The 113639-nt window shown below is 57.3% G+C and carries 118 protein-coding genes and 4 tRNA genes (2 of these 122 only partly in view); 44 read left to right on the plus strand and 78 right to left on the minus strand.

All coding sequences use genetic code 11. The features are described 5' to 3' along the window. The 4 genes from ACYZT2_RS25255 to ACYZT2_RS25270 all read left to right on the plus strand — a co-directional run. On the plus strand, positions 1-315 hold the 3' end of the coding sequence (locus ACYZT2_RS25255) for a DedA family protein (protein ID WP_461968307.1). The gene continues 342 nt to the left of window position 1, outside the view; only the last 315 of its 657 coding nucleotides appear in the window; its start codon lies beyond the left edge, outside the window; it ends in the stop codon at positions 313-315. A gap of 6 nt (positions 316-321) precedes the next feature. Beyond that, complete coding sequence (locus ACYZT2_RS25260; protein WP_461968309.1) at positions 322-1134, plus strand: M90 family metallopeptidase; 813 nt, start codon at positions 322-324, stop codon at positions 1132-1134. Between the two features lie 113 nt (positions 1135-1247). Continuing rightward, entirely contained in the window at positions 1248-1775 is a 528-nt protein-coding gene (ppa, locus tag ACYZT2_RS25265; protein WP_050681916.1) for an inorganic diphosphatase, read from the plus strand. 236 nt (positions 1776-2011) lie between these two features. Next, complete coding sequence (locus tag ACYZT2_RS25270; protein WP_461968312.1) at positions 2012-2758, plus strand: S24 family peptidase; 747 nt, start codon at positions 2012-2014, stop codon at positions 2756-2758. Positions 2759-3165: 407 nt separating this feature from the next. Here the strand turns inward: ACYZT2_RS25270 and ACYZT2_RS25275 are convergent, their stop codons facing one another. The 7 genes from ACYZT2_RS25275 to ACYZT2_RS25305 form a co-directional block, all read right to left on the minus strand. Then, positions 3166-4089, minus strand: a complete 924-nt coding sequence (locus ACYZT2_RS25275) for a hypothetical protein (protein ID WP_461968314.1) — start codon at positions 4087-4089, stop codon at positions 3166-3168. Next, on the minus strand, positions 4082-4846 hold the full coding sequence (locus tag ACYZT2_RS25280) for a hypothetical protein (protein ID WP_461968316.1): 765 nt from the start codon (positions 4844-4846) through the stop codon (positions 4082-4084). The genes ACYZT2_RS25275 and ACYZT2_RS25280 overlap by 8 nt, the downstream gene beginning before the upstream one ends. A 58-nt stretch (positions 4847-4904) precedes the next feature. Further along, on the minus strand, positions 4905-8315 hold the full coding sequence (locus ACYZT2_RS25285; protein WP_461968318.1) for a DEAD/DEAH box helicase family protein: 3411 nt from the start codon (positions 8313-8315) through the stop codon (positions 4905-4907). A 1-nt stretch (position 8316) separates the two neighbouring features. Beyond that, entirely contained in the window at positions 8317-9033 is a 717-nt protein-coding gene (locus ACYZT2_RS25290) for a hypothetical protein (RefSeq protein WP_461968320.1), read from the minus strand. A gap of 117 nt (positions 9034-9150) precedes the next feature. Further along, a complete protein-coding gene (locus tag ACYZT2_RS25295; RefSeq protein WP_461968322.1) occupies positions 9151-10344 on the minus strand; it encodes a restriction endonuclease subunit S in 1194 nt (397 codons plus the stop codon). Then, positions 10341-11879 carry a type I restriction-modification system subunit M gene (locus ACYZT2_RS25300; RefSeq protein ID WP_461968324.1) on the minus strand — a complete coding sequence of 513 codons (1539 nt, stop codon included), beginning with the start codon at positions 11877-11879 and terminating at the stop codon, positions 10341-10343. Before ACYZT2_RS25300 ends, ACYZT2_RS25295 begins: the two co-directional genes overlap by 4 nt. Positions 11880-12116: 237 nt before the next feature. After that, positions 12117-13669 (minus strand): IS3 family transposase gene (locus tag ACYZT2_RS25305; protein WP_461968326.1). Its coding sequence is split into 2 segments (ribosomal slippage): positions 12117-13207 and positions 13207-13669, totalling 1554 coding nucleotides; the frame shifts between segments, so codons are not numbered across the junction. 167 nt (positions 13670-13836) lie between these two features. Between ACYZT2_RS25305 and ACYZT2_RS25310 the strand changes: the two genes are divergently transcribed. The 12 genes from ACYZT2_RS25310 (at position 13837) to ACYZT2_RS25365 (ending at position 25194) form a co-directional block, all read left to right on the plus strand. Further along, positions 13837-14757 carry a restriction endonuclease gene (locus ACYZT2_RS25310; RefSeq protein WP_461968328.1) on the plus strand — a complete coding sequence of 307 codons (921 nt, stop codon included), beginning with the start codon at positions 13837-13839 and terminating at the stop codon, positions 14755-14757. A gap of 164 nt (positions 14758-14921) precedes the next feature. After that, entirely contained in the window at positions 14922-15503 is a 582-nt protein-coding gene (locus tag ACYZT2_RS25315; RefSeq protein ID WP_461968330.1) for a DarT ssDNA thymidine ADP-ribosyltransferase family protein, read from the plus strand. Then, positions 15500-16144 (plus strand): type II toxin-antitoxin system toxin DNA ADP-ribosyl transferase DarT, encoded by a 645-nt coding sequence (gene darT / locus ACYZT2_RS25320; RefSeq protein WP_461968332.1) that lies wholly within the window; start codon positions 15500-15502, stop codon positions 16142-16144. Before ACYZT2_RS25315 ends, darT begins: the two co-directional genes overlap by 4 nt. Then, positions 16141-17232: a type II toxin-antitoxin system antitoxin DNA ADP-ribosyl glycohydrolase DarG gene (gene darG, locus ACYZT2_RS25325; RefSeq protein WP_461968334.1), complete on the plus strand. Its 1092-nt coding sequence runs from the start codon at positions 16141-16143 to the stop codon at positions 17230-17232. The genes darT and darG overlap by 4 nt, the downstream gene beginning before the upstream one ends. Before the next feature lie 434 nt (positions 17233-17666). Next, positions 17667-18812, plus strand: a complete 1146-nt coding sequence (locus ACYZT2_RS25330) for a Fic family protein (RefSeq protein ID WP_461968336.1) — start codon at positions 17667-17669, stop codon at positions 18810-18812. Between the two features lie 352 nt (positions 18813-19164). Continuing rightward, the gene (locus tag ACYZT2_RS25335) at positions 19165-19905 is read left to right on the plus strand and encodes an SDR family NAD(P)-dependent oxidoreductase (RefSeq protein ID WP_461968338.1); all 741 of its coding nucleotides are present in this window, start codon (positions 19165-19167) and stop codon (positions 19903-19905) included. Positions 19906-19909: 4 nt separating this feature from the next. Then, a complete protein-coding gene (locus ACYZT2_RS25340) occupies positions 19910-21109 on the plus strand; it encodes a hypothetical protein (RefSeq protein ID WP_461968340.1) in 1200 nt (399 codons plus the stop codon). Beyond that, complete coding sequence (locus ACYZT2_RS25345; RefSeq protein WP_461968342.1) at positions 21109-22347, plus strand: hypothetical protein; 1239 nt, start codon at positions 21109-21111, stop codon at positions 22345-22347. Before ACYZT2_RS25340 ends, ACYZT2_RS25345 begins: the two co-directional genes overlap by 1 nt. Positions 22348-22350: 3 nt before the next feature. Then, a complete protein-coding gene (locus tag ACYZT2_RS25350; protein WP_305447061.1) occupies positions 22351-22974 on the plus strand; it encodes a 2OG-Fe(II) oxygenase in 624 nt (207 codons plus the stop codon). A 64-nt stretch (positions 22975-23038) separates the two neighbouring features. Continuing rightward, positions 23039-23938 carry a DMT family transporter gene (locus ACYZT2_RS25355; protein WP_310660370.1) on the plus strand — a complete coding sequence of 300 codons (900 nt, stop codon included), beginning with the start codon at positions 23039-23041 and terminating at the stop codon, positions 23936-23938. Positions 23939-24030: 92 nt separating this feature from the next. Further along, positions 24031-24813 carry a methyltransferase domain-containing protein gene (locus ACYZT2_RS25360; RefSeq protein WP_461968345.1) on the plus strand — a complete coding sequence of 261 codons (783 nt, stop codon included), beginning with the start codon at positions 24031-24033 and terminating at the stop codon, positions 24811-24813. A 66-nt stretch (positions 24814-24879) separates the two neighbouring features. After that, complete coding sequence (locus ACYZT2_RS25365) at positions 24880-25194, plus strand: hypothetical protein (RefSeq protein ID WP_461968347.1); 315 nt, start codon at positions 24880-24882, stop codon at positions 25192-25194. 31 nt (positions 25195-25225) lie between these two features. On the opposite strand, the gene ACYZT2_RS25370 is transcribed toward ACYZT2_RS25365, so the two are convergent. Continuing rightward, a complete protein-coding gene (locus tag ACYZT2_RS25370) occupies positions 25226-26656 on the minus strand; it encodes an aminotransferase-like domain-containing protein (protein ID WP_461968349.1) in 1431 nt (476 codons plus the stop codon). A gap of 365 nt (positions 26657-27021) precedes the next feature. On the opposite strand from ACYZT2_RS25370, the gene ACYZT2_RS25375 reads away from it, so the two are divergent. The 4 genes from ACYZT2_RS25375 (at position 27022) to ACYZT2_RS25390 (ending at position 32175) form a co-directional block, all read left to right on the plus strand. Continuing rightward, positions 27022-27264, plus strand: a complete 243-nt coding sequence (locus ACYZT2_RS25375; protein WP_007894317.1) for an exodeoxyribonuclease VII small subunit — start codon at positions 27022-27024, stop codon at positions 27262-27264. Further along, positions 27261-28148: a (2E,6E)-farnesyl diphosphate synthase gene (ispA, locus tag ACYZT2_RS25380; protein WP_461968351.1), complete on the plus strand. Its 888-nt coding sequence runs from the start codon at positions 27261-27263 to the stop codon at positions 28146-28148. The genes ACYZT2_RS25375 and ispA overlap by 4 nt, the downstream gene beginning before the upstream one ends. Before the next feature lie 91 nt (positions 28149-28239). Further along, positions 28240-30138 (plus strand): 1-deoxy-D-xylulose-5-phosphate synthase, encoded by a 1899-nt coding sequence (dxs, locus tag ACYZT2_RS25385; RefSeq protein ID WP_461968353.1) that lies wholly within the window; start codon positions 28240-28242, stop codon positions 30136-30138. A gap of 153 nt (positions 30139-30291) precedes the next feature. Next, positions 30292-32175, plus strand: coding sequence for a TonB-dependent receptor domain-containing protein (locus ACYZT2_RS25390; RefSeq protein ID WP_461968355.1), 1884 nt, complete (start codon positions 30292-30294; stop codon positions 32173-32175). A gap of 120 nt (positions 32176-32295) precedes the next feature. Here ACYZT2_RS25390 and ACYZT2_RS25395 read toward each other — a convergent pair whose 3' ends face one another. The 12 genes from ACYZT2_RS25395 to nrdR form a co-directional block, all read right to left on the minus strand. Then, positions 32296-33096 (minus strand): cobalamin-binding protein, encoded by an 801-nt coding sequence (locus ACYZT2_RS25395; RefSeq protein WP_461968357.1) that lies wholly within the window; start codon positions 33094-33096, stop codon positions 32296-32298. Then, positions 33096-33515, minus strand: a complete 420-nt coding sequence (locus ACYZT2_RS25400; protein ID WP_095054591.1) for an MFS transporter — start codon at positions 33513-33515, stop codon at positions 33096-33098. Before ACYZT2_RS25400 ends, ACYZT2_RS25395 begins: the two co-directional genes overlap by 1 nt. Beyond that, positions 33512-34129: a GTP cyclohydrolase II gene (gene ribA, locus ACYZT2_RS25405; protein ID WP_007906827.1), complete on the minus strand. Its 618-nt coding sequence runs from the start codon at positions 34127-34129 to the stop codon at positions 33512-33514. The genes ACYZT2_RS25400 and ribA overlap by 4 nt, the downstream gene beginning before the upstream one ends. Positions 34130-34380: 251 nt before the next feature. Continuing rightward, positions 34381-35094, minus strand: coding sequence for a substrate-binding periplasmic protein (locus ACYZT2_RS25410; RefSeq protein WP_461973264.1), 714 nt, complete (start codon positions 35092-35094; stop codon positions 34381-34383). A 47-nt stretch (positions 35095-35141) separates the two neighbouring features. Then, positions 35142-35645, minus strand: a complete 504-nt coding sequence (locus tag ACYZT2_RS25415; protein WP_008073949.1) for a phosphatidylglycerophosphatase A family protein — start codon at positions 35643-35645, stop codon at positions 35142-35144. Continuing rightward, on the minus strand, positions 35642-36607 hold the full coding sequence (gene thiL, locus ACYZT2_RS25420; protein WP_461968360.1) for a thiamine-phosphate kinase: 966 nt from the start codon (positions 36605-36607) through the stop codon (positions 35642-35644). Before thiL ends, ACYZT2_RS25415 begins: the two co-directional genes overlap by 4 nt. 27 nt (positions 36608-36634) lie before the next feature. Further along, positions 36635-37135, minus strand: a complete 501-nt coding sequence (nusB, locus tag ACYZT2_RS25425) for a transcription antitermination factor NusB (protein ID WP_461968362.1) — start codon at positions 37133-37135, stop codon at positions 36635-36637. Continuing rightward, positions 37132-37608: a 6,7-dimethyl-8-ribityllumazine synthase gene (gene ribH / locus ACYZT2_RS25430; protein WP_003228649.1), complete on the minus strand. Its 477-nt coding sequence runs from the start codon at positions 37606-37608 to the stop codon at positions 37132-37134. The genes nusB and ribH overlap by 4 nt, the downstream gene beginning before the upstream one ends. 91 nt (positions 37609-37699) lie before the next feature. Then, entirely contained in the window at positions 37700-38791 is a 1092-nt protein-coding gene (ribBA, locus tag ACYZT2_RS25435; protein WP_007906834.1) for a bifunctional 3,4-dihydroxy-2-butanone-4-phosphate synthase/GTP cyclohydrolase II, read from the minus strand. Positions 38792-38822: 31 nt separating this feature from the next. Continuing rightward, on the minus strand, positions 38823-39488 hold the full coding sequence (locus ACYZT2_RS25440; protein ID WP_447794711.1) for a riboflavin synthase: 666 nt from the start codon (positions 39486-39488) through the stop codon (positions 38823-38825). 47 nt (positions 39489-39535) lie between these two features. Then, positions 39536-40669 (minus strand): bifunctional diaminohydroxyphosphoribosylaminopyrimidine deaminase/5-amino-6-(5-phosphoribosylamino)uracil reductase RibD, encoded by a 1134-nt coding sequence (ribD, locus tag ACYZT2_RS25445; RefSeq protein ID WP_461968365.1) that lies wholly within the window; start codon positions 40667-40669, stop codon positions 39536-39538. Continuing rightward, a complete protein-coding gene (gene nrdR / locus ACYZT2_RS25450) occupies positions 40666-41130 on the minus strand; it encodes a transcriptional regulator NrdR (protein WP_007906838.1) in 465 nt (154 codons plus the stop codon). The genes ribD and nrdR overlap by 4 nt, the downstream gene beginning before the upstream one ends. 117 nt (positions 41131-41247) lie before the next feature. On the opposite strand from nrdR, the gene ACYZT2_RS25455 reads away from it, so the two are divergent. The 3 genes from ACYZT2_RS25455 to trxA all read left to right on the plus strand — a co-directional run bounded on the left by ACYZT2_RS25455 (position 41248) and on the right by trxA (position 43424). Next, positions 41248-41712 (plus strand): YbaY family lipoprotein, encoded by a 465-nt coding sequence (locus ACYZT2_RS25455; RefSeq protein ID WP_461968368.1) that lies wholly within the window; start codon positions 41248-41250, stop codon positions 41710-41712. Next, a complete protein-coding gene (locus ACYZT2_RS25460) occupies positions 41709-42365 on the plus strand; it encodes a class I SAM-dependent methyltransferase (protein ID WP_461968370.1) in 657 nt (218 codons plus the stop codon). The genes ACYZT2_RS25455 and ACYZT2_RS25460 overlap by 4 nt, the downstream gene beginning before the upstream one ends. A 186-nt stretch (positions 42366-42551) precedes the next feature. After that, positions 42552-43424, plus strand: coding sequence for a thioredoxin (trxA, locus tag ACYZT2_RS25465; RefSeq protein WP_007906841.1), 873 nt, complete (start codon positions 42552-42554; stop codon positions 43422-43424). A gap of 92 nt (positions 43425-43516) precedes the next feature. On the opposite strand, the gene ACYZT2_RS25470 is transcribed toward trxA, so the two are convergent. Continuing rightward, positions 43517-43891, minus strand: coding sequence for a hypothetical protein (locus ACYZT2_RS25470; RefSeq protein WP_461968372.1), 375 nt, complete (start codon positions 43889-43891; stop codon positions 43517-43519). Positions 43892-44025: 134 nt separating this feature from the next. On the opposite strand from ACYZT2_RS25470, the gene ACYZT2_RS25475 reads away from it, so the two are divergent. The 5 genes from ACYZT2_RS25475 (at position 44026) to ACYZT2_RS25495 (ending at position 48214) form a co-directional block, all read left to right on the plus strand. Further along, the gene (locus ACYZT2_RS25475) at positions 44026-44619 is read left to right on the plus strand and encodes a DUF2796 domain-containing protein (RefSeq protein WP_461968374.1); all 594 of its coding nucleotides are present in this window, start codon (positions 44026-44028) and stop codon (positions 44617-44619) included. Between the two features lie 156 nt (positions 44620-44775). After that, complete coding sequence (locus ACYZT2_RS25480; RefSeq protein WP_461968376.1) at positions 44776-45486, plus strand: ABC transporter ATP-binding protein; 711 nt, start codon at positions 44776-44778, stop codon at positions 45484-45486. Position 45487: 1 nt separating this feature from the next. After that, on the plus strand, positions 45488-46753 hold the full coding sequence (locus ACYZT2_RS25485; protein ID WP_461968378.1) for an ABC transporter permease: 1266 nt from the start codon (positions 45488-45490) through the stop codon (positions 46751-46753). 11 nt (positions 46754-46764) lie between these two features. Further along, on the plus strand, positions 46765-47283 hold the full coding sequence (locus ACYZT2_RS25490; RefSeq protein WP_461973266.1) for a DUF3299 domain-containing protein: 519 nt from the start codon (positions 46765-46767) through the stop codon (positions 47281-47283). 232 nt (positions 47284-47515) lie between these two features. After that, on the plus strand, positions 47516-48214 hold the full coding sequence (locus tag ACYZT2_RS25495) for an OmpW/AlkL family protein (RefSeq protein ID WP_461968380.1): 699 nt from the start codon (positions 47516-47518) through the stop codon (positions 48212-48214). 270 nt (positions 48215-48484) lie between these two features. Here the strand turns inward: ACYZT2_RS25495 and ACYZT2_RS25500 are convergent, their stop codons facing one another. Together ACYZT2_RS25500 and ACYZT2_RS25505 are read right to left on the minus strand one after the other, a co-directional pair. Further along, positions 48485-49414 carry an NAD-dependent epimerase/dehydratase family protein gene (locus ACYZT2_RS25500; RefSeq protein ID WP_461968382.1) on the minus strand — a complete coding sequence of 310 codons (930 nt, stop codon included), beginning with the start codon at positions 49412-49414 and terminating at the stop codon, positions 48485-48487. Then, positions 49407-50291, minus strand: a complete 885-nt coding sequence (locus ACYZT2_RS25505) for a sugar nucleotide-binding protein (RefSeq protein ID WP_461968384.1) — start codon at positions 50289-50291, stop codon at positions 49407-49409. The genes ACYZT2_RS25500 and ACYZT2_RS25505 overlap by 8 nt, the downstream gene beginning before the upstream one ends. Before the next feature lie 308 nt (positions 50292-50599). On the opposite strand from ACYZT2_RS25505, the gene ACYZT2_RS25510 reads away from it, so the two are divergent. From ACYZT2_RS25510 to ACYZT2_RS25530, 5 genes are all read left to right on the plus strand, one after another. Beyond that, a complete protein-coding gene (locus ACYZT2_RS25510; protein ID WP_461968386.1) occupies positions 50600-54916 on the plus strand; it encodes an Lhr family helicase in 4317 nt (1438 codons plus the stop codon). Between the two features lie 197 nt (positions 54917-55113). Beyond that, complete coding sequence (locus ACYZT2_RS25515) at positions 55114-56040, plus strand: DUF72 domain-containing protein (protein WP_461968388.1); 927 nt, start codon at positions 55114-55116, stop codon at positions 56038-56040. Further along, on the plus strand, positions 56037-56834 hold the full coding sequence (locus ACYZT2_RS25520; RefSeq protein ID WP_461968390.1) for an endonuclease/exonuclease/phosphatase family protein: 798 nt from the start codon (positions 56037-56039) through the stop codon (positions 56832-56834). Before ACYZT2_RS25515 ends, ACYZT2_RS25520 begins: the two co-directional genes overlap by 4 nt. Further along, positions 56831-58108 (plus strand): cardiolipin synthase ClsB, encoded by a 1278-nt coding sequence (clsB, locus tag ACYZT2_RS25525; protein WP_461968392.1) that lies wholly within the window; start codon positions 56831-56833, stop codon positions 58106-58108. Before ACYZT2_RS25520 ends, clsB begins: the two co-directional genes overlap by 4 nt. Continuing rightward, a complete protein-coding gene (locus tag ACYZT2_RS25530; protein WP_461968394.1) occupies positions 58105-59091 on the plus strand; it encodes a lysylphosphatidylglycerol synthase domain-containing protein in 987 nt (328 codons plus the stop codon). Before clsB ends, ACYZT2_RS25530 begins: the two co-directional genes overlap by 4 nt. Positions 59092-59214: 123 nt before the next feature. Here the strand turns inward: ACYZT2_RS25530 and ACYZT2_RS25535 are convergent, their stop codons facing one another. From ACYZT2_RS25535 to ACYZT2_RS25545, 3 genes are all read right to left on the minus strand, one after another. Then, positions 59215-59973 carry an alpha/beta hydrolase family protein gene (locus ACYZT2_RS25535; RefSeq protein ID WP_461968396.1) on the minus strand — a complete coding sequence of 253 codons (759 nt, stop codon included), beginning with the start codon at positions 59971-59973 and terminating at the stop codon, positions 59215-59217. Beyond that, complete coding sequence (locus ACYZT2_RS25540) at positions 59963-61072, minus strand: DUF3182 family protein (RefSeq protein WP_461968398.1); 1110 nt, start codon at positions 61070-61072, stop codon at positions 59963-59965. The genes ACYZT2_RS25535 and ACYZT2_RS25540 overlap by 11 nt, the downstream gene beginning before the upstream one ends. Before the next feature lie 307 nt (positions 61073-61379). Beyond that, positions 61380-62375, minus strand: a complete 996-nt coding sequence (locus ACYZT2_RS25545; protein ID WP_461968400.1) for a GlxA family transcriptional regulator — start codon at positions 62373-62375, stop codon at positions 61380-61382. 102 nt (positions 62376-62477) lie between these two features. On the opposite strand from ACYZT2_RS25545, the gene ACYZT2_RS25550 reads away from it, so the two are divergent. The 10 genes from ACYZT2_RS25550 to ACYZT2_RS25595 all read left to right on the plus strand — a co-directional run bounded on the left by ACYZT2_RS25550 (position 62478) and on the right by ACYZT2_RS25595 (position 71848). Continuing rightward, on the plus strand, positions 62478-63026 hold the full coding sequence (locus ACYZT2_RS25550; protein WP_461968402.1) for a cysteine hydrolase family protein: 549 nt from the start codon (positions 62478-62480) through the stop codon (positions 63024-63026). A gap of 365 nt (positions 63027-63391) precedes the next feature. Beyond that, complete coding sequence (locus tag ACYZT2_RS25555) at positions 63392-63973, plus strand: YjfI family protein (protein ID WP_095054565.1); 582 nt, start codon at positions 63392-63394, stop codon at positions 63971-63973. A gap of 24 nt (positions 63974-63997) precedes the next feature. After that, positions 63998-64696, plus strand: a complete 699-nt coding sequence (locus tag ACYZT2_RS25560; RefSeq protein ID WP_052967054.1) for a PspA/IM30 family protein — start codon at positions 63998-64000, stop codon at positions 64694-64696. A 157-nt stretch (positions 64697-64853) separates the two neighbouring features. After that, entirely contained in the window at positions 64854-65417 is a 564-nt protein-coding gene (locus ACYZT2_RS25565; RefSeq protein WP_461968405.1) for a rhomboid family intramembrane serine protease, read from the plus strand. A 69-nt stretch (positions 65418-65486) separates the two neighbouring features. Next, entirely contained in the window at positions 65487-66521 is a 1035-nt protein-coding gene (locus ACYZT2_RS25570; RefSeq protein ID WP_461968407.1) for an ion channel, read from the plus strand. Continuing rightward, positions 66508-67182 carry a DUF2491 family protein gene (locus ACYZT2_RS25575; RefSeq protein WP_461968409.1) on the plus strand — a complete coding sequence of 225 codons (675 nt, stop codon included), beginning with the start codon at positions 66508-66510 and terminating at the stop codon, positions 67180-67182. The genes ACYZT2_RS25570 and ACYZT2_RS25575 overlap by 14 nt, the downstream gene beginning before the upstream one ends. A gap of 14 nt (positions 67183-67196) precedes the next feature. Then, complete coding sequence (locus ACYZT2_RS25580) at positions 67197-67625, plus strand: DUF350 domain-containing protein (protein WP_461968411.1); 429 nt, start codon at positions 67197-67199, stop codon at positions 67623-67625. A gap of 18 nt (positions 67626-67643) precedes the next feature. Then, complete coding sequence (locus ACYZT2_RS25585) at positions 67644-68366, plus strand: DUF1190 domain-containing protein (protein WP_461968413.1); 723 nt, start codon at positions 67644-67646, stop codon at positions 68364-68366. A 12-nt stretch (positions 68367-68378) separates the two neighbouring features. Next, positions 68379-69536 carry a glutathionylspermidine synthase family protein gene (locus ACYZT2_RS25590; RefSeq protein WP_461968415.1) on the plus strand — a complete coding sequence of 386 codons (1158 nt, stop codon included), beginning with the start codon at positions 68379-68381 and terminating at the stop codon, positions 69534-69536. A 107-nt stretch (positions 69537-69643) separates the two neighbouring features. Then, a complete protein-coding gene (locus tag ACYZT2_RS25595; protein WP_461968417.1) occupies positions 69644-71848 on the plus strand; it encodes an OsmC domain/YcaO domain-containing protein in 2205 nt (734 codons plus the stop codon). Positions 71849-72037: 189 nt separating this feature from the next. Here the strand turns inward: ACYZT2_RS25595 and ACYZT2_RS25600 are convergent, their stop codons facing one another. Continuing rightward, positions 72038-72568, minus strand: coding sequence for a single-stranded DNA-binding protein (locus tag ACYZT2_RS25600; protein ID WP_461968419.1), 531 nt, complete (start codon positions 72566-72568; stop codon positions 72038-72040). Positions 72569-72577: 9 nt separating this feature from the next. Beyond that, a complete protein-coding gene (locus ACYZT2_RS25605) occupies positions 72578-73975 on the minus strand; it encodes an MFS transporter (protein WP_461968421.1) in 1398 nt (465 codons plus the stop codon). A gap of 191 nt (positions 73976-74166) precedes the next feature. Here ACYZT2_RS25605 and uvrA point away from each other — a divergent pair, with 191 nt between their 5' ends. After that, positions 74167-77001 carry an excinuclease ABC subunit UvrA gene (gene uvrA / locus ACYZT2_RS25610; protein WP_461968423.1) on the plus strand — a complete coding sequence of 945 codons (2835 nt, stop codon included), beginning with the start codon at positions 74167-74169 and terminating at the stop codon, positions 76999-77001. A gap of 156 nt (positions 77002-77157) precedes the next feature. On the opposite strand, the gene bfr is transcribed toward uvrA, so the two are convergent. From bfr to birA, 50 genes are all read right to left on the minus strand, one after another. Continuing rightward, the gene (bfr, locus tag ACYZT2_RS25615; RefSeq protein WP_123359019.1) at positions 77158-77622 is read right to left on the minus strand and encodes a bacterioferritin; all 465 of its coding nucleotides are present in this window, start codon (positions 77620-77622) and stop codon (positions 77158-77160) included. A gap of 155 nt (positions 77623-77777) precedes the next feature. Further along, a complete protein-coding gene (locus tag ACYZT2_RS25620; protein ID WP_461968425.1) occupies positions 77778-79226 on the minus strand; it encodes a catalase in 1449 nt (482 codons plus the stop codon). 237 nt (positions 79227-79463) lie between these two features. Then, entirely contained in the window at positions 79464-79850 is a 387-nt protein-coding gene (gene rplQ, locus ACYZT2_RS25625) for a 50S ribosomal protein L17 (protein ID WP_007896790.1), read from the minus strand. Positions 79851-79892: 42 nt separating this feature from the next. Then, positions 79893-80894, minus strand: coding sequence for a DNA-directed RNA polymerase subunit alpha (locus ACYZT2_RS25630; protein ID WP_003186012.1), 1002 nt, complete (start codon positions 80892-80894; stop codon positions 79893-79895). Between the two features lie 22 nt (positions 80895-80916). Further along, positions 80917-81537 (minus strand): 30S ribosomal protein S4, encoded by a 621-nt coding sequence (rpsD, locus tag ACYZT2_RS25635; protein ID WP_003210056.1) that lies wholly within the window; start codon positions 81535-81537, stop codon positions 80917-80919. A gap of 18 nt (positions 81538-81555) precedes the next feature. After that, positions 81556-81945: a 30S ribosomal protein S11 gene (gene rpsK, locus ACYZT2_RS25640; protein ID WP_002555466.1), complete on the minus strand. Its 390-nt coding sequence runs from the start codon at positions 81943-81945 to the stop codon at positions 81556-81558. Between the two features lie 30 nt (positions 81946-81975). Next, positions 81976-82332, minus strand: a complete 357-nt coding sequence (gene rpsM, locus ACYZT2_RS25645; RefSeq protein ID WP_003186020.1) for a 30S ribosomal protein S13 — start codon at positions 82330-82332, stop codon at positions 81976-81978. 130 nt (positions 82333-82462) lie between these two features. Further along, the gene (gene rpmJ / locus ACYZT2_RS25650; RefSeq protein WP_002555468.1) at positions 82463-82579 is read right to left on the minus strand and encodes a 50S ribosomal protein L36; all 117 of its coding nucleotides are present in this window, start codon (positions 82577-82579) and stop codon (positions 82463-82465) included. A 27-nt stretch (positions 82580-82606) separates the two neighbouring features. Then, on the minus strand, positions 82607-83935 hold the full coding sequence (gene secY, locus ACYZT2_RS25655) for a preprotein translocase subunit SecY (RefSeq protein ID WP_007896784.1): 1329 nt from the start codon (positions 83933-83935) through the stop codon (positions 82607-82609). Next, on the minus strand, positions 83936-84373 hold the full coding sequence (gene rplO, locus ACYZT2_RS25660; RefSeq protein ID WP_007896782.1) for a 50S ribosomal protein L15: 438 nt from the start codon (positions 84371-84373) through the stop codon (positions 83936-83938). A 3-nt stretch (positions 84374-84376) separates the two neighbouring features. Continuing rightward, entirely contained in the window at positions 84377-84553 is a 177-nt protein-coding gene (gene rpmD, locus ACYZT2_RS25665) for a 50S ribosomal protein L30 (RefSeq protein WP_003186033.1), read from the minus strand. A 2-nt stretch (positions 84554-84555) separates the two neighbouring features. After that, positions 84556-85056: a 30S ribosomal protein S5 gene (gene rpsE, locus ACYZT2_RS25670; RefSeq protein WP_003186035.1), complete on the minus strand. Its 501-nt coding sequence runs from the start codon at positions 85054-85056 to the stop codon at positions 84556-84558. Between the two features lie 3 nt (positions 85057-85059). After that, a complete protein-coding gene (gene rplR, locus ACYZT2_RS25675) occupies positions 85060-85410 on the minus strand; it encodes a 50S ribosomal protein L18 (RefSeq protein WP_003186037.1) in 351 nt (116 codons plus the stop codon). A gap of 10 nt (positions 85411-85420) precedes the next feature. Then, positions 85421-85954: a 50S ribosomal protein L6 gene (gene rplF / locus ACYZT2_RS25680; RefSeq protein WP_003176412.1), complete on the minus strand. Its 534-nt coding sequence runs from the start codon at positions 85952-85954 to the stop codon at positions 85421-85423. Positions 85955-85966: 12 nt separating this feature from the next. Further along, a complete protein-coding gene (gene rpsH, locus ACYZT2_RS25685; protein ID WP_003186040.1) occupies positions 85967-86359 on the minus strand; it encodes a 30S ribosomal protein S8 in 393 nt (130 codons plus the stop codon). Positions 86360-86568: 209 nt separating this feature from the next. Continuing rightward, a complete protein-coding gene (rpsN, locus tag ACYZT2_RS25690) occupies positions 86569-86874 on the minus strand; it encodes a 30S ribosomal protein S14 (protein ID WP_003176414.1) in 306 nt (101 codons plus the stop codon). Positions 86875-86887: 13 nt separating this feature from the next. Further along, positions 86888-87427, minus strand: a complete 540-nt coding sequence (rplE, locus tag ACYZT2_RS25695) for a 50S ribosomal protein L5 (RefSeq protein WP_003176415.1) — start codon at positions 87425-87427, stop codon at positions 86888-86890. A 20-nt stretch (positions 87428-87447) separates the two neighbouring features. Then, the gene (gene rplX / locus ACYZT2_RS25700) at positions 87448-87762 is read right to left on the minus strand and encodes a 50S ribosomal protein L24 (RefSeq protein ID WP_003176416.1); all 315 of its coding nucleotides are present in this window, start codon (positions 87760-87762) and stop codon (positions 87448-87450) included. An 11-nt stretch (positions 87763-87773) separates the two neighbouring features. After that, positions 87774-88142: a 50S ribosomal protein L14 gene (gene rplN / locus ACYZT2_RS25705; RefSeq protein WP_002555479.1), complete on the minus strand. Its 369-nt coding sequence runs from the start codon at positions 88140-88142 to the stop codon at positions 87774-87776. A 23-nt stretch (positions 88143-88165) separates the two neighbouring features. Then, positions 88166-88432 carry a 30S ribosomal protein S17 gene (rpsQ, locus tag ACYZT2_RS25710; RefSeq protein ID WP_003176419.1) on the minus strand — a complete coding sequence of 89 codons (267 nt, stop codon included), beginning with the start codon at positions 88430-88432 and terminating at the stop codon, positions 88166-88168. A 2-nt stretch (positions 88433-88434) separates the two neighbouring features. Further along, positions 88435-88626, minus strand: a complete 192-nt coding sequence (gene rpmC, locus ACYZT2_RS25715) for a 50S ribosomal protein L29 (protein WP_002555481.1) — start codon at positions 88624-88626, stop codon at positions 88435-88437. Next, entirely contained in the window at positions 88626-89039 is a 414-nt protein-coding gene (rplP, locus tag ACYZT2_RS25720; RefSeq protein WP_007896757.1) for a 50S ribosomal protein L16, read from the minus strand. The genes rpmC and rplP overlap by 1 nt, the downstream gene beginning before the upstream one ends. A 12-nt stretch (positions 89040-89051) precedes the next feature. Beyond that, positions 89052-89738, minus strand: coding sequence for a 30S ribosomal protein S3 (gene rpsC / locus ACYZT2_RS25725; RefSeq protein ID WP_003176422.1), 687 nt, complete (start codon positions 89736-89738; stop codon positions 89052-89054). A 13-nt stretch (positions 89739-89751) separates the two neighbouring features. Further along, positions 89752-90084, minus strand: a complete 333-nt coding sequence (gene rplV / locus ACYZT2_RS25730) for a 50S ribosomal protein L22 (protein ID WP_003103908.1) — start codon at positions 90082-90084, stop codon at positions 89752-89754. Between the two features lie 13 nt (positions 90085-90097). Next, positions 90098-90373 carry a 30S ribosomal protein S19 gene (rpsS, locus tag ACYZT2_RS25735; RefSeq protein ID WP_002555486.1) on the minus strand — a complete coding sequence of 92 codons (276 nt, stop codon included), beginning with the start codon at positions 90371-90373 and terminating at the stop codon, positions 90098-90100. 16 nt (positions 90374-90389) lie between these two features. Next, positions 90390-91214, minus strand: coding sequence for a 50S ribosomal protein L2 (rplB, locus tag ACYZT2_RS25740; RefSeq protein WP_003176423.1), 825 nt, complete (start codon positions 91212-91214; stop codon positions 90390-90392). A 14-nt stretch (positions 91215-91228) separates the two neighbouring features. Then, positions 91229-91528 (minus strand): 50S ribosomal protein L23, encoded by a 300-nt coding sequence (rplW, locus tag ACYZT2_RS25745; RefSeq protein WP_002555488.1) that lies wholly within the window; start codon positions 91526-91528, stop codon positions 91229-91231. After that, positions 91525-92127 carry a 50S ribosomal protein L4 gene (gene rplD, locus ACYZT2_RS25750; protein ID WP_007896707.1) on the minus strand — a complete coding sequence of 201 codons (603 nt, stop codon included), beginning with the start codon at positions 92125-92127 and terminating at the stop codon, positions 91525-91527. The genes rplW and rplD overlap by 4 nt, the downstream gene beginning before the upstream one ends. Positions 92128-92139: 12 nt before the next feature. Continuing rightward, positions 92140-92775 (minus strand): 50S ribosomal protein L3, encoded by a 636-nt coding sequence (gene rplC, locus ACYZT2_RS25755; protein ID WP_003186059.1) that lies wholly within the window; start codon positions 92773-92775, stop codon positions 92140-92142. An 80-nt stretch (positions 92776-92855) separates the two neighbouring features. After that, positions 92856-93167: a 30S ribosomal protein S10 gene (rpsJ, locus tag ACYZT2_RS25760; protein WP_003186070.1), complete on the minus strand. Its 312-nt coding sequence runs from the start codon at positions 93165-93167 to the stop codon at positions 92856-92858. Positions 93168-93324: 157 nt separating this feature from the next. Then, positions 93325-94518: an elongation factor Tu gene (gene tuf / locus ACYZT2_RS25765; protein ID WP_461968429.1), complete on the minus strand. Its 1194-nt coding sequence runs from the start codon at positions 94516-94518 to the stop codon at positions 93325-93327. Between the two features lie 31 nt (positions 94519-94549). Beyond that, positions 94550-96655: an elongation factor G gene (fusA, locus tag ACYZT2_RS25770; RefSeq protein WP_461968431.1), complete on the minus strand. Its 2106-nt coding sequence runs from the start codon at positions 96653-96655 to the stop codon at positions 94550-94552. A gap of 30 nt (positions 96656-96685) precedes the next feature. Next, positions 96686-97156 carry a 30S ribosomal protein S7 gene (gene rpsG, locus ACYZT2_RS25775; RefSeq protein ID WP_002555493.1) on the minus strand — a complete coding sequence of 157 codons (471 nt, stop codon included), beginning with the start codon at positions 97154-97156 and terminating at the stop codon, positions 96686-96688. Between the two features lie 118 nt (positions 97157-97274). Then, complete coding sequence (gene rpsL / locus ACYZT2_RS25780; protein WP_002555494.1) at positions 97275-97646, minus strand: 30S ribosomal protein S12; 372 nt, start codon at positions 97644-97646, stop codon at positions 97275-97277. 216 nt (positions 97647-97862) lie between these two features. Beyond that, complete coding sequence (rpoC, locus tag ACYZT2_RS25785) at positions 97863-102062, minus strand: DNA-directed RNA polymerase subunit beta' (protein ID WP_140672295.1); 4200 nt, start codon at positions 102060-102062, stop codon at positions 97863-97865. A gap of 64 nt (positions 102063-102126) precedes the next feature. Next, positions 102127-106200: a DNA-directed RNA polymerase subunit beta gene (gene rpoB / locus ACYZT2_RS25790; RefSeq protein WP_461968434.1), complete on the minus strand. Its 4074-nt coding sequence runs from the start codon at positions 106198-106200 to the stop codon at positions 102127-102129. Positions 106201-106420: 220 nt separating this feature from the next. Further along, entirely contained in the window at positions 106421-106786 is a 366-nt protein-coding gene (gene rplL, locus ACYZT2_RS25795; protein WP_008145490.1) for a 50S ribosomal protein L7/L12, read from the minus strand. An 80-nt stretch (positions 106787-106866) separates the two neighbouring features. Next, a complete protein-coding gene (gene rplJ / locus ACYZT2_RS25800) occupies positions 106867-107367 on the minus strand; it encodes a 50S ribosomal protein L10 (protein WP_008145489.1) in 501 nt (166 codons plus the stop codon). A 198-nt stretch (positions 107368-107565) separates the two neighbouring features. Beyond that, positions 107566-108261 carry a 50S ribosomal protein L1 gene (gene rplA, locus ACYZT2_RS25805; protein WP_007896626.1) on the minus strand — a complete coding sequence of 232 codons (696 nt, stop codon included), beginning with the start codon at positions 108259-108261 and terminating at the stop codon, positions 107566-107568. Further along, positions 108261-108692, minus strand: a complete 432-nt coding sequence (gene rplK / locus ACYZT2_RS25810) for a 50S ribosomal protein L11 (RefSeq protein WP_003210097.1) — start codon at positions 108690-108692, stop codon at positions 108261-108263. Before rplK ends, rplA begins: the two co-directional genes overlap by 1 nt. Positions 108693-108809: 117 nt before the next feature. Continuing rightward, entirely contained in the window at positions 108810-109343 is a 534-nt protein-coding gene (gene nusG / locus ACYZT2_RS25815; protein WP_007896622.1) for a transcription termination/antitermination protein NusG, read from the minus strand. 9 nt (positions 109344-109352) lie between these two features. Then, positions 109353-109721 carry a preprotein translocase subunit SecE gene (gene secE, locus ACYZT2_RS25820; protein ID WP_007896620.1) on the minus strand — a complete coding sequence of 123 codons (369 nt, stop codon included), beginning with the start codon at positions 109719-109721 and terminating at the stop codon, positions 109353-109355. Positions 109722-109765: 44 nt separating this feature from the next. Continuing rightward, a tRNA-Trp gene (locus ACYZT2_RS25825) sits at positions 109766-109841 on the minus strand. Positions 109842-109894: 53 nt separating this feature from the next. Next, positions 109895-111088, minus strand: a complete 1194-nt coding sequence (gene tuf, locus ACYZT2_RS25830; RefSeq protein WP_019693885.1) for an elongation factor Tu — start codon at positions 111086-111088, stop codon at positions 109895-109897. An 83-nt stretch (positions 111089-111171) separates the two neighbouring features. Further along, a tRNA-Thr gene (locus ACYZT2_RS25835) sits at positions 111172-111247 on the minus strand. A gap of 26 nt (positions 111248-111273) precedes the next feature. Further along, a tRNA-Gly gene (locus tag ACYZT2_RS25840) sits at positions 111274-111347 on the minus strand. A 24-nt stretch (positions 111348-111371) separates the two neighbouring features. Continuing rightward, positions 111372-111456 (minus strand) — tRNA-Tyr (locus tag ACYZT2_RS25845). A 142-nt stretch (positions 111457-111598) separates the two neighbouring features. Then, positions 111599-112039 carry a hypothetical protein gene (locus tag ACYZT2_RS25850; RefSeq protein ID WP_461968437.1) on the minus strand — a complete coding sequence of 147 codons (441 nt, stop codon included), beginning with the start codon at positions 112037-112039 and terminating at the stop codon, positions 111599-111601. A 7-nt stretch (positions 112040-112046) separates the two neighbouring features. Then, on the minus strand, positions 112047-112796 hold the full coding sequence (locus tag ACYZT2_RS25855; RefSeq protein ID WP_461968439.1) for a pantothenate kinase: 750 nt from the start codon (positions 112794-112796) through the stop codon (positions 112047-112049). After that, positions 112786-113639, minus strand: partial view of a bifunctional biotin--[acetyl-CoA-carboxylase] ligase/biotin operon repressor BirA gene (birA, locus tag ACYZT2_RS25860; protein WP_461968441.1) — the 3' portion only. The gene runs 106 nt beyond the window's last position; 854 of the gene's 960 nt are visible here — the last part of the coding sequence; its start codon lies beyond the right edge, outside the window; the stop codon is at positions 112786-112788. The genes ACYZT2_RS25855 and birA overlap by 11 nt, the downstream gene beginning before the upstream one ends.

The raw sequence follows: 113639 nt of genomic DNA on the forward strand, positions 1-113639 counted from the left end.
GACTTCTACGACAAACACGGCGGTAAAACCGTGACCCTGGCGCGCTTCATGCCAATCATCCGCACCTTTGCCCCGTTCGTTGCAGGTGTTGGCAAAATGCCTTACCCACGTTTCCTTGCATTCAGCGTCCTCGGCACCATCCTTTGGGTGGGTGGCCTGGTCACCTTGGGTTACTTCTTCGGTAACGTACCGTTCATCAAGCAGAACCTGTCGCTGTTGGTGCTGGGCATCATCCTGCTGTCGCTGCTACCGATGATCATCGGCGTGATCCGCAACCGGCTCGGTCATACCACGTCCAAAGTCGAACCACGCTGACTCACGATGTGGTCCCTTAGCGCCTGGCGACGCCAGCGCACTCTGGCCAGGCATCCGATTGCCGACGACATGTGGCAACGGGTGCGCCATCACTTGAGCTTTCTCGATGGCCTCAGCGCAGCCGAAGACCAGTGGCTGCGGGAAGCCTGCGCGCTGTTCCTGCAAGACAAACACCTGACCGCCCTGCCCGGTGTCGAGCTTCACCAGGAGCAACGCCTGCTGCTCGCCGCTCAGGCCCAATTGCCGCTGCTACACCTGGGCGATCTGAACTGGTATCAGGGTTTCCACGAAATAATCCTTTACCCGGACGATTTCCTCAGCCCCCAGCGCCATCGCGATGCCAGCGGCGTTGAACACGAATGGGACGGCGAACACAGCGGCGAAGCCTGGCCGCAAGGCCCGATCATCCTCGCCTGGCCCGGCGTGATGGCCAGCGGTGGCTGGGAAGGTTATAACCTGGTCATCCACGAACTCGCGCACAAACTCGACATGCTCAACGGCGACGCCAATGGCCTGCCACCGCTGCATGCCGATATGCGCGTCAGCGACTGGGCCAGGGTCATGCAAGAGGCCTACAACCACCTCGACCACCAACTGGACCATAATCCCGATGCTGAAACCGCCATCGACCCGTACGCAGCGGAAAACCCCGCCGAGTTCTTCGCGGTCACCAGCGAATACTTCTTCAGCGCCCCGGATTTTCTGCACGAGGCTTATCCACAGGTCTATGAGCAGCTGAAGCTGTTTTATCGCCAGGATCCTTTGGACAGGCTGCGGCAACTTCAGGCTAATGATCCGGTCTATAGGGCACACGACTAAGGTCTACACGACCTCTGGTACATGGCGTCGACGGCAGAATATGCCTATAATCGCCGCCACTTTTTGGTCAATCAGGCCAAGTGTTTTTGGTCAACTAACGGGGGCACCGCCCAATGAGCTACAGCAAGATTCCGGCTGGCAAAGACCTGCCGAACGACATCTACGTCGCGATCGAGATCCCGGCCAACCACGCGCCGATCAAATACGAAATCGACAAAGACAGCGACTGCCTGTTCGTTGACCGTTTCATGGCCACCCCGATGTTCTACCCGGCCAACTACGGTTACATCCCGAACACCTTGGCCGACGACGGTGATCCCCTCGACGTGCTGGTCGTGACCCCTTACCCGGTTGCTCCAGGTTCGGTAATCCGCGCGCGCCCAGTCGGCATCCTGAACATGACCGACGACGGCGGTGGCGATGCCAAAGTGATCGCGGTTCCACACGACAAGCTGTCCCAGCTGTACGTCGACGTGAAGGAATACACTGATCTGCCTGCGCTGCTGATTCAGCAGATCGAGCACTTCTTCGCGAACTACAAAGATCTCGAAAAAGGCAAATGGGTGAAGATCGAAGGCTGGGCCGGCGCAGATGCCGCCCGCGACGCGATCATGAAGTCGGTTGCTGCCTATAAAGGCTGAGAAGTCGCGGTAAGCTTCTAGCTCCAGGCGCCAAGAAGAACCCCGGTTGATCCGGGGTTTTTTGTGGGCGCTCCGCTCAGACACTCACCTTTAACGGTACGTATAGGGCTTCTTGGCTTGGGTTTTTTCTTGTTTAATTTCCACTAAAAGCGTCTTACATCCAGTCTTAAATTTCCCTCGAAATTTGAACGGATCGTTTATTCAAACCCCCATCCTGCGCCAGTAAACTCGTGTTTATGAAAAAGAACACTAGCGGCCCACGGTTCAAAGCACTCCTCGAAGCAGCGAAAATCACAACCACAGGATTTGCCGCTTTTTTCGACACGGAAGCGCAAAATATCCACAACTGGTACACCCGAGGCGTGCCCGCCTACCGCATGGAAGAGGTCGCCCGACTACTGTCTGTCAACAGCGACTGGCTGAAAACCGGCGAAGGCCCGAAAGAGTCCTCACGCCTGCGCGTGCTCGACGAGGCCGGCAACACCTTCGACGCCCAGGCCATTCGCGGCATCTACACGGTGATCGAGTCCATCGACGTCGAGCTGCCCTTCTACAAAGAAACAGCCACCGCCCCGGGCTCCAACAAAACTCACGTCGTCAAAGACCCCAGCCAATCCATCCGCCTGCCCCGCAGCCACCTCGACTCCCTGGAAATCAATCACGCCAACGCAATTTTCACTCACATGATCGGCAACAGCATGGGCGAAAAGATTGAAGACGGTTCGACGCTTGCAATCGACCGGGGGCTCACTCAGGTTATTGATGGGGAGATTTATGCGATCGAGCATGACGGGATGTTGCGGATCAAATACCTGCATCGGATGCCGGGGAATGCGCTGCGGTTGCGCAGCTACAACAAAGCCGAGTATCCAGACGAGATCTTCAGTGCCGAGCAGATCGACAAGCAAAACATCAGGGTATTGGGGTGGGTATTCTGGTGGTCGACGCTCAATAAACGGCGACCGCCGGTACCGTTCCTCTAAGCGTTAAAAGATCGCAGCCTTCGGCAGCTCCTACGGCGAGATAGGGAAACGCAGGCCCCTGTAGGAGCTGCCGAAGGCTGCGATCCTGGCAATCAACCCGAAACCCAAACTACCCGGCCCTATTCAGAAACTCTCCCACCAACCAATACCCCATCGCTCTACCCGGCATGTCCCGCTGGGAATTCCTCAAAAAAATCAGTATGCTGCGCCCCACATTTGCGCATCGACCCTTCTTCAGGCTCAGATCGCACCGACAAGGCAGATGACTTTCTCGCCGAGTCCCACAGCCGGACGCAAGATCCGGGTGTACGTTTTGAAGGCTGGCGCGGTTTACCAAAAATAAACCAAGCCAGTCCCCGAGAAGCCGGCCACAAGCCGGCTTTTTAATGTCTACGAAAAAGTGCTACTCAACGGCTAGCAAGATAGATCAGCATCCCATGCTGATCTAAGTCATCAGCCGCCGGTAAATCAGACGGGAGCAGTTTGTTTTCATGCATAAAGTCCAACTGCAGCACATTCCCCTTTAATACCTGATGTACCTGCGCGGCCTGATCGGCGAGACCAATTAAATTCGCACTGGCTTGTTGATCATAGTTTCCAGGCACGAAACGTCGCAGTGGATCACTTAGAATAGCCGTCAGAGTCTTACCAAATTCGGCGTGCTCGGTTGTAAGCTTCTGGGCAACGCCCAACGCAGCTTTCTGCTCACCCAGCTCCGATAACGCCTGAACCCGGCCTTGCCCAGACGCCAACCATGACCGGTAGTTCATGGATAGCTCAAACGCGTGCAGATATTCTCTCTTGTCTGCCGTCAGCTTTCGGACCACACCATGAAAGTAACTTTGGGCAACAGCGCACTGACTTTCAGCAGTCAGCAGCTTGCTCTGAACGATTTCAGTCGAACCGTAATTACCCAACTCAGCAAGCGTACCCATTGCAGCGTTCACAGGGGCAAAATGAGCAAGCCACTGCTTATCCTCAAACCACTCCTGCTTAGCCTTTACATCATTTACAGCATTGCCGATCGCATTTAACTGCCGCTCGATTCCCTGCAGCTTCCGATAAATCATGGCAAAGCCAACGGCACTCACAACCAGGTTGGCGACCTGAAGTCCCATCAGCATCTGACCTTGCATCATCAGCTTCGATAACTGCCCATCCAGCACCTCTGACGGCGGCTCGGTGCTAACGGAGTCCCCCTCCCTCAACCAAGCAACGACCTTTTTTGTGACCTTGTCCCTTATCACTCCACCAACGCGCTCGAGTTCTCCAGATTCAAGTCCGATAGCCAGCCACTCGGGCACTTTGAAAACAACGCTCAAATCAATCATCGAAAGCGCCCTCAAATACCGAACTGAGCTGAGCACACATCATTTTTTGTCTAAGCATCGCGATATGTAGCACGCAAGGCACTGTCACGCGAAAAGCAGGTCCAGCCATATCAATCGCAGTCCAGACACCCGTCAGAATCCAGCCGACTGGCCCCATGAAAACGGCCACACCACGTCCCAGAGCCGCACCTGCGGCACCGCCGGCAGCAAGTTTTATGCCATAACCAAGAAGCTGTTTGGCCATCGCGCTAGCCACGATTGTCGATACTTGGTAGGTCACCACTCCAGCGGCCCTGGCACCTAACAAGGTAAAAAGAGAGGCACCAGACAAGAGCGCACTTAAGTCGCTTTTACCGAGCCCCGCCTCCTTGAGAATGGCCTCCATATCTGCTCGCTCTTTGCCTTCAGCTTTTTTCAACGCATCGCGCAAAATTTTCTGGATCAACTCCTCTTCGAGTTGAACCAGGCCGAAGGAATCAACATCCTTAACGCCAAACTTCTGGGCAACGTCCTTTACTACTTCGTGGTAATCGGGGCCGCTGCTGCGGAAGAGGTTGACGAAGCTATTGCCACCGAACAGACGGATTTCATCCAGGACTTCACCGGCATAACGACGATGATCAGGGTTGTGAGATTTATAGATATCTTTGCCAGACAGGCTTTCAGTCGTGCTCGCTTTAAGAATGTATTCGACCAAGGGTTTTAGATCCTCATTCGAAGCATTCGCCATCACATCACCGGTCGAAATCGATGTCATCGTGCAGCTCCTTTAAACTGTCAATCCATACTAAAAACTGGCTTTATGAACGCCTGCATTAAGCAACGCGAGCACTGGCCTCAATTTTTTGCAGCGCTGCAAACAGCTCGTCGACCTGCCCAGGCTCGAACAACTTTTCCGGCCCACTGGGTGTGATATCCGTAAAAGGTGATTTGTAGAGCAAATCCGCATTCATCACCCCGTGCTCCGTGAGGTGCTGGATCACTAGGTTGCTAAATTCGATTTGGCTGCCGCTGAGTGTTTTTCCAGCCAAGAAACCAGACAACGCATCAGTAGCAGCATCGCGATCCAGACCAACCAAGGAGCGAATGAACAACCCCAAACCCTTGGCCTGTTCTTTCGCCCGATTGATCTCGCCCGCACCGGCACCACTTTCAACCAGCATCTGCTCCAGAGCTTCAAGGTCCAGGGCCGTCAATGGTTGATTACGCCGCAGCTTCTGCAACGACAAGTGATCCTGATGTGCACGCAGAAAAGCACGAGCCTTTTCGCGGAAACGCTCAAAACTCGCCGGGTTCACCATCGAAGGCATAACGACTTCGTCGATCTGCCCCAATTCGTCCTCAAAATTGGTATAGACGGTAACGCCGCGTCCTTTTTCCAATAGTTTGATCAAACCACGCAATTTGCGGCGAGCCTGTTCCAGCATCGAAACGGTGACGTCTTCCCACCACTCCTGCCCCGCCACGGCTTCAATCATCAGCGTTTGTTCGGCGATCGCCGGAATGTTGGTTTGACCCAGCAACGCCCGAGCCAAGTCCTGAACCTGCTCACTCAAACGGGCAAAACCTGGTTCCGCATTGAGAATGCACAGCTGTAATCGCAACAACAGAAGGTCGAAGCGCTTAGCTTCTTCGTCCTCTTCCGCCAAGGTGGTCGGCAAACCTGAAACGTGGTCGGCCAATTCGCGCAGTTGAGTCTCTCCGATGTCTTTCCAGATGCCTGCAGCGGAATAGATTTCGACCCAACGTCGTTTAGGACGAACAACGAAGTTGTCCAGCGTCATCGAGCACACCCGTTCATGCAGCGACAAGGCAATGTCGTCACGCAGCTGATCATCGCTGAACACCACTGAGTAAATGCCGTGAGGCTCCTTGAGCTCGACGCTGTTACGCCGCCGATCCAGCGCCGCCAACATTTCCAAACGGGTTTTGAACAAGCGCTGTCCCAACGGTTCGCTCAGCGTTCCCTCGGTGGGTTCAGGGTTCTGATTGAAATATTCGAGGTTCTGGCAGAAATCGAAAATGAAGAAGTCTTCTTTGTCATGACCCGGACCAAAGAGGTTTCTGCACAGTCGAGTGCCCCGTCCGACCATTTGCCAGAACTTGGCTTTGGAGCGGACGATTTTGAAAAATACGAGGTTGACCACTTCTGGCACATCGATTCCGGTGTCGAGCATATCCACCGAAATCGCGATGTGCGGTGCCTTGTCCTTGATTGAGAAATCATCAATCAAGGACTGCGCATATTCAGTTTTGTAGGTAACGACCCGAGCGAAGGCGCCTTTCTTATCGGGGTAGCTCTCATCAAAGCGATCAGCAATAAACTGAGCGTGAGCATTATTCTTGGCAAAGATGATGGTCTTGCCCAAACGGTCACCGCCCGCCACTTTGTGGCCACGCTCCATGAGGGTCTGCAACACTTTGTCTACCGTGTCGGTGTTGAAGAGCCAGCGGTTAACCGCATCGGCGCTCACCTCGTCCGGTACTTCTTCCTCTTCGCCCCACTCCAGTTCGTCCCACTGATCTTTCTCATCTTCGGGAAGCTGATCGTAGCTAATACCGTCGCGCTGGAATTTTAATGGCACCGAAACCCCGCGCGGCCTGACCAGATAACCTTCGGCAATCGCGTCATCCAAGGTGTAGGCGTCAGTCGGGACGCCGCTTTCCAGGTTGAACAGGCTGTAAGTGTTTCGGTCGATCTCATCTTTAGGCGTGGCGGTCAGCCCCACCAACAACGCATCAAAGTAGGAAAAAATCGCCCGGTATTTCTGATACACCGAACGGTGTGCTTCATCGATGATGATCAAATCGAAATGGCCCACACCGAAGCGCCGCTGTCCGTCCTGCTTTTCATCGATCAGACCCATCATCGTCGGATAGGTCGAGACGTAGATGCGCCCTTCGGTGTTCTTCTCGGTGACCAGATTCACCGGCGCGGCGCTGGGTAAAAAGCTTTTGAAGGCGTTAGCCGCCTGATTTACCAATGCCACACGGTCAGCCAAAAACAGAATGCGTTTGGCCCAATTGCAACGCATCAACAGATCGCTCAGGGCAATCACTGTGCGTGTCTTGCCGGCGCCGGTGGCCATCACCACCAGAGCTTTACGTTGGCGATCCTGCTCGAAGGATTCACCGATGCGGCGGATGGCCCGTAGTTGGTAGTGGCGCTCGACGATCACCGGGTCAATCGTCGCCTGCCCCAAAAGCTTGCGACTGCTACGGCGCTGAATCAGCAGCTCCAGCTCGGCCTTCTTGTGGAAACCCTGAATCAGACGCGGCGCGAACTGGGTGTCATCCCACAGCCAGTGCTCATAGCCATTGGTGAAATAAATCAGTGGCCGCTGGCCGTACATTGTTTCCAGGCAATCGGCATACAGCTTGGCCTGTTGCTGCCCGGCTCGGGCATCGCGCTGAGTGCGCTTGGCCTCGATCAGCGCCATCGGTTTGCCGTCGTCACCCCAGAGCACGTAATCGACAAAACCCTTGCTCTGGGTGTTCGGCATGCCCGCCACTTCAAACTCACGATCACGGGCCGCATTGAGTGGCCAACCTGCTTCGTGTAGAAGCTGATCGATAAACAGGTCGCGGGTTTGCGCTTCGTTGTAGTCGTGATGATCGGGCTGCGCCGCGTTGGCCAATTTGGCGGCGGCCACCTCGGCGCGCAGAACAGCAAGTTCCTGGTCCAGGACAGCGTTTCTCTTTTGCGCTTGAGCCAGCGCCGCATCCCGTTGGGCGAGTTCGCTTTCCAGTTTTTGCAACTGAGCCAGACTTTGAGTCCCAGCAGTTACTGCCGGCTTAGGCAACAGCGCCGGGTTAAAGCGCAACGCACCATCCGGCTTACCAGCGGCACTGCGTGCGTAATGCCGCCCTAGCCAATAGGCCACATGAAATAGCTCGCTAAGCACCGCTTGGGCGTCTTGCTCGCGTACCTGACGGGCGCTGTGCACCGCATCGTTACCGCGCTTGCGGATCACTTCCATTTTGGCGTGGAGCATCGGCCCGGTCAGGGTCTTGAAGCTTGGCTCAAACAGGAACGCGGATAAGTCGCTTTTATATGGCAGCTTCAAGCTGCGATCGGCCTGGAACAGCCACGCCACCAGCAACTCCAGCGTGCGCCGGGCATAGAAGCAAGATGATCGCGGATCCGCCAGGACATTGGCCTCGGCCTTGACCGCTTCGGCATGGAAACCGGGCCATTCAGTGCGCAGGAAGGCAAAGTTACTCATATCAACGTCCTTGAAATATGGCGGCAACGTCTAACCGGTCGGTCAGGTACGGAGTGAATCCGGTGAACAGGATACAAAGTGCCAGCATATCGCGCATCTCTATATTGCCTTCCACACTGCCTGGCTTACCGCCATGGCGGATGCCCGGATAGTCACAGGTGAAACCATAGAGGCTTTTCAGCGCATTGCGCACCTTGGCGTGGGGCCAATGAGGGAGCTGATCGCAGATGCTCGACAGCGCGTATTCGCTGACCCGAGGGTTGTCGCGGCCCAAGGCTTCCAGCAGGTTGATCTGTTTTTGCAGGCAGGTTTTGATCCGCCCTTCGCCGCCCTTGTCGTGCAGATCACGAAAGGCTTCGTCGAAGTCTCGTTGCAGGGTGTGGAGGTGTGGGTGTTCGGCGTTGCTGTCGCGTAGTCCCTGAACCAGGTTGGCGAACAAGCCGGGGACGGTCGGGTACAGCCGACAGGGGCGGCGCAACTCGTAATGCAGGTTGTAGGTATCGATGAAGTTGGCCAGGCGATTGAAGTACGCATTGGCCAGCGAATCGCCGGCTAACTCATCGAGTACGTCGTAGGCGTTTTGTAGAAAACCCAACAGTGCCGATTCGTCGATCAGGTCATCGGCGGTGATTCGGCGGAAGGCTCGAACGCTTTGGGGAGGGTCGTCGATTATCTCGGCCAGGACTGCCAGGGAGGGTGGTGTTTTTAAGGCAGGCATCAACGCCCGGGACAACTCGCAGAAAAGATCGGCAGGTGCCGATCCGTGTCGCGCCAAGGGGCTCCAGAGCTCGCGCCAGGTGCGAGACCAGACGGGGAGCAGGGAGCCGCGCATGGGTTAGAGTTCGCCTCGGAAGGCGCGGTGTTGGAGGGATGAGAAAAGGGCATCCAGCTCAGATAAGTGTTTTTGCTGAAGCGTTTTTGTGAGTTCGATTTGCATAAGAGAAAGCTCAAACTTTTTTTGAAGTGCAAGCGGAGGAATAAGAAGTGGAAAGTTTTTAAGCTGCGATATATTAATCGACGCTATGCCCGTAGTTTGTTTTGCCGATTTAAGAAAGTAGCGCTTACCGCGAACACTACCTACTAGCCAATTTAAAAAAATCGGCGTGAGCTCATCCGTTACCAATCTCACTCTAAATACGTGATTTTGATGAATACAAACAGGCAATTCGTCATTCCATAGCGTCCCTCGACCTAACTTGTCCGGATCGCCACCTTCTGTCAAAAGCAAATCGCCTTTCAACAAACGATAACGTTCAACTTCAGAGTCGGTTGCCTCTTCCGTCTTGACACCGTCCATTTTTAAAAATTTATCTTGGACATTTGCAACGGTCAAATAGGGAACTGAAGATGTCAACTTCCCATCAAGCTTTCGCCCTTTGGTAAACCCGGAGACAATCTCTGCGCAGTCACCAAGCTCTTTCGAATCATTCCATCCTCGATCATTTACCAAAACATTTCCGAACATCTCACAGAACGCGGCATGAGACAGTGAATCAATCTTCTCAAGCGTTGCACGACGCTTAGTTCGCAAATACTCAACCTGATCCAAAATTGCAGCAATGCGCCTCTGTTCAGACAATGTGGGTTTCGGAACTTTTAACGCTTGTAAAGTTGTAGAGTTCACACCCAACTGAGCAGCCCCGCGAGCGCCGCTCGAAATCTGAGCCCAATAGTATGGCGTATTGAAAAAATGAATCAAATAAGCTGGATCCACCTCTTCATTGAGACGGACTCTTATTAAATACGACGCAAATACCGCATTATCCGGGCAATCACGAACAAGATAACTTTTTCCAGTGGTAGCGCCTGTCCGTGCAAATACAATATCTCCAGGCTGAAGAAGAGAACGACTTATTGAACGTTCATCACACTCGCACCAAGGGACTTTGTCCCAATTCACTCCACCATTTTGAATGTCAGTAATGCGGAGAAACTTAGGGCCTAAAGGGCTCTTAGCTGCTGAAGCCGTCACACCGTAATCGACCTTCTCTGCGATATCACTTAAAGAAACCGTAGGCCAACCTGTCATGCCATAACTCTCCGGAGGTTTTGCATTCCTAACCGAATCTCTTCCTCCATCTCGTCCAGCTCTAACAATATTTCATGAGATGTACGATGCTCGACTTCCTCATGAACCAACTCCTTGTAGCGACTAATACTAAGATCATAATCTTCCGCAGCAATTTCTTGCTTAGGAACACAGAAACTTTGCGCCGTCCGTGGACGTTTTAGCTCTGCCCCAGATCGCTCGCTCCATTGAGCCAGTACATTTGGCAAGTTATTTTTCGAGTGATCTTCCTCACTCAGCACTGTGTTCGGTGCAACACCTAATTTGTCGTCACTAAGCAGGGGGGTGCGCCTATCGTCCAAACTCATGCCGTCGGCTTGCAAGTCATAGAACCAAACGTTATCAGTGCCGCCTGAGTTAGTTTTTGTAAATAGCAAAATAGAGGTGGCGACACCTGCGTAAGGCTTAAATACGCCGCTCGGAAGTTTGACAACTCCATCAAGTTTGTGATCTTCGACAATCATGCGACGCAATTCTCTATGCGCCTTAGTGGACCCGAACATCACACCGTCCGGAACGATCACGGCAGCACGTCCACCCGGCTTGAGCAATCGTAAGAACAGCGCCAAAAACAGCAGTTCAGTCTTCTTGGTTTTAACGATGCGCTGCAAATCTTTCGCAGTACTTTCGTAATCCAGACTGCCAGCAAACGGCGGGTTGGCGAGAATCAGGCTGTAGTGTTCGGCCTCCCCTGCGGTGCTCTCTGCCAGGGAATCGCGATAACGAATATCCGGGTTTTCCACCCCGTGCAGCAGCATGTTCATGCTGCCGATACGCAACATGGTGTTGTCGAAGTCGAAGCCGTGGAACATGCCGTGGTGGAAGTGCTGACGCTGGGTGGCATCGAGCAGCAAGCTTGGATAGGTGTCACGCAGGTATTCACCGGCCGCCACCAAAAACCCACAGGTGCCGCTGGCCGGGTCGCAGATCACGTCGTTGGGCTTGGGTGCGGTCAGTTCAACCATCAACTGAATGATGTGCCGTGGCGTGCGGAACTGGCCGTTCTGCCCGGCACTGGCGATTTTGCCGAGCATGTATTCGTAGACGTCGCCCTTGGTGTCGCGGTCGTCCATCGGGATGCCGTCGAGCAGGTCCACCACTTTAGCCAGCAACGCAGGCGTGGGAATGGTAAAGCGCGCATCGCGCATGTGGTGGCTGTAGGTGGAGTCGTCGCTGCCGATGGTTTTCAGGAACGGGAACACGTGGTCGGCAATCACTTCAAACATGGCCGCTGGGGCCAAATGCTTGAAGCGCGACCAGCGGTAGTCATTGTAATTGCAGCCGCGCGGGTCGAGGCCCTCAGGGAAAATTTGACGTTCCATCGGCTGCTTCAGGCGATTGGCTTTGTTCTCTTCCAGGGTGTGCAACTCATCCAGGCGACGCAGGAACAGCAGGTAAGTCAGCTGCTCCATGACCTCCATCGGGTTGGAAATACCACCCGACCAGAAAGCATTCCAGATAGCGTCGATTTTGCTCTTGAGTTCGCCGGTGATCACCGTGTGTTGCTCCATAGCTCACGCGCCCGCAGAGCAGGCGCTAAAAAGTGGGGGATGATAACGTCTGGGCAGAGCGCGCGTATGCCAGACGGCGGAATTTATTGCGCAGGGATGTTCTGTAAGACAAAACCCTGTGCCGGTAAATCATTCAGCACACGACTGATCCGAGACACAGAGGCTTACGCTTTCTCGGCGCCAGCGGCGTTTTTCAAGGTACTTGTCGCGTCAACCGTCCTACTATGCCGCTCTTTTCTCGGCCTGCTGCTCCCGATCCGGGTTCAGCATCACCGTGCCGATCGGTTCCCAGTTACGCGTCCGACCTGACCAGCGCTCCGGGGTTTTCTCCTTGGCTCGTTTGTACAGCTCATGGCGCTGCGCCAGGATCTGATGGTCCAGTCCTCGATGCCGCTCAGCCGGTGTGACGAAGCGGATGCGGCTATGCCGGTGCTCGTTGTTGTACCAACGCATGAAATCCCTCACCCAGGCCCGTGCGGCGTCCAAACTGGCAAAACCATTCACTGGCCATTGCGGGCAATATTTCAGCGTTCTAAACAGCGACTCCGAGTAGGGATTATCATTGCTCACACGCGGGCGACCGCGGGACGGCGTGATGCCCAGGTCGTACATCTTGCTCAACAGCGTCACCGATTTCATCGGCGCTCCGTTGTCCGAGTGCAGTACCAGCGGCTCGCGTAAACACTGCTCGCTGATCACGCTGTGCAGCAGCAGGGCCGCCGCCTTTTCGCCGCTTTCTTCTTCGTAAACCTCCCACCCCACCGCCTTGCGGCTATAAATGTCTTCGATCAAATACAGGTAGTAATACTTGCCGCGTATCGGCGACGCCATATACGTGATGTCCCAGGACCACACCTGGTTGGGCGCGTTGGCGGCATGCGTCGTCGGAGCCGCGTGCCGTCTGGGCCGCTGGCTACGGCCACGGTGCTGCTGCTGGCCTGCCGCACGCAGGACGCGATAAAACGTGGACTCCGACGCCAGATAACGCGCCTCGTCAGCCAGACGCGGAACGATCTGACTCGGCGGCAGATGGGCGTATGCCGGGCTATTGCACAGCGTCACGATGACTTGCCGTTCGATCTCGCTCAAGGCATTACGCGGCGTAGGCCGCACGGTAGTCGTGCGGGCATCGGCTTGAACATCTTCAGTCTCGGTCCAGCGCTGCAAGGTCCTGAGCGAGAGCCCGATTTCCTGACACGCCATGTTTTTTCGGGCCCCGGCCATGATCGCTTCGATCAACCAGGCCACCAGTAACTGCCGTTGCGGCAAAGAGGTTAGCTGTCCTCGTTGTCGATCCCCCAGTAGTCGTTGAGCTTTTTTCGCAGCACCAACAACGCGGCGGTTTCAGCCAGCGCCTTGTCTTTGCGGCGTAGTTCTCGCTCAAGTTCCTGGATACGTTTCTTGTCCTTGCGAGACTGTTCGCGGTCAACCTTTTGTTGGTTCTGAACGCCCTGCTGCCCCGTGATACAGGCTTGACGCCAAGCGCTGACGTGTTCGGGGTACAGACCTTTTCGTCGGCAATACTCACCCAGTTCGAGCTGCGACAGACCGGCGGTTTCGAGGACTACAGCGAACCGGGCTTCAGCAGACCAGGTCTGCGGGAGTGACTTGTCTTCAGGCACTGTGCTTCCTTCAGAACTGACCTTCTTGCGCCAGTTGGACAAAGACATTTCGCTGACCCCTTCGCGGCGGGAAACCTCGGCCATCGACAGGTTCAGCGGGGGAAGCAGCATCTTGAGTAATGCGGCTCTGCGTTCAGGTGAATAATACGGCACGGCCAGTCTCTTTCCGCCCCCGATATGCTTTTTCAGGAAAAACCGGAGAGGCGACAACTATCCTGACACCGGGGGCCAGCACCTACTCTTGGAGGCATGCTGAGCGACCGCTAATTTATACTCGCCCGTCGATCAGCACAAAAACACCACCAGCACAGGGATGCGCCATGTCCGTTCCAACCTACGATCAGTTCATCGAACCCATCCTACGTTTTCTTGCCACCAAACCCGATGGTGCACCCGCTCGGGATGCCCATGAGGCGGCGGCAAAAATGTTGCAATTGACCGTAGAGCAGCGTGAAGAACTGATCGCCAGTGGGCAGACGACCTATAAGAACAGAGCGGGCTGGGCGCACGATCGACTCAAGCGTGCCGGCCTTTCCAGCAGCGCCAAACGCGGATATTGGAAATTGACTGACGCGGGTGCGGCCTACGCCAAGGAACATCCAGCCCCTCTGCCGGCCAATGAAGTGGAGCATTTAGCCATTGGCTATATGAATGTGAAGCTGAAGGTTGCCCCCGACGCCGCCCCGCTTGATGACGAAACGCCTGTTGAACCTGACGTAACCTCCGCCACCGCAAGCCCGGATGATCGACTTGAACAAGCGCTCCAGGAATTGCGCGACGCCACGGCGACTGACCTTTTGGATAATTTGTTGCAGGTCAGTCCCAACCGCTTTGAAGTGATCGTGCTGGATGTGCTTCATCGCCTGGGATACGGCGCCAGTCGCAATGACCTGCAGCGTGTCGGCGGCTCTGGGGATGCCGGCATCGATGGCATCATTTCGCTCGACAAGCTGGGATTGGAAAAGGTTTACGTTCAAGCCAAACGCTGGCAGAACACGGTGGGGCGCCCTGAGCTGCAGGCTTTCTATGGTGCACTCGCCGGACAAAAAGCCAAACGCGGGGTGTTCATCACAACCTCTGGGTTCACGGCAAACGCTGTCGACTTCGCTAAATCGGTGGACGGCATTGTATTAGTGGATGGCACCCGGCTGGTGCATCTGATGATGGATCATGAGGTGGGCGTTACATCACGATTATTGCGGTTGCCGGCGTTGGATCGCGATTACTTTGATGAGGAGTGAGGGTTAGTTTTTTGGCAAATAGGCCAATCCCCCCTAATGTTTGTGGCTTTAGGTGATAGCACACTAGAATCATGACTACGTTCTACTCAGAAGATCGCTGCTAACACGAACAAGGAGTAGGACTGAAGCCAGCTTAGACAGATGTGCAGGTCAAGGAGACCATCATGCCGGACGCCAGAAATATCAAGGAACAAAAGCTTCTCTACCACCTCACTTCGATTGAAAACCTGGATGGCATTTTTCAGGAAGGTCTGAAACCTCGCGCCGATCTCACTGATTTCAAAGACGTAGCAGACAGTGAAATCCTGAAAAAGCGTCAAGCCCTAAAACTTGACCGCTACGTACCCTTTCATTGGTTTGCTGCAAATCCATTTGATGGAAGCGTGCAACGCCATAGACCCGATGCCAAATTCGTCCTGATCTCGGTTTACAGATCAATTGCGAAACAAAACGGCTGGAAAGTTATTCCGTGCCATCCACTGGCTAGTGATTCAATCCAGTTACTCGATTACGACGAGGGTTTCGAAACCATCGAGTGGGAGGTCATGAACACCCGCGAATACCAGGACGCTCATTGCAAGAGCATCTGCATGGCGGAATGCCTAGCGCCTGGCGTTGTTAAACCCAACGTCTTCTTCAAAGTTTTCACTCCTAACGAGGAAGTTGAAGCACTCTGCGCGGCTAAAATGCGCGAGGCCGGTGTTACTGTACTCACCGGCGTGAATCAGAGAATGTTTTATCAATGAATTACAGCAGACTGAATCCAGAGAAGGCTCTGATTTGGCGTATCGTCCACCGCGATAACCTGCCCTGGATTCTGGACAACGGTCTGCATTGCGCAAACTCGGATGTGCAGGCACCGCAGTACGTGAATATTGGCAATACCGAGTTGATCGACAAGCGCCGATCTCGCCCTGTGCTCATTGCTCCGGGAGGGGTATTGGCCGACTACGTACCCTTCTATTTCACCCCTTTCTCTGTGATGATAAAAAACATTCACTCCGGGTGGAGTGTTCAGCAGCGCAGCAACGACGAGATCGTGATTCTGGTCTCAAGCCTGTACCGCGTCGAACAGCTTGGCCTACCGTTTGTCTTCACAAACGCACATGCCTACCCGGATTGGACAGACTATTACAGCGATCTGGCGAATCTCGGCGAGATCGATTGGTCTATCCTTCAGCGACGCGACTTCAAACGTGATCCTGATGACCCTCGAAAAATGGAGCGTTATCAAGCCGAAGCGCTGATTCACCATCACCTACCGATTACAGGACTCCTTGGCATCATGTGCTACACCGATGCAATGAAAGAACGCATAGAACAAGACGTCGCCGCCAGAGGCCTGACGTTGTCCGTTCATGCGCGTCCGGGATGGTATTTCCAATGATCAGATTTACCCAAGGCAACCTTCTGGAAGCCAACACCGAAGCCCTCGTCAACACGGTGAATACCGTGGGTGTGATGGGCAAAGGTATCGCGCTGATGTTTAAAGAGCGCTTCGCGGAGAACTACCGTCTGTATTCGGCGGCCTGCAAGGCTGGCGAGGTAGAGACAGGCAAGGTTCACGTAACGGCAGTCAACGAACTGGAAGGTCCTCGCTGGATCGTAAATTTCCCTACCAAACGTCACTGGCGATCACCGTCGCAGATGGCATGGATAACGGAAGGCTTACACGATCTGCGTCGCTTTTTGATTGAAAACCATGTGAAGTCCGTAGCGGTTCCACCGCTAGGTGCGGGTAATGGTGGTTTGAAATGGCCAGAAGTTCGCGAACAGATTGTTGAAGTCTTAAGTGATCTGGATGTAGATGTGCTGGTGTTCGAACCTTCCAATCGGTATTTGAATGTCGCCAAACGTAGCGGCGTGGAAGAACTCACACCTGCTCGCGCACTCATTGCTGAATTGGTTCGACGCTACTGGGTTCTGGGCATGGAATGCAGCCTGCTCGAGATTCAGAAGCTCGCCTGGTTCCTTGAACGCGCCATAGAAAAGCTGCCGGACACCGAAAATCCGCTGAATCTTAAGTTTGTTGCTCATAAATATGGACCGTATGCCAATCGGTTGGAGCATCTGCTCAATAATCTAGATGGCAGCTATCTGCATTGCGACAAACGGATTAGTGATGCGGGGATTAGTGACGTGATCTGGTTTGACGAAGACCGCAAAGCCTTTCTGCAAACCTATCTCAAAACAGAGGCCAAGGCGTATTCCCAAGCCCTGGAGCATACCGCCGAGTTGATCGATGGCTTCGAGTCACCCTTCGGCATGGAATTGTTGGCAACAGTCGATTGGTTGCTGAGTCAGGAAGAGGTTTCCCCGACTGTTCCTGCCGTGCGCGAAGCATTGAAGCATTGGGATGGCGGAGCCGGTGCTGCCGCTCGCAAAAGCAGGCTGTTCGACGATCAAGCGCTTGATATTGCGCTCAAACGGCTGACTACCAATAGTTTCAGGCCTGAGATGGCGAAGACTTTATAAAAACGACAAGTTATTGATTTTCAAATACCTATGCCGATGTAGGAGCCAGGCTTGCCGGCGAAGGCGCCCTTAAGAGCGCCTTCGCCGGCAAGCCTGGCTCCTACGAAAAGCGGTTTACTCGCTTAACTACTGGCATTGATCACAATGCCGGCTTTTCAATTGCCTGAAAAATACATTCCTGAATATGCTTTGACCGATTGACCAGTAGCCAGGCCGACCACCCCACTACAGCAGTTCTCTTCCATTTAGTATCCAGGCCTTTGCAAATGGAGTCGAGTCCATACCTCGATGTTGCGTGATTCAGTCACAGCCGCACGTGAGGCGACATGCTGTCCGACAACTGGACGGTGAGCCGAATAGACGTCATATTCGGCTCACTATATGAGCCGAATAGCATTTTTAATCGGCTCACTCATTCCAAGAGCACCGACTCCATGGCACATCACTGGATCTGGCAGCAGCCTGATTGGCCGAATTTCCAATGGCAAGCCGAGCGCTTGACGCTACTTTTGCGCGACTGCGTTCAGGCGCAGGGCCGGTTGATGGGTATGGCCAGTTCGGCAGGCAGTTCGTTAAGCGCGCAAAGTGAACTGGATGCGCTGTTGCAGAACATCGTGACCTCGTCGGCGATTGAGGGCGAACAGTTGAATATCGGCTCGGTTCGTTCGTCGTTGGCGCGACGACTGGGGCTGGAACAGGTTGATGGCGATAAAGTTAACCAGCGCAGCGAAGGCTTGGCGCAATTGATGCTCGACGCCACCCGGCTTTTCGCTGAACCACTGACATTGGTGCGATTGCTGGATTGGCATAAATGGCTGTTTCCCGAGCAAGACACTGATCTTGCCGCCCGGTCGATCCGTGTCGGTGCCCTGCGCGGCGACGAGCCCATGCAAGTGGTTTCGGGGCGACTCGACAGGCCAATTGTTCACTTCGAGGCACCGCCTCGCCTTGGTCTTGAACGACAACTCAATACCTTCCTGAGCTGGTTTGAAGCCAGCCGAAATCAGCTTGATCTGGACCCTTTGCTGCGGGCCGGCGTCGCGCATTTCTGGTTCGTGACGTTGCATCCTTTCGACGATGGCAACGGTCGCCTGACGCGAACGATCACTGATCTGGCCCTGGCTCAAGGTGAGGCTCAGGCCATCCGTTTCTACGCCATGTCGGCGAGTATTCTGGATGATCGTTCAGGCTATTACCGAGTGCTGGAGACCAGTCAGAAAGCCACGCTGGATATCACCGAGTGGCTGGAGTGGTTCCTGCAAACCTTGTTGCGCAGTTTGCAGCAGGCCATGACGCGGATTGAGTCTGTACTGTGCAAGGCGCGTTTCTGGCAGGCGCACCGGGAATCTGAACTGTCGGCCGAGCAGACCAAAGTACTGAATCGCTTGCTCGATGGTGGGGAACGTGGTTTCGATAATGGCATTAGCGCCGCTCAATACCAGGCAGTGGCAAAAGTTTCCAAAGCCACCGCGACCCGTCATCTGACCGAACTGTTGGAAAAGGGCTGCCTGAACCGCCTGTCCGGTGGTGGGCGTAGCACTCGGTACCAGATCCGTTATCCCGATGACGTGACAGATTGAGTCCGATTTTTCGAAAATAATCTGATCCGATTTATTTGCCTATGCCCATGTCACCGTTATCGAATAACGGCTTCTATTACCCGAGCCAGGCCTGCTAAAGCGCCCCCTCGTTCCTCCCCCTAGCGAACCCTCTCGTCAGGCATCGATCTGTCCGCGCCCCCCGCCAGCGCTCAATCGTGAACAGACACGCCTCCAACTGTCATGGTCGCGCAACGATACAGTTCGTTGCCCATGCCCGTCGCCGTACCGGTACATCCCTCGCCAAGCTCCCTAATCTGCAGGTCTTCATCAGGCACCCACGCCTCAGTTCGCCAATTGCCGATAAAAAATGCAATAAAAAAAGGAGCTTCAATTGAACACTGATGAAACAGTGGTTGTCACCGGAGTGACATCGGGTATTGGTTTGGCCTGTGCCAGGAAGTTGATCAAGCAGGGAAACAAGGTAGTTGGGATCGGGCGCAGAACCGAGCGCCTCAATGCATTGGCCGATGAACTGGGTGAACGCTTTTATCCCCTAAGCTGTGATGTTCGTGATATCGACTCACTCAACACACAGTTGAAACAACTTCCCGATGCATTTACCGCCTTTAGCAAACTCATCAATAGCGCCGGCTTACTTCAGGGACAAGGGACATTACTGGAAGTCTCGGATGCTCAAATATCCACCATGCTGGAGACCAATGTTCACGGCTTGATCAATGTCACTCGGGCGGTATTACCCACGCTGATAGAAAGCGGGCGCGGGCACATTATCAACCTGACCTCGATTGGCGCTCATTATCACTACGCCGGGGGCCATGTCTATGCGGCATCCAAGGCCTTTGTCGACCACTTTGGACAATGCCTGCGCACCGAACTGGTGGGCGCGCGGGTCCGGTTGACCAACATCGCACCGGGTAAAACCCGCTCAGAATTCGCCCTGGTTCAATTTGCCGGCGATCAAGCCAGAGCCGACCGCGTGTACAGCACCCTGACGCCGCTTGAGCCGATGGATGTTGCCGACTCGATCCTCTGGGCCCTGCATCAGCCCAAACACGTCAATATTAATCTTATTGAACTAATGCCTGCTGATCAGGAACTTTCGTACCGGTGATCCCATGAGCCAATCTCTCGCCCATTACTACGTCAGAAACAAACTCACCCACAAGTTGATCAGCAAGCGTGTGCTGTCACCTATTTCACTTTCCCAGCAGCCACCGGCTGATTTGGTACAGGCACTTTGCATTGAAAGCGAAGTGTCAAAGTTGTCAGCGGTTTATGCCCAGTTCCAACACTCGGACGATGGCCAGACGGGCCTTCCTCGTTACATGCCGTTTTATCGTTTCATTCAATCAAAATTTCCCGGCTTTCAATGGCAGGTTCGTTCCACTCAGGGCAAGAAAACCTTGATTCTGGACAAGCCGTACATCAACCAAAGCCGTCCTTCGCTATTGAATTTGCTGCTGTGTGCCATCAACGACAACACCGCCACGACCCCGGCCCTGAAAGTGCGGTACCCCGCCATGCGTGACCTGCCGGACGAATTGGTGGTGGATCTTGAGCAGGCCTTTGAGCGCTTGTCATTTACCCAATCAGCGCCCCACTTTGTAGCGCGCTTTGCCCAGGCCCTGGCCAAGGGACTGGCCGGTGAAACCATTACCCTGGTCTCTCCGGTGTGCCCTGATTACGGCTACGAAAACAAGAATGGCCGCCTGCGTTATACCTTCGAGCATCTGGGCGAAGGCATCGGGCTGGTGGCCGGACGTGTGGTCAAGACTCTGCCTGACCTGCAAGCAGTGCTGAAAAAGCACGGCATCGATGCACGGATCGCCGTCGCGGCCGGGGATTTTGAAGGGTTTGACGCCAGTACCCTGAACCGTCTCAAGGAAACACGCGAAGGCTTCGCTCACAAATTGCGAATCAGCCAGCAAAAAATCCTGGACGTTCTCGGCCCTGACGCCGAGTCGATCATGATCGCCGAAGCCGCCGGTGGCGAGGACTGCTGGCATGCACTGACGGCCGAAGCACAACAGCGCCTGGCACATCAGGACAATGGCTGCATCGTTGAGGACGATCTCGACTATGCCTCCATCTTCAGTGCACGACTGCCGCTCTATCAGGCGTGGCACCAGCAGCGCAGCAACGAAGAGCTGATGCAGATTCTGTATGCACAGGGTGCGGAGTATGCGGCCATCGGCAAGGTGTTTGCCCAGCAGTGGACCAACCCCATTGTTATCGGTGCGGATCACAATCGCATGCAACCCTTCTATTGGCTGTACAGCACCATTCCTGTCCTTTACTTGACCAGGGTTTACTGATGAACGCCCGTGAAAGTGCAGGTCAATGCACTCTCTACTGTCAGTACGGGCCACAGGGCGATGTCCGTGCCAGCTATGCCCATCTGCCCTTTCAGGGTTTCTGGACCTGGCTGACCGGCAAGGGACAGGCACTTGCACCCGAGGCGTTAAAGAGCGCAGTGAATGAGAGCGGCGAGCGCTTTCTGGTGGCTCATTTGCTGTTCACCTGGGGAGTGATGATCGCTTTGGTGATGCTTGGCCACTCCGTTCTGGAAGGGGCTTTTGCCACGGGTACGTCAGTGGTGCTGGTGCTGGTGGGCTGGGTCCTGATGGTCAACCGATTGCGCAGTATGCAAGCCACTTTCCACTACCTGACCCACGGTGCGGTGCTCAAGGACAAGGCTCGGGCGCAGCGCTATGCCAGGCTCTTTCTGACCACGCCGCTGCTGTATCAGGATTGGGACACCTATAACCAGAGCCATGTACGCGAACACCACAATATCCATGTGTTGTGCTCCGACACCGATCCCGACCAGCGCTTCATCCGTGAGCAAGGGTTCTACCCGGGGATGCCTGAACCGGTCTATTGGTGGCGAGTCTGCTGCACGCCCTTTCGCCCCGTTTACCTGATGCGCCAATGGCGTGGAACGCTGCTTGACAGCTTCGTTCGTCTTGACCGTCGTGAAGCACTGTTTCGCGGCTGCTTCTGGGGCGTATTGCTGACGCTACTGTGGGCGACAGGCGGGTTGCAAGCCTTTGGCTTGATGTATGTGATCCCGCGCGCCGTGCTGTTTGAGCATTCCATGTGGTTGCAATTGTTTACCGAGCACCTGTGGTTCTATCACCGGGACGCCCGGAGCACCGAGAAAAGCCACTATGGCCGACTGACCTGGGGTCGTTTCCAGGGCCGTACACCGCCAGAGCGCGGGGTCATCGCACAGGCCGCCTGGGTGCTGAAGTGCGCGCTCTACGATCTGCCGGTGCGCTTGTATGTGTACCCGCAAGACTTGCCCAACCACGACGCACACCACCGTCGCCCCAACGTGCATTACCGGCATATTGCCAATTATCGCGCCAGCGTCGAGCAACAGCCTTCCCCTTATGGTCCGTTCCTCGAAGTCTGGGGGTTCATGGCGGGGCTGTACTTGATTCGCGACCATTTGTGCCGAGGGGTAGTCGAGCCGTTTACCCCTCGGGAACCTGCTTCTCTCAATACCCCAAACAGCCTGTACCCAACGTCCACCTCTCAAGGAGTCTGAGCAATGCAAGAGACGATTCAAGCTGCGAACCATGAACTGAAGAACAACGCCTACGCCTCCCTCAAAGCCTCACAGCTGTTTTCTCAAGAAGAGCTGGAGTACATGGAAGCGGCGTGCCAGGTCATCCCCAAAACCATCATCGAAATCGGCGATGTGGGCGAAGAAAACTTTCTCGCGGTGGGACGTTTCATGGAGGATCAAAAAGGCCAGTTACCCGTGTATCGCAATGATCCTTACGGACAACGCGTGGTGGAAATCCTGTCTTCGGGTAAAAGTCGTGAGTTCTTCAACGGCATCATGGAAGCCGAGTGTTTTATCCGTCGCTGCCAGTCCAATCTGCTGGAAGCCGGCAACTTCATCGGCAAACACATCGATACCTACAGCAATCTGGAATATCGCTACTCCGTGGTGATCCAGTTCGGCAAACAATACGAAGGCGGCGAGTTTTTTATCGAGCATGAAGGCCGCGAATCGCAATTTAAAACCGGCTACGCCGATGTGCTGATCAATCGCTGCGAGATTCCCCACGGCGTACGCAAGGTGGAGAGCGGCACACGCTCCTCCCTGGTGTTTTTCCTGAGCACCAGCCCGTTGGACAAACCCAACCTCAACAACAAACAGATCTGATCGGCGTGTACGTCCACCCCCGCAGGGTGGACGCTCGACCGACGAAGCCAGAAGGAAACGTCCCATGACGCAAACCAACGTAGCCAGCTTTCAAGAAACAAAGAATCAAGACCTGCAAGCCTATTTCCTGGGCCTCATTTCGGTCGCGGCCTTTGCCATGACCTTACCGGCGGCAAAAATGCTCGCTGGCGACCTGAGTGCCCTGCAAGTCGGGTTCTTTCGGTCGGTGTTGGCTGCGTTTGCGGCAATTCCCTTTTTGCTTATCGGTCGGGCAAAGTTTCCCAATCGCTCGCAAATCAAGCGGATGTTGCTGACCTCCACGGGGATTGTTTACGGCTTTCCGATCCTCACCGCGCTGGGCATGCAATATGTGCCGGTCAGCCATGGCGGCGTGGTACTCGCTGCACTACCGCTGTCCACAGCGATCTTCGGCACGCTCATCACAGGCACTCGTCCGTCCAAAATGTTCTGGGCGGTTTCAAGCTTGGGCTTCTTGGTAGTGATGGCCTACACCGTCATCAAGTCGGACGTTTCAGACATCTACATCGGCGACCTGGCGCTGCTGGGCGCCGTACTGCTGGCCGGTTTTGGCTACGCTCAGGGCGGTGCGCTTTCCAAAGAACTGCCAGGTTGGCAGGTCATGTGCTGGACCCTGGTCATCAGCCTGCCTGTGTTGCTCCCCGTCAGCCTCTGGCTCTATGACGCCCAGACTATCGCCAACTTGCCTGGACAAGGCGTCGCCGCCCTGTTGTTCCTGGCCCTGATCAACTCCCTGCTGGGTTTCTTCTCCTGGAACCGCGCCTTGGCCCTGGGTGGCATCCAGCGCATCAGCCAGCTGCAGTTGCTGCAACCGTTCTTCACTTTTGCCTTTTCGATCATCTTGATGGGCGAGTCCTGGAACTGGCTGACCCCGGCCGTTTGCGCCATCGTCATCGTGCTGGTCTGGCTGTCCAAGCGCATCTGAACAGGACCGCGCGCTGGCTAACCAGCGCGCTCCTGCAGGTATCCCATGTCCGAGCAGTTACAGCATCTCCACACCCAGATGGAAACCCGCCCATGACTTCTTCGAGCTTTTTTCGCCCCACCTCTGAGCTGCAACAATGGGACGCCTCGCAGTATGAAAACAACGCCCGTTTCGTCGCTCATCTGGCCAATGGCGTGGTGGAACTGTTGGCCCTCACTCCCGGCGAGCGGGTCTTGGACATCGGTTGTGGCGACGGCTACCTGAGCGAGCAATTGGCTCGGCAAGGCGCTGACGTGGTGGGTTTCGACTACAGCCCGGAACGGGTGAAAGCCGCACGTTTGCGCGGCCTGGATGTGAGATTGGGGAATGCCGAGGAGCTGATCTTTCACCAAGAGTTCGACGCGGTGTTCAGCAACGCTGCCATGCACTGGATGCGACGTGCCGATCAAGTCGCCCATGGGACCTTTATGGCACTCAAACCCGGTGGGCGTTTCGTCGGTGAATTCGCCGGTGCCGAGAATACCTTACTGATCCGTCACGCGATTCATGGTGCCCTCGAGCGTAGATCCGTCGATGCACAAGACATTGACCCCTGGTACCTGCCCACCGCCGGTGAATACCAACAGGTGCTGGAAAACGCCGGGTTTCACGTCAGCTTCATCAGCTGGTTTGAACGACCGGTAGTGCTGGATTACCCCATTGCCCAATGGATACAAACCTTTGGCAGCCCTTACCTGACGGTGCTCCCAGTTGAGGACCACGCGGGTTTTCTGGAAGAGGTGACGGAGGAGCTGACCAATGACCTGCTGAACGCCGACGGCCGATGGAGGGTGGACTACACACGCTTGCGTTTCAGAGCGCAGAAAAAGTCATAACTGTCTGAAAAAGAGAAGTATCAGCAGATGGCGGGCGATGTTTGCCGTCGAACTGGGAATAACGATATGTCTATGAAAACCAATGGATTAGCGCTTAAGTCTTTTTACGCCGACGCCCAGGTATGGTCGAGCCAGGACGGTAAACCGCTGTACTGGATCGATGACATCAGCCTGGCCGTCAACGGCTCGGAAATCGTCGAGGATTCGCTCATTCAAGCACTGCACGATAATGACGAAGTCCAGATCCTCAATGGCGTCATCTACTCCTATGCAGACCTGGGTGAAGTGGCCACTCTGGTGGAGTACTTCAGAAGCTGGCAGCAAAATCGGGAGTCGATGCACCGCCCTCCCTTCACCCGTGAAACGCCACCGGGCAGCTAGATCGACTGTCATCAGGCTGACCCGGGACATCTCAAACGCCGTGTTCAGTGACTCGGCGGGCTGTTTCGCTGCAGGTCTGAGACTCGATGAAACGCTTGAACTGGATGTCATTGCAGTGGCTGACGTTCAGGCGGATGTACTGATCGTAGTCCCGGGTGTTGCTGAACAACGACCCTGGAGCCAGAAAGATGCGGGCGTCATGGGCCCGTTCAATCAGACGGCGAATATCCACGTGCGCGGGGAAACGTGCCCACAGAAACAAGCCATCCACGCCGGGTTCGTCAAACACCACGCCGACCTTGCCCAGCCACTCCCGCGCCCGGACACGCTCCTGCATCACCCGCTGACGCAGGGCATCCAGATGGTGTTGATAGCGCCCGGACTCCAGGGTGTACGTCACGATGGTTTCGTCCAGGGATGAGCCGCACAACAAGTTATACATCTTCTGCTCCACCAGACGCTCGACAAAGGCCGGTGGTGCCGCCACATACCCAAGGCGCAGGGCAGGACTGAGCACCTTGCTGAAACCGCTGATGTAAAACGTGCGATTCAACCCATCCAGGCTGGCCAGTCGAAGCGTTTGCCTGGCAGACAACGAGCCGAAAATATCGTCTTCAACAATATGAAAATCATATTTCTCGGCCAGCGAAAGAATCTTGAACCCATTGGCCGGGGATGTATTGCCGCCAGTGGGGTTGTGGATCAGGGTCTGGGTCAGAAACAGTTTTGGCCGGTACTTGATCAGCATGGCCTCCATGGCCTCCAGGTCCGGGCCATCCCCCAATCGTGGCACCGTGATGATGTTGAAATCCCGCCCCTTGATCAGCTTCAACTGCAGCAACAAGTAGCTTGGGTCCTCGACCAGCAGGTAATCACCCGGTCTGAGCATGACATTACGTATCAGCGAGAACGCATGGGTAGCGCCCACCGTCACCACAATCTGGCTGCTGGAGGCATTGATATGAACCTCTCGCAACTTGCGCGCAATCACCGAGCGCAACGCCTGGCTCCCCGCTGCGGGCGCCGGAACGCTGCAAGACAGCGTGTTACGAATCAACCGTCCAGTCACAGAAACAGGCACAGCTTCAGCCAGCCAGGACGGAGGAAAGTAACCTGAACTGACGGGAATATCGTATTGGGAAGGGTCCAGCGCGCGGTACAGAAACCCCGCATGCAGGCTGGACGGCGGGATCAACTCGTCCAGGTCCTTGAGGGGTCCCGCTGGATTGGTCGCCAGAATAAAGTAACCGGCCCCGGGTCGGGACTCGATGATGTGCTGCGCCACGAGGTCCTCGTAAGCGCTGCTCACCGTAAAGTTACTGACGCCCAGTTGTTTGGACAGCGCCCTGACCGATGGCAACCTGCTGCCTTGAACCCATTGAAAAGATTCAATGCGGCTAATAATCGCGCTTCGGATCTGGTCCACCAACAGCGTCTTACTGCTGCGATCTATCTCGAACATCTCATTCCCTTAATGAAACCACCGCCATCATGGCCTTCCTGATGCCTGGCAAAGCGCAGGCCGGTGATCGACAGGCCATCGCGCAAACACTCGCGTGCGAGACAGAACCCTGGAATTTTGTAAGCAAAGTTTACGCCAGCGCTCAAAAAATGCCTCGCCTATTCCACCTTCTGCGGCAATCCTGATGCTCGTCGATTTATCTCATCACTGCCGAGATTTTTTGTCTGCACCTGGCAACGGTCGAGCGTTAACCTACCAGAGCCGGTCATTGTGTCAGCACCTCCGTTACAATTACCGCCTATTTGCCCCAACTCCCTCTCTCTGCTAGTGTCGCGCCGGTTTAACGTCAACCGGAAATAGCCGCCATGGCCCGCAAAAAAGCTGCACTGGATTTCGAACAATCCCTCGCTGACCTGCAAACGCTGGTGGAGCGTCTGGAGAACGGCGAATTGTCGCTGGAAGACTCGCTGACCGCTTTCGAGCAGGGCATCGGTCTGACCCGCGATTGCCAGGCGGCGCTGGCTCAGGCCGAGCAGAAGGTTCAAGTGCTGCTCGAACGTGATGGCGAGCTGGCCGAGGAACCCTTCGACGCGGATCAGCCAGAATGATTGCGGCGTATTCGGCGACCAGCCAGGCCCGCGTCAATGCTGCACTGGAAACCCTGTTCAGCCCGCCGGGGCCTGAGCTTGCCCGTCTCTACGAAGCCATGCGCTACAGCGTGATGAACGGCGGTAAACGTGTTCGTCCGCTGCTGGCTTACGCCGCGTGCGAAGCGCTGGGCGGCAAGGCCGAGCAAGCCAACGGCGCGGCCTGCGCGGTTGAGCTGATCCACGCTTATTCGCTGGTACATGACGATTTGCCGGCCATGGACGACGACGATCTGCGTCGCGGCCAGCCAACTACGCATAAAAAATTCGACGAAGCTTGCGCGATCCTCGCCGGTGACGGTTTGCAGAGCCTGGCCTTCAGCGCTCTGCTCGACCCGCGCCTGAGCAATTGCGACGCCGAAACCCGCCTGCAGATGGTCAGCGCCCTGGCGTTGGCGGCTGGTCCGGCGGGCATGGTCGGCGGGCAAGCCATCGACCTCGGCTCGGTGGGCCTGAAGCTCGATCAAAAAGCCCTTGAGTACATGCATCGGCACAAGACCGGCGCGTTGATCGAAGTCAGCGTCAAGCTCGGCGCCCTGGCCAGCGGTAATGCCGCGAAGGACGAACTGAAGTCCCTGCAGAGTTATGCACAGGCCATTGGCTTGGCATTTCAGGTGCAGGACGACATTCTCGACGTCGAAAGCGATACCGAAACCCTCGGCAAACGCCAGGGCGCCGACATCGCACGCGACAAGCCGACCTACCCGGCCCTGCTCGGTCTCGACGCTGCCAAGGCCTACGCCCTGGAACTGCGCGATCAAGCCTTGCATGCGCTGCGACCGTTTGACGCGGCGGCCGAGCCGTTGCGCGATCTGGCCCGGTACATCGTCGATCGCCGCAGCTGACGGCGTATCCGCCAAAAAAAACCAACGCGTGGGCAGGGGGCGATGCATCAGGTAAACTGCCGCATCTTTTATACCTATAACGATTCGCCTGATGCCCACGACGTTTCATGAGATTCCCCGCAAGCGCCCGACCACGCCCCTGCTCGACCGTGCCAACACGCCGGACGGCCTGCGCCGGTTAGGCGAAGCCGAGCTGGAAACCCTGGCTGATGAGTTGCGCCTGGAATTGCTCTACACGGTCGGTCAGACCGGCGGGCATTTCGGTGCCGGCCTGGGCGTCATCGAGCTGACCATCGCGTTGCATTACGTCTTCGACACCCCGGACGACCGGCTGGTGTGGGACGTCGGTCATCAGGCCTATCCGCACAAGATCCTCACCGGTCGTCGCGAGCGCATGGGCACCCTGCGCCAGAAGGACGGCGTTGCCGCCTTCCCGCGTCGTTCCGAGAGCGAGTACGACACCTTTGGCGTCGGCCACTCCAGCACGTCGATTAGCGCAGCGCTGGGCATGGCCATTGCCGCCCGCCTGCAACACAGTGATCGCAAGGCGATTGCAGTGATCGGCGACGGCGCACTGACTGCCGGCATGGCTTTCGAGGCGCTGAACCATGCGCCAGAAGTGGACGCCAACATGCTGGTGATCCTCAACGACAACGACATGTCGATCTCGCGCAACGTCGGCGGGCTGTCGAACTATCTGGCGAAAATCCTTTCCAGCCGCACTTACGCGAGCATGCGCGAAGGCAGCAAAAAGGTTCTGTCGCGCCTGCCTGGCGCTTGGGAAATCGCCCGTCGCACCGAAGAATACGCCAAAGGCATGCTGGTCCCCGGCACGCTGTTCGAAGAGCTGGGCTGGAATTACATCGGCCCGATCGATGGCCACGACCTGCCGACCCTGGTTGCCACCCTGCGCAACATGCGCGATCTGAAAGGCCCGCAATTCCTGCACGTGGTCACCAAGAAAGGCAAAGGCTTCGCGCCGGCGGAAGTCGACCCGATCGGTTACCACGCCATCACCAAACTCGAACCTGTGGATGCGCCAGCCGCCGCGCCGAAGAAGGCCGGTGGGCCGAAGTATTCCGGTGTGTTCGGTGAATGGCTGTGCGACATGGCCGCAGTCGATCCGCGTCTGGTCGGGATTACCCCGGCGATGAAGGAAGGCTCCGATCTGGTGGCCTTCAGCGAACGCTTCCCGCAGCGTTATTTCGACGTGGCGATTGCCGAGCAACACGCCGTGACCTTCGCCGCCGGCATGGCCTGCGAAGGCGCGAAACCGGTGGTGGCGATCTATTCGACCTTCCTGCAACGCGCTTACGATCAGCTTGTGCATGATGTGGCGGTACAAAACCTCGACGTATTGTTCGCCATCGACCGTGCTGGCCTGGTGGGCGAAGATGGCCCGACGCACGCGGGTAGCTTCGACCTGTCGTTCCTGCGTTGCATCCCCGGCATGCTGGTGATGACCCCGAGCGACGAAAACGAACTGCGCAAAATGCTCAGCACCGGCCATCTGTACAACGGCCCGGCGGCGGTGCGTTATCCGCGCGGCACCGGCCCGAATGCGCCGATCGCGAAAGACCTCGAACCGGTTGAAATCGGCAAGGGTGTCGTCCGCCGTCAGGGCAGCAAAGTCGCCCTGCTGGTGTTCGGCGTGCAATTGACCGAGGCACTGAAAGTCGCCGAGAAGCTGGAGGCGACCGTGGTCGACATGCGTTTCGTCAAACCGCTCGACGAAGCACTGGTTCGCGAAATCGCTGGCAGCCACGAACTGCTGGTGACTGTCGAAGAGAACGCAATCATGGGCGGTGCCGGTGGCGCGATCAGCGAGTTCCTCGCCCGCGAGAACATCCTCAAGTCAGTGCTGCACCTGGGCTTGCCGGATGCCTATGTGGAGCATGCCAAGCCTGCGCAAATGCTGGCTGAATGCGGACTGGATGAAGCAGGGATCGAAGAAGCGGTGCGTCAGCGCCTGCAGCTGCTGAATATCTAATCCTCTGGCTACATGTAAAACCCCTGTGGGAGCGAGCCTGCTCGCGATAGCGGTGTGACAGTCAATTTAGATACTGACTGACACACCGCTTTCGCGAGCAGGCTCGCTCCCACATTTGATTTGTGTTCACCCCAAAGTGTCAACGGACTGCTCATGAAACTCTCCCCTTTTGCCCTGACGCTGACTCTCCTGCCGGCCGGCCAACTCTTGGCCGATACCTTCGAACGCGATCAGGCCCTGAAACTGCCGGACGTGCTGATCAGCGCCAACCGCCAGGTCGAAGCGCGCAACGACAGCAGCGCCGCCAACACTGTGTTCACCCGCGACGACATCGACCGTCTGCAACCGAGCAGTGTCACTGACCTGCTGCGTCGGGTACCGGGCGTACAGGTCGGGCAAACCGGTGGGCGCGGCAGCCTGCCGGGGGTCTACATTCGCGGTACCAAATCGGCGCAAAGTCTGGTGCTGGTCGACGGCCAGCGCATCGGCAACTCGACCTCCGGCGACAGCAACCTGCAACACATCAACATCGAACAGGTCGAGCGCGTGGAAGTGCTGCGTGGTTCGCGTTCAGTGATTTACGGCAGCGATGCGATCGGCGGGGTGATCCAGATCTTCACTCGCCGTGGCGGCGAACAGGGTCTGCAACCACGCATGCACGTAGGGGTTGGCAGCAACCAGAGCTGGGAGCGCAGCGTCGAACTGTCTGGCGGCGACGCGCAGACCCGCTTCAACCTCGGCGCCAGCCTTGATGAAACGGCAGGCATCAATCGCACCCACGAGTCCTGGCCCAGTGATGGCGATCACGACGAATACCGCAATAAATCGGTCAGCTTAAGCCTGAGTCACGCCCTCACCGACGACATCGAAATCGGTGCCAATCTGCTGGATAACCAGGGCAAAAGCGCATTCGACAACCCGTTCGGCCGCTTCGACATGAACACCTTCGAATCGGTCCAGCAGCAGCCCTACAGCGAGTTCTCTGTGAGCAGCGTCAGCAGTTATGTCGATGCGCGGATCAATGACCGGTGGAAAACCCGCGTCGAGTTCGGCCATAGCGAAAACCGTGAGAAGACGCTCGACAAGCTCAGCGACGAGCGCAGCGTGTTCAACACTTACCGCGATTCGGTGAACTGGCAGAACGACCTGACCCTGGATGAGCGCAACAGCCTGATCCTCGGCGGCGACTGGTACGAAGACCGAATCAACAGCAGCACAGCGTTCGACGAAGACAGCCGCTGGAACCGTGCAGCGTTTATCCAGCATCGCTATCAGGCCGACAGTTTCTCTACCGAACTGGGCCTGCGTCGCGACCAGAACCAGCAGTTCGGCAGCCAGAACAGCTGGAGCGGCACGCTCACCCTGCCGCTGAACCCGGACAACGATGTGCTGTTGACCTACAGCGAAGGCTTCCGCGCGCCGACTTTCAACGACCTGTACTACCCGGACTTCAGCAACCCGGACCTGAAGCCCGAAACCTCGAAAAGTTACGAGCTGCAATGGCGCAGTCAGCTGACGCAGACCAGTCGCCTGGAAGCATCGCTGTATCGCACCGATCTGGAAGACGCGATTATTTTCGGCAGCAACAACCGCCCGGCGAATGTCGCTTCGGCACGCATCAACGGTTTTGAAGCGGCCTTGAAGCAGGAGCTGTTCGGCTGGCAAAGCAACCTCGGCATAGCAATCATCGACCCACGGGATCGCAACAGCGGCCACACCCTCGCCCGTCGTGCACGGCGGACTTTGAGCCTGGATCTGGATCGTCAGTTTGACCGACTCGGCCTCGGCGCCAGTTGGCAAGCGGTGAGCAGCAGTTATGACGACGAGAACAACCAGCAGCCGTTAGGCGGGTATGCGTTGTTGGGGTTGCGCAGCAGTTGGGCGGTGAATCGCGAGATCAAGCTGGAATTGAAGGTCGATAACCTGCTGGACAAGGGCTACAGCCGGGCGTTGTACAGCCATGATGGCAGTCAGTATGGGTATCGCGAGGAAGGCCGGGCGTGGATATTCGGGGTGACCTGGACGCCGGAGCTATAGCCACAGATTAGCGGTGTTTCGGCCGGCCCTATCGCGAGCAGGCTCGCTCCCACACTGGACCGCGCTCAGCCACAGATCCAATGTGGGAGCGAGTCTGCTCGCGATGGCCGCTCCTCGGTCTCAGAGGTCGGGCGCGATCAACTGGCACAGCTTGGCAGTCGCTTCGATCATCTGCCCACTCGGCCGTTCCAGGCCTTTGTCCGTCACCAGCAGCAATTGCCCCTGCGCCACCGCCGTCACCTGAGGCCAGGCCTTCCAAGCATCGAGCTGCGCCTGATCACTGGCCAGAATCACATCGGGATTGCGCTGCAGCACCGCCTCCAAACTGACCTGCGGAGCAGGCTGCGTCAGGTCGGCAAACACATTGCGCGCCCCGCACACCTCCAGCGCATCGCTGATGATCTGCCCACCGCCCACGGTGTACAGCGGCCGATCCCAGACTTGATAAAACACCCGTATCGGCTGATCCCTTCGATAGCGCTGGCGCAGGGAATCGAGTCGTTGACGCAGATTGTCGGCCAATGAAACGCCACGCTCCGGTCTTCCGAGCTGCTTGGCGATCACTTCAATCTGAGCAGTAAGTTGTTCGAGGTTGTGAGGTTCGGCGACATAGGTGGGAATGTTCAGCCGTTTGAGCTGCTCACGCTGAGCCGGCCCCACACTGCCCGGCCACAGCAGCAACAAATCGGGTTTGAGGCTGAGCAGTCGTTCCATGTCCAACTGGCCGTAGCTGCCCACTGAAGGAATGTCTTTGAGTTCAGCGGGACGTTCACCGGCATCCAGCACACCGACTAGAAGGTCAGCCGAGTTCAGCTCAACGACGATTTCAGAAAGCGACGGCGCCAGACTGACAACCCGCTCGACCGCTGTCGCCGAGTCGCTGACGGCCAGCAGCAACACCGCCAGCCAGACACTGCGCATCAGCCGAGTTGACGCGGGATACGGTAGAGGTAGAACAGCACCGTGGTCGACAGTGCCAGCAGCACCAGCGGTACGGCTTCAAGCCCAACGAATACCGCCAGCGCCCCAATCCAGGCAGGCAAGCCGGCGACCAGAAACGCGGCACGGCGTTTCGCGGCCAAGGCGATCCAGGCGTCGGGTTCTTCAGGAGTGTCGAGGGCTTTCTGGGTGGCGATCAGCGCGTGCTTGTAGCCGCCAAAGAACTTCAGGCTGACAAACATCGAGGCCACACCGGCGATGAACAATGGCATGGCCAGCACCGGCAGAATCGCCTCGCTTTGGCCGAATACGCCGTTGATCACGAACAGCGGCACCAAGGCCAGCGCCAGGTATTGCCACCAGTTGACGGAGAGTCGCCGCCGTACCTGACCGCGGGTCACGCCCGGTCAACCTCGCCCTGATGCTCGTTGCCCATCATATGGTCGAGCTTGCTGGCCTTGGTGGCCAGATAGAGTTTGTTGTGCGGGTTGTGCCCGGTGTGCAACGGCACGCGCTCGGCAACCACGATGCCCATGTCGGTCAAGGCTTTGACCTTGCGTGGGTTGTTGGTCATCAAACGCAAGGACTTCACACCCAGGTGCTCCAGCATCGGCAGGCACATGGCGTAGTCACGCTGGTCGGCGGCGAAACCCAGACGCTCGTTGGCTTCAACGGTGTCGGCACCGCCATCCTGCAATTCATAGGCGCGGATCTTGTTCAACAGGCCAATGCCGCGACCTTCCTGACGCAAGTAGAGCAACACGCCACGGCCTTCACGGGCGATCGCCTGCAGGGCTGCCTCGAGTTGCGAACCGCAGTCGCAACGCTGGCTGAACAAGGCATCGCCGGTCAGGCATTCGGAGTGCAACCGGCCGAGTACCGGAGCACCGTCGGCGAACTCACCCAGGCTCAGTACTACGTGCTCGCGCCCGTTCTCTTCATCGAGAAAGCCATGCATGGTGAATTGCGCAAAAGGCGTTGGCAGCTTGGAAGCGGCGACAAAAACGACAGGCACCGGTGTGCTCCTGATCTATATGTACTGAAGATTCGCAGAGGCGGCATTGTAACAGCACGTTCCTGCAGACGCTTAGGCTGAATTATCGGCTATAACGATCAAAATGTTTGATATCGAACCCGTCTGCCCCCTGTGGGAGCGAGCCTGCTCGCGATAGCTGATCGTCAGTCACATCTGTGTTAACTGACAGTCCGCCATCGCGAGCAGGCTCGCTCCCACAGGGAAGTCCTCGCCAACCGCATGATCTGTGCTCAGTTCGACTCAAACGGATAGGGTTGCTTCCAGCGTTCGAAAATCGGTTTCAGCTGGCCGCTTTTTACCAGCACGTCCATGCGCTGATCGAACAACGCCATCAACTTGCGAGCCCGAGGTGTATTGGCGAAGCATAGGTAGAGCGGCAATTCCGCAACATGCGTGCGGCGAAACTCCGACGGGGCCTTGGCTCGGCTGAGGACGTAATCGACTTCGGTCAGCGCATCAATGTAATAGTCGACGCGATTGTGCGTCAGCATTGATAAAATTCCCGTACGCCGCACGACTTCGTTATAGCGTTGCACATTGGGCAGATAAGCCTGGTACTGGTAGCCGCGTATCCAGGCCAATCGGTAACGGCCCAAGGTATCCAGAGTCGGCGCCGGATTGCTGGCCAAACCCAATGCGTAGATATGATCGGTATCGAAATTCCAGCGAGGATAAAGCAGGTCGCTCGCCTCCTCCCGATAAGAACCGACACAAGCGTCCACTTCGCCACGCTGGGCCAGGCCCATGGCGCGCGTATAAGGTTCGGTTCGAATATCCAGTTTTACGCCCGCTGGCTCGAACACTTCGCGCAACACATCCCAACCCAAACCATGGCCATCGGCGGCGGTAAAGTCTACCCAGGCCTCGCTGGCCAGATGAATCATGGACGGCGTCGTCGGTGCATCCCCCGCCCGGGCGAGCGAGCCCAACGCCGCGAAAACCATCAGCAGCAACCCGCGGAGCACTATTCCCAGTTCTTTCACTTGACGCCTCAGACGAAAAACCACACCAACCCTTGCATCGCCAACCACGCAAACACGCCGGCCAGCACGTCGTCGAGCATGATCCCGACACCACCGTGCACATGCCGGTCGATCCAGTGAATCGGCCAGGGCTTGAGGATGTCGAAGAAGCGGAACATCAGGAACCCCGCGAGCAACCAATACCAACCTTCCGGCACCAGCCACAGGGTGATCCACATCCCGACCATTTCGTCCCAGACGATGCCTTCATGGTCATGCACGCGCAAATCATCGGCGACCTTGCCGCACAGCCAGAAGCCGAACAGCATGGTGATGCCCAGCATCAGCCAGTAGCCCCAATCGGGCAGCATCTGCCACAACGGAATAAAGGGTAACGCCACTAACGAACCCCAGGTGCCCGGCGCTTTTGGCAGGGTGCCCGAGCCGAAACCGAACGCCAGGAAATGCCAAGGGTTGCGCCAGACCGACGGCGGTACGAACTCCGCCGGGACCTGTTTGGGATGATCTGTCACGGTGTCTCCCGAAAATGTTGATAACCCCGGATTGGCGGGGTGATGTCGTGTCCGTCGGCGTCCAGCAGTGTCACGCCCTGCCCCGCTACGACCCGCCCAAGCACATGGATTGGCCAGCCGTCCGCCAGCAACGATGGCAACTCGGCGGGCGGCAAGGTGAAGGCCAGCACGTAATCGTCACCGCCGCTCAGGGCAGCTTGCTCAGCGTCGGACTGACCGAGGAAGGCCAGCAGCGCCTTCGACAGCGGCAGCTTACTGCGCTCTACCTGAACCCCGACTTTCGACGCCAAGGCAATATGCCCGCAGTCGGCGAGCAAGCCATCGGAGATGTCCAGCGCCGCAGTGGCTCTGCCGCGCAACGCCATGCCCAGACCCAGCTGCGGTTGCGGCGACCAGTATTGGGCCCGCAACGGATCAGCGATGGCCGCGTCAGCCATCCGCTGGCCGAGCACCAGCGGCAATGCGCCCGCGCCGTTACCCAACTCACCGCCCACGCAGAGCAAATCGCCCGGCTGTGCGCCGCTGCGGGTCAACGCCAGACCGGCCGGCACCCGACCGAACACGGTCATGGTCAGGCTCAACGGCCCGCGGGTGGTGTCGCCCCCCACCAGCGCCACGCCGCAATTTTGCGCCATGAGGTTCAAACCACGGGCGAAGGCTTCCAGCCAATCGGTGGTCACCGTCGGCAAGGTCAGGGCAAGGGTAAAGGCAATGGGAGCGGCGCCCATGGCGGCCAGATCACTGACGGCCACAGCCAGCGAGCGCTGACCGAGCAGAAACGGGTCGCAGGGGTCTGCGAAATGCACACCGGCCACGAGCGTGTCGGTGGAAATCGCCAACTGCTCCCCGGGGGGAACAGCCAGCAACGCGCAGTCGTCGCCGATCCCGAGGGCAACGCCTTCGCCGCCTTGCGCACAAGGCGCGGCGGCGAAGAAATTGCGGATCAGCTCAAACTCGCCCATGGCGCAGACTTAGTGTTCAAGCGCCGATCAGCGCTTGAACGCCTTCACTTCAGCTTCACGCAGACGCGGGGCCAGCTTGTCGAGCACGCCGTTGACGAACTTGTGGCCGTCGGTGGAACCGAAGACCTTGGCCAGTTCGATACCTTCGTTGATCACAACGCGGTACGGCACATCAACGCGCTCGAGCAGCTCCCAGGTGGACAGGCGCAGAACCGCCAGTTCAACCGGGTCCAGCTCTTCGATGGTGATGTCCAGGCATGGCGTCAGCGCGGCGTCGATCCGGTCCTTCTGAGCCGGAACCCCATGCAGGATTTCACGGAAGTAGGCGCCGTCGACATCACTGAAATCGTTATCGACCCGAAACTGCGCTTCGATCTCGTTCAGCGACTGCTTGGCCATGTGCCATTGGTACAGCGCCTGAGTCGCGAGCTGACGGGCTTCGCGACGCTTGACGCTTTTCGATGGCTTGCCGGCATCCGCAGGCTTTGGATCGCGCGGGTTGAAACGATCGCTATCGTCGCTAATCACTTGGCCTCCAACTGCGCCAGCAGGCTGACCATTTCCAGAGCGGACAGGGCAGCTTCAGCACCTTTGTTACCGGCCTTGGTGCCGGAACGTTCGATGGCTTGTTCGATGGAATCAACGGTCAGTACGCCGAAAGCGACCGGTACGCCGAACTCCATGGACACCTGGGCCAGGCCCTTGGTGCATTCGCCCGCCACGTATTCGAAGTGCGGAGTACCGCCACGAATGACTGCGCCCAAGGCGATGATTGCCGCGAACTCGCCCTTCTGAGCGACTTTCTGCGCAACCAGCGGGATTTCGAAGGCGCCAGGCGCACGGATGATGGTGATGTCGCTTTCGCTCACGCCATGGCGAACCAAGGCATCAACTGCACCGCTGACCAGGCTTTCAACGACGAAGCTGTTGAAACGGCCCACTACCAAAGCGTAGCGGCCTTTAGGGGCGATGAAGGTACCTTCGATGGTCTTCAGGGTCATTCGTTATATCTCTTAAAGAGCCGGGACGCGTTTTCTACGCGTCCCTCAGTGATGTGTTAACCGCGAATACAGGCCCGCAAACTGCCGGCCATTATTCGGAGGGCACGTATTCTACAACTTCCAGATCGAAACCGGATATCGCATTAAATTTCATCGGAGCACTCATCAGGCGCATTTTGCGCACGCCCAGGTCCCGAAGGATCTGCGAACCGGCACCGACGATGCTATAGGTGGTCGGTTTTTTCACTGCGCTGTGATCCGCGGTTTCGCGGATATGCGCCAGCAACACATCGCCATCGAGCGGGTGACCGAGCAACAGCACCACGCCGCTGCCAGCCTCAGCAACCGCAGCCATCGCGGCGCGCAGGCTCCAGCGGCCAGGCTGCTTGACCATCAACAGGTCGCGCAGCGGGTCCATGTTGTGCACCCGAACCAGGGTCGGCTCTTCGGCGCACACGGTGCCCAGAGTCAGGGCCATGTGCACGTCGCCTTCCACGGAATCACGATAGGTCACCAGGTTGAATTGGCCCAGTTCGCTGTCCAGCGGCTGCTCGGCAATCCGCTGAACGGTACGTTCGTGGATCATCCGGTAGTGAATCAGGTCGGCGATGGTGCCGATCTTGATGTTGTGTTCGGCGGCAAAGGCTTCGAGTTCGGCGCGACGGGACATGGTGCCGTCGTCGTTCATCACTTCGCAGATCACACCGCTCGGCTCGAAACCGGCCATGCGCGCCAGGTCGCAGGCAGCTTCGGTGTGACCGGCGCGGGCCAGCGTACCGCCGGCCTGGGCCATCAGCGGGAAGATATGGCCGGGGCTGACGATGTCTTCAGCCTTGGCGTCTTTGGCGGCAGCCGCTTGCACGGTGCGCGCACGGTCGGCCGCGGAGATACCGGTGGTCACGCCTTCGGCGGCTTCGATGGACACGGTGAACTTGGTGCCGAAACCGGAACCGTTGCGTGGCGCCATCAACGGCAGCTTGAGCAGTTCGCAGCGCTCGCGGCTCATCGGCATGCAGATCAGGCCACGGGCGTGCTTGGCCATGAAGTTGATGTGTTCAGGCTGGCAGCACTCGGCGGCCATGATCAGGTCGCCTTCGTTCTCGCGGTCTTCGTCATCCATGAGGATGACCATCTTGCCTTGGCGGATATCTTCAACCAGTTCTTCGATGCTATTGAGCGCCACAAGGCACCCCCCTTCTTTCGAAATTTGAGCTTCAGGATTTGAGGTAGCCGTTTTGGGCCAGAAAGCTTTCTGTAATGGTGCTGCCAGCCGTTGGCTCTGCGGCCTTGTCGCCCAACAACAGGCGCTCCAGATAACGTGCCAGCAAGTCGACTTCCAGATTCACCCGGCGACCCGGCTGGTACGACGCCATGATGGTTTCGCTCAGGGTGTGCGGAATGATGGTCAGCAAGAACTCGGCGCCATCGACTGCGTTCACGGTCAGGCTGGTGCCGTCGACAGTGATCGAGCCTTTATGGGCGATGTACTTGGCCAAGTCCTTTGGGGCACGGATGCGAAATTCCACGGCGCGGGCATTTTCGGTGCGGGCAACCACTTCGCCCACGCCATCGACGTGACCGCTGACCAGATGCCCACCGAGACGGGTGGTCGGGGTCAGGGCTTTTTCCAGATTCACCGGGCTGCCGCTTTTGAGGTCATTCATGGCGGTGCAGTCGAGGGTTTCGCGACTGACGTCCGCTGCAAAGCCATTGCCCGGCAATTCGACCGCGGTCAGGCACACGCCATTGACGGCAATGCTGTCGCCCAGTTTGACGTCGCTCAGGTCGAGCTTGCCGGTTTCTACGTAAACCCGCACATCTCCGCCTTTTGGGGTCAATGCGCGAATACTGCCGATGGATTCGATGATGCCGGTAAACATGGAGTCCTCCTCGAGAACAAGGCCAGCGCTAGAGCAATGGCCGGGAATTATACGCTCGCCGATGGCGCAGGGATGGCAGTGACTCGCCAGTCATCGCCAACCGCACGGATTTCGGTGATTTTGAGCTCGGGCGCGTCTTTCATCTGCGCCAGTGGCCAGTCCAGTAAGGGGCGGGCCGAGGAGCCGAGAAACTTGCCGGCGATGAAGATCTGGAATTCGTCCACCAGCCCCAGCTGGGCAAACGCGCCAGCCAGACGCGGGCCGGCCTCGACCAACACTTCATTGACGCCGCGGTTGGCGAGTTCGACCAGCAACTGATGCAGATCGACCTGCCCATCGTCGCCTGGCACGATCAGGCATTCCGGGCCATTGGCGTACTGTTCTTCCACCGCAACACACGTGGCGACCAGTGCCGGACCTGCCTTGAAGAACGGTGCATTCAGCGGCACCCGCAGGCGACCGTCGATCAGCACGCGAAGCGGCGGGCGGCTCATGGCCAAGGCTGTTTGTTCAGCGTCCAGACCCAACTCGTCGGCACGTACGGTCAAACGCGCATTGTCCGCCAGTACCGTGTCGGCGCCGGTCAGCACCACGCTGGCCTGAGCGCGCAAACGCTGTACCGCCGAACGCGCCGCTGTACCTGTGATCCACTGGCTCTCGCCGCTTTCCATCGCCGTGCGACCGTCGAGGCTCATCGCCAACTTGACCCGCACGAACGGCAAGCCGTGTTCCATGCGTTTGAGGAAGCCTTGATTGAGCTTGCGCGCCTCGCCTTCCAGCACGCCGCTTTCAGTGGCGATACCGGCCTGGGCCAAACGTTGCAGACCGCGACCGGCGACTTCCGGGTTCGGGTCCTGCATCGCCGCAACCACTCGCGCCACACCGGCATTTACCAGTGCATCGGCGCAGGGCGGCGTACGGCCGTGATGGCTGCAAGGTTCGAGGGTCACGTAAGCCGTGGCGCCCCGCGCCTTGTCGCCAGCGGCGCGCAGGGCGTGGACTTCGGCGTGCGGTTCGCCGGTGCGCACATGCCAGCCTTCGCCGACAATCTGCCCGTCACGCACCACAACACAGCCAACCCGGGGGTTGGGATGCGTCGTGTAATGACCTTTGCGCGCCAGTTCCAGGGCTCGGGCCATGTAATGCGCGTCGAGGATGGCTTGTTCCGGAGAGTTGGTCATTCTTTCACCGGCTCACGGGCGAGGCGATCGATCTCTTCGCGGAACTCGTTGAGGTCCTGGAAGCGTCGGTACACCGAAGCGAAGCGAATATAGGCGACTTCATCAAGCTTCTTCAGCTCGGCCATCACCAGTTCGCCAACCACGAGGGATTTGACCTCGCGCTCGCCGGTGGCGCGCAGCTTGTGTTTGATGTGCACCAGCGACGATTCGAGGCGCTCGACACTCACCGGGCGCTTCTCCAGCGCCCGCTGCATGCCGGCACGGAGTTTTTCTTCGTCGAACGGCTGGCGACTGCCGTCGGTTTTGATCAGGCGCGGCAACACCAGTTCAGCGGTTTCGAACGTCGTGAAACGTTCGCCGCAGGCCAGGCATTCACGCCGGCGGCGCACCTGTTCGCCCTCGGCGACCAGACGCGAGTCGATGACCTTGGTGTCGTTGGCACCGCAGAAGGGACAGTGCATGGTGGCAGGCAACAAAAAATGGGAGGGCCATGGTAGCGCATCCCCGTGGCAAGACAAGCCATAGGGTTTGCGGTATACAGACTGGCTGTATATGGATTTCATTTGCTGGAGCCGCCAATGCCGTTACGACCGCTCGTTTTGCTCAGTCTTTTCAGCCTGCTAGTGGCCTGTGGCAGCGATGCGCCCAAATCCCAGCCGCCGACACCCGGCCCTGCACCGCAACAGGCGCAGAAGAAAGCCAAGGCGTCGGCCGAGCTCGGTCCGCTGCCGGCTTATCAACGTGAATTGAGCGGCACCCTGCAGGGCGTGCCGGCCGGAGCCGAAGTCGAACTGGCATTGCTGGTGGTCGACGAAAAGGATCGTCCGCAACAACTACTCGCCAGTTCCAACCTGATCGGCACCAATCAAGTGTTGCCGTTTCGTCTGCGTTTCAACCCTGAATCCTTTCCGGCCGGTGCCCGCGTCGAGCTTCGCGGTCGCGCCAGCCAGTCCGGGCAGTTGATTCTGCATCTGCCGGCGCGAATGATCACACAGCCAACCACCCAGGCACTGGGTCAGCTGCAATTCGTCAAAGCACCATGATTGCACCGCTCGACCTGCAACAGGCGTTAGGTGAACTGCTCGGCGATGCACAGCTTGTAGCCTGCGAGTTACCGGGCACCGAGCTGAAACTCTGGCTGATCGACGGCGATAACATGGACCGTGCCTTCAGCCCGGAAGAAACCCGGCGGATTCTCCACGAACCGCCGTACTGGAGTTTCTGCTGGGCCAGTGGGCTGGCCATGGTTCGCTATCTCGCCGAGCACCCGCACTGGGTCGAAGGTAAACGGGTGCTGGATTTCGGCGCCGGTTCTGGGGTCGCCGGGATTGCGGCGGTGAAAGCCGGGGCACTGGAAGTGGTGGCCTGTGACCTGGACCCGCTGGCGATTGCCGCGTGTCGGGCGAATGCCGAACTCAATGGCGTGCAACTCAGTTACTCGACGGACTTTTTCGCCGAGGCCGATCGGTTCGATCTGATTCTGGTGGCCGATGTGTTGTACGACCGGGCAAATCTGCCGTTGCTCGACGAGTTTCTCAGCCGTGGCCGGGAAGCGTTGGTGGCGGATTCGCGCGTGAGGGATTTTCGCCATCCGTTGTATCAGCGCATTGAGATGCTGGAAGCGATGACCTTGCCGGATCTGGCCGAACCTGAAGAGTTTCGGCATGTGAGCCTTTACCACGCGCGGCGTAGCTAAAAGCTTCGCGGGCAAGCCTCGCTCCTACAGGGTTGGTGTTGATTTCGAATTCAAGGTGAACCAAGGAGCGAGGCTTGCCCGCGAAGGCGTCCAGTCAGGCAGCACATCACTCAATGGCCACCCCGCTTTCAGCCACCCCCCACCAAGCCTTATAGTGACCACATCCACGCTTTTACGAGATCCCCCATGAGTCAGGAAACGCCGTACATTTTCGACGCCACGACTGCCGATTTCGACCAGTCGGTGATCGAGAACTCTTTTCACAAACCGGTGCTGGTGGATTTCTGGGCCGAATGGTGTGCGCCGTGCAAGGCCTTGATGCCGATGCTGCAAACCATCGCCGAGAGCTATCAGGGCGAGTTGCTGCTGGCCAAGGTCAACTGCGACATCGAGCAGGACATTGTTGCGCGCTTCGGCATTCGCAGCCTGCCGACTGTGGTGCTGTTCAAGGACGGTCAGCCGGTGGATGGTTTTGCCGGTGCGCAACCGGAATCGGCTGTGCGCACGATGCTCGAACCTCACGTGCAAATGCCGCCGCCCGCTGCTGCCGACCCGTTCGAACAGGCTCAGGCGCTGTTCGATGACGGCCGTTACGCCGACGCCGAAGCCACGCTCAAAGTGCTGCTGGCCGAAGACAACACCAACGCCAAGGCGCTGATTCTCTACGCCCGCTGCCTCACCGAGCGCGGCGAGCTGGGTGAAGCGCAAATCGTGCTCGACGCGGTCAAGACCGATGAGCACAAGGCCGCGCTGGCCGGCGCCAAGGCGCAGATCCAGTTCCTCGGTCAGGCCAGGGATTTGCCGGATGCGGCAGACCTGAAAGCGCGTCTGGCGAAAAATCCGCAGGACGATGAGGCAGTCTATCAACTGGCGATCCAGCAACTGGCCCGTCAGCAATACGACGCGGCATTGGATGCCTTGTTGAAACTGTTCATCCGCAATCGCAGCTACAGCGAAGGCTTGCCGCACAAGACCTTGCTGCAAGTGTTCGAACTGCTGGGCAACGATCACCCGCTGGTGACCACGTACCGTCGCAAGTTGTTTGCTGCGCTTTATTAAACGGATCGGGCCATGTGAACCCGATCCCGTAGGAGCTGCCGCAGGCTGCGATCTTTTGATCTTCCGACCATTTCAGCGCCGGAAAAACAAGATCAAAAGATCGCAGCCTGCGGCAGCTCCTGCGCTGGCTTGCGCCAGCTGTATAGCGGCGTATCCCCGCCGCTCACCACTTTGACGTCTGCGCTGTGGCGCAAGCGCACCAACAAGCGCTTGCCCGCCGCTGCGCTGCCGGTCAGCCCTTCCAACTGCTCCAGCAAATCCGGCCCGCTCATTTGCCCGGCCTTGCGCAGCAACTCTTGGGCGATTTGCCAAAGCGCATCGTCCTGATTCACCGGTTTGACGGGCGTAGCACTCGCCTCGGGTTTTGCTGCCTGCAACTGCGCACCGAGCTGTGCCCAGTCGCCCTCATCCAGTTCCAGGGTCAAATCCACCGGCCAGTCGCCGATGCTTCCGCGTATTCGCAACATAAGTCTGCTCCTGCACATACCTGACTCGCATGCTCCCATGGGTCTTGCGCTACGCCAAGCAGACGGTCAAACTCTCCGCGCTTTCGTTATAAGATTACATAACAAATTTTTCATTTACTTTTCGGAGACCCGTCATGCGCCGTCTGCTGCTCGCTTTGCCGTTTGCCTTGTTGCCGCTGGCTGTCGCCCATGCGGCGGTCGAGCATGATCACGATCACAATGAACACGGCAGCCTCAGCGCCCACGAACATGGCGTCGGTCGCCTGAACGCGGCGCTGGATGGCCAGACTCTGGAGCTGGAGCTGGAAAGCCCGGCGATGAACCTGGTAGGTTTCGAACACGCCGCCACCACCGACGCCGACAAGGCCAAAGTCGCCGCCGTCCGCGCCCAGCTGGAAAAACCGCTGGTGTTGTTCAACCTGCCGAAAGCCGCCGGTTGCGTGGTCGCGACTCAGGAACTGGAAAGCCCGCTGTTCGGTGACAAGCCGGATGCCGATGATCATGACGAAGAAGACGCCAAGGACGGTCATGAGCATCACAATGACCACAGCGAAATCCACGCCCATTACCAATTCAGCTGCTCGGCCCCGGGCGCGCTGAAAACCCTGGACCTGGCTAATATCTTCAACACATTCCCGGCCACCCAGAAGATTCAGGTACAACTGATCAGCCCGAGCGGGCAGCAAGGGGTTGAAGTGACGGCCAAGGCTGCCGCCTTGAAATTCTGAACCCACCGAAGATCCCCTGTGGGAGCGAGCCTGCTCGCGATAGCGTCGACATCTATGTTGAAGGTGATGGCCTCATCGCGAGCAGGCTCGCTCCCACAGGGGTTGGTGTTGAATGTAAAGTTGAGACAAGTACCCAAAATCCATGAAATCGGCGCTATGACCCAAGCACTCATCGAACTGTCCGACCTGGGCTTCAGCTGGCCCGGTCATCCGCCGCTGCTGGACATCCCGGCGTTTCGCCTCATGCCGGGTGAAACCCTGTTCCTCAAAGGCCCCAGCGGCAGTGGCAAGACCACCCTGCTCGGCCTGCTCGGCGGTGTGCAAAAGCCTGATCGCGGCAGCATTCGCCTACTCGGCCAGGAACTGACCGAGCTCTCCGCCGGCGCCCGCGACCACTTCCGCGTCGATCACACCGGCTACATTTTCCAGCAGTTCAACTTGCTGCCATTTCTCTCGGTGCGCGAGAACGTTGAGCTGCCCTGCCACTTCTCCAAGCTGCGCGCCGAACGGGCGATCCAGCGTCACGGCAGCGTCGATCAGGCGGCAGCCACCCTGCTCGCTCACCTGGGTTTGACCGATCAAAACCTGCTCAGCCGCCGCGCCGATTCGCTGTCCATCGGCCAGCAGCAAAGGGTCGCCGCCGCACGTGCGTTGATTGGTCAGCCGGAACTGGTGATCGCCGATGAACCGACCTCGGCGCTGGATTACGACGCCCGCGAAAGCTTCATTCGCCTGCTGTTCGCCGAATGCCGTGAAGCCGGGTCGAGCCTGTTGTTTGTCAGCCATGATCAGAGCCTCGCGCCGCTGTTCGATCGCCACCTGTCGTTGGCCGATCTCAATCGCGCCGCCACCCCGTCCGAGGTCTGAGATGTATTTGTTTCGTCTAGCCATGGCCAGCCTGGCTAATCGTCGCTTCACCGCGATCCTCACCGCGTTCGCCATTGCCCTGTCAGTCTGCCTGCTGCTGGCGGTGGAGCGAGTGCGCACCGAAGCCAAGGCCAGTTTCGCCAGCACCATCAGCGGCACCGACCTGATCGTCGGCGCGCGCTCCGGCTCGGTGAACCTGCTGTTGTATTCGGTGTTCCGCATCGGCAACGCCACCAACAACATCCGCTGGGACAGCTTCGAACATTTCGCCAACAACCCGAAAGTGAAGTGGGCAATCCCGATGTCCCTCGGCGATTCCCATCGCGGATATCGGGTGATGGGCACCACCGAGGCGTACTTCGAGCATTATCAGTACGGCCATCGACAACACCTCGAACTCGCCGACGGCCGCGCCTTCGTCAGCGATCCATTCGAAGTGGTGCTCGGCGCCGAAGTGGCCGATGCGCTGCATTACAAGCTCGGCGACAAACTGGTGCTGGCCCATGGCGTGGCGGTGATTAGCCTGGTCAAACACGACGACAAACCGTTCACCGTGGTCGGCATTCTCAAACGCACCGGTACCCCGGTGGACCGCACGCTGCACATCAGCCTCGGCGGGATGGAAGCCATTCACGTCGACTGGCACAACGGCGTGCCGGCGCGCGGTAACGGCCGGATCAATGCTGACCAAGCGCGGAACATGGACCTGACGCCGCAAGCGATCACCGCGTTCATGCTCGGCCTCAACAGCAAGATTTCGACGTTTGCGCTGCAACGGGAGATCAACGAATTCCGTGGCGAACCGATGCTGGCGATCCTGCCGGGTGTGGCATTGCAGGAGCTGTGGAGTTTGATGAGCACGGCGGAAAAAGCTTTGTTCGTCGTCTCGCTGTTCGTGGTGCTGACCGGGTTGATCGGCATGCTCACGGCGATCCTCACCAGCCTCAATGAGCGCCGCCGCGAGATGGCAATTCTGCGCTCGGTGGGTGCGCGACCGTGGCATATTGCGACGTTGTTGGTGCTGGAAGCCTTAGCCCTGGCGTTGTCCGGAGTGATTGCCGGTGTGGCGCTGCTGTACGTGTGCATCGCTGTGGCGCAGGGTTACGTGCAGGCGAATTACGGCTTGTACTTGCCGCTGGCCTGGCCAAGTGAATATGAATGGACGCTGCTCGGTGGCATCCTGATCGCCGCGCTGCTGATGGGCAGCGTGCCGGCCTGGCGCGCGTATCGCCAATCCTTGGCCGATGGCCTGTCGATCCGACTATGAGGACATTAATGATGCCCCGCGCTGTGCTTGCGCTATTGATGCTGGTTGCCCTTCCGCTGTGGGCGGCCGAGCCGAAAGACCTGACCTGGTCGGAAATGATCCCGCCGGATGCGGCGCCAGAAGTGCCGAACATGACGCCGCTGCATGACCTGTCGAAGATGAGCGACGCGTTGTCCGCGGAGTCGGCTCCAGCGGCCAGGCAGGACATGCCGAACGCGCCGGTGGTGAAGAACCTCGACGGCAAGAATATTCGTTTACCGGGGTACATCGTGCCGCTGGAAGTCAGCGAAGAAGGCCGCACCACGGAGTTTCTGCTGGTGCCGTATTTCGGCGCCTGCATCCACGTACCGCCTCCTCCGTCGAACCAGATCGTGCATGTCAAAAGCGAAGTCGGCGTGAAGCTTGATGAGCTGTATCAGCCGTACTGGATCGAAGGTGCGTTGCAGGTAAAAGCGTCCACCAGCGAGTTGGCGGATGCCGGGTATCAGATGGAGGCGGACAAGATTTATGCGTATGAATTGCCGGAGTGAATCTGGTGGTTGTGTGTCGCTGTCAGGCCGCCAATCGCGAGCAGGCTCGCTCCCACAGGGGATTTGTGTTGATGCACAGATCCAATGTGGGAGCGAGCCTGCTCGCGATGAGGCCATCAAAGACTCCACCAAAACCTGCCCATCACTGTTTCATTGAGCTGAATCAAAAGACCGTATCAGTTGGATCCCTACCATTGGACATCGAACATTTTTAACGTCCTTTGGAGCTCCCATGCACAAGTCCTTGCTCTGCGCTTCGCTGTTCGCCCTCGCGCTCGCAGCCCCGCTCGCCCATGCTCACACCGCCGGTGACATCATCGTTCGGGCCGGTGCGATCACCGTCAACCCGGATGCCGACAGCTCCAGCGTCAAGGTCGATCAAGGCCCGCTGAAGGGCGCCGACCTGGGTGGCAAAGCCACCATGAGCAGCGACACGCAACTGGGCCTGAACTTCGCCTACATGATCACCAACAACCTGGGGATCGAACTGCTCGCGGCCTCGCCGTTCGAGCATGACGTGAAGCTCAAAGGCACCGCCCTCGGCGCCGCCAACGGCAAACTCGGCACCCTGAAACACCTGCCGCCAACCCTGAGCCTCGTCTACTACCCGCTGGACGCCAAATCCGCGTTCCAGCCGTACATCGGCGGCGGTATCAACTACACCTGGATCTACGACGAGCACGTCGGCAGCGAAGCCGCGGCCAACGGCTTCAGCAACTTCAAGGCGAAAAACTCCTGGGGTCTGGCCTGGCAGGTCGGTGCCGATTACATGCTGACCGACAACGTGATGATCAACGCCCAGGTGCGCTACATCGACATCGACACCCGTGCGACCGTGGAAAACAACGCCGTCGCGCCGGGGACCCGGGCCAAGGTCGACGTCGATGTGGACCCGTTCATTTACATGGTTGGTCTGGGTTACAAGTTCTAGGAAACGGTTGACTGGCTTTTGTGGACGGGTATTGCATCGTCCACAAAAAAGGCGCCTTCAAAGGCTAATGCCAGTCAGTTAAGCCATTTCAGCCGCGACGCATTCTCTGTAATTGGATGGACTCGCCCTCGCTGTCGTTGGCTGTTTAGACTGCCACCGTGGCGCATTGACGCCTCGGCTTGGGCGAGTCCATCCAATTACAGATCGCATTACGGCTTAGCTGACGGGCATTAGCCTTCAAAGGCGCCTTTTTCATGGCTGTGTAAAACCTCAGCGCCCCAGCAACCGCGCCAAGCCAACACTCATCGGTGTCTGCTTCGGGTAGGTAAACCGCTCGAGCAAACGTCGGTTATTCGCGCGCGAATGGCGAATGTCACCGGAGCGCGCCGGGCCGTAGCTCACGGGCGGCAGTTTGCCGACCACCGCTTCAAGGGCTTCAAGCATTTGCTTGAGGGTCGTCGCCTGATTCCAGCCGACATTCACCGGGCCGACCTCGACCTGCGGTTTCTCGACGGCTTGCACCAGCACGTCCACCAGGTCCTCGACATAGACAAAATCCCGAGTCTGCTCGCCATCGCCAAACACGGTGATCGGCAAGCCTTTCTGCGCGCGCTCACTGAAAATGCTGATCACCCCGGAATACGGCGAGGACGGATCCTGGCGCGGGCCGAAGATGTTGAAAAAGCGGAAAACCACCGGTTCCAGACCATGCTGACGGCGATAGAAGTCGAAGTAATGCTCGCTCGCCAACTTGTCCGCCGCGTACGGCGTCAGCGGTGCCTTGGGCGTGTCTTCGTCGATCGACTCACCTTCGCCATTGTTGCCATAGACCGCGGCGCTGGATGCAAACAACACCCGTTTTACGCCAGCCTGACGCATGGCTTCGCAAACATTCAGCGAACCGATGAAATTGCTCTGATGGGTCTTCACCGGGTCATCCACCGAAGCCTGCACCGAAGCCACCGCAGCCAGATGCGCCACCGCGCTGCAGCCGACCATGGCCTGTGCCACCAGCGCGGCATCGGCGACGTCGCCGACGATCAGTTCGACGAGGGGATTGTCCAGCGGCAGGTTGCTGCGTTTGCCGGTGGAGAGGTCATCGAGAATGCGCACCGAGTGCCCCTTGGCGAGCAAGGCGTCGGTCAGGTGCGAACCGATGAAACCGGCACCGCCGGTGATTAAAACAGGGCCGTCAGCCATGGCGATAAAACCTATCCAGTAAGCCCGGGAGTGCCGCGCGCCATGCGCGAGGCTTGATCCCGAAAGTGTGCAGAATTTTCTTGCAGGCCAGCACCGCGTGTTGCGGTTCTTCGGCGGCGTCGGGCCGCGCGGCGTGAGCCTGGGCGGTCGGCGCTTCGATGGCCAGCGGGTGTAAAGCGCGTGCTTCAGTAAGGATAGCCTGCCCCAGTGCCAGCGGCGTGGTCGCCTCATGCCCGGCGTAGTGGTAAGTGCCCCACAGCGGCGCGGAGCAATCGAGTTGCTTGAGCACCGAAATGATCACCCGGGCGGCATCGTCCACCGGCGTCGGATTACCGCGACGATCATCGGCCATCAGCAGTTCTTCAGCTTTCTCGGCCCGGCTCAGGAATCGCCCGAGGGTGCCGTCGGGACTGTCATCGAGTAGCCAGCCGAAACGCAGCAGCACGTGCTGCGGACAGGTGGCGCGCACGCTTTGTTCGATTCGCCACAAAGCCTGGCCGCGCAGGCCCAGCGGTACCGGTTCGTCTTTTTCGCTGTAGGCGGTCGCCCGGGAGCCATCGAACACGCGATAACTCGACGGTTGCAGCAGCACAATATTGTGATGCTGGCACAGCTCGGCCAGTCGTTCGATGGCTCGTTCCTGCCCGGCCAGACGCTGTTCGCTGACGGTCTCCGCCTGGAACCAGTCAAAGTAGTAGGCGAGATTGATCAACGCATCCGGACGAGTATCGTCGAGCAGTTGCGTCAGGCTCGCGGCGTCCCAGCCGTCTTGCGGGGGGCGGGGGGCGAGGAAACCGATGTCTTCCTCCGCACCGAGGCGAATCAGCGCCTGCCCAAGGGCATTTCCGCCGCCCAGTAACATAAGGCGCATTCGCATAGAGTCAGCAGGCCCAGTCTGATTGGAACGATGGCTTTATCGACATCGCCCGCAGGCGATGTCCTCAATAATTGCCGGAATCGTTGCATTTTGCGGGTTTAGTGCGCAACCGTCATCCGTAAAGTGTAGATCTCCCGGATTTGCGGTGCTGCAACCGGCCCATCGCGAGCAGGCTCGCTCCCACAAGGGATGTGTGGCGCATACAAATCCAATGTGGGAGCGAGCCTGCTCGCGATGAGGTCATAAGGATCGACACAGATCCTGAGCGGTACTTGCATCTTCCCGCCCCCACCCGCATAAATTACTCCATGAATCTGCCCATCCCCACGGACGTTGCTCTGGCAGGCTTCCACCCCGCCGTCAGCGCCTGGTTCAGCAATACCTTCGCGACGGCTACCCCCGCCCAGGCCCGGGCGTGGCCGTTGATCCGCCAGCGCCGTTCGACCCTGATCGCCGCGCCCACCGGCTCCGGCAAGACCCTTACCGCGTTTCTGGCGGTGCTCGACGATCTGGTCCATCGTGGCCTGGAGAGCCCGGACGGTCTGCCGGACGAAACCCTGGTGGTCTACGTTTCGCCGCTCAAGGCGCTGTCCAACGACATCCAGATCAACCTGCAAAACCCGCTGGCCGGCATTACCGAACAGTTGCGCGTGATGGGCTTGCCCGACGTACCGATCAGCACCGCCGTGCGCACCGGCGATACGCCGCAAAAAGAGCGCTCGGCCATGCGCAAAACCGCGCCGCACATTCTGGTGACCACCCCGGAATCCCTTTACGTGCTGCTCGGCTCCGACTCCGGCCGGCAAATGCTCGGCACCACCCACACAGTGATCGTTGACGAAATCCATGCCATTGCCGCCAGCAAACGCGGCAGTCATCTGGCCCTGAGCCTGGAACGTCTGCAAGCGCTTTGCTCGCAACCGCTGGTGCGTATCGGCCTGTCCGCCACGCAAAAACCCATCGAAGCGGTGTCGCGCTTTTTGGTCGGCCGTGATCGCGACTGCGACATCATCGACATCGGCCACGCTCGCCCACGGGATCTCGATATAGAGGTGCCGCCCGTGCCGTTGTCGGCGGTGATGGCCAACGACATCTGGGAACTGGTCTATGACCGACTCGCCGCCCTCGCCCGCGAACACCGGACCACGCTGATTTTCGTCAACACCCGGCGCCTGGCCGAACGCCTGAGTCGACACTTGAGCGAACGCCTCGGCAAGGACGCGGTAGCGGCCCACCATGGCAGCCTGGCCAAAGAGTTTCGCCTCGATGCCGAGCAACGGCTCAAGCGCGGCGAGCTGCAAGTGCTGATCGCCACCGCTTCGCTGGAATTGGGGATCGATATCGGCGACGTCGACCTGGTGTGCCAGATCGCTTCGCCGCGCTCGATTGCGGGTTTTCTGCAGCGGGTCGGCCGCTCCGGACATCAGGTCGGCGGCACGCCCAAGGGCCGTTTGTTTGCCACCACCCGCGACGACCTGATCGAATGCGCCGCCCTGCTCGATTGCGTCCGCCGTGGTGAGCTCGACACGTTGCAGATCCCAGAAGCACCGCTGGACGTGCTGGCCCAGCAGATCATCGCGGAAGTCAGTTGCCAGGAATGGCAGGAACAGGCAATGCTGGAGATGCTGCGCAACGCCTCGCCTTACGCCAAGCTCGACGAAAAGCACTATCAGGCACTGCTGCAAATGCTCGCCGAGGGTTACAGCGGTCGCCTGGGTGTTCGCAGCGCTTACCTGCACCGCGACGCCGTAAGCCGCACCCTGCGCGGCCGTCGAGGCGCCAAGCTGACTGCCGTGACCAGCGGCGGGACGATTCCCGACAACGCCGACTACAGCGTGTTGCTGGAGCCTCAAGGGCTGAACATCGGCAGCGTCAACGAAGACTTCGCGGTGGAAAGCATCGCAGGGGATATCTTTCAGCTGGGCAATACCTCGTATCGAATCCTGCGGGTCGAAACCGGCAAGGTCCGGGTCGAAGACGCTCAGGGTCAACCGCCGACCATTCCATTCTGGCTCGGTGAAGCACCGGGGCGCAGCGATGAGCTGTCGTTCGCCGTGGCCCGCCTGCAAGCGCAACTCGATGAGCGGCTCGGCGCCACGCCCGGCAATTTGCAGCCTGCCGTCGACTGGCTGACCGACACCCTCGGCCTGAACCTTGCCAGCGCCGAGCAATTGGTCGATTACCTGGCCCGGGCACGCCAGACCCTCGGCGCCTTGCCATCGCAAGACACGCTGCTGATGGAGCGGTTTTTCGACGAGTCCGGCGGTACGCAACTGATCATCCATTCACCGTTCGGCAGCCGCATCAACCGTGCCTGGGGCCTGGCCCTGCGCAAGCGTTTCTGCCGCACGTTCAACTTCGAATTGCAGGCCGCCGCCAGCGAGGACGCCATCGTGCTGTCGTTGTCCGCCGGCCACAGCTTCGAGCTGGAAGAAGTCTGGCGTTACCTGCACAGCAACAGTGCCGAGCACACTCTGATTCAAGCGGTGCTCGAGGCCCCGCTGTTCGGTGTGCGCTGGCGCTGGAACGCCGGGGTCGCCCTGGCGCTGCCGCGCTACAGCGGCGGACGCAAAGTACCGCCGCAGATCCAGCGGATGAAAAGCGAAGACCTGATCGCCAGCGTGTTTCCCGATCAGATCGCCTGCGTGGAAAACCTCGCCGGCGAGCGTGAGATTCCCGACCATCCGCTGGTGGAACAAACCCTCGATGATTGCCTGCACGAAGCCATGGACAGCGAAGGCTGGCTGGCGTTATTGCGGCGCATGGAACAGGGCGACATCCGCCTGATCAGCCGCGACTTGCCGGCGCCCTCGCCACTGGCGGCGGAGATTCTCAGCGCCCGCCCCTACACCTTTCTCGACGATGCGCCGCTGGAGGAGCGCCGTACTCAGGCAGTGCTCAACCGCCGCTGGAGCGATCCGCAGTCCACCGATGATCTCGGTGCGCTGGACGCCGAGGCGATTACCGCGGTGCGTGAAGAAGCCTGGCCAACGCCCACCGGCATTGATGAAATGCATGAAGCGCTGATGAGCCTCGCGTGCATCGCCGATGCCGAGGCCCACGCCAACCCGAACTGGCTCGAGTGGCTGAACACCCTCGCCGATACTGGCCGGGCCAGCCGCTTGCAAATCAATACCGAACAATCCCTATGGTTCGCGCTGGAGCGACTGACCTGCCTGCGGGCGATTTATCCACAGGCCACATTGGCTCCACCATTGGAGGCGTTGCCCGGTTTCGATGAAACCTGGGAGCCGGATGAAGCGGTGCTGGAAGTGATCCGCGCACGGCTCAGCGCGTTTGGTCCGTTGCCGCTGAAAGCGATTGCCGAACCGCTTGGATTACCGGCGATTCAAGTCACTCAGGCCTTGGCGCAACTGGAGCGCGAAGGCTATGTACTGCGCGGGCAATTCACCCCAGGCGCTCCTGATGAAGAATGGTGTGAACGGCATTTGCTGGCGCGGATTCATCGGTACACGGTCAAGCGGCTGCGACGGGAAATCGAGCCGGTGGCGTTGCAGGATTTCATGCGTTTTCTGTTCGACTGGCAGCATCTGTCCGCCACGAGCCAAGGCCAGGGCCGCGCGGTGTTGCCGGCGATCATCAGCCAGTTCGAAGGCTACCCCGCCGCCGCTTCGGCATGGGACAGCGACATTCTGCCGGCGCGGCTCAAAGACTATTCGGCGAGCTGGCTGGATGAGTTATGCCGCAGCGGAAAACTGGTGTGGACCCGACTGACCACGCGCAACAAGAGCGCCAGCACGGCCTTGCGCAGCACGCCGATTCTATTGCTGCCGCGCAGTCAGGTCGGGTTGTGGAGCGGCTTGACCGAGCAGACGCCCGTCAGCGAGCTGTCGCCCAAAACACAAAAGGTCCATGAAGCGCTCAGCCAGCACGGCGCACTGTTTTTTGATGAGCTGATGCACGAAGCCCATTTGCTGCGCTCGGAACTGGAAATTGCCTTGCAGGAACTGGTCGGTGCGGGGCTGGTAAACGCCGACAGTTTCGCCGGCCTTCGCGCGCTGATTACCCCGGCCAGCAAACGCCAGAATCGCAGCACCCGACGCGGGCGCGGAGCGTTTTCCGGCGGGATGGACGATGCCGGACGCTGGGCCTTGCTGCGCCGCGGTGCTGCCGCCCCGGTTGTGGATAAACAACGACCGGCGCCCACGCCCAGCGAAACCCTGGAACACATCGCCATGACCTTGCTGCGCCGTTACGGCGTGGTGTTCTGGCGCTTGCTGGAGCGTGAGGCGGACTGGTTGCCGAGTTGGCGGGAATTACTGCGCACATTCCATCGGCTCGAGGCCCGGGGCGAGATTCGTGGCGGGCGATTTGTCAGTGGTCTGGCGGGGGAGCAATTTGCGCTCCCTGAGGCAATTCCCTTGCTGCGCGAAGTCAGGCGGCGACCTCATGATGGAAGTCTGATCGCGGTGTGCGGGGTGGATCCGCTGAACCTTGCCGGCACCTTGTTGCCAGGCGCGAAAGTGCCGGCGCTGGCGAGCAATCGACTGGTGTATCGCGACGGCATACCGGCCGCCGCCGAGATCGCCGGCAAGCAGCAGTTCTGGCTGGAGCTGGATCAGCAGGCCAGTGCCGAGGTGCGTAGCAAACTGATCCGGCATTGATGTTGCCGTGTCTGGCCCTTGGATCAAAAGATCGCAGCCTTCGGCAGCTCCTACAGGTGTTCACATGCCTATGTAGGAGCTGCCGCAGGCTGCGATCTTTTCGTTTTACCGTCCGTAGCCCCGTCGAAACTTTCTCGCATGCCCGGCAGTCATCAAAAGACAGAGGCTGTCCGAGGGCTACATAGACGGGAGGCGACATGGCGGCGATTCATATTGGTATTTCAGGCTGGCGCTACACGCCTTGGCGGGGAGAGTTCTACCCGAAGGGGCTGACCCAGAAGCGCGAACTGCAATTCGCTTCACGGGCAGTGAACAGCATCGAAATCAATGGATCGTTTTACGCCCTGCAACGGCCCGAACGTTATGCCCAGTGGTACGACGAAACCCCGGCGGGCTTTGTATTCAGCGTCAAGGCGCCGCGTTTTATCACCCACATCAAGCGCTTGCGGGACATTCATAAACCGTTGGCGAATTTCTTTGCCTCCGGGGTGCTGGAACTCAAGGAGAAACTCGGCCCGATCCTCTGGCAGTTTCCACCCAACTTTAAATTCGACCCGGAACTGTTCGAAAGCTTTCTCGAACAATTACCCCACGACACGGAACAAGCCGCCGCCCTCGCCCGCCAGCATGAGCCGCGCTTGAACGGTCACGCCAGCATGAAGGCTTACGGCAAAAAACCGCTGCGCCATGCCGTGGAAATTCGCCACGAAAGCTTTGTCGATCCCGCCTTCGTCCGGCTGCTCAAACGCTACAACACCGCGCTGGTCATCGCCGACACCGCCGGCAAATGGCCGTACCGCGAAGACCTCACCAGTGATTTCGTCTATTTGCGCCTGCACGGTGCCGAAGAACTCTACGCCAGCGGTTACACCCCGCAAGCGCTGAAACGCTGGGGCGACCGGATCGAAGCCTGGTATCACGGACAGCAACCAGCAGATCCGCAATTGATCGCACCTCGGCAAAAACCCAAGACACGCAGATCCCGGGAAGTGTTCTGCTATTTCGATAACGACATCAAAGTCCGGGCGCCCTTCGATGCCCGTCGCCTGCTTGAGCGTTTCCACCTCGACAAGGACCTTGCCACCGCCCCCGGTGAGCCAGTTGCAGAAGGAGTGCTGCCATGAGCGTTCCCGAACCGGTCGGCACCACGGATGAACAACAACCCATTATCAGCGCCGTGAGTCGTTTCACCGTACTGACGGTCAACACCCACAAGGGTTTCACCGCGCTGAACCGGCGCTTCATCCTGCCCGAGTTGCGTGAGGCGGTGCGCAGTGTGTCCGCCGACGTGGTGTTTTTGCAGGAAGTGCATGGCACCCACGAACATCATCCACAGCGCTACCTCAATTGGCCGGCAATGCCCCAGTACGAATTCCTTGCCGATACCTTGTGGCCGCAATTTGCCTATGGGCGCAATGCGGTCTACCCGGCGGGCGATCACGGCAATGCGTTGCTGTCGAAATTCCAGATCATTCGTCACGATAACCTCGACGTTTCCATCAGTGGCCATGAGAACCGTGGAATCCTGCATTGCGTGCTACGGATGCCCGGCGATGGCCGCGAAGTGCATGCCATTTGCGTCCATCTGGGACTTCGCGAAAGTCACCGCACGGCACAACTCAAGCTGCTGACCCAACGTATGGAAGCGTTGCCGGAGGATGCCCCGGTGGTGGTCGCTGGTGACTTCAACGACTGGCGCCTGCGCGCCGATGCGCTGCTCAAGCCTTGGGGTTTGCGAGAGGTGTTCGCCGAGCTGCATGGCAAACCGGCGCGTAGTTTCCCGGCGCGTTTGCCGGCGTTGCGTCTGGACCGCATCTATGTGCGCAACCTCAAGGCCAGCCATCCGCAAGTACTGGCGGCACGGCCCTGGTCACACCTTTCCGACCATGCACCGCTATCGGTGGAGATTGAGCTATGACCGGCCCTTTGATGGAAAAAACCACGATCGAACACGTTTCCGCCACCCGTGAACCGGCGGTGACTGACGTCGTATATGGCTGGCACGGTAACAACCGGGTCCAATTGCTGGAGAACGGCGAAGAATACTTTCCACGGGTGTTTGAAGCGCTGCGCCAGGCCCAGAGTGAAATCCTGCTGGAAACCTTCATTGTGTTCGAGGACAAGGTCGGCAATGAGCTGCAAAAAATCCTGATTGAAGCGGCTCAACGCGGTGTGCGCATCACCGTCAGCCTCGACGGTTTTGGTTGTGGCGAATTGAGTACGGAGTTCCTCGCGGCCCTGAGCAATGCAGGTGTGCGCCTGCAAATATTCGACCCCGCCCCACGTCACTTCGGCATCCGCACCAACTGGTTCCGCCGCTTGCACCGCAAGATTGTGGTGGTCGACGGCACGATTGCGTTCCTCGGCGGAATCAACTTTTCCGCCGACCATTTGGCCGACTTCGGCCCTGAAGCCAAACAGGATTATTCGGTTGAAGTGCAAGGCCCGGCGGTGGCCGATATTCATCATTTCGCCTTGCTGCAAAGCGGTCGCCCGGCCCGGGCCAAATACTGGTGGCAACGCCGCAGACAGCGGCGCGCGGAACTGGCGGTCAGCGATCATGATGGTCAGGTACGGCTGGTGTATCGCGACAATGGCGAACACCACGGCGATATCGAAGAGGTGTACTTGCGGGTACTGCGCGGCGCTCGACATCGCGTGATCATCGCCAACGCTTACTTTTTTCCAGGCTATCGCCTGCTGCGGGAGATCCGCAATGCAGCGCGTCGAGGGGTCGAGGTGCGCCTGATTCTTCAGGGGCAGCCGGATTTGCGCGTGGCCCGGCTCGCCGCACGCATGACCTACGATTATCTGCTGCGGGCCGGGGTAGCGATCTACGAATATTGCGACCGCCCCCTGCATGGCAAAGTCGCCCTGGTCGACGAGGACTGGAGCACCGTCGGCTCAAGTAACCTCGACCCGCTGAGCCTGTCCCTGAACCTGGAGGCTAATGTGTTGATCCGCGACCGCGCCTTCAACCGCGACCTGTTCGAGCGTCTCGACGAGTTGAGCAGCAACCACTGCAAGGTCATGTCGGCGGACAAGGCGCCGCGCGGGTGGATCTGGCACATGACCATCGGGTTTCTGGTGTTTCACTTCCTGCGGCATTTCCCGGCGTGGGCCGGCTGGCTGCCGGCGCATAAACCTCGCCTGAAACCCTTCATCCATCCAACCGGGAGCGATAAGGCATGAGGCATTCTGATGCGCAGCCTGCGCCTCACTCCGACACGCCGCGAAAATCCCACTGGCACCGCTGGAAAAAGCCGCTGACGATGCTGTTTTTTCTGGCGTTGATCGTGCTGTTCACGATGCTCGCCCAACGCATCGAATGGGGCGAAGTGTTCGATACCCTGGCCGACTTCAAAGTGCGCACACTGATCATCGCGTCCGGGCTGACGTTGCTGAGTTTTCTGGTGTACGCCTGTTTCGACCTGATCGGTCGCACCTACATCCGACAGGACCTAACCTGGCGGCAGATCCTGCCGGTGGGCATCATCAGCTATGCCTTCAACCTTAACCTGAGCGCCTGGGTCGGCGGGGTCGCTATGCGTTACCGGCTGTATTCACGGCTCGGCGTGAGCAAAAGCAACATCGCGAAAATCCTCGGGCTGAGCCTGGCGACCAACTGGTTCGGCTACATGGTGATTGCCGGCACCGTGTTCAGCAGCGGACTGGTGCGAATGCCGCCGGGCTGGAAACTGAGTAGCGGCGCCCTGCAAGGCGTGGGCGTGTTATTGCTGCTGTTGAGCGCGGCGTATCTGGCGGCCTGTCGATTTTCCAGACAGCGGGAATGGTCGATTCGCGGCGTGGAAATCAATCTGCCGTCGCTGCACATGGCGGTCTTGCAACTGGCCCTCGGGGCGCTGAACTGGTCGCTGATGGCGGCGGTGATCTTCACCCTGCTGCCGAGCAAACTGGACTATCCGTTGGTGCTGGGCGTGTTGCTGATCAGCGCCATTGCCGGGGTTATCACCCACATTCCGGCCGGGCTCGGCGTGCTGGAGGCGGTGTTCGTGGCGTTGCTGCAACACGAGGCCTCACGAGGAAGCCTGGTGGCGGGGTTGCTCGCTTATCGAGCGATCTATTTCCTCCTGCCGCTGCTGATTACCGTGGTGATGTATTTGGTGGTGGAGGCCAAGGCGAAGTCGTTGCGGATCTCGAAAAAACCTTCTTGAGAATGATGGCGAAGCGGCTGCCGCCATCGCGAGCAGGCTCGCTCCCACATTGGATTTGTGTGCGCCGCCGATCCCTTGTGGGAGCGAGCCTGCTCGCGATTGATCGCAAGAACACTGCCAATCTCATGTCGACTGAATAATGCTCAACCGCTCGCCCACCACCATTTCCGTGATCCAGCTCACCAGGATCGTGGTGTACGCCTGTTGCGAGACGGGCTCGCTCAAGGCGTGATCGGCACCGTCGATAATCCGGTGAGTCAGCGAGTGGGTCTGCTGACACGCCGCGCGGTAACTCATGATGGTCGCGCGGGGCACATAGGCGTCGGTCTCGGACTCCACCAGCAACACATCCCCGGTAAATTGCGAACAGGCATGCAGCGCGCGATTGCTGTCGGCGCTGACCCGCGTGCTGCGGTAATCGCGCAAATCGAGCTTGTCCAGCTCACGCTTGGGTGTGTGCCAAAAGTCGTCGCGATACAACGCCGGCACCCGCAGCGCCAGCCAGCGCACCGGGCGCAACGACGTCAGGATCGCCGCCAGGTAACCGCCATAACTGGTGCCGACCACGGCGATCGCCGATGTGTCGAGCGCCGGATGGGCGAGCAAGCGGTCGTAGGCCGCCAACAGGTCACGCAGGTTGTCTTCGCGGGTTACCCGGGACAACGGAATACCGGTCCCGCCGGTGTGGCCGCGCAAGTCGAACGTCAGGCACACGCAACCCAATGCGGCGATGCCTTTGGCGCGCTCCAGGTCGCGCTCCTGACTACCGCCCCAGCCATGAACGAAAAGCACACCCGGGACTTTCGATTTGGGGCTGAGGAAGGTTCCGCTCATCTGTTCATCGTCGATGTCGATTTGAATGGTTTCGCTTCTAGCCGTCATAGGATTTGACCGTTACGTACTTGAGAAGAAAGTCACTGTGTTCCGCCGGCCCGCGGTAGACCTCGATGGCGTTGGCCGGCAGCGGCCGGTCGGTATAGGTTTCGACCGACGACACGCGAATCGCGCGCAAGCCGGGGTTGTTGACGAAGCTCTGCAGCGCCGCGACTTCAGCACTGCTGGCACCGCCCAGGCGCCAGGACTGTTCGAGCACGCCGCTGCGTTGTTTGCCATCGCAATCCAGCCCCTGGGCGATGTCGTAGTTGCGCCGCGAGGCGTAGAAACCGGGGTAGGCTTCATCGGCCGCGGCGTCGAACACCTGCGCTTGCTGGATCGCCAGCCTCGTATCTTCCGGTAGTTCCAGCGCCAGCAGGTCCTCGTAATAACCCTGCACCACCAACAGGTTGGACCCTCCATAAACCTGCTCGCCCTGACCGTCTTCGGTCAAGTATTGATCACCGCAATAACTCAGCACTTTGTCGCCGATGAAGCTTTGGCCGACGCTATGGGTGACCACCTCGGTCAAGTCTTGTTCCAGCACCACACCTTCGGTGAACAATGTATTGGCATCGGCGCGAGCGAGGATGGCGTCGAACTGGTCGAGGCTTTGGATCACTTCCTGACCGCGTCCGGCGCAGGCATGAATAGGCTTCATGCGGATCGGACCGCTGTAGAGCAGATGCTCCGCTGCCGGGCGAGCATCCTCCAGGGAGAACACGCTGAGGCCATCGAGCACGACGCTGCGTACCCGTTCGGAAAACAACGACGACCAGCCTCCGGGCGCGAACGCATAGCGATTCAACAATCCATGGCTGATGGCTTTGGTGCAGATGAAATCGTGGTCGACGTAACCGCCCCACAAATCCTCCGGCCCTTTGACACCCAGCTGCCGGGCGGCAGCAACGCCCACCAGCGTTTGGGTCGGCAACAGATAAATATCCCGGCCGCTATGCAGCTGCGGGTCGTAACTGCCGCCGTACTCGAGCCCGACGACCTGCGCCAGCCAACGGGCCAACGCGCGATTGGTTTCGACTTCGTGCAGCGAGGCACTGGGTCGCACTGAGTGGGCGAGTACCAGTTTGTTGCGATGTGTTGGGGTCATGCGTTCCCCTTCAATCTGCGTTGATAAATGTAGCTGAAGAAGGTGCAGAGATCAGGCCAATGGCGGCTGGAAAGAAACGGTTTTTAAATCAGCCGATTGCGAAATGGGTGGTAGCACAAAGCCTGTTTTATTCTGCACGACACCTTTCAATGCTCCCGGCATTTTGCACGACTCAAACCTGCCGCCTAACCCATGTGGGAGCGAGCCTGCTCGCGATGGCGGCCTGACATTCCATATTTGTGTTGAATGACACACCGCTATCGCGAGCAGGCTCGCTCCCACATTTTCAGATCTGTGGTGATGCCTGCTATCGAGCCGTGGCTGCGGTCGCAGATACACCAAACCGCCCCCGGTAATCACTCGGCGCCAGCCCGGTAATCTTCTTGAACGTTGCCCGAAACGCACTCGGGTCCTGGTAACCCACGGTCCAGGCAATGTGATCAATGGTGCCGTTGGTGAATTCGAGCATTTCTCGCGCCTTGCCGACTCGCAGGTGCTGGCAATACTCGGTGGGTTTCAACCCGGTCGCCGCACGAAAACGCCGCAGGAAGGTGCGCTCTTCCAGCCCTGCCCGCTCGGCCATTGCGGCCAACGAGACATCGGTCGCGCCGGTGCTTTGCAGCCAATGCTGGAGCTTGAGAATCGACGCATCGCCATGGCTGAGAATCGGTGAAAAATTACTGCCGCACTCGCTCGCGCTGTCGCTGTGTTCCACCACCAGAAACTGTGCCGTGCCGGTGGCGATGCTCGGCCCGAGCAAACGGTTCACCAGCCGCAATCCCAGCTCTGACCAGGCCATCAACCCGGCGGTGGTAATCAGGTCACCATCGTCGACAATGGGCGTATCGGCCTTGAGCTTGATCGCCGGGTAACGCTCGGCGAAAGCCTTGGCCGAGGTCCAGTGGGTAGTCGCGCTACGGCCGTCGAGCAGTCCACTTTCGGCCAACAGAATAGAACCCACGCAGACTCCGCCGAGGGTCGCACCGTTGGCATGTTGCTGACGAAGCCAGCGAATAAGCCCTTGGGGCGCCTGCCCCTCGGAAAAACCTCCGATCGAGGGCGGGATCAACACGGCAACCAATGCGCCGGCCGCACCGGGATCAGTGTCATAGACCCGCTCGGGCACCTGATCGCCCTCGACCTGCCAATGACTGACCCGCAGCAACGGTAGCTGTGCCGCCTGATGCTCGGCGGCGATCCCGTTAGCCACGTCGAACAGGTCCGTCAGCCCATGCACCGCCGCCATCTGCGCACCGGGATAGATCAGCACTCCCAGTTCGGCGACTGCCCTTTCTACACCCATTGTCAGTTTTCCCCCTGCTATTGTCGGTGCGGCCAATCCTCGAACGAACGGCCAGCACCAATACTTGATTCCACACCCTACACACACTTCGAGGAAATAGTCATGGCCAAGCAAGCACTCATCGTAGTCGATATCCAGAACGATTACTTCGCCCAGGGCAAGTGGCCGCTGGTGGGCGTCGACGCCGCAGCGGACAACGCCGCACGGTTGATCCAGGCGTTTCGCAAGGCCGGTGATCCGGTGGTGCATATCCGCCACGAATTCACCTCCGACGCCGCACCGTTCTTCACACCAGGTTCCGACGGCGCGAAGCTGCACCCCAAAGTCCTCAACCGCGCCGACGAGCCGGTGGTGCTCAAACATTTCGTCAACGCGTTCCGCGAGACCGAACTGGAAGCCATCCTCGACCAGCAAGGCATCGAGCACTTGGTGATCGTCGGGAGCATGAGCCACATGTGTGTCGACGGCATTACTCGTGCTGCAGCCGACCTGGGCTACACCGCCACGGTGATTCACGACGCCTGCGCGACGCGTGACCTGGAATTCAACGGCGTCACCGTCCCGGCCACCCACGTTCACGCCGCCTTCATGTCGGCCCTGGGTTTTGCTTATGCCAGCGTGGTGTCCACTGACGACTTTCTGGCTGGTTAAGATGAGGAACCTGTGGGAGCGAGCCTGCTCGCGAAGGCGGCGGCACAGTCAATATTGATGTTGCCTGAAACACCGCTTTCGCGAGCAGGCTCGCTCCCACATGGATTGCACTCACTGATTGGCTTTGCGCGACGGACCTTCTTTTGTCATACGCCTGTGCAACAGTCAAAAAATCTCACGCGTGAGCTATTGAGGGCTGCGAAAATTGCCTGTAGTGTTTCTCACGCGTGAGATTTTTCACAACGGGGGTCAGCATCATGAAAAGCAGCTCTCCATCAGATCCGCCTGGCGAATCTGCTACCGATTCAGCGAGCCAAAAGGGAGAGCGCTCGAAACCGTCCGCGAAAAAACCATCCAGCTTCTACATGAAGCAGATGCGTGCGGGCCTGGGTGCCGCCGGGTATGTGAAACACGAGACTTGGGTGCTTCCCGAAAACCGAAGCCTGCTCAAGCAGATGGAGAAACAGCTACGCCAACCGATTCTGGCTGGCTCATTCATGTCGGAGAATTACATGAGCGCAGGTAATAACTGGAACATCGATCGCCTCTACAGTGCCCTTCAGGCCCTCGACGAAGTGGTTTCGAACGACATCACCCTCTCCCTCGTTCAAGGTTCCGAGTCCAGCATCAAGCTGGAGATGAACGAGTTCGGTGGTTTGCCGATTTACATCGCTGTGGTTGGCGATCAGGTCATCGTGGATACCGTTCTGGTCGACGTCGAGTCCATCAACGACGTACCGGCATTCAATGATGCCGTTCTGCGCAGCCGGGAAATGTTCCCGCTGTCCTCGATCGGCATCGAGTCCATGCCCAACGGGCAGATCGTTTACAACATGTTCGGCGCGCTGAGCTCCGACTCCAGCCTGACCAACGTCGTGACCGAGGTCAAAACCCTCGTCGACAACGTCCAGCGCGCCAGCGAAGCCTTTGAACGTTTCTTCATCTAATTATTCGGGAACAGGAAAAATCCAATGACTCAGTCCATCTGGAGCAAATTGTTCACCGCGTTGCGTGGCGGTGCCAACGAAGTCGGCGAATCGATCGTCGACCAACAGGCCCTGCGCATCCTCGACCAGGAAATTCGCGATGCTGACAGCGCGCTGGCCAATGCCAAGCGTGAGCTGGTCACCATCATGGCCAAGCACAAACTGTCGGCTGATCGCGTCAGCGAGTACAACGCCAAGATCAAGGACCTGGAATCCAAGGCCCTGGCTGCGATCCAGGCCAATCGCGAAGATTTGGCACTGGAAGTGGCCGAAGCCATTTCGACTCTGACCAATGAACTGGATGTCGAGCAAAAGCAGGCCACCGAATTCGGCGGTTACGCGGACAACATGCGCAAAGACATCACCAAGGCCGAAAGCCGCATCAAAAGCCTGCGTCAGCAAGTGGACATGGCCAAGGCGCGTGAAAGCGTTCAGAAAGCCCAGGTCAGTGCTTCGATCGCCAGTGGCGGCGCCAACGGCAAGCTGGAAACCGCGGTCGGTACTCTGAACCGCCTGCAAGCCAAGCAACAGCAACGCGCCGCTGAACTGGAAGCTCAGGACCAACTGGCCGATGCGTCGACCGGCACCGACCTGGAGCGCAAGCTGCGTGAAGCCGGCATCACGCCGAACGAAGGCAGCGCCAATGCGATCCTGGAACGCTTGAAGAAAAAATCGGCTGAGTAATCGACTCAAGCCGGATGCATAACCTGTGGGAGCGAGCCTGCTCGCGAAGAGGGAGTGTCAGTCAACATCAATGTTGCCTGACACAACGCTTCGCGAGCAGGCTCGCTCCCACAATGGGTTGCGTTTCAATTGTCGTCGAGTTGAGTCGAGGTCACGGATGGATGCCCTGAAGGGTTTCAAGACAATCGCAGGCGTGGCCCTCTTCATGGTCGCGCTGCAACTGCTCAATGTGGTGACCGGCTACAGCCTTATTGCCTTTGGCCTGGCGCCGAGAACACTGCACGGACTGGTCGGCATCATCACCTCGCCTTTCTTGCACGGGTCCTTTGCGCACCTGAGCACCAACCTGATTGCCTTTTTGATCCTCGGTACCCTGGTCATTGTCGAAGGGCTCGGCCGGTTCATGGCCGTCAGCGCTATCATTATTTTGCTAGGCGGTACGCTGATCTGGCTGTTCGGTTTTGCAGGCGTACACATCGGTGCCAGCGGATGGGTATTCGGGCTGTGGGCGTACCTCCTGTCGCGCGCCTGGTTCCAGAGGAGCTGGAGCAACCTGATAACGGCCAGTGTCGTGGTCCTGCTCTATGGCGGCTTGATCTTTGGCTTCCTTCCTCGCCAGGGCATGTCCTTCGAAGGGCATATTTTTGGTGCGATCGCCGGATTTATTGCAGCCAAGGTACTGTTATCTACGCCGCGCAGCAGGTTTAATGCCGCCCGGTAACCGCACTTGAGCATTCAGACGCCAGAGCGATTACGTCGCCAGGAATGAGCCCACGGAGTCAGGGATGTAATGTCGATTTTCCTTTTATTGCGCACGTACGCCTCGACCTTCTTCCATCGTTTCGGCTGGGCAGGCCTGGCCATTGCGTTGGGCATCCACTTGAGCACGGCCTGGATCGGCCTGGTGCTTTTGGGCGAACAACACCTCACCGCCCCCGCCACGTTTACCTACTTCTATCTCACCACCACGCTCACCGTCGGCTATGGCGATCTCGCGCCACAGACAGCCGCGGGGCGAATTTTCGTGGCGACCTGGGTCATGCTCGGGGGCATTGCGCTGCTGACGGCAGCCATCGGCAAAACCACCAGCAGTGTCATCGATGTATGGAGAAAAGGCATGAAGGGCAAAGGCGATTTCACCGGCAAGGTCGGCCATACGGTTCTCATCGGCTGGGAAGGCGCGTCCAGCGAGCGGGTGGTTGAATTATTGCTACAGGACGAAACGTCCAATGACAACCTGATCGTCATTTGCGATTGCGACCTCGAAGAAAACCCATTGCCGGGTAAAGCGGACTTTATCAAAGGCGAAAGCCTGTCCTCTGCCGCATTGTTGGTGCGCGCCGGTGTTCCCGGTGCCGAACGCGTATTGGTGCGAACCCATTCAGACGATCTGACCCTGGCCACCGTGCTGGCGATCAATCAACTGAGCCCTGTCGGGCATGTGGTCGCCCACTTCAATGAAAGTGAAATCGCCGCGCTCGCCAGCGCCTACGCGCCCAGCCTGGAATGCACCTCGAGCATGGCCATCGAGATGTTGGTGCGCGCCTCTCAGGATCCGGGCTCATCAGTGGTCATCAATGAATTGCTGTGCGTGGGTCAAGGCGCCACCCAATACCTGATGAGACTGCCCGAGACCTTTGAAGCAACGTTCGGCGATCTGTACACCCAGATGAAAGAGCGTCACAACGCGACCCTGATCGGCTACCGCGCCAAAGGCGCCCGACAGCCTTGGATCAACCCGCCCGGCGCCACTCGCGTTGAGGGCGGTGAACTCTTCTACATCGCCTCCACTCGCCTCAAGGAAATCACCAATGGGATGGTTTAAACAATTGATGGGGCTTGAGGCCCCGAAAGCGAACACGGAATCGAAATGGACAGCCAACGAAACCCCGCCCGCCATCGGTCCGCTGGGCCTGACATTGGGTAAAGAGGTGATGTTCGACACCACCCTGAAGTTGTTGCTCGACGGCAACACCAACGTGGTCATCCCTGGCTCCCAACAGATCTGGAGCGCTGGCACTGTTGATCTCGGGCAGTCGACCTGGCTGTCACGCTATTACATGAACGACGAAGACTATTGGCTGCAAGTGCACACCACCGGCGACATCGCCGGCCAGGTCGAGTCGGTGATCCTGTTCAATTACCTCAGCTACATCACCATCAACAGTGAAGCGGAGCTGAGTCGGCTGGCCGGCCCTCAAAGCCTGATCGGGCTGCCGACCTACACCCATAACGGCGTCGAATACACCCGCGAATGGGGCACCGAGAGCAGTCAGACGGACTTGGTAGCACTAAGCGAACACCTGAAAAACCCGGATGAGTCTTACAGCATCGAGCACCGTTCGATGCTGTATGCCCGCGAAACCGGCCTGACCGATCGCCGGGAATTCCTGCTGTTTTCCGTCGAAGAAGACGCCGAAGGCACCATCAGCTTGAGCACTTCGCTGGGCATTTCGTTGTACACCACTGACCTGAACACTTTTTAAAAAGGAAGAAGTCCATGCTTGAAGCGCTCTCCATCTCCCTGAACAAAGCCGCCGTGCTCGGGTTTGTCTTGTACATCCTCGGCGCCACCGTGCTGTTCGCGCTGTTCCAGTTCATCTACACCCGAATCACGCCGCACAAAGAGTTCGAACTGATCCGTTCGGGCAACGTTGCGGCAGCGATCGCGCTGGGTGGCGCCATCATCGGTTTCGCCATTCCGGCCAGCAATGTGATTGCCTACTCGATCAGTATTCTGGACTTCGTCGTCTGGGCAGTGATCGCCGCTTTCGTACAACTGCTGGCGTTTCTGGTAACCAGCCTGGTGCTTAAAGGCGCCTCTGAACGGATTAAAAAAGGCGAAATCGCTGCGGGTATCTATGTCGCGGCAGTGGCCATCAGCGTCGGCATGTTGAACGCCGCGTGCATGACCCCTTCCCAGAACTGATTGCGCCAGGAGATCCCGATGAAACGAAGCAAGTACGTTCAGCTTTCGCTGGCAGCGTCGGTCGCCATGGCGATATCAGGCTGCGGGCAGGCGGAAAAAACCTACCCGGTGCAGAAGAAGTACAACTTCCAGTCCGTTCAGCAGTGCGCCGATGAAAAGCTCCCGGTAGACGTCTGCTCTGACGCCTACATGACCGCCATGACGGAGCACCGCCGCATCGCGCCGGTGTACGACAACCAGGCCGATTGCGATGCCGACTTTGTCCCCGACTGGTGCCAACAGGACTCCGCCGGCAAGTTCATCCCCAAGCTGGGCGGTTTCGAACTGACCGCCGATGGCGAGGTGACGCAATCCCAGGTGGACGCGGCCAAGGCTCAACTGCCAGCGTCGGAAGCGAACAGCGGAGGCTCCGGGTTCTCCGGCACCAGCCTGCTGACCGGCCTGCTGATCGGCAACATGCTGAGCAGCAATCGCAACAGCTACTTCTCCGAGCCGGTCTACCGCTACCGCGATGATCGCGGCAACTACGGTTCCTCAACGCTCAACCAGCGGATTTCCAAAGGCTCAACCTTTACCAAGTCCAATCAGGCGAGGTACGGCAGCAGCTATACCGACTCAATCCGTTCCGGCAGCAAGCCGATATCCGTTGCCTCATCCACGTCTCGTGGCGGCTTCGGCAGCAAAGCCAGCGCCCGCAGCGGTTGGGGCGGTTCGAGCAGCGCTGGCCGATCGAGCAGTTAAGGAACGAACGCCATGAAGAAGATCCTCTGCGCAGAGCGTCATGACTGGAAACAGACGGCCGAAAGTCTTGGCTTTCTGTTCCATACCATCGACGACGAACCCTATTGGGACGAGAGCGCGTATTACCAGTTCACGCTCAAACAGATCGAGAACGATCTCGAAGACCCAACCACCGAGATTCATGAGATGTGCATGGATCTGGTGGCTCGCGTGGTTCAGAGCGAGGAGCTGCTGGAGCGCCTGAGCATTCCGGCGCCATTCTTCGACATGGTTCGCACTTCATGGCTCGAAGGCCACCCGCACCTGTATGGACGCATGGATTTCTCCTACAACGGCAGCCGGCCGGCCAAGTTGCTGGAACTCAACTACGACACGCCGACCAGCCTGTATGAGGCCGCTGCGTTTCAGTGGGGCTGGCTGGAGCAATGCATCGAACGCGGCTTGTTGCCCAAACATGCCGATCAGTTCAACAGCATCGACACCAAGCTGCATCAGGCCTTTGCTCAACTGCAGCTCAAACAGCCCTTCTATTTCGCCTCGATGAAAGATTCGGTCGAAGACAAAGGCACTACCGACTACTTGCGCCTGATCGCGGAAAAGGTCGGCATCGAATCACGGCACATCGACATCGAGGACATCGGCCTCACCCATGAAGGACGTTTCGTCGATTTAGAAGATCGCTGGATTCCTCACCTGTTCAAACTGCATGCCTGGGAGTTCATCTTCCACGAGCCCTTTGGTGCAGCGATTGCTCAGAGCGATACACAGTTTTTCGAACCGGCCTGGAAATCCATCATCTCCAACAAGGGCATCCTGCCGCTGCTGTGGGAGTTCAACAAAGGTCACCCGAACCTGCTCGCGGCGCACCTGGATGCCGACCCAAGCAAAGCAGTGCCCAAAGGCTGGGTGCGTAAGCCGTTCTTCTCCCGGGAAGGTGCCAACATCGAGCTGCAAACCGCTGACGGTCTGATCGTGAAAGAGGACGGGCCCTACACCGACGCACCGTTTATCCTTCAGGAGTTCGCCCCACTGCCGAAGTTTGGTGACAGCTTTACGCTGGTTGGCTCTTGGGTGATCGGCGATCAGGCGGCCGGTATTGGCGTGCGAGAAGACAACAGTTTGATCACCAAGGATTCGAGCCGGTTCTTGCCGCACCTGATACTCGACTGACCCATCCATCGCCGGTGTGGACATAAACAAGATGCCCGCAAGACTTACGGCTGAAATACCGGATAATGGCGGCCAAATCGTCTAGCCCGTTATTCTGGTAATCCCCCATGGAAATCAAGGTCAACTTTCTCGACAACCTTCGGCTTGAAGCCAAGTTCGATGACTTCACGGTGGTGGCCGATCAACCTATCCGCTACAAGGGCGATGGCTCGGCACCGGGTCCGTTCGATTACTTTCTGGCTTCATCGGCTTTGTGTGCGGCTTATTTTGTGAAGTTGTACTGCGACACTCGCAGTATTCCCACCGAGAACATCCGACTGTCGCAGAACAACATTGTTGATCCGGAAAACCGCTACAACCAGATTTTCAAGATCCAGGTCGAGTTGCCGGCAGACATCTCCGACAAGGACCGCCAGGGCATCCTGCGTTCCATCGACCGTTGCACCGTGAAAAAAGTGGTGCAAGCCGGGCCTGAGTTTGTGATCGAAGAGGTGGAAAACCTCGACGCCGATGCCCAGGCGTTGTTGATGCCTGCTTCTAATTCCGGGACGGGCACCTTTATCGCGGGCAAGGATCTGCCGCTGGAGCAAACCATCGCCAATATGTCGGCCATTCTGGCGGACCTGGGCATGAAGATTGAAATCGCCTCGTGGCGCAATATCGTGCCCAATGTGTGGTCGCTGCATATCCGCGATGCGCACTCGCCAATGTGCTTTACCAACGGCAAGGGTACGACCAAGGAAGGCGCCTTGGCGTCGGCGTTGGGCGAGTTTATCGAGCGGCTCAACTGCAACTTCTTCTACAACGACCAGTTCTGGGGCGAAGACATCGCCAACGCAGCGTTTGTGCACTATCCGGACGAACGCTGGTTCAAGCCTGGCCGAAAAGATGAGCTGCCAACTGAAATTCTCGACGAGTACTGCCTGAAGATTTACAACCGCGATGGCGAGTTGCGTGGTTCCCATCTGATCGATACCAACTCGGGCAATGAAGCGCGCGGCATCTGCTCGCTGCCGTACGTGCGCCAGTCGGACGGCGAGGTGGTGTATTTCCCGTCCAACCTGATTGAAAACCTGTTCCTGAGCAACGGCATGAGTGCCGGTAACACGCTGGCCGAAGCCCAGGTGCAGTGCCTGTCGGAGATCTTCGAGCGCGCGGTAAAACGCGAAATCATCGAAGGGGAATTTGCACTGCCGGATGTGCCGGCCAACGTGCTGGCGAAGTACCCCGGGATACTGGCCGGTATTCAGGCGCTGGAAGCGCAAGGGTTCCCCGTGTTGGTGAAGGATGCGTCCCTGGGTGGTGAATTCCCGGTGATGTGCGTCACGTTGATGAACCCGCGTACCGGCGGTGTGTTCGCCTCGTTCGGCGCGCACCCGAGCCTGGAAGTGGCGCTGGAACGCAGCCTGACCGAATTGCTGCAGGGCCGCAGCTTCGAAGGCCTCAACGACTTGCCCCAGCCGACTTTTGAAGGTCATGCAGTGACCGAGCCGAATAACTTCGTCGAGCACTTTATCGACTCCAGCGGCGTGGTGTCGTGGCGATTCTTTAGTGCCAAGTCGGACTACGAATTCGTGGAGTGGGACTTCTCCGGCCAGGGCGAAAACTCGAATGCCGAGGAAGCCGCGACCTTGTTCGGCATTCTCGAAGGCATGGGCAAGGAAGTGTACATGGCGGTCTACGAGCATATCGGCGCCAAGGCGTGTCGCATCTTGGTGCCGAACTATTCGGAAATCTATCCCGTGGACGATCTGATCTGGGATAACACCAACAAAGCGCTGTTTTTCCGCGCGGATATTCTGAACCTGCATCGCCTGGACGAAGACGAACTGCAAGCGCTGGTTGAGCGACTGGTGGAAAGTGAGCTGGACGACTACACCGACATCACCTCCTTGATCGGCATCGAATTTGACGACAATACGGCTTGGGGTCAGCTGACGATCCTGGAGTTGAAGCTGCTGATTTATCTCGCCTTGAAACAGTTTGAAGAGGCGAAAGAGGCGGTGGAAATGTTCCTGCAGTACAACGACAACACGGTTGAGCGTGGCTTGTTCTACCAGGCTGTCAATGTGGTGCTGGAGATGAAGCTGGACGAAGACCTGGAACTGGAAGACTACGAGGCCAATTTCCGCCGGATGTTTGGCAACGAGCGGACGGATGCAGCGATCGGATCGGTGGACGGCAGCGTGCGTTTCCATGGCTTGACGCCGACCAGCATGAAACTGGAGGGGCTCGACAGGCACCTGCGGTTGATCGATAGCTACAAGAAGCTGCACTCGGCACGGGGCAATGTGACCACTTTATCCCGTTGACCGTATTTCTGTAGGAGCCAAGCTTGCTGGCGAAGAACGGTCACGCGGTTAATCAGACCAACCGCGTCATCTTTTTCGCCAGCAAGCTTGGCTCCTACAAAATGAGGAGCAAAAGAAAACCCCCGACCAGTCAAGAGGACCGATCGGGGGTTTTGAGGCTAAACCTTACAAGAAAGTCCAAGCCGTATACTAGAACGGGATATCGTCATCAAAGCTGTCGAAATCCGGAGCCGGCTGAGGAGCAGCCTGCTGCTGTGGAGCCGGACGCGACTGTTGCGGTGCCGATGCCGACTGCTGCGGACGCGGAGCCTGTTGGCGTGGAGCCGGGGCGGACTGCTGGTAGTTATTGCCCCCGCCTTGTTGGTCGCCCTGCTGTGGACGGCCGCCCAACAGTTGCATGGTGCCTTGCATGTCGACCACGATTTCAGTGGTGTAACGCTTGATACCGTCTTTTTCCCACTCGCGGGTCTGCAGCTTGCCTTCGATGTACACCTGCGAACCTTTGCGCAGGTATTCGCCGGCAATTTCGGCAACCTTGCCGAACATCGACACACGGTGCCATTCGGTCTTCTCGACCTTCTGACCGGTTTGCTTGTCGGTCCACTGTTCGCTGGTCGCCAGACTCAGGTTGGTCACGGCGTTACCGTTAGGCAAGTAGCGAACTTCGGGATCCTGGCCGCAAGTGCCGACCAATATGACTTTGTTAACCCCACGGGCCATAACGTTCTCCTAGGCTACGCACGCTGCCCCGGCCGGGTTGTTCACCAGGCGCTCAAGGGTGGTGCGATCCAATAGTTCTGTGTCCAATTTGATGTAAATCGCCGCTTCATCTTCGACGATCACTGCATCTGTTACCCCTACGACGGCCTTCAGGCGCTCGACCAGACCCGCTTCGCGGATCGCCTCGGGCGACAACGGCAAGCGCAGGCTCGTGACGTAAGGTGGTTCGCGCATGGTAACAGCAAAGGCCAGCCAGAGGGCAGCCAGGCCGGCGCATCCGAGGAATACAACCGACAAACCGCCGTGCTGGAACATCCAGCCGCCGAGGATCCCGCCCAGTGCCGAACCGAGGAACTGACTGGTGGAATAAACCCCCATCGCCGTGCCCTTGCCGCCCGCCGGTGAAACCTTGCTGATCAGCGATGGCAACGAGGCTTCCAGCAGATTGAACGCGGTGAAGAACACCACCGTGCCGATTACCAGAGCCCGCAAGCTATCGCCGAACTGCCAGAAGAATAGCTCAGTGAGCATCAGCGTCACGACGGCACCGAGCAAAACTCGTTTCATTTTGCGTCTCTTCTCGCCGTAGATAATGAACGGGATCATGGCGAAGAAGGAAATCAGCAACGCGGTCAGGTACACCCACCAGTGCTGCTCTTTGGGCAGCCCGGCTTTTTCGACCAGAGCCAGGGGCAATGCAACGAAACTCGACATCAACATCGCGTGCAACACAAAAATGCCCAGGTCCAGGCGCAGCAGGTCCGGGTGCTTGAGTGTCGGTATCAGCGCCTGGCGCGCGACGCCGGACTCGCGGTGCTGCAACGGCCCGGTTGCGCGTGGCACCATGAACATCACAATGACGATGCCGACCAGCGCCATACCACCGGTGGCGAAGAACAACCCGGACAGGCCAAAGACACGGGTCAGCAATGGCCCTACAACCATGGCGACAGCGAACGACAGACCAATCGTCATGCCGATCATGGCCATGGCTTTGGTCCGATGCTGTTCCCGGGTCAGGTCTGACAGCAACGCCATGACCGCCGCGGAAATCGCCCCTGCGCCTTGTAGGATGCGTCCGGCGATGACGCCCCAGATCGAATCGGCATTGGCCGCCAGCACGCTCCCCAGGGCGAAGATGATCAGCCCCAGGTAAATCACCGGACGGCGACCGATGCGGTCGGAAACGAAGCCAAAAGGAATCTGAAAGATCGCCTGGGTCAGGCCGTAAGCGCCAATCGCCAACCCGATGAGGGCCGGGGTCGCTCCTGCCAGGTCCATCCCATAGGTCGCCAGAACCGGCAACACCATGAACATGCCAAGCATACGGAAGGCGAACACCAGGGCCAGACCGCTTGCTGCGCGGGTCTCACTACCACTCATGCGTTCGCTGTGGGGATCGTGCATGGAAAAACCTCATGTGAACCGGCGGCGATTCTACCAGTCCCATCGATTGACGGGGTATATCGCGACGCTATGACGCGCACAGATGACGCAGTCTTCATGCAAGGCTGCACGTCCCGCATTTGATAGTGTGCATCCATCCAGTATTTGGCCGTATACTCCTACGTTTTCGACGCCCGCCGAGCGAGGCCACTTTGGACAAGATCCTGATTCGTGGGGCCCGAACCCACAACCTGAAGAACATCGACCTGACCCTGCCACGGGACAAACTGATCGTTATCACCGGCCTGTCCGGATCCGGCAAGTCGTCCCTGGCTTTCGACACGCTGTACGCCGAAGGCCAGCGCCGTTATGTCGAATCGCTGTCGGCCTACGCCCGGCAATTCCTGTCTATGATGGAAAAACCTGACGTCGACACCATTGAAGGTCTTTCGCCAGCGATCTCCATCGAACAGAAGTCGACTTCGCACAACCCGCGCTCGACGGTTGGCACCATTACCGAAATCTACGACTACCTGCGCCTGCTCTACGCTCGCGTCGGTATTCCGCGCTGCCCGGACCACGACATTCCGCTGGAAGCCCAGACCGTCAGCCAGATGGTCGACCTGGTGCTGGCACAACCGGAGGGCAGCAAACTGATGCTGCTGGCCCCGGTGATCCGCGAGCGTAAGGGCGAGCACCTTTCGGTCTTCGAAGAACTGCGCGCCCAGGGTTTTGTACGAGCCCGGGTCAACGGCAGGCTCTGCGAGCTGGACGAGTTGCCGAAGCTGGATAAACAGAAGAAGCACTCGATCGATGTCGTGGTCGACCGCTTCAAGGTCCGCGCCGATCTGCAACAGCGTTTGGCTGAGTCGTTCGAGACTGCGTTGAAACTGGCGGACGGCATTGCCCTCGTTGCGCCGATGGATGACGAACCCGGCGAAGAAATCATCTTCTCCGCGCGCTTCGCCTGCCCGATCTGCGGCCATGCCATCAGCGAGCTGGAACCCAAGCTGTTCTCCTTCAACAACCCGGCCGGCGCCTGCCCGACCTGCGATGGCCTCGGGGTTAAACAGTTCTTCGACATCAAACGACTGGTGAACGGTGAGCTAACCCTGGCCGAAGGTGCTATTCGCGGCTGGGACCGGCGCAACGTCTATTACTTCCAGATGCTTGGCTCGCTGGCCTCGCACTACAAATTCAGCCTTGAAGTGCCGTTCAATGACCTGCCGGCCGATCAGCAGAAGTTCATCCTGCACGGCAGTGGCTCGCAGAACGTCGACTTCAAATACCTGAACGACCGTGGCGACATCGTCAAACGGTCGCACCCGTTCGAAGGCATCGTGCCAAACCTGGAACGCCGCTACCGCGAAACCGAATCGGCTTCGGTCCGTGAAGAGCTGGCCAAGTTCCTCAGCACCCAACCCTGCCCGGATTGCCGCGGCACCCGTCTGCGTCGCGAGGCGCGGCACGTGTGGGTTGGCGAGAAGACCTTGCCGGCGGTGACCAATCTGCCGATCGGCGACGCCTGTGAATATTTCGGCGTGCTGAAACTGACCGGTCGCCGTGGCGAGATTGCCGACAAGATTCTCAAGGAAATCCGCGAGCGACTGCAGTTTCTGGTCAACGTCGGCCTGGACTATCTGTCACTGGATCGCAGTGCCGACACGCTGTCCGGCGGCGAAGCCCAGCGGATTCGTCTGGCCAGTCAGATTGGCGCCGGCCTGGTGGGGGTTCTGTACATCCTCGATGAGCCATCGATCGGTCTGCACCAGCGCGATAACGACCGGTTGCTGGGCACCCTCAAGCACCTGCGCGACATCGGCAACACGGTGATCGTGGTCGAGCACGACGAAGACGCGATTCGTCTGGCCGACTATGTGGTGGATATCGGCCCGGGCGCGGGTGTCCACGGTGGGCATATCGTCGCCGAAGGCACGCCGGCCGAGGTCATGGCTCACCCTGATTCGCTGACCGGCAAGTACTTGTCGGGCCGGGTAAAGATCGCAGTTCCAGCCAAACGCACGCCGCGTAACAAGAAGTTGTCGTTGGCCCTCAAAGGCGCTCGCGGCAACAACTTGCGCAACGTTGACCTGGAGATTCCGATCGGTCTGCTGACCTGCGTGACCGGTGTATCCGGTTCGGGCAAGTCAACGCTGATCAACAACACACTGTTTCCTTTGAGCGCTACCGCACTCAATGGAGCAACAACCCTGGAAGCGGCTGCTCACGAGAGCATCAAAGGTCTGGAGCATCTCGATAAAGTCGTCGACATTGACCAGAGCCCGATCGGTCGCACACCACGCTCCAATCCGGCGACCTACACCGGGCTGTTCACGCCGATACGCGAACTGTTCGCAGGTGTGCCGGAATCCCGCTCCCGCGGTTACGGGCCGGGGCGCTTCTCCTTCAACGTGAAGGGCGGACGCTGCGAGGCTTGTCAGGGCGACGGCCTGATCAAGGTGGAGATGCACTTCCTGCCGGACATCTATGTCCCGTGCGACGTCTGCAAGAGCAAGCGTTACAACCGCGAGACGCTGGAGATCAAGTACAAGGGCAAGAACATTCACGAAACCCTCGAGATGACCATCGAGGAAGCCCGGGTGTTCTTCGACGCCGTTCCAGCCTTGGCGCGCAAGCTTCAGACGTTGATGGACGTAGGTCTTTCCTACATCAAGCTCGGGCAATCGGCGACGACACTGTCCGGCGGTGAAGCCCAGCGGGTTAAGCTGTCTCGCGAGCTGTCCAAGCGCGATACCGGCAAGACGCTGTACATCCTCGATGAACCGACCACTGGCCTGCACTTTGCGGATATCCAGCAACTGCTCGACGTGTTGCATCGTCTGCGCGATCACGGCAATACCGTGGTAGTGATCGAGCACAACCTGGACGTGATCAAGACCGCCGACTGGTTGGTAGACCTGGGGCCGGAAGGTGGTTCCAAAGGTGGGCAGATCATTGCCGTCGGTACGCCAGAGGAAGTGTCGGAGATGAAGCAGTCTCACACTGGCTTCTACCTGAAACCGCTGCTGGCTCGCGACAGAGACTGAAACAGGCCTACGAAAAAGCCCCTGTCACTTCATCAGTGACAGGGGCTTTTTTGTGCATTTCTGTAGGAGCGAGGCTTGCCCGCGAAGGCCTCACCTCGGTCTGACTGATGCACCGCGGCGATCCCTTCGCGGGCAAGCCTCGCTCCTACCAAAGCATCAGAACTGGGATTGCAGATAGTTTTCCAGACCAATCAGTTTGATCAGACCCAACTGCTTCTCGAGCCAGTAGGTGTGATCTTCTTCGGTATCGGCCAGCTGAATGCGCAGGATCTCGCGGCTGACGTAATCCTTGTGCAGCTCGCAAAGCTCGATGCCTTTGCACAGAGCTGCGCGAACTTTGTATTCCAGACGCAGGTCAGCGGCGAGCATGTCAGGCACCGTGGTGCCGACATCCAGATCATCCGGACGCATACGCGGGGTGCCTTCGAGCATGAGGATCCGACGCATCAGGGCGTCAGCGTGTTGCGCCTCTTCTTCCATCTCGTGATTGATACGTTCGTAGAGCTCGGTGAAACCCCAGTCCTCGTACATCCGCGAATGGATGAAATATTGATCACGGGCTGCCAGTTCGCCTGTCAGCAATGTGTTGAGGTAATCGATTACGTCTGGGTGACCTTGCATCGCCCTACATCTCCCTGCTTTAAAGTCTGTAGTTTGAACCAACTTGACCGGAAGGTCACTCGCCAGACGCTATAAAAGCGAAGATATTCTTAGAAAAGCAGCTTAAATAACGCAAAAACCGCCCAAATGAGGGCGGTTCTGCTTATCGTTTAGACTTAGTTAAGCTGTACGTTGAGTGCCTTTGCGATTGCTTCTCCATACGCCGGGTCGGCCTTGAAGAAATGCTGCAATTGGCGATCAACCACATCGCTGGAAACTCCTGCCATTGCGCCGGCAATGTTGTTGACCAGCAGGTTTTTCTGCTCATCACTCATCAGGCGGAACAGCGCACCAGCGTGGCTGTAGTAGTCGGTGTCTTCGCGATGATCGTAACGATCAGCCGCGCCGCTCAAGGCCAAAGCAGGTTCCGCGTAGCGCGGTGCCTGTTTCGGTGATTCTACGTAGCTGTTCGGCTCGTAGTTCGGTGCTGCACCACCATTGGCACCAAAGGCCATGGAGCCATCGCGCTGGTAAGTGTTGACCTGGCTGCGAGGTGCATTCACCGGCAGTTGCTGGTGATTGGTGCCAACACGGTAGCGGTGGGCATCAGCGTAAGCGAACACGCGACCTTGCAACATGCGGTCAGGCGACAGACCGACACCCGGGACCATATTGCTCGGACCGAACGCCGCCTGCTCGACTTCGGCGAAGTAGTTCATCGGATTACGGTTGAGCTCCAACTCACCCACTTCGATCAGCGGAAACTCTTTCTGCGACCAGGTTTTGGTCACGTCAAACGGGTTCTCGTAATGAGCCTCGGCTTGAGCCTCGGTCATGATCTGGATATTGACACTCCATTTCGGGAAATCGCCGCGCGCAATGGCGCCGAACAGGTCACGTTGTGCGTAATCCGGATCGGTACCCGCCAGGCGCGCTGCTTCTGCGGGGGTGAGGTTCTTGATCCCTTGTTTGGTTTTGTAGTGCCACTTCACCCAGTGACGCTCGCCATTGGCGTTGATCAGGCTATAGGTGTGGCTGCCGAAGCCGTGCATGTGACGATAACCATCGGGGATGCCGCGATCCGAGAACAGAATGGTGACCTGGTGCAACGCTTCAGGCGCATGCGACCAGAAATCCCACATCATCTGCGCGCTTTTCAAGTTGCTTTGCGGCAGGCGCTTCTGGGTATGGATAAAGTCAGGGAATTTCAGCGGATCACGGATAAAGAACACCGGCGTGTTGTTACCGACGATGTCCCAGTTGCCTTCCTCTGTGTAGAACTTCAGGGCAAAACCGCGTGGATCACGCTCGGTGTCGGCCGAACCGCGTTCGCCGCCCACAGTGGAGAATCGCAGGAAGGTCGGAGTTTGTTTGCCGACAGATTCAAACAGCTGGGCACTGGTGTATTCGGTGATGTCGCGAGTTACGGTGAACGTACCGTAAGCTCCTGAACCTTTGGCGTGTACACGACGCTCAGGAATGTTTTCACGGTTGAAGTGCGCAAGCTTCTCGATCAGGTGGAAATCGTCGAGCAGCAAAGGGCCACGAGGGCCGGCGGAGCGGGAATTCTGGTTGTCGGCGACAGGAGCGCCACTGGCGGTCGTAAGCGTTTTGTTTTGGCTCATGCGATCTCATCCTCTGTCAGTTTTGGAACTGCCGGCTAATCGGCGTGGGAGGAGTATTGACCATCAATCACGACACCTACAAATGCATTAATTTGCAGACATCAATAGAAAAATACTACCAACAATCCCGCTCATATACTGAAGGCATGAACCGCAAGGAAGTTGTACAAACAGCGCGTTTCTTACACGCACAAAAAACCGGGCACTAGGCCCGGTTCCTTGTTTCAGACTGACGTCTTACTCAGCGGATACAGCTTCACCGCCGACAGGACGATCAACCAACTCGACGTACGCCATAGGCGCGTTGTCGCCAGTGCGGAAGCCGCACTTGAGGATGCGCAGATAGCCACCCTCACGGGTAGCGTAACGCTTGCCCAGGTCGTTGAAGAGCTTACCAACGATAGCTTTCGAACGAGTACGGTCGAAAGCCAGACGGCGGTTAGCCAGGCTGTCTGTCTTGGCCAAAGTGATCAGCGGCTCAGCAACGCGGCGCAGTTCTTTGGCTTTGGGCAGTGTAGTTTTGATCAGCTCGTGCTCGAACAGCGACACCGCCATGTTTTGAAACATGGCCTTGCGGTGCGAGCTGGTGCGGCTCAGGTGACGACCACTTTTACGATGACGCATGGTTCATTCCTTACCAAACACAACGTTCGGTGATTACGACGATCAGGCAGTCGCCTTGTCGTCCTTCTTAAGACTTGCAGGCGGCCAGTTGTCGAGGCGCATGCCGAGGGACAGACCGCGGGAGGCCAGAACGTCCTTGATTTCAGTCAAGGATTTCTTGCCAAGGTTCGGAGTCTTCAACAGCTCTACTTCGGTACGCTGAATCAGGTCACCGATGTAGTAGATGTTTTCCGCCTTAAGGCAGTTAGCCGAACGTACAGTCAGTTCCAGATCGTCAACCGGGCGAAGCAGGATCGGATCGATCTCGTCTTCCTGCTCGACAACCACTGGCTCACTGTCACCTTTGAGATCGACGAACGCAGCCAACTGCTGTTGCAGAATGGTTGCAGCACGGCGGATAGCCTCTTCAGGATCCAGGGTACCGTTGGTTTCCAGATCAATAACCAGCTTGTCCAGGTTAGTGCGCTGTTCGACACGGGCGTTTTCCACCACGTATGCGATACGGCGAACTGGGCTGAACGAAGAGTCAAGCTGCAAGCGACCGATGCTGCGGCTTTCGTCTTCATCGCTCTGACGCGAGTCTGCCGGTTCATAACCACGACCACGAGCTACGGTGAGCTTCATGTTCAGGGCGCCGTTAGACGCCAGGTTAGCGATTACGTGATCGGGGTTAACGATCTCGACATCATGATCCAGCTGAATATCGGCAGCGGTAACCACCCCCGAACCCTTCTTCGACAAGGTCAGCGTAACTTCGTCTCGACCGTGCAGCTTGATAGCCAGACCTTTAAGGTTCAACAGGATTTCAATTACGTCTTCCTGTACACCTTCGATGGCGCTGTACTCATGGAGCACACCGTCAATCTCGGCCTCGACTACTGCACAGCCGGGCATTGAGGACAACAGGATGCGGCGCAGCGCGTTGCCCAGGGTGTGGCCGAAACCACGCTCGAGAGGCTCGAGGGTGATCTTGGCGCGGGTTGGACTGACAACCTGCACATCAATATGGCGGGGTGTCAGGAACTCATTTACCGAAATCTGCATGGATGCACCTATTTTCTAGCCCTTACTTGGAGTAGAGCTCGACAATCAGGCTTTCGTTGATGTCGGCGGACAGATCACTGCGAGCAGGAACGTTCTTGAAAACGCCCGACTTCTTCTCAGTGTCTACTTCTACCCATTCTACGCGGCCACGTTGGGCACACAGATCGAGAGCTTGGACAATGCGAAGTTGGTTCTTTGCTTTCTCGCGAATCGCGACCACGTCACCAGCACGAACCTGGTACGACGGCACGTTTACGGTCTGACCGTTAACGCTTACGGATTTGTGCGATACCAGCTGACGGGATTCGGCACGAGTAGAGCCAAAACCCATACGGTATACAACGTTGTCCAGACGGCATTCGAGCAGTTGCAACAGGTTTTCGCCAGTTGCGCCTTTCTTGCCAGCAGCTTCTTTGTAGTAGCCGCTGAATTGACGCTCGAGAACGCCGTAGATACGACGGACCTTCTGCTTTTCACGCAGTTGGGTGCCGTAATCGGACTGGCGACCGCGGCGTTGGCCGTGGATACCAGGTGCTGCTTCAATGTTGCACTTCGATTCGATCGCGCGCACGCCGCTCTTCAAGAAGAGATCGGTGCCTTCGCGACGAGCGAGTTTGCATTTTGGACCAATGTAACGAGCCATTCTTTACAATCTCCTGGATTACACGCGGCGCTTCTTCGGCGGACGGCACCCGTTGTGCGGGATTGGCGTCACGTCGGTGATGCTGGCGATCTTGTAGCCACAGCCGTTCAAAGCGCGGACTGCAGATTCACGACCTGGGCCTGGACCTTTGACGTTAACGTCGAGGTTTTTCAGGCCGTATTCCAGCGCAGCTTGACCAGCACGTTCAGCAGCTACTTGAGCAGCAAACGGGGTGGACTTGCGGGAACCGCGGAAACCCGAACCACCGGAGGTAGCCCAGGAAAGAGCGTTGCCTTGACGGTCGGTGATGGTCACGATTGTGTTGTTAAAAGAAGCATGGATGTGGGCGATGCCATCAACCACTGTCTTTTTAACTTTTTTACGAGGACGAGCAGCAGGTTTAGCCATGATTAATTTCCTGTCGATTCGCTGGGGCGATTACTTGCGGATCGGCTTACGCGGACCTTTACGGGTACGCGCGTTAGTCTTGGTACGCTGACCGCGCACTGGAAGACCACGACGATGACGCAGACCGCGATAGCAACCGAGGTCCATCAAACGCTTGATTTTCATGTTGATTTCGCGGCGCAGGTCACCTTCAGTGGTGAACTTCGCCACTTCGCCACGCAGCTGTTCAATCTGCTCGTCGCTCAGATCTTTGATCTTTGCGGCTGGGTTTACCCCAGTCACTGCACAAATTTTCTGTGCAGTAGTGCGACCAACACCATAGATGTAGGTCAGCGAGATAACAGTATGCTTGTTATCTGGAATGTTAACGCCTGCAATACGGGCCATTCAGTGGGACTCCAATTGACAGCTACCTACGCCCCGGAAGCCAAGAAATAGGGCGCGAGATAATATCGCTGTAATAACAAATAATCAACCCGGCAGCGCACTAGCTGCCGGGCTTGAAGCACAATCACACTCAGCCTTGGCGCTGTTTGTGACGCGGTTCCGCGCTGCAAATTACTCGAACAACACCTTCGCGGCGAATAATCTTGCAGTTACGGCACAGCTTTTTCACCGATGCACGAACTTTCATCACCAACTCCTCGAACCTTATGGGTACTCAGCGCAACATGCCGCTGCCGTAACCCTTCAGGTTGGCTTTCTTCATCAGGGATTCGTACTGGTGCGAAACGAGGTGCGATTGTACTTGAGACATGAAGTCCATCACAACCACGACCACGATCAGCAACGAGGTCCCGCCAAGGTAGAACGGAACGTTTGCTGCAACCACCAGGAACTGGGGCAACAGGCACACGGCCGTCATATATAGAGCACCGAACAGGGTCAAACGAGTCAGAACGCCATCAATGTAGCGCGCAGACTGCTCACCTGGACGGATGCCCGGAATAAAGGCACCGGACTTCTTCAGGTTTTCCGCTACGTCTTTCGGATTGAACATCAACGCCGTATAGAAGAAGCAGAAGAAAATAATCCCTGCACTAAACAGCAGAATATTCAACGGCTGACCAGGAGCGATCGACTGCGAGATGTCCTGCAGCCAGCCCATACCTTCAGACTGACCAAACCAGGTACCCAACGAAGCCGGGAACAGCAAAATGCTGCTCGCGAAAATGGCCGGAATAACACCGGCCATGTTCACCTTCAACGGCAAGTGGCTAGTCTGCGCAGCAAAAACCTTGCGGCCCTGCTGACGCTTGGCGTAATGAACAGCAATACGACGCTGACCACGCTCAATGAACACCACGAAACCGATAATCGCTACTGCCAGCAAACCGATGGCAACCAGGGCAAAAATGTTGATATCACCCTGACGCGCAGACTCGAAAGACTGCCCGATCGCTCTCGGAAGACCGGCGACGATACCTGCGAAAATCAACATCGAGATACCGTTGCCAACACCACGCTCAGTAATCTGCTCACCCAGCCACATCATGAACATCGCACCAGCCACAAACGTGGATACCGCGACGAAATGGAAGCCAAAGTCACCAGTGAACGCAACGCCCTGCCCTGCCAGACCAATGGACATGCCAATTGCCTGAACGAGAGCGAGAACGACAGTGCCGTAGCGGGTGTACTGAGCAATCTTGCGACGCCCAGCTTCACCTTCCTTCTTCAACTGTTCCAGCTGCGGGCTGACGGCGGTCATCAGCTGCATGATGATCGATGCCGAAATGTACGGCATGATCCCCAGTGCAAAGATGCTCATCCGTTCCAGCGCGCCGCCGGAAAACATGTTGAACAAGCTAAGAATGGTCCCCTCATTCTGTCGAAACAGGTCCGCGAGTCGGTCCGGGTTGATACCTGGAACCGGGATGTGTGCGCCTATTCGGTAGACGATAATCGCCAAGAATAGAAAACGCAGACGAGCCCAGAGTTCAGACATACCGCCTTTGCCGAGCGCAGAGAGAGCACCTTGCTTAGCCATTTATTCCTCGAACTTGCCGCCAGCTGCTTCGATAGCCGCACGCGCACCTTTGGTGGCGCCGATTCCCTTTCCGATGGTGACAGCGCGAGTAACTTCGCCGGACAGCATGATTTTCACACGCTGTACGTTGACGTTGATCACGTTGGCATCTTTCAGGGACTGCACGGTGACGATGTCGCCTTCCACTTTAGCCAGCTCGGACAAACGCACTTCTGCGCGATCCATGGCTTTCAGGGAAACGAAACCGAACTTCGGCAGGCGACGATGCAGCGGCTGTTGACCGCCTTCAAAGCCTGGAGCAATGGTGCCACCGGAGCGGGAGGACTGACCTTTGTGGCCACGGCCACCGGTCTTGCCCAAACCACTACCGATACCACGGCCCGGACGATGCTTTTCGCGACGGGAACCCGGCGCTGGACTCAGATCATTGAGTTTCATCGATTAACCCTCGACACGCAGCATGTAGTAAGCCTTGTTGATCATCCCGCGATTCTCGGGAGTATCAAGTACTTCTACAGTGTGACCGATGCGACGCAGACCCAGACCCTTAACGCACAGTTTGTGGTTAGGGATGCGGCCGGTCATGCTTTTGATCAGCGTAACTTTAACGGTAGCCATGATCAGAAGATCTCCTTGACGCTTTTGCCACGCTTGGCGGCAATGGATTCAGGAGACTGCATAGCTTTCAAACCTTTGAAAGTGGCGTGAACCACGTTTACCGGGTTAGTCGAGCCGTAGCACTTGGCCAGAACGTTCTGAACGCCAGCAACTTCGAGGACAGCACGCATAGCGCCGCCAGCGATGATACCGGTACCTTCAGAAGCAGGCTGCATGTACACCTTGGAAGCGCCATGGGCGGACTTCATTGCGTACTGCAGAGTGGTGCCGTTCAGATCAACTTGGATCATGTTGCGACGAGCAGCTTCCATTGCCTTCTGGATCGCAGCAGGCACTTCACGCGACTTGCCACGGCCGAAGCCAACACGCCCTTTACCATCACCAACCACGGTCAACGCGGTGAAAGTGAAGATACGGCCGCCTTTAACGGTTTTGGCTACGCGGTTAACTTGAACCAGCTTCTCGATGTAGCCTTCGTCGCGCTTTTGGTCGTTATTTGACATAACTTAGAACTCCAGCCCAGCTTCACGAGCAGCATCAGCCAGCGCCTTGACGCGGCCGTGGTACTTGAAGCCAGAGCGGTCGAAAGCCACCTGCGAGACGCCAGCGGCTTTAGCACGCGTAGCGACCAGCTGGCCAACCTTAGTGGCCGCGTCGATGTTGCCAGTGGCGCCATCACGCAGTTCTTTATCCAAAGTCGAGGCACTTGCCAGGACTTTGTTGCCGTCGGCCGAAATGACCTGGGCGTAGATGTGCTGCGACGAGCGGAACACGCAGAGACGCACGACTTCGAGTTCGTGCATTTTCAGGCGTGCTTTGCGAGCGCGACGCAGTCGAGTAACTTTTTTGTCGGTCATTTGCTATGCCCTACTTCTTCTTGGCTTCTTTACGACGGACGACTTCGTCCGCGTAGCGCACACCTTTGCCTTTGTACGGCTCTGGTGGACGGAAGTCGCGGATCTCGGCGGCCACTTGACCTACCAGCTGCTTATCGATGCCCTTGATCAGGATATCGGTCTGGCTAGGAGTCTCAGCGGTGATGCCTTCCGGCAGTTCATAATCCACTGGGTGCGAGAAGCCAAGAGCTAGGTTCAGCACTGTGCCTTTTGCTTGCGCTTTGTAACCAACACCGACCAGCTGGAGCTTGCGCTCGAAGCCTTGGCTTACGCCTTGGACCATGTTGTTAACCAACGCACGAGTGGTACCAGCCATTGCGCGAGTTTGTTGATCGCCATTGCGAGCAGCGAAACGCAGCTCACCAGCTTCTTCAACGATCTCAACGGACGAATGGATGTTCAGTTCAAGAGTACCCTTGGCACCCTTCACCGAAAGCTGTTGGCCTGCGAATTTGACTTCGACACCGGCTGGCAGCTTAACGGGGTTCTTAGCGACGCGTGACATGCTTATCCCCCCTTAGAACACAGTGCAAAGAACTTCGCCGCCGACACCGGCAGCGCGCGCAGCACGATCCGTCATCACACCTTTGTTGGTGGAGACGATAGACACACCGAGACCGCCACGAACTTTTGGCAGATCATCGACGGACTTGTACTGACGCAGGCCTGGACGGCTAACGCGCTTCACTTCCTCGATGACCGGACGGCCTTCGAAGTACTTCAGCTCGATGGACAGCAGTGGTTTGATTTCGCTGCTGATCTGATAACCCGCAATGTAACCTTCGTCCTTCAGGACTTTGGCAACAGCTACCTTCAAAGTAGAAGATGGCATGCTTACGACGGACTTTTCAGCCATCTGGGCATTACGGATTCGAGTTAGCATGTCCGCTAACGGGTCCTGCATACTCATGGGCTAGACGCTCCTAATACAAAAAAATTAGCCTTGCGGCTACTACGTGTCGCCGAGTACATCCGCGCGAAAAAAGCACGGGCTCAGGCGAGCCGGGTATTCTAGACACACCCCACAAATGAATCAAGCCCCAATAGGGGCTTGATTCAAGTTCAAGGTCACCGGCGGTCAGGATCTTGCGATCCCGAATACCGAGACTTTGATAGTGCTTACCAGCTGGCTTTAACCAGACCAGGTACGTCACCACGCATTGCAGCTTCACGCAGTTTGTTACGGCCGAGGCCGAACTTGCGGTAAACGCCGTGTGGACGACCGGTCAGGCGGCAGCGGTTACGCATGCGCGAGGCGCTTGCGTCACGTGGCTGCTTCTGCAGAGCTACTGTAGCTTCCCAACGCGCTTCTGGACTTGCGTTCAGATCAACGATGATAGCTTTCAGTGCTGCACGCTTTTTGGCGTACTTGGCAACCGTGAGCTGACGCTTCAGCTCGCGGTTTTTCATGCTCATCTTGGCCATTTTCCTACTCCAATCAGTTGCGGAACGGGAATTTGAAAGCACGCAGCAGAGCGCGACCTTCATCATCGTTCTTGGCAGTGGTGGTCAGGGTAATGTCCAGACCGCGGAGAGCATCGATCTTGTCGTAGTCGATTTCCGGGAAGATGATCTGCTCTTTAACGCCCATGCTGTAGTTACCACGACCATCGAAGGACTTGGCATTCAGGCCGCGGAAGTCGCGAACCCGAGGCAGGGAGATCGACAGCAGACGATCCAGGAATTCGTACATACGCTCACGGCGCAGAGTCACTTTGACGCCGATCGGCCAACCTTCACGGACTTTAAAGCCAGCGATGGATTTCCGAGCGTAAGTCACAACGACTTTCTGACCGGTGATCTTTTCCAGGTCGGCAACAGCGTGCTCGATGACTTTCTTGTCACCGACCGCTTCGCCCAGACCCATGTTCAGGGTGATTTTTGTAACGCGTGGAACTTCCATCACGTTCGAAAGCTTAAGTTCTTCCTTAAGCTTCGGTGCGATTTCCTTCCAGTAAATCTCTTTTAGTCGTGCCATGGTCTTCTACCTAGCAGTGTTCAAGCATCAACCGCTTTTTGGGTCGACTTGAAGACACGAATTTTCTTGCCGTCTTCTACTTTGAAACCAACGCGGTCAGCCTTGTTGGTTTCGCCGTTGAAAATGGCGACGTTAGAAGCATCCAGCGGAGCTTCTTTTTCGACGATACCGCCCTGCACGCCCGACATCGGGTTAGGCTTGGTATGACGCTTAACCAGGTTCAGACCACCAATAACCAAACGGTTGTTAGCGAGAACCTTAAGCACCTTACCGCGCTTACCTTTGTCTTTGCCGGCGATCACGATGATCTCGTCGTCACGACGAATCTTTTGCATGTCGGATCTCCTTACAGCACTTCTGGGGCGAGCGAGACGATCTTCATGAACTTCTCAGTACGAAGTTCACGGGTCACTGGCCCAAAGATACGGGTGCCGATCGGCTCTTGCTTGTTGTTCAGAAGAACAGCAGCGTTGCCATCAAAGCGGATAATGGAGCCATCAGCACGGCGAACGCCGTGACGAGTGCGGACTACTACTGCAGTCATCACTTGGCCTTTTTTCACTTTACCGCGAGGAATTGCTTCCTTCACGGTAACTTTGATGATGTCACCGATACCAGCGTAACGACGATGGGAGCCACCCAGCACCTTGATGCACATAACACGGCGAGCGCCGCTGTTATCGGCCACATCGAGCATGGATTGAGTCTGAATCATATAATTTCTCCGACCCCTAGTCCTTAGACTTCCACAGCGCGTTCGAGAACATCAACCAGCGCCCAAGACTTGGTCTTGGCCAAAGGACGAGTTTCACGAATAGTGACTTTGTCGCCGATGTGGCACTGATTGGTTTCGTCGTGCGCGTGCAGCTTAGTCGAACGCTTAACGTATTTACCGTAGATCGGGTGCTTAACGCGACGCTCGATCAGAACGGTGATGGTTTTGTCCATCTTGTCGCTGACAACACGGCCAGTCAGCGTACGGACAGTTTTTTCGGCTTCAGCCATGATTACTTACCTGCCTGCTGGTTGAGCACAGTCTTCACGCGAGCGATGTCACGCTTAACTTGCGAGAGCAGATGAGACTGCCCCAACTGGCCAGTTGCTTTCTGCATACGCAGATTGAACTGGTCGCGCAGCAAGCCGAGCAGTTGCTCGTTCAGCTGCTGTGCGGATTTTTCACGAAGTTCATTCGCTTTCATCACATCACCGTCCGTTTAACAAAGGCGGTGGCGAGCGGCAGCTTTGCAGCAGCCAGGGCAAAAGCCTCACGCGCCAGCTCTTCAGAAACACCCTCGATTTCATACAGGACTTTGCCTGGCTGAATCTGGGCAACCCAGTACTCCACACTACCCTTACCTTTACCCATCCGAACTTCGAGTGGCTTTTTGGAAATAGGCTTGTCCGGGAATACACGGATCCAGATCTTGCCGCCACGTTTAACGTGACGGGTCAGAGCACGACGCGCTGACTCGATCTGACGAGCGGTGAGACGACCACGAGCTACAGACTTCAGCGCGAACTCGCCGAAGCTGACTTTGCTACCGCGCTGAGCCAGACCACGGTTGTGGCCTGTCATCTGCTTGCGGAACTTCGTACGCTTTGGTTGCAACATTTGGCGTACCCCTTACTTAGCAGCTTTTTTACGAGGCGCTGGTGCTTGTGGTTTCAGCTCTTCTTGGCGACCACCAATTACTTCGCCTTTGAAGATCCAAACCTTTACACCGATCACACCATAAGTGGTGTGAGCTTCGTAGTTGGCATAGTCGATGTCGGCACGCAGGGTGTGCAGTGGCACACGACCTTCGCGATACCATTCAGTACGTGCGATTTCAGCACCGCCGAGACGACCGCTCACTTGGATTTTGATGCCTTTGGCACCAATGCGCATGGCGTTCTGAACAGCGCGCTTCATAGCGCGACGGAACATTACGCGACGCTCCAGCTGCTGAGCTACGCTCTGCGCAACCAGCATACCGTCGAGCTCCGGCTTGCGGATCTCTTCGATATTGATGTGCACAGGCACACCCATTTGCTTGGTCAGGTCCTGACGCAGCTTCTCAACATCTTCACCTTTCTTCCCGATAACGATACCTGGACGAGCGGTGTGGATGGTGATACGTGCAGTCTGAGCCGGACGATGGATATCGATACGGCTTACGGACGCGCTTTTTAGTTTGTCTTGGAGATACTCACGCACCTTCAGATCAGCGAACAAATAGTCCGCATAAGTCCGACCGTCTGCGTACCAGACGGAGGTGTGCTCCTTGACGATTCCCAGGCGAATGCCAATGGGATGTACTTTCTGACCCATCTCTTCGACTCCGTTACTTGTCAGCAACCTTGACAGTGATATGGCAAGACCGCTTGACGATGCGATCAGCACGGCCTTTGGCACGTGGCATGATTCGCTTCAGCGAACGCCCTTCGTTGACGAAAACGGTGCTGACCTTCAGGTCATCAACGTCTGCGCCTTCGTTATGCTCGGCGTTGGCTACGGCCGACTCCAGCACTTTCTTCATGATCTCGGCGGCTTTCTTACTGCTGAAAGCCAACAGGTTGAGCGCTTCGCCCACCTTCTTCCCGCGGATCTGGTCGGCGACCAAGCGGGCTTTCTGGGCGGAGATTCGAGCGCCCGACAACTTAGCGGCTACTTCCATCGTTCCTTACCCCTTAACGCTTGGCTTTCTTGTCTGCCACGTGCCCACGATATGTGCGGGTACCGGCAAACTCGCCCAGTTTGTGGCCGACCATGTCTTCGTTCACGAGAACTGGAACATGTTGACGACCGTTATGCACTGCAATGGTCAGACCGACCATTTGTGGCAGGATCATCGAACGACGCGACCAGGTCTTAACTGGTTTGCGATCGTTCTTCTCCGCCGCCACTTCGATCTTCTTCAGTAGGTGAAGATCGATAAAAGGACCTTTTTTCAGAGAACGTGGCACTGTCGTATCCCTCTATTTACTTGCGACGACGGACGATCATTTTGTCGGTACGCTTATTACCACGAGTCTTCGCGCCCTTAGTCGGGAAGCCCCATGGCGATACCGGATGACGACCACCAGAGGTACGACCTTCACCACCACCATGTGGGTGGTCAACCGGGTTCATGGCAACACCACGAACGGTTGGGCGAACGCCACGCCAGCGTTTGGCACCAGCTTTACCCAGCGAACGCAGGCTGTGCTCGGAGTTCGAGACTTCACCCAGGGTCGCGCGGCATTCAGCCAGCACTTTACGCATCTCACCAGAACGCAGACGCAGGGTCACGTAGACACCTTCACGAGCGATCAGCTGAGCCGAAGCACCAGCGGAACGAGCGATTTGCGCGCCTTTACCTGGCTTCAATTCGATGCCGTGTACGGTGCTACCAACTGGAATGTTACGCAGTTGCAGAGCGTTGCCCGGCTTGATCGGTGCCAAAGCACCTGCGATCAGCTGGTCACCAGCACTCACGCCTTTAGGGGCGATGATGTAGCGACGCTCGCCATCTGCGTACAGCAGCAGAGCGATGTGAGCAGTACGGTTTGGATCGTATTCAATACGCTCGACAGTGGCAGAGATGCCATCTTTGTCGTTGCGACGGAAATCGACCAGACGATAATGCTGCTTATGGCCACCACCGATGTGACGAGTGGTAATACGACCATTGTTGTTACGACCACCAGTCTTCGATTTTTTCTCGAGCAGCGGTGCGTGAGGAGCGCCTTTATGCAGCTCCTGGTTGACCACCTTGACCACAAAACGGCGGCCAGGGGAAGTCGGTTTGCATTTAACGATTGCCATGATGCACCCCCTCCTTACTCAGCACTGCTGCTGAAATCGAGATCTTGGCCTGGCTGAAGGGAGATAACTGCCTTCTTCCAGTCATTACGCTTGCCCAGACCGCGAGCAGTGCGCTTGCTCTTACCCAGAACATTCAGGGTAGTAACACGCTCTACTTTCACGCTGAACAGGCTTTCGACGGCCTTCTTGATTTCCAGCTTGGTTGCGTCAGTTGCAACCTTGAAAACGAACTGGCCTTTCTTGTCAGCCAGAACCGTAGCCTTCTCGGAAACGTGCGGGCCGAGCAGAACTTTAAATACGCGTTCCTGGTTCATCCCAGCAGCTCCTCGAATTTCTTCACGGCCGACACGGTGATCAACACCTTGTCGTATGCGATCAGACTAACTGGATCGGAACCTTGCACGTCACGTACATCAACGTGTGGCAGGTTGCGAGCAGCCAGGTACAGGTTCTGATCAACCACTTCAGACACGATCAAGACGTCAGTCAGGCCCATGCCGGTCAGTTTGTTCAGCAGATCTTTGGTCTTCGGTGCATCAACAGCGAAGTCCTGAACCACAACCAGACGATCAGTACGCACCAGCTCAGCAAGGATGGAACGCATTGCTGCGCGATACATCTTCTTGTTCAGCTTCTGGGTGTGATCCTGAGGACGAGCTGCGAAAGTGGTACCGCCGCCACGCCAGATTGGGCTACGGATAGTACCGGCACGAGCACGGCCAGTACCTTTCTGACGCCATGGGCGCTTACCGCCACCACGAACGTCGGAACGGGTCTTTTGCTGCTTGCTACCTTGACGGCCGCCGGCCATGTAGGCCACGACTGCCTGGTGAACCAGCGTCTCGTTGAATTCGCCGCCAAATGTCAGTTCGGAAACTTCGATCGCTTGAGCGTCATTTACATTTAATTGCATGTCAGCTTCCCCTTAACCGCGAGCCTTGGCTGCTGGACGTACAACCAAGTTGCCGCCAGTAGCGCCAGGAACAGCACCCTTGACCAACAACAGATTGCGTTCAGCGTCCACGCGCACTACTTCGAGGGACTGCACGGTCACGCGCTCAGCGCCCATATGACCGGACATTTTTTTGCCCTTGAATACACGACCAGGAGTCTGGCACTGGCCGATAGAGCCTGGAACGCGGTGGGACACGGAGTTACCGTGGGTATTATCTTGCCCGCGGAAGTTCCAACGCTTGATCGTACCCTGGAAGCCTTTACCTTTGGACTGACCGGTTACATCAACCAGTTGACCAGCAGCGAAGATTTCAGCGTTGATCAGATCGCCGGCCTGGTACTCGCCTTCTTCAAGACGGAATTCCATTACGGTACGACCAGCGGCAACGTTCGCTTTAGCGAAGTGGCCAGCCTGAGCAGCTGTAACACGCGAAGCACGACGCTCGCCTACAGTGACTTGCACTGCACGATAGCCATCGGTCTCTTCAGTTTTGAACTGGGTGACGCGATTCGGCTCGATCTCAATGACCGTGACCGGAATGGAGACACCTTCTTCGGTGAAAATACGGGTCATACCGCATTTACGACCGACTACACCAATAGTCATGTTGTAAACCTCATGAGTGTACGGGGCTTTCACCCGCTATGGCCGCCCATTTCAGAGCGTTACACGACTAAGACCGAGTCTTAGCCGAGGCTGATCTGCACTTCCACACCGGCCGCAAGATCAAGCTTCATAAGTGCATCAACGGTTTTATCCGTTGGCTGGACGATGTCCAGAACGCGCTTATGAGTACGGATCTCGTACTGGTCACGCGCGTCTTTGTTGACGTGCGGGGAGACCAGAACGGTGAACCGCTCTTTACGGGTAGGCAGTGGAATTGGACCACGCACTTGAGCACCAGTACGTTTCGCGGTTTCCACGATTTCCTGGGTGGATTGGTCGATCAGGCGATGGTCAAAAGCCTTCAACCTGATACGGATTTGCTGATTTTGCATTGGATTTCAGACTCCGGCTGCTATTCCCACCGAGCGCAATACGCCCGTTAAAAGGAGGCGCAATTCTATAGACGCCCCATATAGGTGTCAACCCAATAAAAAAGCCCCCGCTAAGCGGAGGCTTTTTCAACTCATCGAAGCTTACTCAAAAAAGAGCTTACTCGATGATTTTGGCTACGACGCCAGCGCCGACGGTACGACCGCCTTCACGGATAGCGAAACGCAGACCGTCTTCCATTGCGATGGTCTTGATCAGGGTGACAACCATTTTGATGTTGTCGCCTGGCATTACCATTTCAACGCCTTCCGGCAGTTCGCAGTTACCAGTCACGTCAGTAGTACGGAAGTAGAACTGTGGACGGTAGCCTTTGAAGAACGGAGTGTGACGACCGCCTTCTTCTTTGCTCAGAACGTAGACTTCAGCTTCGAACTTGGTGTGTGGCTTGACCGAACCTGGCTTGACCAGAACCTGGCCACGCTCAACGTCGTCACGCTTGGTGCCGCGCAGCAGCACGCCGCAGTTCTCGCCAGCACGACCTTCGTCGAGCAGCTTACGGAACATTTCAACACCGGTGCAGGTGGTGACGGTAGTGTCACGCAGACCAACGATTTCCAGTGGATCCTGAACCTTGACGATACCGCGCTCGATACGGCCAGTTACAACAGTACCGCGACCGGAGATCGAGAATACGTCTTCGATTGGCATCAGGAACGGCTTGTCGATAACACGGACTGGATCCGGGATGTAGCTGTCCAGAGTCTCAACCAGTTTACGAACGGCAGTGGTGCCCATTTCGTTGTCGTCTTGGCCGTTCAGAGCCATCAGAGCCGAACCGATGATGATCGGAGTGTCGTCACCTGGGAAGTCGTAAGTGCTCAGCAGATCGCGCACTTCCATCTCAACCAGCTCCAGCAGCTCAGCGTCGTCAACCATGTCAGCCTTGTTCAGGAAGACAACGATGTACGGAACGCCAACCTGACGGGACAGCAGGATGTGCTCACGAGTTTGTGGCATCGGACCATCAGCGGCCGAGCAAACCAGGATAGCGCCGTCCATCTGAGCAGCACCGGTGATCATGTTCTTCACATAGTCAGCGTGACCTGGGCAGTCAACATGAGCGTAGTGACGGATCAGCGAGTTGTATTCAACGTGCGCGGTGTTGATGGTGATACCACGAGCTTTTTCTTCCGGAGCGCTGTCGATCTTGTCGAAAGCAACAGCGGCCGAACCGAAAACTTCGGAGCAGACGCGAGTCAGAGCAGCGGTCAGCGTGGTTTTACCGTGGTCGACGTGACCGATGGTGCCAACGTTGACGTGCGGGAGGGTACGGTCAAATTTTTCTTTAGCCACGACAATTAACTCCTAGCCTAAAGGGGCTGAATCAGCCTTGTTTTTTGGTAACAGTTTCGACGATATGCGACGGAGCTGTATTGTATTTTTTGAATTCCATAGAGTAGCTTGCGCGACCTTGGGACATGGAACGAACGTCGGTTGCATAACCGAACATCTCACCCAACGGAACCTCGGCGCGAATCACTTTGCCGGAAACCGTGTCTTCCATACCCAGGATCATGCCGCGACGACGGTTAAGGTCGCCCATCACGTCACCCATATAGTCTTCAGGTGTAACTACCTCTACCGCCATGATCGGCTCAAGCAACTCACCACCACCCTTCTGGGCCAGTTGCTTGGTTGCCATGGAAGCAGCCACCTTAAACGCCATCTCGTTGGAGTCGACGTCGTGGTAGGAACCATCAAACACGGTAGCCTTAAGGCCGATCAGCGGATAGCCGGCAACAACGCCGTTCTTCATCTGCTCTTCGATACCCTTCTGGATAGCCGGGATGTATTCCTTAGGAACCACACCACCCACCACTTCGTTCAGGAATTGCAGACCTTCCTGACCTTCGTCAGCCGGCGCAAAACGAATCCAGCAATGACCGAACTGGCCACGACCGCCGGATTGGCGAACGAACTTGCCTTCAATTTCGCAGCTCTTCGTGATGCGCTCACGGTACGAAACTTGAGGCTTACCGATGTTGGCTTCGACGTTGAACTCACGGCGCATCCGGTCAACCAGGATGTCCAGGTGCAACTCGCCCATGCCGGAGATGATCGTTTGACCAGTCTCTTCATCAGTCTTGACGCGGAAAGATGGATCTTCCTGAGCAAGCTTGCCCAGAGCGATACCCATTTTTTCCTGGTCGTCCTTGGTCTTAGGCTCTACGGCAACCGAAATAACCGGCTCCGGGAAGTCCATGCGAACCAGGATGATTGGCTTGTCAGCGTTGCACAAAGTTTCACCAGTGGTGACGTCCTTCATGCCGATCAAGGCCGCGATGTCACCAGCGCGCACTTCCTTGATTTCTTCACGGGCGTTTGCGTGCATTTGCACCATACGACCCACACGCTCTTTCTTGCCTTTAACCGAGTTGATCACGCCGTCGCCGGAGGCCAACACGCCCGAGTAAACTCGAACAAAGGTCAAGGTACCCACGAATGGGTCGGTAGCGATCTTGAACGCCAGAGCCGAGAACGGCTCGCTGTCGTCTGCGTGACGCTCCATTTCCCGGGTCTCGTCATCAGGGTCAGTACCCTTGATGGCAGGAATGTCGCTTGGAGCAGGCAGGTAGTCGATAACGGCGTCGAGAACCAGGGGAACACCCTTGTTCTTGAAGGAAGAACCGCAAACAGCCAGAACGATCTCACCAGCGATAGTACGCTGACGCAGAGCGGCCTTGATTTCCGCGTTGGTGAGCTCTTCACCTTCGAGGTACTTGTTCATCAGCTCTTCGCTGGCTTCGGCCGCAGCCTCAACCATGTTGCCGCGCCACTCGTCAGCCAATTCCTGCAGTTCCGCAGGGATAGGCTCGCGACGTGGAACCATGCCTTTGTCAGCGTCATTCCAGTAAACAGCTTCCATGGACATCAGATCAATCTGACCCTGGAAGTTGTCTTCGGAACCGATAGCCAACTGGATTGGCACCGGCGTGTGACCCAGACGCTGCTTGATCTGACCGATCACGCGCAGGAAGTTTGCACCAGCACGGTCCATCTTGTTTACATAAACAAGACGTGGAACGCCGTATTTGTTGGCTTGACGCCATACGGTTTCCGACTGTGGCTCAACGCCCGAGGTGCCGCAGAACACAACAACCGCGCCATCGAGTACACGCAGGGAACGCTCAACTTCAATAGTGAAGTCAACGTGGCCCGGGGTATCAATAACGTTGAAGCGGTATTGGTCTTTGTGCTGCTTCTCGGAACCCTGCCAGAAGGCGGTAATAGCAGCAGAAGTAATGGTAATACCACGCTCCTGCTCCTGCACCATCCAGTCTGTGGTCGCGGCGCCGTCATGCACCTCGCCCATCTTGTGACTTTTGCCAGTGTAAAAAAGGACGCGCTCGGTGGTGGTGGTTTTACCAGCATCCACGTGAGCAACGATACCAATGTTACGGTAGCGATTAATCGGTGTAGTACGAGCCATAAAGCCCTCGCAAAATTAGTGACGCTAAAATTAGAAGCGGTAGTGCGAGAAAGCCTTGTTGGCTTCAGCCATACGGTGCACGTCTTCACGCTTCTTAACTGCAGCACCTTTACCTTCGGCAGCGTCCAACAGTTCGCCAGCCAAACGCAGAGCCATAGACTTCTCGCCGCGCTTGCGGGCGAAGTCTACCAACCAGCGCATTGCCAGGGCGTTACGACGGGACGGACGAACTTCAACCGGAACCTGGTAAGTAGCACCGCCTACACGGCGCGACTTTACTTCGACCAGCGGAGCGATGGCGTCGAGAGCTTTCTCGAAGATTTCCAGGGGGTCGCTGTTCTTGCGCTCTTTAACCTTTTCCAGCGCGCCATAAACGATACGCTCGGCAACGGCTTTCTTGCCGCTTTCCATTACGTGGTTCATGAACTTGGCCAGGATTTGGCTGCCGTATTTTGGATCGTCAAGCACTTCGCGCTTGGCTGCTACGCGTCTTCTTGGCATGGATAAGCCCTCAAACGGTCTTCAGGTTCGCTCGGAATCGGTGCCCTTTCGGGACGCCTCCGACCTTACTCTTATCGACTCAGAAAAATAGAAAATCAGTTTTTACAAAAAGCCACTACTACTTAGGCTTCTTGGTACCGTACTTCGAACGACCCTGGTTACGACCTTTAACGCCGGAAGTATCCAAAGAACCGCGTACGGTGTGGTAACGAACACCTGGCAAGTCTTTTACACGACCGCCGCGGATCAGTACCACGCTGTGCTCTTGCAGGTTGTGGCCTTCACCGCCGATGTACGAGGAAACCTCGAAACCGTTGGTCAGACGCACACGGCATACTTTACGCAGTGCCGAGTTAGGTTTTTTCGGCGTGGTGGTATACACACGGGTGCATACGCCACGACGTTGCGGGCAGTTCTGCAGCGCAGGCACGTCGGATTTCTCGACGATACGCTTACGCGGCTGACGTACCAGCTGGTTGATAGTTGCCATCTACTAGCTCCACTGTTGTCTTGCGACGCTATTGTCTTGCAAGAAAAGCAAAATGGCAGGAACGAATTCCCGCCAAATTTAGGGGTACAAGAGTCTAAAGAGGATCTTGCCCCCAGTCAAGGCAAGGCCCCGACCTCTCCGCTCATCCAACCTCGACAAATTGTCTCGATTCGATGAACGGAATGGCCAGGGCCTTACGCTCATTTACCGCAGAACTCAGTTACCGCTCGAGTTCAGTGCTTCGGTCAGTGCAGCTTCCACTTCACTGGCGCTTACGCGCAACGGTTTGTCAGCTTCACGGCGGCGCTTGCGCTCGCTGTGATAAGCCAGACCGGTACCCGCCGGGATCAGACGACCCACGACTACGTTCTCTTTCAGGCCGCGCAGGTAATCGCGCTTGCCGGTTACCGCCGCTTCGGTCAGTACGCGAGTGGTTTCCTGGAAGGAAGCCGCCGAGATGAACGATTCGGTGGACAACGACGCCTTGGTGATACCCAGCAGTACGCGAGTGAACTTGGAAACGAATTTCTCGTCGCCTGCCAGACGCTCGTTCTCTACCAGAACGTGAGTCAATTCCATCTGGTCGCCCTTGATGAAAGTCGAGTCGCCGGATTCAGCGATTTCAACTTTACGCAGCATCTGACGCAGGATGGTCTCGATGTGCTTATCGTTGATCTTCACGCCTTGCAGACGATAAACGTCCTGGATCTCGTTCACGATGTACTTGGCCAGCGCACTCACACCCAGCAGACGCAGGATGTCGTGTGGATCGCTCGGGCCGTCGGAGATAACTTCGCCGCGGTTTACCTGTTCGCCTTCGAAGACGTTCAGGTGACGCCACTTAGGAATCAGCTCTTCGTACGGATCGGTACCGTCGTTCGGGGTGATAACCAGACGGCGCTTGCCTTTGGTCTCTTTACCGAACGCGATGGTGCCGCTGACTTCAGCCAGAATCGAGGCTTCTTTCGGACGACGTGCTTCGAACAAGTCGGCAACACGTGGCAGACCACCGGTGATGTCACGGGTTTTCGAAGTCTCTTGCGGAATACGAGCGATAACATCACCGATCGCAATCTTCGCACCGTCCGCTACACCAACCAGGGCGTTAGCAGGCAGGAAGTACTGAGCAATTACGTCGGTACCCGGCAGCAAGAGATCCTTGCCGTTGTCATCAACCATCTTCACAGCAGGACGGATATCTTTACCGGCAGCTGGACGGTCTTTGGCGTCGAGCACTTCAATGTTGGTCATACCGGTCAATTCGTCAGTCTGACGCTTGATCGTGATGCCTTCTTCCATGCCCACGTAGGTCACGGTACCTTTCATTTCGGTAACGATTGGGTGAGTGTGCGGATCCCACTTGGCCACGATTGCGCCAGCGTCGACCTTGTCACCTTCTTTAACCGAAATCACAGCACCGTACGGCAGCTTGTAACGCTCGCGCTCACGACCGAAGTCATCAGCGATTGCCAGCTCACCGGAACGGGACACAGCAACCAGGCAACCATCCACTCGCTCAACGTGCTTCAGGTTATGCAGACGGACGGTACCGCCATTCTTCACCTGAACGCTGTCGGCTGCGGAGGTCCGGCTTGCCGCACCACCGATGTGGAACGTACGCATGGTCAGCTGGGTACCCGGCTCACCGATGGACTGGGCAGCGATAACGCCGACCGCTTCACCGATGTTCACCTGGTGACCACGAGCCAAATCACGGCCGTAGCACTTGGCGCAAATGCCGTAGCGGGTTTCGCAGCTGATCGGCGAACGCACGATCACTTCATCGATGCTGTTCAGCTCGATGAACTCAACCCACTTCTCGTCTACCAGCGTGCCGGCAGGAACGATGATTTCTTCGGTACCTGGCTTGAACACGTCACGGGCAATAACACGACCCAATACGCGCTCACCCAGCGGCTCAACAACGTCACCGCCTTCAATGTGCGGAGTCATTACCAGGCCATGCTCGGTGCCGCAATCGATCTCGGTCACAACCAGATCCTGCGCCACGTCTACCAGACGACGAGTCAGGTAACCGGAGTTCGCAGTTTTCAACGCGGTATCCGCCAAACCTTTACGAGCACCGTGAGTGGAGATGAAGTACTGAAGTACGCTCAAACCTTCACGGAAGTTCGCAGTAATCGGCGTTTCGATGATGGAACCGTCCGGCTTGGCCATCAGGCCACGCATACCGGCGAGCTGACGGATCTGCGCAGCAGAACCCCGTGCGCCCGAGTCGGCCATCATGTACATCGAGTTAAAAGACTCTTGGTCGACTTCGACGCCATGGCGGTCGATGACTTTCTCTTTCGAGAGGTTGGCCATCATCGCCTTGGAAACTTCGTCGTTCGCCTTGGACCAAAGGTCGATCACTTTGTTGTACTTCTCGCCCTGGGTTACCAGGCCGGAGGCGTACTGACTTTCGATCTCTTTCACTTCATCAGTAGCAGCATTGATGATGCGGGCTTTTTCATCCGGGATAACGAAATCGTTAACACCGATGGAAACGCCGGAGATGGTCGAATAAGCAAAACCGGTGTACATCAACTGGTCAGCGAAGATCACGGTCTCTTTCAAACCAACCACGCGATAGCACTGGTTGATCAGCTTGGAGATCGCCTTTTTCTTCATCGGCTGGTTGACGACGTCGTACGACAGGCCAGGCGGAACAACCTGGAACAACAACGCACGGCCAACAGTGGTGTCGACGATACGAGTGTTCTTGACGCTGCCACCATCACGATCGTTGACGGTTTCGTTGATCCGCACTTTGACCTTGGCGTGCAGTGCGGCTTCGCCGGCACGGAACACACGGTCAACTTCTTGCAGATCCGCGAACACACGACCTTCGCCCTTGGCGTTGATCGCTTCACGAGTCATGTAGTACAGACCCAATACAACGTCCTGCGACGGAACGATGATTGGCTCACCGTTGGCTGGCGACAGAATGTTGTTGGTCGACATCATCAACGCACGCGCTTCCAACTGGGCTTCCAGTGTCAGCGGTACGTGCACGGCCATTTGGTCGCCGTCGAAGTCGGCGTTGTACGCAGCACAGACCAGAGGGTGCAACTGGATAGCCTTACCTTCGATCAGTACCGGTTCAAACGCCTGGATACCCAGACGGTGAAGGGTCGGTGCACGGTTGAGGAGAACCGGGTGTTCGCGAATCACTTCAGCGAGAACGTCCCAAACCTCTGGCAGCTCGCGCTCGACCATCTTCTTGGCCGCTTTGATGGTGGTAGCAAGACCACGCATTTCCAGCTTGCCGAAAATGAACGGCTTGAACAGCTCGAGAGCCATCTTCTTCGGCAGACCGCACTGGTGCAGACGCAGGGTCGGGCCAACGGTAATTACCGAACGACCGGAGTAGTCAACACGCTTACCGAGCAAGTTCTGACGGAAACGACCCTGCTTACCCTTGATCATGTCAGCCAGGGATTTCAGAGGACGCTTGTTGGAACCGGTGATAGCGCGACCACGACGACCGTTGTCGAGCAGTGCGTCGACAGCTTCCTGCAACATACGCTTTTCGTTGCGCACGATGATGTCCGGAGCGGACAGATCGAGCAGACGCTTCAAGCGGTTGTTACGGTTGATCACTCGACGATACAGATCGTTGAGGTCGGAAGTCGCGAAGCGACCGCCATCCAGCGGGACCAGTGGACGCAGATCTGGCGGCAGAACCGGCAGAACGGTCAGCACCATCCACTCTGGCAGGTTGCCGGAACCCTGGAAGGCTTCCATCAACTTCAGACGCTTGGACAGCTTCTTGATCTTGGTTTCGGAGTTGGTTTGCGGAATTTCTTCACGCAGGCGGCCAATCTCGTGCTCCAGGTCGATAGCGTGCAGCAGTTCACGGACAGCTTCGGCACCCATGCGGGCATCGAAATCGTCGCCGAACTCTTCCAGCGCTTCGAAGTACTGCTCGTCGTTGAGCAACTGACCCTTTTCAAGGGTGGTCATGCCTGGATCGATAACGACATAGCTCTCGAAGTAGAGAACGCGTTCGATATCACGCAGGGTCATGTCCATCAGCAAGCCGATACGCGACGGCAGCGACTTCAGGAACCAGATGTGGGCAACTGGCGAGGCCAGTTCGATGTGCGCCATGCGCTCACGACGAACTTTTGCCAGCGCGACTTCAACGCCGCACTTCTCGCAGATCACACCACGGTGCTTCAAGCGCTTGTACTTACCGCACAGGCACTCGTAATCCTTTACCGGGCCAAAGATCTTGGCGCAGAACAGGCCGTCACGCTCAGGTTTGAACGTACGGTAGTTGATGGTTTCCGGCTTTTTAACTTCACCGAACGACCACGAACGGATCATCTCAGGCGATGCCAATCCAATACGGATGGCGTCGAACTCTTCGACTTGACCCTGGTTTTTCAGCAAATTCAGTAGGTCTTTCAAGGCCTTTCCTCCTGGCGGAGCAGAGAGCGGGCAATCCTGCCCCGCTCTCGATTCGCGTCACGTGTTATTCGGTTTCCAGATCGATATCGATGCCGAGGGAACGAATTTCTTTGATCAACACGTTGAAGGACTCGGGCATGCCCGGCTCCATACGGTGATCGCCGTCCACGATGTTTTTGTACATCTTGGTCCGACCGTTCACATCGTCCGACTTCACTGTGAGCATTTCTTGCAGAGTGTAAGCAGCACCGTATGCTTCCAGTGCCCAGACCTCCATCTCCCCGAAACGCTGACCACCGAACTGTGCCTTACCACCCAGCGGCTGCTGGGTAACCAGGCTGTACGAACCGGTAGAACGAGCGTGCATCTTGTCGTCTACCAAGTGGTTCAGCTTCAGCATGTACATGTAGCCAACAGTAACCGGGCGCTCGAACTTGTTGCCGGTACGGCCGTCAGTCAGCTGCATCTGGCCGCTTTCTGGCAAGTCTGCCAGTTTCAGCATGGCCTTGATTTCGCTTTCCTTGGCGCCGTCGAACACTGGAGTGGCCATTGGTACGCCGCCACGCAGGTTCTTCGCCAGATCCAGGATTTCCTGGTCGGAGAAGCTATCCAGATCTTCGTTACGACCGCCGATCTGGTTGTAGATCTCGTCCAGGAAGGTGCGAAGTTCAGCAACTTTACGCTGCTCTTCTACCATCCGGTTGATCTTCTCGCCCAGACCTTTGGCCGCGAGGCCCAGGTGGGTTTCAAGGATCTGACCAACGTTCATACGCGAAGGTACGCCCAACGGGTTGAGGACGACGTCGACCGGGGTGCCATTGGCATCGTGCGGCATGTCTTCAACCGGCATGATCACGGAGACCACACCTTTGTTACCGTGACGACCGGCCATCTTGTCGCCCGGCTGGATGCGACGACGGATTGCCAGGTAAACCTTGACGATTTTCAGCACGCCTGGAGCCAGGTCATCGCCCTGCTGCAGTTTGCGCTTCTTGTCTTCGAACTTGTCGTCCAGCAGACGGCGGCGATCAACGATGTAGGCCTGAGCCTTCTCGAGCTGCTCGTTGAGAGCATCTTCAGCCATGCGCAGTTTGAACCACTGACCATGCTCAAGACCGTCGAGAACTTCGTCGGTGATTTCCTGACCTTTCTTCAGACCGGCGCCGCCTTCGGCTTTGTGGCCGACCAGAGCGGAACGCAGACGTTCGAAAGTGGCGCCTTCAACGATACGGAACTCTTCGTTCAGGTCCTTGCGGATCTCGTCGAGTTGAGTCTTCTCGATCGACAGTGCACGAGCATCACGCTCAACGCCGTCACGGGTGAAGACCTGTACGTCGATGACGGTACCCTTGGTGCCGGTAGGCACACGCAGGGAAGTGTCTTTAACGTCGCTGGCTTTTTCACCGAAGATGGCACGCAGCAGTTTTTCTTCCGGAGTCAGTTGGGTCTCGCCTTTCGGAGTGACCTTACCGACCAGGATGTCGCCTGCGCCAACTTCAGCACCTACGTAAACGATACCGGCTTCGTCCAGCTTGTTCAGTGCAGCTTCACCCACGTTCGGGATGTCTGCAGTGATTTCCTCAGGCCCAAGCTTGGTGTCACGTGCCACACAGGTCAGTTCCTGAATGTGGATCGTGGTGAAACGGTCTTCCTGAACAACACGCTCGGACAGGCAGATGGAGTCTTCGAAGTTGTAACCGTTCCAGGCCATGAACGCGATGCGCATGTTCTGACCCAGCGCCAGCTCACCCATGTCGGTGGACGGACCGTCAGCCATGATGTCGCTACGCTGAACCCGATCACCTTTACGCACCAGCGGACGCTGGTTGATGCAGGTGTTCTGGTTGGAGCGGGTGTATTTGGTCAGGTTGTAGATGTCGACACCAGCTTCACCGGTCTCAACTTCATCATCAGCAACACGAACCACGATACGGCTGGCGTCGACGGAATCGATAACGCCACCACGACGAGCCACGACGCAAACGCCGGAGTCACGAGCTACGTTACGCTCCATGCCGGTACCGACCAGCGGCTTGTCAGCGCGCAGGGTTGGTACAGCTTGACGCTGCATGTTCGAACCCATCAACGCTCGGTTGGCGTCATCGTGCTCGAGGAACGGGATCAGCGACGCGGCAACCGAAACTACCTGCTTCGGAGAAACATCCATCAAGGTCACGTCTTCCGGCGCCTTGACGGTGAACTCGTTCAAGTGACGAACAGCTACCAGCTCGTCGATCAGCATTTTCTTGTCGTTCATCGTGGCCGAAGCCTGAGCGATCACGTGATCAGCTTCTTCGATGGCGGACAGGAACACGATCTCGTCGGTGACCAGAGCGTCTTTCACCACACGGTACGGGCTCTCGAGGAAGCCGTACTGGTTGGTGCGCGCATAGGCAGCCAAGGAGTTGATCAGACCGATGTTCGGACCTTCCGGCGTTTCAATCGGGCATACACGACCGTAGTGAGTCGGGTGTACGTCACGCACTTCAAAGCCAGCACGCTCACGAGTCAAACCGCCAGGGCCGAGTGCAGAAACACGACGCTTGTGGGTGATCTCGGACAGCGGGTTGTTCTGGTCCATGAACTGGGAAAGCTGGCTGGAACCGAAGAACTCTTTCACCGCCGCAGCCACTGGCTTGGCGTTGATCAGGTCTTGCGGCATCAAGCCTTCGCTTTCAGCCATCGACAGACGCTCTTTGACCGCACGCTCAACACGTACCAGGCCAACGCGGAACTGGTTCTCGGCCATTTCGCCTACGCAGCGAACACGACGGTTACCCAGGTGGTCGATGTCATCGACGATGCCTTTACCGTTACGGATGTCGACCAGAGTCTTCAGTACCGCGACGATGTCTTCCTTGCACAACACGCCCGAACCTTCGATTTCGGTACGACCGATACGACGGTTGAACTTCATCCGGCCGACCGCAGACAGGTCATAGCGCTCAGGGCTGAAGAACAGGTTGTTGAACAGGGTTTCGGCAGCGTCTTTGGTTGGCGGCTCGCCAGGACGCATCATGCGATAGATCTCGACCAGCGCTTCCAATTGGTTGCTGGTGGAGTCGATCTTCAGAGTGTCGGAGACGAACGGACCGCAGTCGATATCGTTGGTGTACAGAGTTTCGATGCGAACAACCTGAGACTTGGCGATTTTTGCCAGGATCTCGGTGTTCAGTTCGGTGTTGCACTCTGCCAGGATTTCGCCGGTTGCCGGATGCACGATGACCTTGGCGGTAGTGCGACCCAGGACGTAGTCCAGAGGCACTTGCAGCTCTTTGATCCCTGCTTTTTCCAGCTGGTTGATGTGGCGAGCAGTAATACGACGACCTTGCTCGACAATAACCTTGCCTTTGTCATCCAGGATATCCAGGACAGCAATTTCACCACGCAGGCGCTGAGGCACCAGTTCCAGGCTGAGGTTTTCACCTTGCACGTGGAACACGTTGGTGGTGTAGAACGCGTCCAGCACTTCTTCAGTGGTATAGCCCAGCGCGCGCAGCAGTACCGATGCAGGCAGCTTGCGACGACGGTCGATACGCACGAACACGCAGTCTTTCGGATCGAACTCGAAGTCCAACCACGAACCGCGGTAAGGAATGATGCGCGCGGAGTACAGCAGTTTGCCGGAGCTGTGTGTCTTGCCACGGTCGTGGTCGAAGAACACGCCCGGGGAACGGTGCAGCTGGGAAACGATTACACGCTCGGTACCGTTGATTACGAAGGTACCGTTCTCAGTCATCAGGGGGATTTCACCCATGTAGACTTCTTGCTCTTTGATGTCCTTGATCGCTTTGTTCGACGATTCTTTGTCGAAAATGATCAGGCGCACTTTTACCCGCAAAGGTACGGCGTAAGTTACACCGCGCAACACGCATTCTTTGACATCAAATGCCGGTTCGCCCAGGCGATAACCGACGTACTCCAGCGCAGCATTGCCGGAGTAGCTGATGATCGGGAAAACGGATTTGAAGGCCGCATGCAGGCCCACGTCGCGGAACTGATCTTTAGTCGCTCCCGCCTGCAAGAATTCACGATACGAATCCAGCTGGATTGCCAGGAGGTACGGCACATCCATGACGTCCGGCAACTTGCTAAAGTCCTTGCGGATACGTTTTTTCTCAGTATATGAGTAAGCCATCAGCGTTCCCCAGCTTGGTCACCTGCTTGTTTGGCCCCTCCCGACGGGAGCAGCCAGAAAATCGTGCAAACCCCATGGTTTGCGCCACCGCATCGGGTGGTTACAGCTCGTTATCAGCACCGACCCAGTCGGCTGCCAATAACGGAAAAAGGCCGGTGGCAAGAGCCACCAGCCATCAGCCTTTCGCTTAACGCTCGGGCTGGAGACGCAAAGTCGATGCTTACTTCAGCTCGACTTTAGCGCCTGCTTCTTCCAGAGTGGCTTTTGCTTTGTCAGCTGCGTCTTTCGAAACAGCTTCCAGAACAACGCCAGGAGCGCCGTCAACTACAGCCTTGGCTTCTTTCAGGCCCAGACCGGTCAGCTCACGTACTGCCTTGATCACGTTAACTTTCTTCTCGCCAGCTTCCAGCAGCATGACGTTGAATTCAGTTTGTTCTTCAACAACGGCAGCGACAGCAGCTGGACCAGCGGAAGCAGCGGCAGCGGAAACGCCGAACTTCTCTTCCATGGCCTTGATCAGCTCAACGATTTCCAGAACGGATTTTTCGCCGATTGCTTCGATGATTTGGTCGTTAGTCAGAGACATGACTATAAATTCCTGTATTGGGGTGACAGCCTACGCGGCCATCGAAATAAACAATAAACGCTGAAAGGAGTCGCTCAGCCTTAGGCTGCGGCAGCTTCTTTCTGGTCGCGAAGAGCCGCCAGAGTACGAGCCAATTTGCTGGTTGCGCCTTGAATCACGCTCATCAGCTGAGAAATTGCTTCGTCACGGGTCGGCAGGCTTGCCAGTACGTCGATCTGATTAGCTGCGAGGAACTTGCCCTCGAACGCAGCTGCCTTGATCTCGAACTTATCCTGACCTTTTGCGAACTCTTTGAAGATACGAGCAGCAGCGCCCGGATGATCTTTGGAGAATGCAATCAAGGTCGGGCCGGTGAACACGTCGTTGAGCACGTCATATTGAGTGCCAGCAACGGCGCGCTTGAGCAGGGTGTTACGTACAACACGTACGTAAACGCCAGCTTCACGAGCCTCTTTACGGAGTCCGGTCATAGCGCCTACTGTTACGCCACGGGCATCAGCCACGACAGCGGACAGAGCAACTTGGGCAGCCTTGTTGACTTCAGCGACGATGGCCTTCTTGTCTTCAAGTTTAATTGCCACGGGAAAAACTCCTGCTTGTTACCGTTTCATCCAACCGAGGCCAGATGTCGTTTTGGTGTCTGATTCGGTAAGGAACCGGGAGCACCATCTGCGTAGGCTTGAGGTTTAAGACTTGCGTCGCCTACGGTCTTGGATAGCCCCCGCCAGGCAGGGACCCCAATCTTTCAATTGGCGCAATCGCTTGCGCCAACCTGTGTCTTACGCGTCGAGCGAGCCTTGGTCGATGACCAGACCTGGACCCATGGTGGTGCTCAGGGTAACGCGCTTGACGTAAATACCTTTCGAGGAAGCTGGCTTGATACGCTTCAGATCAGCGATCAGGGCTTCAACGTTTTCCTTCAGCTTGACGGCATCGAAGCCGACTTTGCCAACGGAGGTGTGGATAATGCCGTTTTTGTCGGTGCGATAACGAACCTGACCAGCCTTGGCGTTTTTAACCGCGGTAGCTACGTCTGGCGTTACGGTGCCGACTTTAGGGTTAGGCATCAGGCCACGTGGGCCCAGGATCTGACCCAACTGACCAACAACGCGCATTGCATCCGGGGATGCGATAACTACGTCATAGTTCAGGTCGCCGCCTTTCATTTCGGCAGCCAGATCGTCCATACCTACACGGTCAGCGCCGGCAGCCAAAGCGGCCTCAGCAGCTGGACCCTGGGTGAACACAGCAACGCGAACGGTCTTGCCAGTGCCGTGTGGCAGCACAGTAGCGCTACGAACGACCTGGTCGGATTTACGCGGGTCAACACCCAAGTTTACAGCAACGTCGAACGACTCGCTGAACTTGACGGTCGACAGCTCAGCCAGCAGAGCAGCAGCGTCTACAAAGTTGTAGGACTTGCCTGCTTCGATTTTGCCGGCGATAGCCTTTTGACGCTTGGTCAACTTAGCCATTACACACCCTCCACGTTAAGGCCCATGCTACGAGCAGAACCGGCGATAGTACGCACGGCCGCGTCCATATCAGCTGCAGTCAGATCCGCGTTTTTGGTTTTCGCGATTTCTTCCAGCTGAGCACGGGTAACGGTGCCAACCTTAACTGTGTTCGGACGAGCGGAACCGCTAGTCAGACCAGCAGCTTTCTTCAGCAGAACCGAAGCAGGTGTGGATTTGGTTTCGAAAGTGAAGCTACGGTCGCTGTATACAGTGATGATCACTGGAGTCGGCAGACCTGGCTCAATACCCTGAGTACGGGCGTTGAAAGCCTTGCAGAATTCCATGATGTTCACGCCGTGCTGACCCAGAGCAGGACCAACAGGTGGGCTTGGGTTAGCCTGAGCGGCCTTCACTTGCAGCTTGATGTAAGCGGTAATCTTCTTGGCCATGAGGCACTCCAATTACGGGTTCGAACGCCTCGAAAGGCTCCCCGGTTACTTGCGCGTTTATCCCAGTGACGACAAAACCCCACAGCCTAGGGCTGCGGGGTTGGGATGCTTGCTCAGCTAGACTTTTTCGACCTGGCTGAACTCTAGCTCTACCGGAGTAGAGCGACCGAAAATGAGCACTGCCACTTGGATCCGGCTCTTCTCGTAGTTAACTTCTTCGACCGTGCCGGTAAAGTCGGCAAACGGACCATCATTGACACGTACCGACTCACCTGGCTCGAACAACGTCTTCGGCTTCGGTTTGTCGCTACCATCAGCAACGCGACGCAGAATCGCTTCTGCCTCTTTATCTGTGATAGGTGCAGGCTTATCAGCAGTACCGCCGATAAAACCCATCACCCGAGGAGTATCCTTGACTAAGTGCCAAGTACCCTCATTCATGTCCATCTGGACCAGCACATAACCTGGGAAGAACTTGCGCTCGCTTTTGCGTTTCTGGCCATTACGCATTTCAACCACTTCTTCAGTGGGAACCAGAATTTCGCCAAAGCCATCTTCCATGCCAGCCAGCTTTACGCGCTCTACCAACGAGCGCATGACATGCTTCTCGTAACCGGAGTAAGCATGCACAACGTACCAACGCTTAGCCACGGGACACCCTTAGCCGACAATCAAGGAAACAAGCCAGCCGAGCAGGGAATCAAGCCCCCACAACAGCAACGCCATAACCAGAACAACAGCCACAACAATCAGCGTGGTCTGCGTGGTTTCTTGGCGAGTTGGCCATACGACTTTACGAATCTCGGTGCGAGCTTCCTTAACCAGTACAAAGAAAGACTTGCCCTTGACTGTCTGCAAGCCTACAAAGGCAGCTACAGCAGCAATGACAAGCAAAGCGAGTACGCGGTACAGGATCGGCGAAGCAGAGTAATACTGATTGCCAACAACGCCAACAACCACCAAAGCGACTACTACTAGCCACTTGAGCAGATCGAAGCGAGAGCCTTGAGCTTCAGCTTTAGGAGTCATCTATGAAGATCCTGTGAAAAGAAAGCCAGACCACCAAGTGAATCTGGCAGGTCAGGAGGGAATCGAACCCCCAACCTACGGTTTTGGAGACCGTCGCTCTGCCAATTGAGCTACTGACCTAAAACAAAATCAGGCCGACCATTATGCCGGCCCGAAAAAGACATTACAACAACTTACTCGATGACTTTTGCAACGACACCAGCACCGACGGTACGACCGCCCTCACGGATAGCGAAACGCAGACCATCTTCCATCGCGATGGTTTTGATCAGGGTAACGGTCATCTGAACGTTATCACCCGGCATCACCATTTCAACACCTTCTGGCAGCTCGCAGTTACCAGTCACGTCAGTTGTACGGAAGTAGAACTGTGGACGGTAGCCCTTGAAGAATGGCGTATGACGACCACCTTCTTCCTTGCTCAGAACGTAAACCTCAGCAGTGAACTTGGTATGCGGCTTGACAGTGCCAGGCTTGACCAGAACCTGGCCACGCTCAACATCATCACGCTTGGTACCACGCAGCAGAACGCCGCAGTTCTCACCTGCACGACCCTCGTCGAGCAGTTTGCGGAACATTTCAACACCAGTGCAAGTAGTTTTGACAGTGTCACGAAGACCAACAATCTCTACTTCTTCCTGAATGCGGACAATGCCACGCTCAACACGACCAGTCACAACAGTACCGCGACCGGAGATCGAGAACACATCCTCGATCGGCATCAAGAACGGCTTATCAATAGCACGCTCAGGCTGCGGAATATAGCTATCCAGAGTCTCGACCAACTTCTTGACGGCGGTAGTGCCCATCTCGTTGTCGTCTTGACCATTCAGCGCCATCAGCGCCGAACCAATGATGATCGGAGTGTCGTCACCCGGGAAATCGTAGGCGCTCAGCAGATCGCGCACTTCCATCTCAACCAGTTCCAGCAACTCAGCATCATCAACCATGTCAGCCTTGTTCAGGAAGACAACGATGTATGGAACGCCAACCTGACGGGACAACAGGATATGCTCACGGGTTTGCGGCATCGGACCATCAGCGGCCGAGCAAACCAGAATCGCACCATCCATCTGCGCAGCACCGGTAATCATGTTTTTTACGTAGTCAGCGTGACCTGGACAGTCAACGTGTGCGTAGTGACGCACAGCAGAATCGTACTCAACGTGAGCAGTGTTAATGGTGATACCACGAGCTTTTTCTTCTGGGGCGCTATCGATCTTGTCGAAGTCAACCTTTGCCGAACCGAACACTTCGGAGCAGACGCGGGTCAGAGCGGCGGTCAAAGTCGTCTTGCCATGGTCTACGTGACCAATAGTGCCAACGTTGACGTGCGGCTTGTTACGTTCGAACTTTTCCTTAGCCATCGAAATCACCCTAGCAGAAGAATTAAGCAAGTACTATCAGCCATTAAAACAAAGGCAGATATTTTCATATCTGCCTTGTTATATGGAGCTCTTGAGCGGATTTGAACCGCTGACCTCACCCTTACCAAGGGTGTGCTCTACCAACTGAGCTACAAGAGCGTAACACTTTGCAGGACCTGCAAACTTGGAGCGGGTAGCGGGAATCGAACCCGCATCATCAGCTTGGAAGGCTGAGGTTCTACCACTAAACTATACCCGCGGAGCTTGCAGCTCTCGCCAAAAATGGTGGAGGGGGAAGGATTCGAACCTTCGAAGTCGTAGACGTCAGATTTACAGTCTGATCCCTTTGGCCGCTCGGGAACCCCTCCTAAGCGAGCCGGCATTCTATATCATGCCAGCCTTCTGTCAAGCATTTTCTCATTAAAAACCTGAGGTTAGCTGCGTTGACCTCGCCTCACACTGCTAACCGTTAAAGGTCTTCACTGCGAAGCGGGCGCCATTCTATGCAAACTATTCAGCGGGTGCAACCCCCTCGCACGGCATTATTTTATGTTTTAACTCATTGAATTCTTTAGAAAGGTTTTGCAACTGCGAGTCACCCAGCAAACGGCGGCTTTCCGGGGCTATGCGCACCCAGTAACCAGCATATTCGGGGAGATCCTTCGGCAAGGACTGAAACTTGATATCCATGTCATTCAATCGACGCTCGATTACCTGGGCGACGTCCTGCCGAGCAGAACCTCCCAGATAGAGACAACTGCTATCCGCCTGAGTAGATTTTCCTTTGTCTCGAGCCGTATCAGTTGCCTCGCTCAACAAACGAATATCCTGCTGCGAGCCGCGATACAAATTCAAGGGGGTTACATCTTTCGCGCGAAGCGGAGCCTCTTGCTGGTGCCAGACGTAATAGAACACATTGAGGACAAGCAACAGCAGGAACAACCAACGCATAAAAACCTCAGGACAAGGGACACGCCATCGCCAAACCTACAAATACCAGGTCTGGAACCACTCTGGCCTCGGGCACAATCTCGGAGACCAGATCAGCATCCCCTCCAGTCAGGAAGATTGCGAAATCATCTCCCCAATAGCTGCGCGCCAACTCTAGCTGAGTCAAGACAAACCCTCTCAACATCAGCAAACAACCTCGCTCGACCGCCTCGACGGTTGTACGCCCAGGCACAAGACTCTCCAAAGCGCGCTCGGCAGCAAGATCTCCATAGCGAATTCTACGGGTATGGGTACGCAGCTGGTTGCGCATCAAAGGCATCCCCGGACAGATAAATCCTCCGAGATGCTCACCATCCCCTGCAATAAAGTCAGCCGTAACAGCCGTACCAAAGTCGAGCACCAGACAAGCACCCGAAGCCAGATGAAATCCTCCGAGCATTGCAAGCCAGCGATCAAGCCCTAGTCGCTCGAACTCCTCATAGCCATTTCGAACCCCGGACATCTCGGGAGCCGGTGCCGCGCACACTACGGAAACGCCAAAAGCCTCGGCCAGCAGAGAAATCAGCGCACTGGTTTCTTCGGCGGTTCTGACACTGACTAAGCGACAATGCATGAGAGCGAGCCCCTTGAGCCCTTTCAAGCTCTCCAGCAAGGCGAGATCTGAATCAACGACCCCCTCGCCAATCACCCGCCGGACATCCTCGCCGAGCACACGCCACTTGATAAAACTGTTTCCGCAATCGAGCTCAAGAATCATCACGTAACCTCAGACTGAGCTCGCCACCGCTAAAGACCTTCTCCACACCATTCACCTTCAAGCGCAAGGCACCCTGACCATCGATACCCAGAACCTCGCCATCTATCTGATTAACACCGGCAATCAACGACACCGCCCGGCCCTGCCATAGATGATTTTGCTCCCACTCCGCCTGGATAGCCGAAAATCCGCCGGCCTGATGACGATTTAAATAGGTCTGAAGCATCAACCCTAACTCCGCAACCAGATGATTGCGATCAACAGCCTTACCCGACTCGAGTCGCATGGACGTCCATTGCTGATCAACCTCATCAGTCACCTGCATGTTCACATTGATTCCGACACCGATCACCACGTGACACACATCAGCGGGATCCCCCACTAATTCGAGCAGTATCCCAGCAATCTTTTGCTGCCCCACCAGAACATCATTCGGCCATTTCAACCCCACACCTGAAATACCAAGCTCTCGCAAGGCTTGCATTACGGCAAGCCCGACAACAAGACTCAAGCCTTCCAGCTGCCGCATCCCGCCATCAATGCGCAGCACGAGGCTGTAATAGATGTTTTCCGCAAATGGGCTCACCCATTTGCGCCCACGTCGTCCGCGACCGGCCGTTTGCCGCTCGGCGAGCACCAGAAATGGCGCAGACTGGCCACGCTCGATAGTGCGCAAGGCTTCAGCGTTGGTAGAGTCAATTGAATCGAAGACTAGAATGGGCCACTCGCAGGAAGGCGCCCGCGCGCTTATTTCCGCAGGATCAAGCAGTGTCAAAGGCGCGGCCAGTTGATAGCCGCGACCGCGTACTTTGTGAATGGACAAACCGAGCTCAGCTTCCAAGT

This window comes from Pseudomonas sp. MDT1-85 (genome assembly GCF_054898065.1).

Coding starts and splice junctions, on each gene's coding strand:
- ACYZT2_RS25410 (WP_461973264.1), bottom strand. CDS start 35,094: ATGGTTTTCGCGGCGTTGGGCTCGCTCGCCCGGGCGGGGGATGCACCG.
- ACYZT2_RS25275 (WP_461968314.1), bottom strand. CDS start 4,089: ATGATTGATTTGAGCGTTGTTTTCAAAGTGCCCGAGTGGCTGGCTATC.
- ACYZT2_RS25545 (WP_461968400.1), bottom strand. CDS start 62,375: ATGGGTGTAGAAAGGGCAGTCGCCGAACTGGGAGTGCTGATCTATCCC.
- ACYZT2_RS25630 (WP_003186012.1), bottom strand. CDS start 80,894: ATGCAGATTTCGGTAAATGAGTTCCTGACACCCCGCCATATTGATGTG.
- ACYZT2_RS25370 (WP_461968349.1), bottom strand. CDS start 26,656: ATGTTCGAGATAGATCGCAGCAGTAAGACGCTGTTGGTGGACCAGATC.
- rplX (WP_003176416.1), bottom strand. CDS start 87,762: ATGCAAAAGATTCGTCGTGACGACGAGATCATCGTGATCGCCGGCAAA.
- rpmD (WP_003186033.1), bottom strand. CDS start 84,553: ATGGCTACCGTTAAAGTTACGCTGATCAAAAGCATGACCGGCCGCATC.
- thiL (WP_461968360.1), bottom strand. CDS start 36,607: ATGGGCGAGTTTGAGCTGATCCGCAATTTCTTCGCCGCCGCGCCTTGT.
- darG (WP_461968334.1), top strand. CDS start 16,141: ATGATCAGATTTACCCAAGGCAACCTTCTGGAAGCCAACACCGAAGCC.
- dxs (WP_461968353.1), top strand. CDS start 28,240: ATGCCCACGACGTTTCATGAGATTCCCCGCAAGCGCCCGACCACGCCC.
- ACYZT2_RS25550 (WP_461968402.1), top strand. CDS start 62,478: ATGGCCAAGCAAGCACTCATCGTAGTCGATATCCAGAACGATTACTTC.
- rplO (WP_007896782.1), bottom strand. CDS start 84,373: ATGAAACTCAATGATCTGAGTCCAGCGCCGGGTTCCCGTCGCGAAAAG.
- ACYZT2_RS25355 (WP_310660370.1), top strand. CDS start 23,039: ATGACGCAAACCAACGTAGCCAGCTTTCAAGAAACAAAGAATCAAGAC.
- ACYZT2_RS25475 (WP_461968374.1), top strand. CDS start 44,026: ATGCGCCGTCTGCTGCTCGCTTTGCCGTTTGCCTTGTTGCCGCTGGCT.
- ACYZT2_RS25570 (WP_461968407.1), top strand. CDS start 65,487: ATGTCGATTTTCCTTTTATTGCGCACGTACGCCTCGACCTTCTTCCAT.
- ACYZT2_RS25330 (WP_461968336.1), top strand. CDS start 17,667: ATGGCACATCACTGGATCTGGCAGCAGCCTGATTGGCCGAATTTCCAA.
- ACYZT2_RS25530 (WP_461968394.1), top strand. CDS start 58,105: ATGAGGCATTCTGATGCGCAGCCTGCGCCTCACTCCGACACGCCGCGA.
- rpsD (WP_003210056.1), bottom strand. CDS start 81,537: ATGGCTCGTTACATTGGTCCAAAATGCAAACTCGCTCGTCGCGAAGGC.
- rpsK (WP_002555466.1), bottom strand. CDS start 81,945: ATGGCTAAACCTGCTGCTCGTCCTCGTAAAAAAGTTAAAAAGACAGTG.
- rpsG (WP_002555493.1), bottom strand. CDS start 97,156: ATGCCAAGAAGACGCGTAGCAGCCAAGCGCGAAGTGCTTGACGATCCA.
- ACYZT2_RS25500 (WP_461968382.1), bottom strand. CDS start 49,414: ATGGCTGACGGCCCTGTTTTAATCACCGGCGGTGCCGGTTTCATCGGT.
- ACYZT2_RS25565 (WP_461968405.1), top strand. CDS start 64,854: ATGGATGCCCTGAAGGGTTTCAAGACAATCGCAGGCGTGGCCCTCTTC.
- ACYZT2_RS25485 (WP_461968378.1), top strand. CDS start 45,488: ATGTATTTGTTTCGTCTAGCCATGGCCAGCCTGGCTAATCGTCGCTTC.
- ACYZT2_RS25460 (WP_461968370.1), top strand. CDS start 41,709: ATGATTGCACCGCTCGACCTGCAACAGGCGTTAGGTGAACTGCTCGGC.
- secY (WP_007896784.1), bottom strand. CDS start 83,935: ATGGCTAAGCAAGGTGCTCTCTCTGCGCTCGGCAAAGGCGGTATGTCT.
- ACYZT2_RS25585 (WP_461968413.1), top strand. CDS start 67,644: ATGAAACGAAGCAAGTACGTTCAGCTTTCGCTGGCAGCGTCGGTCGCC.
- ACYZT2_RS25360 (WP_461968345.1), top strand. CDS start 24,031: ATGACTTCTTCGAGCTTTTTTCGCCCCACCTCTGAGCTGCAACAATGG.
- ACYZT2_RS25440 (WP_447794711.1), bottom strand. CDS start 39,488: ATGTTTACCGGCATCATCGAATCCATCGGCAGTATTCGCGCATTGACC.
- ACYZT2_RS25855 (WP_461968439.1), bottom strand. CDS start 112,796: ATGATTCTTGAGCTCGATTGCGGAAACAGTTTTATCAAGTGGCGTGTG.
- ACYZT2_RS25505 (WP_461968384.1), bottom strand. CDS start 50,291: ATGCGAATGCGCCTTATGTTACTGGGCGGCGGAAATGCCCTTGGGCAG.
- ACYZT2_RS25515 (WP_461968388.1), top strand. CDS start 55,114: ATGGCGGCGATTCATATTGGTATTTCAGGCTGGCGCTACACGCCTTGG.
- rpsJ (WP_003186070.1), bottom strand. CDS start 93,167: ATGCAAAATCAGCAAATCCGTATCAGGTTGAAGGCTTTTGACCATCGC.
- ACYZT2_RS25605 (WP_461968421.1), bottom strand. CDS start 73,975: ATGCACGATCCCCACAGCGAACGCATGAGTGGTAGTGAGACCCGCGCA.
- ACYZT2_RS25520 (WP_461968390.1), top strand. CDS start 56,037: ATGAGCGTTCCCGAACCGGTCGGCACCACGGATGAACAACAACCCATT.
- ACYZT2_RS25470 (WP_461968372.1), bottom strand. CDS start 43,891: ATGTTGCGAATACGCGGAAGCATCGGCGACTGGCCGGTGGATTTGACC.
- ACYZT2_RS25395 (WP_461968357.1), bottom strand. CDS start 33,096: ATGCGCAGTGTCTGGCTGGCGGTGTTGCTGCTGGCCGTCAGCGACTCG.
- ACYZT2_RS25310 (WP_461968328.1), top strand. CDS start 13,837: ATGTCCGTTCCAACCTACGATCAGTTCATCGAACCCATCCTACGTTTT.
- ACYZT2_RS25575 (WP_461968409.1), top strand. CDS start 66,508: ATGGGATGGTTTAAACAATTGATGGGGCTTGAGGCCCCGAAAGCGAAC.
- rpsQ (WP_003176419.1), bottom strand. CDS start 88,432: ATGGCTGAAGCCGAAAAAACTGTCCGTACGCTGACTGGCCGTGTTGTC.
- ACYZT2_RS25535 (WP_461968396.1), bottom strand. CDS start 59,973: ATGACGGCTAGAAGCGAAACCATTCAAATCGACATCGACGATGAACAG.
- ACYZT2_RS25480 (WP_461968376.1), top strand. CDS start 44,776: ATGACCCAAGCACTCATCGAACTGTCCGACCTGGGCTTCAGCTGGCCC.
- nrdR (WP_007906838.1), bottom strand. CDS start 41,130: ATGCACTGTCCCTTCTGCGGTGCCAACGACACCAAGGTCATCGACTCG.
- ACYZT2_RS25390 (WP_461968355.1), top strand. CDS start 30,292: ATGAAACTCTCCCCTTTTGCCCTGACGCTGACTCTCCTGCCGGCCGGC.
- rplW (WP_002555488.1), bottom strand. CDS start 91,528: ATGAACCAGGAACGCGTATTTAAAGTTCTGCTCGGCCCGCACGTTTCC.
- ACYZT2_RS25595 (WP_461968417.1), top strand. CDS start 69,644: ATGGAAATCAAGGTCAACTTTCTCGACAACCTTCGGCTTGAAGCCAAG.
- rpmJ (WP_002555468.1), bottom strand. CDS start 82,579: ATGAAAGTTCGTGCATCGGTGAAAAAGCTGTGCCGTAACTGCAAGATT.
- ACYZT2_RS25495 (WP_461968380.1), top strand. CDS start 47,516: ATGCACAAGTCCTTGCTCTGCGCTTCGCTGTTCGCCCTCGCGCTCGCA.
- tuf (WP_019693885.1), bottom strand. CDS start 111,088: ATGGCTAAGGAAAAGTTCGAACGTAACAAGCCGCACGTCAACGTTGGC.
- rplE (WP_003176415.1), bottom strand. CDS start 87,427: ATGGCACGACTAAAAGAGATTTACTGGAAGGAAATCGCACCGAAGCTT.
- ACYZT2_RS25560 (WP_052967054.1), top strand. CDS start 63,998: ATGACTCAGTCCATCTGGAGCAAATTGTTCACCGCGTTGCGTGGCGGT.
- ACYZT2_RS25540 (WP_461968398.1), bottom strand. CDS start 61,072: ATGACCCCAACACATCGCAACAAACTGGTACTCGCCCACTCAGTGCGA.
- rplL (WP_008145490.1), bottom strand. CDS start 106,786: ATGTCTCTGACTAACGACCAAATCATCGAAGCAATCGGCGAAAAATCC.
- ACYZT2_RS25375 (WP_007894317.1), top strand. CDS start 27,022: ATGGCCCGCAAAAAAGCTGCACTGGATTTCGAACAATCCCTCGCTGAC.
- ACYZT2_RS25315 (WP_461968330.1), top strand. CDS start 14,922: ATGCCGGACGCCAGAAATATCAAGGAACAAAAGCTTCTCTACCACCTC.
- ACYZT2_RS25850 (WP_461968437.1), bottom strand. CDS start 112,039: ATGCGTTGGTTGTTCCTGCTGTTGCTTGTCCTCAATGTGTTCTATTAC.
- ACYZT2_RS25290 (WP_461968320.1), bottom strand. CDS start 9,033: ATGCCTGCCTTAAAAACACCACCCTCCCTGGCAGTCCTGGCCGAGATA.
- ACYZT2_RS25580 (WP_461968411.1), top strand. CDS start 67,197: ATGCTTGAAGCGCTCTCCATCTCCCTGAACAAAGCCGCCGTGCTCGGG.
- ACYZT2_RS25295 (WP_461968322.1), bottom strand. CDS start 10,344: ATGACAGGTTGGCCTACGGTTTCTTTAAGTGATATCGCAGAGAAGGTC.
- rpsM (WP_003186020.1), bottom strand. CDS start 82,332: ATGGCCCGTATTGCAGGCGTTAACATTCCAGATAACAAGCATACTGTT.
- rpmC (WP_002555481.1), bottom strand. CDS start 88,626: ATGAAAGCGAATGAACTTCGTGAAAAATCCGCACAGCAGCTGAACGAG.
- ACYZT2_RS25590 (WP_461968415.1), top strand. CDS start 68,379: ATGAAGAAGATCCTCTGCGCAGAGCGTCATGACTGGAAACAGACGGCC.
- rplB (WP_003176423.1), bottom strand. CDS start 91,214: ATGGCAATCGTTAAATGCAAACCGACTTCCCCTGGCCGCCGTTTTGTG.
- rplR (WP_003186037.1), bottom strand. CDS start 85,410: ATGACCGACAAAAAAGTTACTCGACTGCGTCGCGCTCGCAAAGCACGC.
- ACYZT2_RS25345 (WP_461968342.1), top strand. CDS start 21,109: ATGAACGCCCGTGAAAGTGCAGGTCAATGCACTCTCTACTGTCAGTAC.
- clsB (WP_461968392.1), top strand. CDS start 56,831: ATGACCGGCCCTTTGATGGAAAAAACCACGATCGAACACGTTTCCGCC.
- ACYZT2_RS25620 (WP_461968425.1), bottom strand. CDS start 79,226: ATGAGCCAAAACAAAACGCTTACGACCGCCAGTGGCGCTCCTGTCGCC.
- ACYZT2_RS25260 (WP_461968309.1), top strand. CDS start 322: ATGTGGTCCCTTAGCGCCTGGCGACGCCAGCGCACTCTGGCCAGGCAT.
- rplA (WP_007896626.1), bottom strand. CDS start 108,261: ATGGCTAAGTTGACCAAGCGTCAAAAGGCTATCGCCGGCAAAATCGAA.
- rpsE (WP_003186035.1), bottom strand. CDS start 85,056: ATGTCAAATAACGACCAAAAGCGCGACGAAGGCTACATCGAGAAGCTG.
- ribD (WP_461968365.1), bottom strand. CDS start 40,669: ATGACCAACTCTCCGGAACAAGCCATCCTCGACGCGCATTACATGGCC.
- ACYZT2_RS25270 (WP_461968312.1), top strand. CDS start 2,012: ATGAAAAAGAACACTAGCGGCCCACGGTTCAAAGCACTCCTCGAAGCA.
- rpsC (WP_003176422.1), bottom strand. CDS start 89,738: ATGGGTCAGAAAGTACATCCCATTGGCATTCGCCTGGGAATCGTCAAG.
- rplV (WP_003103908.1), bottom strand. CDS start 90,084: ATGGAAGTAGCCGCTAAGTTGTCGGGCGCTCGAATCTCCGCCCAGAAA.
- rplK (WP_003210097.1), bottom strand. CDS start 108,692: ATGGCCAAGAAGATTACCGCTTACATCAAGCTGCAAGTGAAGGCCGCT.
- ACYZT2_RS25350 (WP_305447061.1), top strand. CDS start 22,351: ATGCAAGAGACGATTCAAGCTGCGAACCATGAACTGAAGAACAACGCC.
- rpoB (WP_461968434.1), bottom strand. CDS start 106,200: ATGGCTTACTCATATACTGAGAAAAAACGTATCCGCAAGGACTTTAGC.
- rplQ (WP_007896790.1), bottom strand. CDS start 79,850: ATGCGTCATCGTAAAAGTGGTCGTCACCTGAGCCGCACCAGCTCGCAC.
- rpsL (WP_002555494.1), bottom strand. CDS start 97,646: ATGGCAACTATCAACCAGCTGGTACGTCAGCCGCGTAAGCGTATCGTC.
- rplF (WP_003176412.1), bottom strand. CDS start 85,954: ATGTCACGCGTCGCTAAGAACCCCGTTAAGCTGCCAGCCGGTGTCGAA.
- ACYZT2_RS25510 (WP_461968386.1), top strand. CDS start 50,600: ATGAATCTGCCCATCCCCACGGACGTTGCTCTGGCAGGCTTCCACCCC.
- ribH (WP_003228649.1), bottom strand. CDS start 37,608: ATGACCCTGAAGACCATCGAAGGTACCTTCATCGCCCCTAAAGGCCGC.
- ACYZT2_RS25555 (WP_095054565.1), top strand. CDS start 63,392: ATGAAGCAGATGCGTGCGGGCCTGGGTGCCGCCGGGTATGTGAAACAC.
- ACYZT2_RS25490 (WP_461973266.1), top strand. CDS start 46,765: ATGCCCCGCGCTGTGCTTGCGCTATTGATGCTGGTTGCCCTTCCGCTG.
- rplD (WP_007896707.1), bottom strand. CDS start 92,127: ATGCAATTAAATGTAAATGACGCTCAAGCGATCGAAGTTTCCGAACTG.
- darT (WP_461968332.1), top strand. CDS start 15,500: ATGAATTACAGCAGACTGAATCCAGAGAAGGCTCTGATTTGGCGTATC.
- fusA (WP_461968431.1), bottom strand. CDS start 96,655: ATGGCTCGTACTACACCGATTAATCGCTACCGTAACATTGGTATCGTT.
- ACYZT2_RS25600 (WP_461968419.1), bottom strand. CDS start 72,568: ATGGCCCGTGGGGTTAACAAAGTCATATTGGTCGGCACTTGCGGCCAG.
- rplP (WP_007896757.1), bottom strand. CDS start 89,039: ATGTTGCAACCAAAGCGTACGAAGTTCCGCAAGCAGATGACAGGCCAC.
- trxA (WP_007906841.1), top strand. CDS start 42,552: ATGAGTCAGGAAACGCCGTACATTTTCGACGCCACGACTGCCGATTTC.
- rpsN (WP_003176414.1), bottom strand. CDS start 86,874: ATGGCCAAGATGAGCATGAAAAACCGCGAGCTGAAGCGTCAGCTCACG.
- ppa (WP_050681916.1), top strand. CDS start 1,248: ATGAGCTACAGCAAGATTCCGGCTGGCAAAGACCTGCCGAACGACATC.
- rpsH (WP_003186040.1), bottom strand. CDS start 86,359: ATGAGTATGCAGGACCCGTTAGCGGACATGCTAACTCGAATCCGTAAT.
- ACYZT2_RS25340 (WP_461968340.1), top strand. CDS start 19,910: ATGAGCCAATCTCTCGCCCATTACTACGTCAGAAACAAACTCACCCAC.
- bfr (WP_123359019.1), bottom strand. CDS start 77,622: ATGCAAGGTCACCCAGACGTAATCGATTACCTCAACACATTGCTGACA.
- ACYZT2_RS25365 (WP_461968347.1), top strand. CDS start 24,880: ATGTCTATGAAAACCAATGGATTAGCGCTTAAGTCTTTTTACGCCGAC.
- rplN (WP_002555479.1), bottom strand. CDS start 88,142: ATGATTCAGACTCAATCCATGCTCGATGTGGCCGATAACAGCGGCGCT.
- ACYZT2_RS25455 (WP_461968368.1), top strand. CDS start 41,248: ATGCCGTTACGACCGCTCGTTTTGCTCAGTCTTTTCAGCCTGCTAGTG.
- secE (WP_007896620.1), bottom strand. CDS start 109,721: ATGACTCCTAAAGCTGAAGCTCAAGGCTCTCGCTTCGATCTGCTCAAG.
- ispA (WP_461968351.1), top strand. CDS start 27,261: ATGATTGCGGCGTATTCGGCGACCAGCCAGGCCCGCGTCAATGCTGCA.
- ACYZT2_RS25280 (WP_461968316.1), bottom strand. CDS start 4,846: ATGACATCGATTTCGACCGGTGATGTGATGGCGAATGCTTCGAATGAG.
- ACYZT2_RS25285 (WP_461968318.1), bottom strand. CDS start 8,315: ATGAGTAACTTTGCCTTCCTGCGCACTGAATGGCCCGGTTTCCATGCC.
- rplC (WP_003186059.1), bottom strand. CDS start 92,775: ATGACTATTGGTGTAGTCGGTCGTAAATGCGGTATGACCCGTATTTTC.